Annotated in this window: 72 protein-coding genes and 1 pseudogene; 32 read left to right on the top strand and 41 right to left on the bottom strand. The window is 57.6% G+C overall.

Going from position 1 to position 87,661, the window contains the following annotated elements; genetic code table 11:
• The first annotated feature begins 280 nt into the window (after positions 1 to 280).
• The 8 genes from HY011_31135 to HY011_31100 all read left to right on the top strand — a co-directional run bounded on the left by HY011_31135 (position 281) and on the right by HY011_31100 (position 19,234).
• Complete coding sequence (locus HY011_31135; protein MBI3427404.1) at positions 281 to 1,150, top strand: helix-turn-helix transcriptional regulator; 870 nt, start codon at positions 281 to 283, stop codon at positions 1,148 to 1,150.
• Positions 1,151 to 1,636: 486 nt separating this feature from the next.
• Positions 1,637 to 5,290, top strand: a complete 3,654-nt coding sequence (locus HY011_31130; protein ID MBI3427403.1) for a TonB-dependent receptor — start codon at positions 1,637 to 1,639, stop codon at positions 5,288 to 5,290.
• 303 nt (positions 5,291 to 5,593) lie between these two features.
• Positions 5,594 to 9,256 carry a TonB-dependent receptor gene (locus HY011_31125; GenBank protein MBI3427402.1) on the top strand — a complete coding sequence of 1,221 codons (3,663 nt, stop codon included), beginning with the start codon at positions 5,594 to 5,596 and terminating at the stop codon, positions 9,254 to 9,256.
• Between the two features lie 289 nt (positions 9,257 to 9,545).
• Entirely contained in the window at positions 9,546 to 10,778 is a 1,233-nt protein-coding gene (locus tag HY011_31120; protein ID MBI3427401.1) for an alginate lyase family protein, read from the top strand.
• Positions 10,779 to 10,859: 81 nt separating this feature from the next.
• Positions 10,860 to 14,360, top strand: a complete 3,501-nt coding sequence (locus HY011_31115) for a TonB-dependent receptor (protein ID MBI3427400.1) — start codon at positions 10,860 to 10,862, stop codon at positions 14,358 to 14,360.
• 609 nt (positions 14,361 to 14,969) lie between these two features.
• Positions 14,970 to 15,884 carry an alpha-L-fucosidase gene (locus tag HY011_31110; protein MBI3427399.1) on the top strand — a complete coding sequence of 305 codons (915 nt, stop codon included), beginning with the start codon at positions 14,970 to 14,972 and terminating at the stop codon, positions 15,882 to 15,884.
• Entirely contained in the window at positions 15,868 to 17,715 is a 1,848-nt protein-coding gene (locus tag HY011_31105) for an alpha-galactosidase (protein MBI3427398.1), read from the top strand. Before HY011_31110 ends, HY011_31105 begins: the two co-directional genes overlap by 17 nt.
• Positions 17,716 to 17,965: 250 nt before the next feature.
• A complete protein-coding gene (locus HY011_31100; GenBank protein MBI3427397.1) occupies positions 17,966 to 19,234 on the top strand; it encodes an alpha-L-fucosidase in 1,269 nt (422 codons plus the stop codon).
• Between the two features lie 178 nt (positions 19,235 to 19,412).
• Here HY011_31100 and HY011_31095 read toward each other — a convergent pair whose 3' ends face one another.
• Together HY011_31095 and HY011_31090 are read right to left on the bottom strand one after the other, a co-directional pair.
• A complete protein-coding gene (locus HY011_31095) occupies positions 19,413 to 19,664 on the bottom strand; it encodes a YgjV family protein (protein ID MBI3427396.1) in 252 nt (83 codons plus the stop codon).
• Positions 19,657 to 20,505, bottom strand: a complete 849-nt coding sequence (locus tag HY011_31090) for a haloacid dehalogenase-like hydrolase (GenBank protein MBI3427395.1) — start codon at positions 20,503 to 20,505, stop codon at positions 19,657 to 19,659. Before HY011_31090 ends, HY011_31095 begins: the two co-directional genes overlap by 8 nt.
• A 627-nt stretch (positions 20,506 to 21,132) precedes the next feature.
• Between HY011_31090 and lepA the strand changes: the two genes are divergently transcribed.
• On the top strand, positions 21,133 to 22,929 hold the full coding sequence (gene lepA, locus HY011_31085) for an elongation factor 4 (GenBank protein ID MBI3427394.1): 1,797 nt from the start codon (positions 21,133 to 21,135) through the stop codon (positions 22,927 to 22,929).
• 124 nt (positions 22,930 to 23,053) lie between these two features.
• The gene (locus HY011_31080) at positions 23,054 to 23,737 is read left to right on the top strand and encodes an LON peptidase substrate-binding domain-containing protein (protein MBI3427393.1); all 684 of its coding nucleotides are present in this window, start codon (positions 23,054 to 23,056) and stop codon (positions 23,735 to 23,737) included.
• Positions 23,738 to 23,761: 24 nt separating this feature from the next.
• Here the strand turns inward: HY011_31080 and HY011_31075 are convergent, their stop codons facing one another.
• The 5 genes from HY011_31075 to HY011_31055 all read right to left on the bottom strand — a co-directional run bounded on the left by HY011_31075 (position 23,762) and on the right by HY011_31055 (position 29,974).
• Positions 23,762 to 24,391, bottom strand: coding sequence for a hypothetical protein (locus HY011_31075; GenBank protein ID MBI3427392.1), 630 nt, complete (start codon positions 24,389 to 24,391; stop codon positions 23,762 to 23,764).
• On the bottom strand, positions 24,388 to 25,044 hold the full coding sequence (locus tag HY011_31070; protein MBI3427391.1) for a hypothetical protein: 657 nt from the start codon (positions 25,042 to 25,044) through the stop codon (positions 24,388 to 24,390). The genes HY011_31075 and HY011_31070 overlap by 4 nt, the downstream gene beginning before the upstream one ends.
• A 7-nt stretch (positions 25,045 to 25,051) precedes the next feature.
• Positions 25,052 to 27,232, bottom strand: a complete 2,181-nt coding sequence (locus HY011_31065; protein ID MBI3427390.1) for a sensor histidine kinase — start codon at positions 27,230 to 27,232, stop codon at positions 25,052 to 25,054.
• A gap of 31 nt (positions 27,233 to 27,263) precedes the next feature.
• Entirely contained in the window at positions 27,264 to 28,985 is a 1,722-nt protein-coding gene (locus HY011_31060) for an N-6 DNA methylase (protein ID MBI3427389.1), read from the bottom strand.
• Between the two features lie 128 nt (positions 28,986 to 29,113).
• Entirely contained in the window at positions 29,114 to 29,974 is an 861-nt protein-coding gene (locus tag HY011_31055) for an SAM-dependent methyltransferase (GenBank protein MBI3427388.1), read from the bottom strand.
• Positions 29,975 to 30,342: 368 nt separating this feature from the next.
• On the opposite strand from HY011_31055, the gene secA2 reads away from it, so the two are divergent.
• Positions 30,343 to 32,739, top strand: coding sequence for an accessory Sec system translocase SecA2 (secA2, locus tag HY011_31050; protein ID MBI3427387.1), 2,397 nt, complete (start codon positions 30,343 to 30,345; stop codon positions 32,737 to 32,739).
• Positions 32,740 to 32,757: 18 nt separating this feature from the next.
• Here the strand turns inward: secA2 and HY011_31045 are convergent, their stop codons facing one another.
• The 16 genes and pseudogenes from HY011_31045 to HY011_30970 all read right to left on the bottom strand — a co-directional run bounded on the left by HY011_31045 (position 32,758) and on the right by HY011_30970 (position 46,646).
• Positions 32,758 to 33,039, bottom strand: a complete 282-nt coding sequence (locus tag HY011_31045; protein ID MBI3427386.1) for a hypothetical protein — start codon at positions 33,037 to 33,039, stop codon at positions 32,758 to 32,760.
• Between the two features lie 69 nt (positions 33,040 to 33,108).
• Positions 33,109 to 33,357 (bottom strand): hypothetical protein, encoded by a 249-nt coding sequence (locus HY011_31040; protein ID MBI3427385.1) that lies wholly within the window; start codon positions 33,355 to 33,357, stop codon positions 33,109 to 33,111.
• 83 nt (positions 33,358 to 33,440) lie between these two features.
• A complete protein-coding gene (locus tag HY011_31035) occupies positions 33,441 to 34,751 on the bottom strand; it encodes a formylglycine-generating enzyme family protein (GenBank protein MBI3427384.1) in 1,311 nt (436 codons plus the stop codon).
• 91 nt (positions 34,752 to 34,842) lie between these two features.
• A pseudogene (locus tag HY011_31030) lies at positions 34,843 to 36,860 on the bottom strand (prolyl oligopeptidase family serine peptidase).
• A gap of 129 nt (positions 36,861 to 36,989) precedes the next feature.
• Entirely contained in the window at positions 36,990 to 37,874 is an 885-nt protein-coding gene (locus HY011_31025; GenBank protein ID MBI3427383.1) for an EamA family transporter, read from the bottom strand.
• A gap of 25 nt (positions 37,875 to 37,899) precedes the next feature.
• Positions 37,900 to 38,337, bottom strand: a complete 438-nt coding sequence (locus HY011_31020) for an EamA family transporter (protein ID MBI3427382.1) — start codon at positions 38,335 to 38,337, stop codon at positions 37,900 to 37,902.
• A gap of 151 nt (positions 38,338 to 38,488) precedes the next feature.
• The gene (locus HY011_31015) at positions 38,489 to 39,016 is read right to left on the bottom strand and encodes a GNAT family N-acetyltransferase (protein ID MBI3427381.1); all 528 of its coding nucleotides are present in this window, start codon (positions 39,014 to 39,016) and stop codon (positions 38,489 to 38,491) included.
• Between the two features lie 36 nt (positions 39,017 to 39,052).
• On the bottom strand, positions 39,053 to 39,487 hold the full coding sequence (locus HY011_31010; protein ID MBI3427380.1) for a GNAT family N-acetyltransferase: 435 nt from the start codon (positions 39,485 to 39,487) through the stop codon (positions 39,053 to 39,055).
• Positions 39,488 to 39,546: 59 nt separating this feature from the next.
• On the bottom strand, positions 39,547 to 40,035 hold the full coding sequence (locus HY011_31005) for a hypothetical protein (protein ID MBI3427379.1): 489 nt from the start codon (positions 40,033 to 40,035) through the stop codon (positions 39,547 to 39,549).
• Between the two features lie 281 nt (positions 40,036 to 40,316).
• A complete protein-coding gene (locus HY011_31000) occupies positions 40,317 to 41,132 on the bottom strand; it encodes a PhzF family phenazine biosynthesis protein (protein MBI3427378.1) in 816 nt (271 codons plus the stop codon).
• An 8-nt stretch (positions 41,133 to 41,140) separates the two neighbouring features.
• The gene (locus tag HY011_30995) at positions 41,141 to 41,599 is read right to left on the bottom strand and encodes a nuclear transport factor 2 family protein (GenBank protein MBI3427377.1); all 459 of its coding nucleotides are present in this window, start codon (positions 41,597 to 41,599) and stop codon (positions 41,141 to 41,143) included.
• A 47-nt stretch (positions 41,600 to 41,646) separates the two neighbouring features.
• Positions 41,647 to 42,342: an amino acid racemase gene (locus tag HY011_30990; GenBank protein ID MBI3427376.1), complete on the bottom strand. Its 696-nt coding sequence runs from the start codon at positions 42,340 to 42,342 to the stop codon at positions 41,647 to 41,649.
• Positions 42,339 to 43,742: an aspartate aminotransferase family protein gene (locus HY011_30985; GenBank protein ID MBI3427375.1), complete on the bottom strand. Its 1,404-nt coding sequence runs from the start codon at positions 43,740 to 43,742 to the stop codon at positions 42,339 to 42,341. Before HY011_30985 ends, HY011_30990 begins: the two co-directional genes overlap by 4 nt.
• Before the next feature lie 140 nt (positions 43,743 to 43,882).
• A complete protein-coding gene (locus HY011_30980) occupies positions 43,883 to 44,500 on the bottom strand; it encodes a DJ-1/PfpI family protein (GenBank protein ID MBI3427374.1) in 618 nt (205 codons plus the stop codon).
• A gap of 18 nt (positions 44,501 to 44,518) precedes the next feature.
• Complete coding sequence (locus tag HY011_30975) at positions 44,519 to 44,989, bottom strand: DinB family protein (protein ID MBI3427373.1); 471 nt, start codon at positions 44,987 to 44,989, stop codon at positions 44,519 to 44,521.
• Between the two features lie 127 nt (positions 44,990 to 45,116).
• A complete protein-coding gene (locus HY011_30970) occupies positions 45,117 to 46,646 on the bottom strand; it encodes a PLP-dependent aminotransferase family protein (protein MBI3427372.1) in 1,530 nt (509 codons plus the stop codon).
• Between the two features lie 599 nt (positions 46,647 to 47,245).
• Between HY011_30970 and HY011_30965 the strand changes: the two genes are divergently transcribed.
• Positions 47,246 to 49,402, top strand: a complete 2,157-nt coding sequence (locus tag HY011_30965; GenBank protein MBI3427371.1) for an SMP-30/gluconolactonase/LRE family protein — start codon at positions 47,246 to 47,248, stop codon at positions 49,400 to 49,402.
• Positions 49,403 to 49,732: 330 nt separating this feature from the next.
• Here HY011_30965 and HY011_30960 read toward each other — a convergent pair whose 3' ends face one another.
• The 6 genes from HY011_30960 to HY011_30935 all read right to left on the bottom strand — a co-directional run bounded on the left by HY011_30960 (position 49,733) and on the right by HY011_30935 (position 57,509).
• Positions 49,733 to 51,853, bottom strand: coding sequence for an anaerobic ribonucleoside-triphosphate reductase (locus HY011_30960; protein ID MBI3427370.1), 2,121 nt, complete (start codon positions 51,851 to 51,853; stop codon positions 49,733 to 49,735).
• Positions 51,854 to 51,881: 28 nt separating this feature from the next.
• Positions 51,882 to 52,685: a bifunctional hydroxymethylpyrimidine kinase/phosphomethylpyrimidine kinase gene (gene thiD / locus HY011_30955; protein ID MBI3427369.1), complete on the bottom strand. Its 804-nt coding sequence runs from the start codon at positions 52,683 to 52,685 to the stop codon at positions 51,882 to 51,884.
• Positions 52,686 to 53,054: 369 nt separating this feature from the next.
• Positions 53,055 to 54,140, bottom strand: coding sequence for a HAMP domain-containing histidine kinase (locus tag HY011_30950; GenBank protein MBI3427368.1), 1,086 nt, complete (start codon positions 54,138 to 54,140; stop codon positions 53,055 to 53,057).
• Between the two features lie 47 nt (positions 54,141 to 54,187).
• Entirely contained in the window at positions 54,188 to 54,688 is a 501-nt protein-coding gene (locus tag HY011_30945; GenBank protein MBI3427367.1) for a GTP-binding protein, read from the bottom strand.
• 61 nt (positions 54,689 to 54,749) lie between these two features.
• Complete coding sequence (locus HY011_30940) at positions 54,750 to 56,594, bottom strand: OmpA family protein (GenBank protein MBI3427366.1); 1,845 nt, start codon at positions 56,592 to 56,594, stop codon at positions 54,750 to 54,752.
• Positions 56,595 to 56,864: 270 nt separating this feature from the next.
• Positions 56,865 to 57,509 (bottom strand): hypothetical protein, encoded by a 645-nt coding sequence (locus HY011_30935; protein MBI3427365.1) that lies wholly within the window; start codon positions 57,507 to 57,509, stop codon positions 56,865 to 56,867.
• Between the two features lie 247 nt (positions 57,510 to 57,756).
• Here HY011_30935 and HY011_30930 point away from each other — a divergent pair, with 247 nt between their 5' ends.
• On the top strand, positions 57,757 to 58,740 hold the full coding sequence (locus HY011_30930; GenBank protein ID MBI3427364.1) for an ROK family protein: 984 nt from the start codon (positions 57,757 to 57,759) through the stop codon (positions 58,738 to 58,740).
• 5 nt (positions 58,741 to 58,745) lie between these two features.
• On the opposite strand, the gene HY011_30925 is transcribed toward HY011_30930, so the two are convergent.
• The 5 genes from HY011_30925 to HY011_30905 all read right to left on the bottom strand — a co-directional run bounded on the left by HY011_30925 (position 58,746) and on the right by HY011_30905 (position 63,211).
• Positions 58,746 to 59,402 (bottom strand): thiamine phosphate synthase, encoded by a 657-nt coding sequence (locus HY011_30925; protein MBI3427363.1) that lies wholly within the window; start codon positions 59,400 to 59,402, stop codon positions 58,746 to 58,748.
• The gene (locus HY011_30920; GenBank protein ID MBI3427362.1) at positions 59,332 to 59,712 is read right to left on the bottom strand and encodes a hypothetical protein; all 381 of its coding nucleotides are present in this window, start codon (positions 59,710 to 59,712) and stop codon (positions 59,332 to 59,334) included. The genes HY011_30925 and HY011_30920 overlap by 71 nt, the downstream gene beginning before the upstream one ends.
• A 138-nt stretch (positions 59,713 to 59,850) precedes the next feature.
• Complete coding sequence (locus tag HY011_30915; protein MBI3427361.1) at positions 59,851 to 61,365, bottom strand: PDZ domain-containing protein; 1,515 nt, start codon at positions 61,363 to 61,365, stop codon at positions 59,851 to 59,853.
• A 159-nt stretch (positions 61,366 to 61,524) separates the two neighbouring features.
• The gene (locus HY011_30910) at positions 61,525 to 62,439 is read right to left on the bottom strand and encodes a hypothetical protein (protein ID MBI3427360.1); all 915 of its coding nucleotides are present in this window, start codon (positions 62,437 to 62,439) and stop codon (positions 61,525 to 61,527) included.
• 91 nt (positions 62,440 to 62,530) lie between these two features.
• Positions 62,531 to 63,211: a sigma-70 family RNA polymerase sigma factor gene (locus tag HY011_30905; protein MBI3427359.1), complete on the bottom strand. Its 681-nt coding sequence runs from the start codon at positions 63,209 to 63,211 to the stop codon at positions 62,531 to 62,533.
• A gap of 541 nt (positions 63,212 to 63,752) precedes the next feature.
• Here HY011_30905 and HY011_30900 point away from each other — a divergent pair.
• The 10 genes from HY011_30900 (at position 63,753) to HY011_30855 (ending at position 72,081) form a co-directional block, all read left to right on the top strand.
• Complete coding sequence (locus HY011_30900; protein ID MBI3427358.1) at positions 63,753 to 64,214, top strand: redoxin domain-containing protein; 462 nt, start codon at positions 63,753 to 63,755, stop codon at positions 64,212 to 64,214.
• A gap of 151 nt (positions 64,215 to 64,365) precedes the next feature.
• Positions 64,366 to 64,791, top strand: coding sequence for a hypothetical protein (locus tag HY011_30895; GenBank protein ID MBI3427357.1), 426 nt, complete (start codon positions 64,366 to 64,368; stop codon positions 64,789 to 64,791).
• 48 nt (positions 64,792 to 64,839) lie between these two features.
• A complete protein-coding gene (locus HY011_30890) occupies positions 64,840 to 65,070 on the top strand; it encodes a hypothetical protein (GenBank protein MBI3427356.1) in 231 nt (76 codons plus the stop codon).
• Positions 65,071 to 65,074: 4 nt separating this feature from the next.
• Entirely contained in the window at positions 65,075 to 65,833 is a 759-nt protein-coding gene (locus HY011_30885; GenBank protein ID MBI3427355.1) for a methyltransferase domain-containing protein, read from the top strand.
• Between the two features lie 284 nt (positions 65,834 to 66,117).
• Positions 66,118 to 67,581, top strand: a complete 1,464-nt coding sequence (gene gatB / locus HY011_30880; protein ID MBI3427354.1) for an Asp-tRNA(Asn)/Glu-tRNA(Gln) amidotransferase subunit GatB — start codon at positions 66,118 to 66,120, stop codon at positions 67,579 to 67,581.
• A 22-nt stretch (positions 67,582 to 67,603) separates the two neighbouring features.
• The gene (locus HY011_30875) at positions 67,604 to 68,248 is read left to right on the top strand and encodes a peptidylprolyl isomerase (protein MBI3427353.1); all 645 of its coding nucleotides are present in this window, start codon (positions 67,604 to 67,606) and stop codon (positions 68,246 to 68,248) included.
• Positions 68,249 to 68,427: 179 nt separating this feature from the next.
• Positions 68,428 to 68,967 (top strand): peptidylprolyl isomerase, encoded by a 540-nt coding sequence (locus tag HY011_30870; GenBank protein MBI3427352.1) that lies wholly within the window; start codon positions 68,428 to 68,430, stop codon positions 68,965 to 68,967.
• A gap of 186 nt (positions 68,968 to 69,153) precedes the next feature.
• Positions 69,154 to 70,383, top strand: a complete 1,230-nt coding sequence (locus HY011_30865) for an ABC transporter permease (GenBank protein MBI3427351.1) — start codon at positions 69,154 to 69,156, stop codon at positions 70,381 to 70,383.
• 1 nt (position 70,384) lies between these two features.
• Positions 70,385 to 70,819, top strand: coding sequence for a hypothetical protein (locus HY011_30860; GenBank protein MBI3427350.1), 435 nt, complete (start codon positions 70,385 to 70,387; stop codon positions 70,817 to 70,819).
• Entirely contained in the window at positions 70,816 to 72,081 is a 1,266-nt protein-coding gene (locus HY011_30855; protein ID MBI3427349.1) for an ABC transporter permease, read from the top strand. Before HY011_30860 ends, HY011_30855 begins: the two co-directional genes overlap by 4 nt.
• Before the next feature lie 25 nt (positions 72,082 to 72,106).
• Here HY011_30855 and HY011_30850 read toward each other — a convergent pair whose 3' ends face one another.
• The gene (locus HY011_30850; protein MBI3427348.1) at positions 72,107 to 72,691 is read right to left on the bottom strand and encodes an RNA polymerase subunit sigma-70; all 585 of its coding nucleotides are present in this window, start codon (positions 72,689 to 72,691) and stop codon (positions 72,107 to 72,109) included.
• A 110-nt stretch (positions 72,692 to 72,801) separates the two neighbouring features.
• On the opposite strand from HY011_30850, the gene HY011_30845 reads away from it, so the two are divergent.
• Entirely contained in the window at positions 72,802 to 73,743 is a 942-nt protein-coding gene (locus tag HY011_30845; protein MBI3427347.1) for a serine/threonine protein kinase, read from the top strand.
• A 76-nt stretch (positions 73,744 to 73,819) separates the two neighbouring features.
• On the opposite strand, the gene HY011_30840 is transcribed toward HY011_30845, so the two are convergent.
• Genes HY011_30840 through HY011_30825 form a run of 4 tightly spaced genes read right to left on the bottom strand, consistent with a single transcriptional unit; the run spans position 73,820 to position 77,715 of the window.
• Positions 73,820 to 74,215: a type II toxin-antitoxin system VapC family toxin gene (locus HY011_30840; GenBank protein ID MBI3427346.1), complete on the bottom strand. Its 396-nt coding sequence runs from the start codon at positions 74,213 to 74,215 to the stop codon at positions 73,820 to 73,822.
• Positions 74,212 to 74,463: an antitoxin family protein gene (locus tag HY011_30835; GenBank protein ID MBI3427345.1), complete on the bottom strand. Its 252-nt coding sequence runs from the start codon at positions 74,461 to 74,463 to the stop codon at positions 74,212 to 74,214. Before HY011_30835 ends, HY011_30840 begins: the two co-directional genes overlap by 4 nt.
• Positions 74,464 to 74,515: 52 nt before the next feature.
• Positions 74,516 to 76,306, bottom strand: coding sequence for a tail fiber domain-containing protein (locus tag HY011_30830; GenBank protein MBI3427344.1), 1,791 nt, complete (start codon positions 76,304 to 76,306; stop codon positions 74,516 to 74,518).
• Complete coding sequence (locus HY011_30825) at positions 76,303 to 77,715, bottom strand: radical SAM protein (GenBank protein ID MBI3427343.1); 1,413 nt, start codon at positions 77,713 to 77,715, stop codon at positions 76,303 to 76,305. Before HY011_30825 ends, HY011_30830 begins: the two co-directional genes overlap by 4 nt.
• A gap of 71 nt (positions 77,716 to 77,786) precedes the next feature.
• Between HY011_30825 and HY011_30820 the strand changes: the two genes are divergently transcribed.
• A complete protein-coding gene (locus HY011_30820; GenBank protein MBI3427342.1) occupies positions 77,787 to 78,629 on the top strand; it encodes a hypothetical protein in 843 nt (280 codons plus the stop codon).
• A 58-nt stretch (positions 78,630 to 78,687) separates the two neighbouring features.
• Here HY011_30820 and HY011_30815 read toward each other — a convergent pair whose 3' ends face one another.
• Both HY011_30815 and HY011_30810 read right to left on the bottom strand, forming a co-directional pair.
• The gene (locus tag HY011_30815; protein ID MBI3427341.1) at positions 78,688 to 78,933 is read right to left on the bottom strand and encodes a hypothetical protein; all 246 of its coding nucleotides are present in this window, start codon (positions 78,931 to 78,933) and stop codon (positions 78,688 to 78,690) included.
• Positions 78,934 to 78,979: 46 nt separating this feature from the next.
• Positions 78,980 to 79,315 (bottom strand): type II toxin-antitoxin system RelE/ParE family toxin, encoded by a 336-nt coding sequence (locus tag HY011_30810; GenBank protein MBI3427340.1) that lies wholly within the window; start codon positions 79,313 to 79,315, stop codon positions 78,980 to 78,982.
• Between the two features lie 223 nt (positions 79,316 to 79,538).
• Here HY011_30810 and HY011_30805 point away from each other — a divergent pair, with 223 nt between their 5' ends.
• The 7 genes from HY011_30805 (at position 79,539) to HY011_30775 (ending at position 87,585) form a co-directional block, all read left to right on the top strand.
• Positions 79,539 to 80,087, top strand: a complete 549-nt coding sequence (locus tag HY011_30805; GenBank protein MBI3427339.1) for a hypothetical protein — start codon at positions 79,539 to 79,541, stop codon at positions 80,085 to 80,087.
• Positions 80,088 to 80,303: 216 nt separating this feature from the next.
• Positions 80,304 to 82,223: a hypothetical protein gene (locus tag HY011_30800; GenBank protein ID MBI3427338.1), complete on the top strand. Its 1,920-nt coding sequence runs from the start codon at positions 80,304 to 80,306 to the stop codon at positions 82,221 to 82,223.
• 23 nt (positions 82,224 to 82,246) lie between these two features.
• Positions 82,247 to 82,435: a type II toxin-antitoxin system HicA family toxin gene (locus tag HY011_30795; protein ID MBI3427337.1), complete on the top strand. Its 189-nt coding sequence runs from the start codon at positions 82,247 to 82,249 to the stop codon at positions 82,433 to 82,435.
• Positions 82,432 to 82,647 (top strand): type II toxin-antitoxin system HicB family antitoxin, encoded by a 216-nt coding sequence (locus HY011_30790; GenBank protein ID MBI3427336.1) that lies wholly within the window; start codon positions 82,432 to 82,434, stop codon positions 82,645 to 82,647. The genes HY011_30795 and HY011_30790 overlap by 4 nt, the downstream gene beginning before the upstream one ends.
• 457 nt (positions 82,648 to 83,104) lie before the next feature.
• On the top strand, positions 83,105 to 84,805 hold the full coding sequence (locus HY011_30785) for a DUF1800 domain-containing protein (GenBank protein ID MBI3427335.1): 1,701 nt from the start codon (positions 83,105 to 83,107) through the stop codon (positions 84,803 to 84,805).
• A gap of 15 nt (positions 84,806 to 84,820) precedes the next feature.
• Positions 84,821 to 86,188 (top strand): DUF1501 domain-containing protein, encoded by a 1,368-nt coding sequence (locus tag HY011_30780; protein ID MBI3427334.1) that lies wholly within the window; start codon positions 84,821 to 84,823, stop codon positions 86,186 to 86,188.
• A gap of 746 nt (positions 86,189 to 86,934) precedes the next feature.
• Positions 86,935 to 87,585 carry a hypothetical protein gene (locus HY011_30775; protein MBI3427333.1) on the top strand — a complete coding sequence of 217 codons (651 nt, stop codon included), beginning with the start codon at positions 86,935 to 86,937 and terminating at the stop codon, positions 87,583 to 87,585.
• Positions 87,586 to 87,661: the final 76 nt, after the last annotated feature.

The following is an 87,661-nucleotide window of genomic DNA, read 5'->3' as shown; positions in this document are numbered from 1 at the left end:
GCCGCCGTGACCCGACGCGTCACTCGCCCTTTGCGGATTTGAACGGTTTTGTTTATCACCAGAATTGGTTACACAACTTGCTGATTGCCGCTTCGCTCGGCGGCCATAGATGCTGACCCACAAAATTCGATGGGATCAGCAGTTTTTAGAGCCGTTTGCAAAGCGTCGGTACCGCGCGCGTGAAAGCGGAGGTTTGGCGGCTGAGTCAAGTGCGCCTGTTGAACGCGCCGCTTGCTCACGCGCGCGGTACCGTGCCAGCGCGCCAAGCTGGGAGGTGGAAATGCTCACTTCGTCTGTCGAAGTTTTATGGACTGCCCGCTACGACTATCAACCGTCGTGGAAGCTGGAGCCGCACGCGCATGACTATTTCCAGATCATCTACTTCGTCAGCGGCAGCGGCAGCATTCTGCTGGACGACCATGAACAAGCGATCACGCCCGGCGACCTGTTTCTGATCAAACCGCAGCAGCGCCACGGGCTGACGGTTGGATCGGTCGTCAATTCGCTTGATCTCAAGTTCGTGGTCAAAGACGGGCATTTGCAACACACGCTGCGCAAGGCGGCCAATCACTTTGCTGCCTGCGACGCCGCCATTCCGCATCTGTTTGAACGCATCCGGCAAGAGGGCGAAGGCAAAGGCCCGCTCTTCCGCGAACTGTGCGGGGCCTATTTGCTCGAAATGCTGATCCTGCTCTTGCGGCAGGAGCGGCGACCCAAACGGAACCTGCACTTAGCCAAAGTCCCGCTGGGCGGCCCGGCGGATGCGGTCAGCAAACGCATCGTCGAGTTCATTCAACAGCATTACGCCGAAGACGTGCATTTGCCCGAAATCGCGCGCGCGCTGGGCATGTCCGACCGCCGGATTCGTCAAAAGTTTCAGGAGTCGGTCGGCGTGCCGCCCATGCGCTATTTGCTGCAATGCCGCGTCGAACACGCGCAGGAATTAATCAGCTATTCCGACTATGCCTTGAAAGAGATCGCCGAGTTGACCGGCTTCAAGAGCATCCATCATTTCACCCGTGTTTTCAGCGAAATTGCCGGCGTTGCGCCCGGCGTCTGGCGGCAGCAAAACCGCCAGGGCATCCGCAAAGACGTTTACATCAACCCCCATTTTTCCAACACGATTTGGACGATCACTGACGCCGCCTGATCCTTGCCTGGGCCTCGTTACGCATTTCCGTTTTAGACAAAACTCTTGCCGCTCCGGCTAAAGACGCCAGCCGCGTCTGACAGTACATTGCCGCACGCTGGGACAAACGGTTTGCTGGACCAAGCCTGATTCCAAAGGCTAAATCGAAACACGCAGGATAGGCGCACCTGAGCGCGTCAGGCGCGGGCGTTCAGAGTTCAAGCTTTAGCTTGTCCGAGCGCACTGGCAGGCGTTCAGAGCTTCAGCTTGTCCGGGTACGCTGGCGGCGCGCACCGGACAAGCTGAAGCTTGAACTCTGAACACTTGGCCGCCAGCGCCGTATTTTCTAGCAGTGTTCCAAACTCGCTTGTTCCGATTTAGAGCTTCAAAACAAACGCTGCTGAACCTGGCAGCGCCAAACGCTGCTTTGCTGGGATTCGATTCTGGGCAGCCCGCGTGCTGACCCCTTCTGTAACGTCACTGACAGCTTAACTCGGAGGGTTGTTTATGCTTTCGCGCAAACTCAAAGGCAGCTTGCTGCTTTTGGCCGTGCTGGTGTTCTGTCCAGCGCTCTACGGCCAAACATCCACCGGTGAAGTCAACGGCACGCTCACCGATCCCAACGGCGCGGCGGTCGCCAACGCGCGTGTCAAACTCGTCAATCAGGCCACCAAGATCGAGTCGCAGGCCACGCCCAATCAGAATGGCACGTTCATCTTCGTCAACGTGATGCCCGGCGCTTATGTCCTGCGGGTCGAGGCGAACGGGTTCAAGACGGCGCAAACGTCGGTCTTCACCGTGGGCGTCAGCCAGGCGGTGACGAACGATATGGCGCTCACGGTCGGCGAGGTCAGCCAGACGGTCGAGGTCAGCGCGAGCACCGAACTCATCCAACGTTCAACCGCTGAACTGGGCACAGTGATTTCAGAACGCACCGTGCAGGATTTGCCGTTGAATGGGCGCAACTTCACGCAGTTGCTGACGCTGACGCCGGGCGTCACGCCGGTTTCAACCTCGCAGAACCGTAACGTCGGCTGTTGCGAAGGCAACGTGGGCCTGCCCGGCTCAGGCTTTTCCGACGCCTCCTTCCACGGGCAGTTGAACCGCTCGAAGCTTTACTTTTACGACGGCATCATCAACACCAATGTGCGCGGGCCGACATACATCGTCATCCCGAACATTGACGCGATTCAGGAATTCAAGGTCGTCGGCCACGACGCCAAGTCCGAATTCGGCGGCGCGACGGGCGGCGTCGTGAATATGGTCTCGAAATCGGGCGGCAACGGTCTGCACGGTTCGGCATTTGAATACGTGCGCAACAATTTTTTCGACGCGCGCAACGCCTTCACTGACGCGACCTGCACACTGGCGCGCTGTAAGCCGGGCGATCTCGTACCCAGCGGCCCGACGGCGTTTCATCAAAACCAGTTTGGCGCGGTGGTCAGCGGCCCCATCATCAAGAACAAGACTTTCTTTTCGGCCAGCTATGACGGCTGGCGTTATAGCCAGGCCGGCCTGGGCATTTCTTACGCGCCGACGGCTGCTGAGATTGCCGGAGATTTCAGCAACACGAGTTCGGCGTTCCGCCGCCAAATCTATAATCCGTATTCGACCCGCGCGTCGGGTACTACCTTTGTGCGCGACCCGTTCCGTTGCGACGCGTCGGGCAATCCGCTGCCGGTCAACGCGCAAAAGCAGCAGGATCAAACCATCGGCACGGCTTGCAACAAGCTGCCGCAGGCGCTGATTTTCCAGCCGATGCTGAAGTTCTTTCAGACTTACGCGGCAGTGCCGAATTTTTCCGATGCGCGCGATCTGACCAACAACTTCATACAGACGCGGCCCACCATCAACAACTCGAACAGCTATCAGGCGCGCGTGGATCACCGCTTCAACGACAGCGACAGCATCTTTTTCCGCTACACCGAACAGCGGAACACGATCCTGACGCCGATTGGCAACGTCGGTTCGACGGGTGGCGGCTCGCAGGGCCGCAATTACGGCGGCGGCTGGACGCACGTCTTTCGCCCCAGTCTGATTCTGGATGTGCGCGCGGGTTATGCGGGCCGTCCGGGCGTGGATGCGGGCCAGCAAAATCAACATCCAGCCGGGCTTGATCCGCTGAAACAGGCGGGTTTTGGCGACATAGACAAATACAGCGGACTGCTTGTCACGCTTGCCAATTGGTCGAACGGAGGCAATGGCAACTTCGGGATTCGCGGCGCGGCCCCGCGCGAAAATCCGAACTGGAGCCTGACGCCCAATCTGGTCTGGCTGAAAGGCCATCACAACATCAAGACGGGCTTCTGGTACATCGAAGCCAAGCGCATCCAGTTGAATACTTTTCAAACCTATACCTTCAGCGACGAACAGACGCGCAATCCGTCGGCGGCGACGGGCGCGACTGGCTTGTCGCTGGCGTCGGCGCTGCTGGGCTTCCCGAATACGTTCGCCGCGCAATTGCCGATCCTGCACGGCGGCCCGGTGCGCTTCAAATATGCCGCGTGGGCAGGTTATGTGCAGGATGAATGGAAACTGGCGCCGACCGTGACCCTGAGTCTGGGGCTGCGTTACGACTACCTGAACCAGCCGAAGACGCTGGACGGACGGCTCTGGAATGCGCTTGATCTGCCCAATAAAAAGTGGATCATCGGTGCCAAAACCATGCCCGGCTTTTGCAGCGTGGTGAAAGCCGCGCCCTGCATCCCGGATTCGTTTCAGACCGATCCGCATTTCAATGACGTGATCCTGGCGGGCAAGGATTTCTTTGCGCCGCCACCGGTCAAAGACAATTGGGGGCCGCGCGCCGGTGTGGCCTGGGCCATCAATCCGAAGACGGTGTTGCGCGCCGGTTACGGGCTTTATTGGGACGCCGTGACCGCGCGCAGCCAATATGCGCAAAACGATCTGGAAGCGGCGGTTTGGCCCGACGCCACGGCCTTTGCCGGCGGCCCGATCAATGCGCCCGCCAACTTCGTCAACGGATCGGTGCTGAGCATCATTCAACAACAGGGGCAAGGCTTCGCCGTTCCGTTGCCGACCGCCAGTCCCTGGACGGTGGGCGGCTTTAACGACGATCCGAAATACAAAGACCCGTATTCGCAGCAGTGGCATTTGGAGCTGCAACGCGAACTGACGCCCTCAATGGTCGTCACCGCCGCGTATGTGGGCAGCAAGAATGGCCGCTTGCCTTATTCGGGTCTGGGCAACGCCGCGCGGCAGGCTTCGCCGAATGGGACAGCGAACGCGGTGATTGATGCACTGCGTCCGATGCCCTGGGTGGGCGCGGGGCTGAATTACACGCTGAGCACCGGCTACTCGAACTACAACGCGCTACAGACCAAATTCCAGCGGCGCTTTACCGATGGGTTGAGCACGTTGGTTTCCTACACCTGGAGCAAGTCCATTGACGTGAGCAGCGGTTATTTCAACGTCGAGAATGGCGCGGGCGGCGGCTCGACGATTCAAAATTACGGCGACCCCAGCACCGGGCGCGGCGTCTCGTCTTATGACATCACGCACTTCCTTTCGTGGGCGACGCTCTATGAGCTGCCGTTCGGGAAAGGGAAAAAACATTTCCAAAGCGGCCCGGCCGCCTGGCTGCTGGGCAACTGGCAGGCGAATTACATTATGCAGGCGCGCACTGGCGCACCTTATAACCTGCAAGTCACCGGTGACTTTGCCAACCTGCGCGGGAGCGCCTCAACCGCGCCCGGCAACTATCTGCGTCCGAACCTGATCGCCGATCCTTTCGTGGCAGGCCCAGTGGCCGCCAATCCCGACCCGCTATGCCAAAAGACCGTCTCGCAAGGCGGGCGCGCGGCGGATGCGACGCACACGACCTTTAGCTGGTTCAACTCCTGCGCCTTCGGCATTCCTTCCGGCTCGTTCGGCAACCTGGGGCGCAATGTGTTTAGGGGCGGGCACGTGTTCAACATGGATTACTCGATGTTCAAGAGCATCACCGTGCGCGAAGGCATGAACCTGCAATTGCGCTTCGAGGCATTCAACGTCTTCAACGTCCAAAATTATGATGTGCCGTCGGCGGTCACGATCAACGCCAACGCCACGCAAATCGCGGCCAATGTCGGACGCATCACGTCACTGGCCCAGGGCACCACGCCGCGCCAGTTGCAGTTCGGCTTGCGGTTCGTTTTCTAAAATTGTTGCGGTATGAGGAGCGGTGGCGCAAAGGGATTAAGCTAAGAGGTTTTCCGTCCAAAGCCCTGAAAGGGCGGCATTCAGTAGCCCAGGGCAACGCCCTGGGTAGTGGCGAAATGACCGAACAGCCCTGAAAGGGCGGAATAATCACGCGAAATTTCGCCCTTTCAGGGCTTGCGAAGCTCACGGCGGTGGTACCAGGGGCGTTGCACCTGGCTATTCAATGGCACCCTTTCAGGGCTTCATAAACTTAGCTTGATCCTATTGCGTTACCGCTCGCGCGTACCGTATCGGAGGTCTCCTATGCACAGCAACAAATCGCACTGGTCAGCACTGTTCTACGTTCTGCTTGGCTTGTTGGGCACGAGCGGTTTCGCCAGCGCCCAAACCGTGACGGGCACGCTTTCCGGCCTTGTGCTGGATGCTTCGGACAACGCCATCGCGGGCGCGACTGTCACCGTCGTCAGCCCGAAAACCGGCACGACGCGCACCGTGACGACCAATGAATCGGGCGGCTTCAGCGTCGCGGCGTTGCAGCCGGACATTTATACCGTCAGGGTTGAGTTGAAGGGCTTCCGCGTGCTCGAACGGCAAAACAACGTACTGAGCGCGAATGAAAACCTGGCGCTGGGAAGGCTGGTGATGCAGGTCGGGCAGGTGAGCGAGACCGTCACGACCATCGCCGAGGGCGCGACCGTCGAGACCGAAAGCAGCGATTTGACGGGGCGTTTGACCTCCGACCAGATTGATCTGATCTCGACCAAGGGGCGCGACATCACTTCGTTGCTGCGGCTGTTGCCGGGTGTGTCTTATCTCGATGACGTCGAGAGCGTGGGCGACGGCTTTGGCACCGATTTGCCCAACGTGTCGGGGCAGCGCGGGCGTTCGAGCATTGCGACGGTGAACGGCTTGAATGCGAGCGAGCCTAGCGGGTCGAACAAAGTCAGCATGACGACCAATCAGGACGCCATCGCCGAGGTCAAGGTGTTGCGCAACAACTATTCGCCGGAATTCGGCAACAACGGCGGCGCGCAAATCAACATCGTCACCAAGAGCGGCAAGAAAAACTATTTCGGCAGCGCCTATTACTTCATGCGCAATGAGGCGCTCAATGCCAACAACTTTTTCAACAACAAACAGGCGCTGCCACGGCCCGTCTACCGGCATAACATCTGGGGCTTCAACGGCGGTGGGCCGGTGCAAATTCCCTGGCTCTATCCGAACAAGAGCAAGCAGAAACTCTTTTTCTTTTACTCGCTGGAACGCCCGCACACCATCACGCCCACCAACGCCAAATTCGTCACCGTGCCGACCGCGCTCGAACGCAACGGCGATTTCTCGCAATCTTTCACCGGGCTGTCAGGCGGCAATCCGGTCAAGGCTTATGTGCGCGATCCGCTGATTGCGACCGGCGCTTGCAGCGCGACCGATCAATCGGCCTGTTTCCGCGATCCATCGCGCACGACGGCGGACAATCCGCTGGGGCTGAATATCATTCCGCGCAATCGTTTCAACGCGAGCGGCGCGGCGATCCTGAATTATTTTCCGCTGCCCAATCAAATCGGCGGACGCACGCTGGCGGGCAATGCGTTCAATTACGTCACACAAAAAAGCGTGGACGTGCCGAAGCAGAGTCAGGTCGTGCGCGTGGATTTCAAACCGACCGAGAAAGACACCTTCTTCGTCAACGCGCAATGGTGGACGGCGGATAACGAGGGCTTCGACACGTCGGGCTGGCCCAGCGGTGACAACAACCGTTGGGGCATCAGTTCGCATTACCTGTACCGCGACAACGGCATGTCCATCAATTGGGTGCGGCTGATTAGTGCGGCGCTGGTCAACGAATTCTCGGTTGGCATCCGCCACGATTCCGAAGGCTTTGTGCCCTCGACAGGCGAGATTGACCGGCTGACGCGCACGGCGTTGCATTACACCGCGCCGCAGCTCTTCCCCGGCAACAACACGCTCGGCACGATTCCGCGCGCGACCAGTTGGGGCGGCCTGTCGCAAACCACGGTCGCCAACATCAACTGGCTGGATCGTTGGGGCGAGGTGGGCGACGATTTCATCCTGCCCTCGATCACCGACAACTTCACGCTCAATCGCCGCAATCACAATTACAAAGCGGGCTTTTACTTCGAGCGCATTCGCAACGGCGAAGCGCCGGGCGGGCAATGGTCGGGCGCCTTCAATTTCAGCAGCAACGACAGCAACTTCACCGCCGCGCTGGGCAACACCGGCCATCCGTATGCGAACGCGCTGACCGGCAGTTTCCGCAGTTACGCCGAAGCGTCGGCGCGCCCGCACACCGATCTGGAGCGCGTGCTGACGCAATGGTATGTGCAGGATCAGTGGAAGGTGCAACGCCGTTTGACGCTGAATTACGGCGCGCGCATGGGCTGGTTTTCGCAATGGACGCAGCGCAATCTGGACGCCTCGAATTTCGACGCGACGCTGTTTAATCCAGCCAAGTCGCTGGTGCTCTATCGCGCGTTCTGTGTCGGCGGCACACCGGCGACGGCGGCTTGCGCGACGGCCAACCGGCGCGCGCAAAACCCTGTGACGGGCCAGTTGCTCACCAACACCAATCTGGTCGGGACGTTTGTGCCGGGCATCGGCGACAAACTCAACGGCGTCGCGGTCGGGACAGAGGCCGGCGTGCCGCATGGGTTCAAAGAACCCCCGCCGATTCAATTTGAACCGCGCTTCGGTTTTGCCTGGGATGTGTTCGGCAAGAGCCGGACGGTGTTGCGCGCGCACGGCGGCGTTTATCACAGTTCGCGCACGGGCGGCGGCACGACCGGCGGCAATCTGGTCAGCAATCCGCCCTATCAACGCAACGTCACGATTGATTACGGCACGATTGACAACCTCGCCAGTCTGGTCGGCACGGCGCTCGAACGCCCGACGGCGTTGAACGCGGTCGAAGTGCTGACCAAGACGCCGACGATTTATAACTTCTCGTTGGGCATTCAGCAGGACATCGGTTTCAAAACCTTGCTCGAAGTCAGCTACGTCGGTTCGCTGGCGCGGCATCTGGGCGAATTGCGCAATATCAACGGCGTGCCGGATGGCGCGCGTTTCAATCCCGCTAATCGCAATCCGTTCAGCGCCCCCAGCGCCACGGCGACGGGCGCGCTAGGCGACGACTTCCTGCGTCCGTATCAAGGTTACGCCGACATCAACGTCGTGATGGGGTCGGGCGGGTCGAATTACAACGGCTTGCAGGTGCAGGTCAGCCGCCGCTACGCGCAACGTTTTCAATACGGCATTGCTTACACCTGGCATAAGACGCTGGATTACGCCAACGATGACAGTTCGAACGTGTCGTATCCGCGCCCGTATAAGGCCTTCAATTACGGCGTGGCCGATCACGACCAGACGCAGATTTTCACGGCCAATTACATCTGGGACGTGCCGGGCCTCGGCAAGAAGTTGGGCCATCGTTTCGCCACGGCCATCTTGGACGGCTGGCAGCTTTCGGGCACGACCTCGCTGGTCAGCGGACGGGCGCAAAGCGTGAGCGTGACCTATAGCGGTGGCCTGACCGACAACACGGGCGGCGAAAACAATGGGCGTCCGCTGGTACTGTGCAATCCGAACCGGCAGACAGCGGATGCCGCCGACGGCACGCCGGTTTACTTTGACGCGGCCTGTTTCGCGCGGCCTTTGACGCTGGGCGAAATCGGCAACGCCCAGCGCAATCTGTTGCGACGGCCCGGCCTTATCAACTCTGACCTGGCGATGTTCAAGAATGTGCGCTTGCGCGAAAAGCTGCGGCTGCAATTCCGCTGGGAGACCTACAATCTGTTCAACCACACAAATTTCAACGCCTTTGACTCGGCGTTGACGCTGACGCTCAACACGACGACCAACCAGGTCACGCAAACCAACGCGCGCTTCGGGCAGCCGACCACGGCGCGTTCGCCGCGTGTGATGCAGGGTTCGTTGCGGATCAATTTTTAGCCTGGCTGTTTTAGGTTGGTTGACAGATTCGCGGTCGGCAGGCCACCACGCGCTTGCTGTATCCGAATGACGTGGCGGCAGCAACTGCCGGTGGTTTCATCCGGTCAGCAACCGGATTCACCTGCCTTTACCAGCAAACAACCACGGCAGCGCCGCCACGTCTTTTTTAAGTATTGACAGGTTGCAGTACGGGGAGCGGTAGCGACTTGGTGACTTTGAGTTCTGTACACGCGGAGTTGCCAAGTCGCTACCGCTCCCCGTACCGCAACGGCGTATTTCGGAGGACTCAATGCGAAAGTTTATCAAGCAGGCGCTCGGCAGCGTCTGCTGTTTGTTTCTCTGCGTGTCCGGCTATGGGCAGCAACCCAGTTCAAAAGCAGCGTCCTCAGCCCCGCGCGTGTTCCTGCTCGACGCGCAACAATTGCAAGCCAGCAAACAGCGGCTGCAAGCCAATGACGCGCAACTCGCGCCCGCCTGGGCCAAGCTGGAACGGGAAGCCAAACAGGCGCTGACACTCACGCCGCCTTCCGTCGTCAGCAAAGCCGTCACGCCGCCCAGCGGCGACAAGCACGATTACATGAGCCAGGCCCCCTATTTTTGGGCCGATCCGAAAAGTCCGAACGGCTTGCCTTACATCCGGCGCGACGGCGAACGCAATCCCGAAATCAACAAAATTTCTGACCATCGCACGCTGGATGAAATGTGCGCGGCCTCTGAAACGCTCGCGCTGGCCTATTACTTCAAAGGCGATGAGGCGTATGCCGCAAAGGCCGCGCAGTTGTTGCGCGCCTGGTTTCTCGACGCGGCCACGCGCATGAATCCCAACCTGGAATTCGCGCAGGGCATCCCCGGCATCAACACCGGGCGCGGCATCGGCTTGATCGAAACGCGCGGGTTGACGCGGGCGGTTGACGCCATCGGTTTGCTGGCGGGCAGCAAAGCCTGGACGGAAGCCGATCAACGCGGCCTGCAAACGTGGTTCAGCGCATTTCTGAAATGGATGCAGGAAAGTAAAAACGGGCGCGAGGAAAACGCGGCCAAAAACAATCACGGCACCTATTACGACATTCAAGCCGTCAGCTTTGCGCTCTTTCTGGACAAGCGCGATTTGGCCGTGAACATTCTGGAAACCGCCAAGCAGAAACGCATCGCCTTGCAAATCGAACCCGATGGCCGCCAGCCGTTGGAACTCGTGCGGACAAAAGCCTGGAGCTACAGCACTGGCAATCTGGATGGGCTGATGTTGCTGGCGCAGCTGGGCGAAAATGTCGGTGTGGATTTATGGCACTACGAAACGAAAGATGGGCGCGGCATCCGGCGGGCGCTTGATTACCTTGTGCCGTTCGCGCTGGGCGAAAAGAAATGGCCGGAGCAACAGCTTGGCGAATGGCCGCCGCAGATGCTATATCCGTTGTTGCGCAGAGCCGCAGCCAAATACCGGGACGCCAAGTTGTCAGCAGTCTTAGTCAAAATTCCGGCGCCTGAAGCGGCGGAACGAAGCCGGTTAGTCATGCCCGGTTGAGTGGCGAGCACGGCGTGCGCATTCACACCTCTCTTCAATCCAGCGCCTGGCCTTAGGCGTCCGTCAAACAAGGAGACTTTTATGGCACGACGAAGCTTGTTCGCAACGTGGTTCGCAATGGGGCTGCTCTGTCTGTTGGCGAGCAATGGTTGGGCGCAATCCGACTGGGGCAATATCACCGGCGTTGTCACCGATCCGAGCGGCGCGGTGCTGGCCGGCGCGGAAGTCACCATCGTGGCGACCGCCACCAACACGGCCAAGAACACCACCAGCAGTTCCGGCGGCCAATACAACGTACCGCTTGCGCCGGGCGCGTATCAGGTGCAAGTCAGCCTGGCGGGCTTCAAGAAATTCCTGGCGACCAATGTGATCGTGACGGCGGCCACAGCGGTGCGCCTGGACATCAAACTCGAAGTGGGCGGGCTGACCGAAGTCGTTTCGATCACGCCGGACGCGGCGCAACTGCAAACCGAGAACGCCAAAATTTCGACTTCAGTGCAGAACCGCCTCGTGGATGAATTGCCGCTCGTCGTCGGCGGCGCATTGCGCAGCCCCTTCGATCTGGTTGCGATCACGGCGGAATCCAAAGGGCGCGGTAATTCGCTCAGCCTGGGCGGCGGGCAAGCAGCGGCCTGGGACGCCACGCTCGACGGCGTTTCGGTGACGACCAACCGTTCGGCGGACGCCAACGAGATTGCCTACAACGCGCCCTCGGTCGAAGCGATTACTGAATTCACCGTGGACACCAACGGCTTCAAGGCCGAGTACGGTCAGGCCGGCGGCGGTGTGATGACCTTCGTCTCAAAGAGCGGCAGCAATCAATTGCACGGCACGCTCTATGACTTCCTGCGCAATGATGCGCTCGATTCGCGCGGCTTCTTTGCGCAAAAGAAATCTGTTTACAAGCAGAATGATTTCGGCGCTTCCTTGGGCGGCCCGATCTGGCTGCCGAAGAAAATCTTCGGGCCGCTCGGTTACGACGGGCGCAATCGCACGTTTTTCTTTTTCGCGTTCGAGGGCTTTCGCAATCGCGTCGGCGGCAACGACACCATCCTGAGCGTGCCGACGCCGGAAATGTACAACGGCGATTTTTCGAAATGGGTGGATGCGAGCGGCAAGCTGATTCCGCTTTACGATCCGGCCACGACGCGGCAGGTCGGCACGAGTTTTGTGCGCGATCCGTTCCCGAACAACCAGATTCCGCTGAATCGTTTCAGCGCTTTCAGCCGCCAGGTGATGAAGTTCGCGCAATCCGTCCTGCCCAATCGCGGCGCGGCGCCGGGCACGTCTGGCTACGTGCGCAACAATTACATCGTCAACGCGGGGACGATCTTGAATCCGCAAACCAAGTGGAGTTTGAAATTCGACCACACGCTCAAGGCCAAACATCACCTCGGCTATTTCATGAACATCACCAACTACGAACAGGCCGTCGGCGCGGCAGGCCCGCCGGGCTTGCCCGAACCGCTCTGGAACGGGCAGGTGCAAATCTTCAACACGTCGGCGTATCGGATGAATTACGACTGGACGATCTCGAACCGCGCGATCAACAACTTCAGCATCGGCGGCAACAAGTTTTATAAGTTCAGCCGCTCGCCCAATGTCGGCAAAGATTTCGGCCTGTGTTTCAAAAACGCGGTGGATTGCAAAGCCAATTTCCCCGCCGTTGATTTCAGCGATCTCACCACTTGGGGCGGCACCGCCGACAACGGCACCGAGCAACCGCTCTGGTCATTCAAAGACGATTTCAGCCTGAGTCTGGGCAAACACAATTTCAAAACGGGCATGTCCTTCCAGAGCCAGCGGGCGTTTGGTTTCGGGCAACAGGACATCGCCGGACGCGCGGGCTTCAGTTATCTGACGACCTCTGTGCCGGGCGCGACCAGCGCGACGAGTGGCAGTTCGTTCGCCTCCTTCCTGCTCGGCGAAGCGATCTCTGGCCGCACGGAGACAGTGCGTTCGGTGCCGCAGATTTATCAGTACTACGGTTGGTATTTTCAGGACGACTGGCGTTTGAGCCGCAAGCTGACGGTCAACCTGGGCCTGCGCTACGAATTCACCAAACCGCCCTTCACACAAAACGATCAGTATTCCGACTTCACGCCCAACCGGCCCAATCCGAAGGTCAACAATTATCCCGGCGCATTGCGCTTCGCAGGCTTCGGCCCCGGACGCGAGAACGTGCGCAGTTTGGTGCCGGGTTGGTACAAAGGCATCGGCCCGCGTCTGAGCATCGCATACTCGCTCAATGACAAGACGGCCATCCGCGCGGGTGCCGGGCGTTCTTTCTCGAAGGTGACGGTCGTCAACAGCTCCGGCCACTTCGCCGGATTCATCGGCCAGTACGTTTTCAGCAGCGGCAATCAGGGCATCACCAAGCTTTATAACTGGGACGAAGGTTTGCCGTCATACCCGTTGCCGCCGCAGATTGATCCGAGCTTTGCGAACAACACCGACGTGCATTTCTGGCAACCGAGCGACGCCGTGCGCGCGCCTGAAAACTGGAACTGGACGCTGTCGGTGCAACGCCAACTGACCAAGGCCACGACGATTGAGGTTGCCTACAACGGCAACGCGGGCGCGCATCTGCAATCGGGCGTTGTCAATTTGAATCAAGTGCCGACCGCCACTTGGGACAGCCTGGTCAGCAAGCTGGGCTTCACGAACGCGGCGGCGCTGTTGCGCGCGGCAGCCAATTCGCAACTCGCGCGCGACAACGGCATCGTCGTGCCCTTTCCGCAATTCAACGACGCCAGCATTCAGCAAGTGCGCACCGTGGCGCAGGCGCTGCGGCCCTATCCGCAGTACCTGAACATCGTCACCGGCGCGCAGGGCGGCGACAAGAGCGGCCATTCGTCCTATCACGCGCTGGTCGTCAAGGCCGAGCGGCGCTTCTCGAACGGCTTGCTGTTCCAGTGGAACTACACCTTCTCGAAGCTGTTCACCGACTCCGATTCCTACTTCACCGGCACGGCGGCGCAGGATCAGTACAACCGCCGCGCCGAAAAATCCATTGGGCAATTCGACCAGACGCATTCGCTGAAACTGAACACGATTTACGAGCTGCCGTTTGGCAAAGGCCGCCGCTGGTTGCACGACGGCGTCGTGGGCCAGGTCGTGGGCGGCTGGCGCGTCGGGGTGATTCAGTTGTATTCGAGCGGTTTCCCCATCGCCTCGACGCGCAACAATCCGCTGCCGATTTTCAACGGCACGACGCGCCCGACCGTGACCAGTTATGACAACTGGCGCGCGGCGATTAAAGGCGACAAGTTCGATCCGGCGGTGGATCGCTTTCTTGATCTGGCGGTCTTTCCGGCGCAACCCAATGCTTTTGGCAACGTGACGCGCTACAACCCAAAGGTGCGCGCCTTTCCCAACCTGAACGAAAACATCAGCGTGGCGAAGAGCTTCAATTTCACCGAACGCTGGCGTATGGATTTTCGCTGGGAGGTCTTCAATCTGTTCAACCGGACGGTTTTCGGCACGGGTAGTACCAATCTGAACAGCAATACCTTTGGCGTCGTGACCAATCAGGCCAACGATCCGCGCCAGATGCAGGTCGGGTTGAAGATTTACTGGTAGCCATTTGTGGTTATTCCGAGGGTAGGGCATACGGACTGTGAACGGTGTAAGGCAGGTTGAGAATCTTGTCATTACCCACATTTTTCGCGTTTGGCGATTTCCGCTTTTGGCCCTGAAAGGGCCGTGGATATTAGCCGGTGGTGAAACCACCGGAACCGAGCGCAGACAGTTCGCACCCCGGCCGGGGTGCCGGACGGAACCTTGAAGGACGGAATTTTTTATCACTGTGCTTCGGTCCCGCGCCCCGGCCGGGGCGCAAAGGCAATAATGGCATCATTTCCGGTGGTTTCACCACCGGCTAATATCCACCGCGCCTCCGGCGCAAAAGAGAAAAGATGTGGGTAATGACAAGGTTGAGAATCTGTCTTACACCGCTGTTCACAGCCTTCCCTGATGTTCAAATACAAATCGAGCCAGGCAAAAAGCATTTGGAGGAAAACCTTGGACAGAAAGATTCTCGTTGGTTTGCTGCTTACAGGTATCTTCTGTCTTATTGCAGCAGGGCGGAAGGCTCCTCCATTGCCGGGCAAAGGGATAGCGTCTATGCCGAAAGACTTGATTGGACAGCCAAAAGCTGCCAGTCAACCTTTGCCAATGCGTGCGGCCTGGTTGAAGCAGGCGCGTTGGGGCGTGATGACGCATTTCCTGCCCGATTGGATTGATCCGCAGCGCAAATGGACGAGTGAGGATTGGAACAAGCTGATTGATGGCTTTGACGCCGAAGGCATCGCGCAGCAATTGCAAACGGCGGGCGCGCATTATTACCTCATCAGCATCGGGCAGAATTCCGGGTTTTACCTCGCACCGAATCCGACCTACGACAAACTGACGGGCATTCAACCGAGCAAATGCGCGCGCCGTGATTTGGTCGCTGACTTGGCGACGGCGCTCAGCAAACGCGGCATCCGGTTGATGGTCTATCTGCCTTCGGGCGCGCCCAATCACGATCAGGCGGCGATGCAGGCGCTCGAATGGAGGAACGGCCCATACCCGAATCGTGAATTCAGCGCGAAGTGGGAGCAGGTGATTCGTGACTGGTCGCGGCGCTGGGGCAACAAAGTTTCCGGCTGGTGGTTCGATGGTTGTTACTGGCCGAACACGATGTATCGCTCGCTGACGCCGCCCAACTTTGAAAGCTTTGCGGCGGCGGCACGCGCGGGCAATGGGGCGAGCATCCTCGCCTTCAACCCCGGCGTCGTCTATCGCACGCTTTCGATTACGCCGCACGAAGATTACATCGCGGGCGAGATTGATCAGCCCGACCGCTTCGTCATCCGGCGTGCAGTGGACGGCAACGTGGATGGCGCGCAATTGCACATGCTGAGTTATCTGGGACAAACCTGGGGCAAAGGCGCGCCGCGTTTCACCAGCGAGCAAATCGTCAACTGGACGCGCAACGTCGTCAATCAAGGCGGCGCAGTGACGTGGGATGTGCCGGTGCAAACGAACGGATTGATGGCGCAGTCATTCCTCGAACAATTGAACAGCTTGAAAAGCAGCTTCTCCAATGAACAAACAAAATAAAACTTCGCTGTCTGACGCAAGCATCACACGCCGTGAGGCATTGCGGCTCACGCTCGGCGCGCCGCTGCTGGCAATTGCTGCTGAGACTGGTTTCGCATTTCAAACAGCGGAGCTCACACAGCAAACGCTGCAACAAGCGCCCAGCGCCATCGTGCCGCTTGATGCGCAAACGGACATCAAACAACTCAGCTTGCAGCGGCAATGGAACGGCGCGCTGTGTCGTACACGCCTCAGCAATCGCGGTAAGGCTGCTGTGCGGATTCGGGAAGTCGTCCTGTTTGATCTTGCGCTCAACCTGCCGCCCGAAACGCGGCTGTATGGCGAAGGCTTTCAGATGCTCAGCCAGACGGCGGGCACGCTGGGCCAGCCGGTGGATGAGGGCAATTACACCGACGCGAAGCATTACAAAATGCCTGTGCCAACAGGGGCGCGGGCGTTTTATGGAATGATGACGCTGACGCCGCCACAAGGCAGCACGCATTTGCTGGCCTTCACTTCGTGCCGCCGTTTCAACGGGCAGTTTTATCTGCGCGATTCATCGTTGCAAGTCGTCCTTGATGCCGAAGGGCTGGAACTCAAACCCGGCGAAACCTGGGAACTCGAAGAATTCACCGTTCGCACGGGCACAGATCGCGCCGTACTGCTGGATGCGCTTGCCAAACGGCTGGCGGAAAATCATCCGCGCTTGCGCGCTGCTGCGCCGCCGACGGGCTGGTGTTCGTGGTATTGCTTCGGGCCGCGCGTGACGGCTGGGCAGGTGCTCGACAACCTTGATTTTATTGCGCGCAATGCGCCGGGACTGAAATACATTCAGCTTGATGACGGCTATCAACCCGCGATGGGCGATTGGCTCGAAACGGGCGCAGCCTTTGGCGGCGGCGTGCGGGACGTGCTGAAAAAGATTCGCGCGCGCGGCTTTGAACCAGCCATCTGGGTCGCGCCGTTTATCGCCGAAGAGAAATCCCACTTGTTCCAGCAACACCCCGACTGGTTCATCAAAGATGCGGATGGTAGCCCGCTGCGTTCTGACAAAGTTTCGTTCGGCGGCTGGCGGCGCGGCCCGTGGTACGTGCTCGACGGCACGCATCCTGAAGTGCAACGGCATCTGGAAAGCGTCTTTCGCACGATGCGCAATGAGTGGGGCTGCACGTATTTCAAACTGGATGCGAATTTCTGGGGCGCGCTGCACGGCGGGCGGTTGCATGACCCGAAAGCCACGCGCATCGAAGCCTATCGGCGCGGAATGCAAGCCGTTTTGCGCGGCGCGGGCGACAGTTTCATTCTCGGCTGCAATCATCCCATTTGGGCTTCGCTCGGTTTGATTCACGGCTCGCGCAGCTCAAACGACATCACGCGCAAGTGGGAACGCATCGCCACGACAGGGCGGCAGAATCTGTTGCGCAACTGGCAAAACGGGCGGCTCTGGTGGAACGACCCTGACGCCATCGTGCTGGCGGGGAATTTGCCGCTCAACGAATTTCAGTTTCATGCGACGGTGATTTATGCCAGCGGCGGCATGCTGCTCTCAGGCGATGATCTGACCCAGATTCCGCCTGACCGTCTGGCGCTGCTCAAAAAGCTGATGCCACCAACCGGGCGCGCGGCGGCCTTTGCCGATGACAAGCTGCAAGTCGGCGTGGTGACGTTGCCGGAAGGGCGCGCGGTGTGCGTTTTTAATTGGGACGCGCAACCATTAACACTGACCGTTCCGTTGCCAAGACCTGCGCGCGTGACGGATTTCTGGACGGGGGAAACGCTGGCGCAACCGCAACGCAGCATCACGATCAAAGAGTTGCCGCCGCGATCGGCACGAATCTTCATTTGCCAATAAAATTTCAACCGGTGCGTACCCAGGTTCGCCCCTGCTGGCACCCGACCCTTTTCACATAACCGCTCGAAAGGATGAACCCATTATGCAGACCTCGAACAAAACACGTTTCCTGGTGTTCTGCGGCGCGGTGTGCGCTGTCATGTTGCTGACGGCGGCGCTGGCGCAGGCTTACTTTCAACAACCAGCTCAGGCACCCCAAGCGCCGCGTCCGGCCATCACCAGCGCTTCGCCTGAAGAGGCCGCGCGCGAAATGAACAACCCACGCAGCCAATGGTTTCGCGAGGCCAAGTTCGGCTTGTTCATTCATTGGGGCCTTTACGCCATTCCCGCTGGGACGTGGAAAGGGCAGCAGATTCCCGGCATCGGCGAATGGATCATGAACCGCGCCAAGATTCCGGTGAAGGAGTACGAACAACTGGCCGCGCAATTTAACCCGGTCAAGTTCGACGCCGAAGCCTGGGCGCAACTGGCGCAAGACGCCGGGATGAAATATCTGACGATCACTTCAAAACACCACGATGGCTTCGCCATGTTCAAATCGCAGGCCAGCCCGTACAACATCGCGGACGCCACGCCCTTCAAACGCGACCCGCTGAAGGAACTGCAAGCGGCTTGCGCCAAACGCGGCATCAAGCTGTGTTTTTATTATTCGCAGGCGCAGGACTGGCACGAGCCGAACGGCGCGGGCAACACCTGGGATTTTGGCCCTGACGACAAAAAGGATTTCGATCAATACCTGCGCGACAAGGCGCTGCCGCAAACGCGCGAGATACTGACGCAATACGGGCCGCTCGGCCTGATCTGGTTCGACACGCCGCGCCTGATGACCGAACAGCGCGCGCAGCAATTCGCCGACATGGTGCGCACGCTGCAACCCACTTGCCTGGTCAACGGGCGGCTGGGCGGCAAGGGCGATTATCGTTCGACGGGCGACAACCGCATCCCCGACGCGGTCGTGCCCGGCGTTTGGGAAGTGCCCGCGACGCTCAACGATACCTGGGGTTACAAAAGCTACGACACGAACTGGAAGCCGCCCGCCGACGTCGTCTTCAAACTGGTGGACATTGTCAGCAAGGGCGGCAACTACTTGCTCAACGTCGGCCCGATGGCCGATGGCGTGATTCCGCAACCGAGTCAGGATGTTCTGCGCAAAGTGGGACAATGGTTGAAGGTCAACGGCGAGGCGATCTACGGCGCCACTCCGTCGCCTTTCGGGCAGGAGTTCGGCAAGCTCAGCGAAACCAAAAAGAATGCGCAAGGCCAGCCGCTGTTTGAACAGTCGAAGGAATGGCGCGCGACGGCCAAGCCGGGCAAGCTTTATCTGCATCTGTTCACCTGGCCGAAAGAGTTCACGCTGGATGGCGTGAAAGGCAAGGTGACAAAGGCGGCATTGCTGACCGCGCCGAAAAAGGCGCTGAAGTTCACGCAGACGGGCGCGAAGCTGAATGTGCAATTGCCCGCGCAGGCGTCAGGGGATTTGGCGACAGTGCTGCGGTTGGAAGTGAGCGGCGGAAATTGATGTTGTGACTGTTAGATCGGTTTTTACTACGGTGTACGGGAAAACCGCGCGCGGTCTAGTGCGATGCGGAACGGGGAGCGTGAGCGACCTGAGCCTTGGCATTGGACGTACAAAAGGAACTCCAATGCCTCAAATACCAAAGCTCAGATCGCTCACGCTCCCCGTTCCATACCGGGGCTTACGCCCCCCTAGGCTGATGCTGCGCGCGACCCCGGAACGAAGAGAGCAGCGCCATCACCGCAACGACCACATTGGCGACGATGACGGGCGGGGCTTTGATGATGACGCCGTAGCCGATCCAGAGCAGCGCCGCCAGCGCCTGTACGCGGCGCAATGACGTGGGTTGGCGGCAGAAATACGAAAGGGCAAAAACAGCGGTTGCCGCCCAGCCGATCCATTCAACCCAGTGGTCAACCAGGTAGTCAAACATTCCGCACCTCCGTCGCTGTCGGTGCTTGCGCGCCCGCCGCTTGCACTAACGTTTTGGGCGGCAAGGCGCGGATCGTCAGCCAATCGGTTTTGACCTTGTCCCACTCCTGAATTTGCAAACCATGCGCTTCAAACAGCAAGCGAATGCTGGTCGGGTCGGCCAACCCGACAATCTCTTCCAGCACGGGAATCAACGGACTGAGCGCGTCTTCGCTCAGGATGGTGCGTTTGGCGATGGGCGTCAGGTATTTGTTTTCCGACACCGCTACCGTGAAGCCGTCGCAACGATTGACGTGCAACATCACGTGCACATCCGAACTGCCATCGCCGATATAAACGACGCGATCCGGGCTGAGTTGAAGCTCTGTCTGCAATTCACCCAGTACCGCGACTTTGCCGTAACCCGCCGGGACGCGCACGATGGATTCGATCTCGCCCGTCTGTGGGTGGTAGCGGAAGCGCGTGCCGAAAATATGTTCCGGCGGCACGATGCCCGCGAGCGCCGATTGAATCACTTCTTCAGGCGCCGCTGAAATGACGTAGAAGGCGAAATGATGGCCTTCAATGCCTGTGTTCAGGATGCCGGGCAGCAGTTCGATGTTTTGCTTAAGCCGTATGCGCTTACCGACTTCGGTCAAATGTTCGCGGCGCACCCGGCGAAACTCAGGATCGTGCAAAAGCAGATAGGCCAATTCGCCGCCTTGTTGCACCAGGTTGATGCGCGCCATGCCGGCCACGCGCTCTTCAAAATCGGCGATGCCAAGCAACTCGCTCAACACAAACCCGGAATCGTTGAAACTCAATGTCTGATCAAAATCACTCGCAAATAAATAGTTCTTCATTCTGATGGTACCTCTTTATGGGCAGCCCCCATGACTGCCGGTGAAAACACGATGTTAGCTCAGCGAGCTTAAATCGGTGTTCGGTGGGCGAAAATTCAATCATTGGTTTTTCGCCACTTAGGATTTGTGCAACTCCGGTGCCGACGGCGGAAATGAGCCGGAAGAAGGCCGCAATACTAAGCTGCTCAGCACTTGCGCCGCACGCGCGGGCCACGCTGGGATTACTTGAATGATGCAAGAAGCTGGCAAAAACGTCGGATAAGAAATGGGTTGAAACAATTTTGTTTGCGGCGTGCGTCACGGGCTGCGGTTCTTTTTGCGCGGCGTTAGATCGGTTTTCATTTCGGTCTATGGCAAAAAGCCACGCAGTGGGACGTACCGCGCGCGTCAGCAAGCGGAGACTTTCCCGTTGCACCAGTCTGCCAGACTTGACGTGCCGCTTGCTGACGCGCGCGGTACCGTCGCGGCACCGCACGCCCTACCGTATACGCGAATGAAATCCGATCAAGGTGCCGGCCTGGTGCTTTCCGGCGCGAGCCGCACAAACCGCCAAATTGAAAAACCTGCATTGACAAGCTATTCTCTCGACTTACTGGCCATCGTTGATCGTTAGGCTGTACATCATTCATGTCATCGAACATTCGCAATTTTTCTATCATCGCGCACATTGACCACGGCAAGACCACGCTCTCAGACCGCTTGCTGGAACGCACCGGCGCGCTCGAAACGCGCGAGATGTCAGACCAGGTGCTCGACGCGATGGATCTGGAACGTGAGCGCGGCATCACCATCAAAATGCACGCCGTGCGCTTGAATTACACGGCCAAAGACGGACAGGATTACATTCTCAACCTGATTGATACGCCCGGCCATGTGGATTTCAGCTACGAGGTTTCGCGCAGTCTGTCCGCTTGCGAGGGCGCGGTGCTGATTGTGGACGCCAGTCAGGGCGTAGAGGCGCAGACGCTGGCCAATGCGTATTTGGCGGTCAATCACAATCTGGAAATCATCCCCGTCCTCAACAAGATTGATTTGCCGGGCGCAGACCCAGAGCGCGTGCGCGAACAGATCGAACACGTGATTGGCATTCCCGCCGATCACGCGGTGCTGGCTTCGGCCAAACAGGGCATCGGCATTGACGAAATTCTCGAACACATCGTGCGCGATGTCCCCGCGCCCAAAGGTAACGCCGACGCGCCGCTGATGGCGCTGATCTTCGATTCCTGGTTTGATTCATATCGCGGCGTGATCGTTATGGTGCGTGTGATTGACGGCGAATTGCGCCGCAAGATGAAGATTCGCCTGATGATCAAAGGGACCGTGCACGAGGTCGAAGACCTGGGTGTGCTGACGCCGAAACCCCGCCCGATTGACAAGCTGGGCGTGGGCGAAGTCGGTTTCATCGTCGCCAACATCAAGACCGTTTCAGACGTGAGCATCGGCGACACCGTGACCGAAGCCGCACGCCCGACGACCGAGCCTTTTCCCGGCTTTCAGGAAATCAAGCCGATGGTTTTCGCCGGGCTTTATCCGGTCGAATCGCACCAGTATGTAGAGTTGCGCGATGCCCTGGAAAAACTGCGGCTGAACGATTCGTCTTTCTTCTTTGAACCGGAAGTCTCGGCGGCGCTGGGCTTCGGTTTTCGCTGTGGCTTCCTGGGCTTGCTGCACATGGAAATTGTGCAGGAGCGGTTGGAACGTGAGTTCAACGTTGATCTGATCACCACCGCGCCGGGCGTGCGTTACCGCATCACGACCGTCAAAGGCGAAGTGATGGAAGTGGATAACCCGTCGAAGATGCCCAACTCCGGTGACATCGCCAAATTTGAGGAGCCCATCATCGAAGCGATGATCATGACCAACGATGAGTTTCTCGGGAATATCCTTGCCCTGTTGGAAGAGAAACGCGGCATTCAGAAGGGTTTCGATTACATCACGCCCACGCGCGTGAAGCTGACTTACGAACTGCCGCTTAACGAGATCGTGCTCGATTTCTTTGACCGGCTGAAATCAGTCTCGCGCGGCTATGCCTCGCTTGATTACCACTTCGCCGGCTTCCGGGAGTCCGACCTGGTGAAGCTGGACGTGCTGGTGGCGGGCGAATTGGTGGACGCGCTCTCGCTGATCGTGCATAAGGACACGGCCCAGACGCGTGGCCGCGTGCTGGTTGAAAAGATGCGCAAATTGATCCCGCGCCAGATGTTCGAAGTCGCCATCCAGGCCGCCATCGGTTCGCGTGTCATCGCGCGCGAAACCATCAAGGCCGTCGGTAAAAACGTGCTGGCCAAGTGTTATGGCGGCGACATCTCGCGCAAACGCAAGCTGCTGGAAAAGCAAAAAGAAGGCAAGAAACGCATGAAGCGCGTCGGCAAAGTTGATATTCCGCAAGAGGCGTTTTTGGCAGTCTTGAAAGTGAACGACTAAAACAGTCTGACAAAACTGCACCAATGATAACGGTCATTCGCTTGTGCGGAGCAGTTGGTTACAGCAGACTTTAGACCGCTGCTGATCGCGCTCGCTGGTCACCGGCCACTATCCACAAAACATTATGGATGCTGAAACCCGCGTCATTCCGCTCTTCCCGCTGCCGTTGGTGCAATTCCCCGGCGCGCTCACACCGTTGCACGTCTTCGAACCGCGCTATCGCAAATTGCTCAAAGATGCGCTGGAGGCGGATCGTAACTTTGGCATTGTGGGCCAGGAAGAGGGGCAAAGTGACTTGGGTAAACCCGCCGTGGGCAGCATTGGCTGTCTGGTCGAAGTCGCCGTGGTGCAGGAATTGCCCGATGGCCGCTCGAACATTCTTTGCGTCGGCGGCCGGCGCTTTCGCGTGCTGCGCTATCTCGAAGGCGAGCCTTACCTACAGGCCGCCGTCGAATTCTTTGACGATGAGACGCTCTTTGATGATCTGGCTTGGGAAGTCGGTCAGGTCAAATCCCTGTTTGAGCGCACGCTGGTCGCCGGGCGCAAGATGAAAGAAGAGCGCGAAAGCCCCGCGCAAGAACTGCCCGACCTACCAGACGAAGCCCAAGCCCTTTCTTTCATCGTCTCTGCCTATCTGGAAATCGAAGCGGACGAGAAACATGAATTGCTGGAAATGACCGACACCGGCGCACGTCTGCGCAAAGTGCACAGCATTTTGTTGAAGCTGGTCGAAGATTACGAACGCCGCGCGCTGGTCAAAGGTCTCGCGCGCCGCAACGGCCATGGCGGCAAAGCGCCTGAACTATAATTTCTTTATCCAAACGCGAATCTGTTATCGGGTTTGATCCGATGTATAAGGGCGAATGGCCCGCACCGTGTCTTTAAGCTGATCAATAGTCGCGATTGAATGCACAATGCGCCCCAGAAATTGAATGGACTCCCTATCCCCAATCAACATCAACTCATTCGTTAGCTGTCTCAACGCTTCCCTCATTTGACCGATCTGTTCGTAGATGAAAAAAGTTCTGCGCTCAAGTACAAGCTGATCTCGATTCAAATGGAGTTGCTCCACCAAATAACGCGAAACGACAAACTTGCCACTGACTAGCCCTGTATTGAGATCGATATCAAACAGGGTGTCGTAATCAACTTCTGATGGGTTGGGATAGAAAATTAACGAATGATCTGCACAAGGTTCACTCGGCCAATCATCACTCTTAAATACATTACAGATCGCGCAGGCGTAATAGAGGTTGAAAATGTCATTCACCAAACTGGCAAATTTAGACTTTGGCCTGTAATGCTCAACGTGAAAATTTCGCTGCCCGCCAAAAGCCGCTTCGTGAATGGCGCAATAAACACATTGATTGAACCCCTCATTGGCAAGGAATTCTTTCCAATCGTTGTAGGTTCCGCTCGCAGGCTGCTGAGTATTTTCCTTGGAGATGCGTTTCCATTTCATGGCTTTTTCTTCTTTTTCAAAAAACTCTCAATTTCTTCTTTCAAATGGCCAAGTTCCTTTAGCTCATCTTCCATTTTGCCGAGCCATTCACTTCGGTCTACTGGTTGGTCAGTGAATGGGGTCTGAAGATGAATCTGGAGCGCCTTTGCCCTATCCTTGTCTTTTTTAGTGGCCTTACCTGTAGCAATCTTTGAGGCCACTGCTGATAATTCTGTTAACTGTTTCTGCACGGTTTCAAAATACTGCTGACTAGCGCGCGTGATTCGCGGCACATATTTTTGAGCATTCCGATTGAACTCATCGCGCGCAATGATTCCTTCTACATCCTTGAACCTTCGTTGAAGAGGGGCGTCATCATCGTGCGAGGTAATAATGAAAATTGGCAAGGAGGTATAACGCTTGCGCAGAAAGTCAACTAGGTCGTGACCGTTATAACCGACATGGCTATGGCTGTCTGGGGCTTGCTCGTGCAATCGCTCATCCACAATCAACGCTGAGATTTCATTCTCACTGATCCAACCTGGATAGGCACTCAACTCAGGGAGGGGGTCAGCTTCAATGCCTTGCCATTCAGGAGGGAGTTGAGTGCTCAATTTCAGCACCAATGTGTGACGCAGTTTTCGGCGGTCATCAATAATTCCAATAGCTGGCATAGCTTCCTCACAGGCTTGGCAACCAAACGGTAACTCGCGCCCCTTTCAAATCCGGGTCGGTATCAACCTTGCGGCTGCCTTTCAGGTCGTTCACGACAGATTGGACGATGGCCAAACCCAGGCCTGTCCCAACCTGATTACCGTCAGCATCAGTTTTCGTGGTGAACAATGGGGTCCAAATTCGATCACGAAACTCTTTGGCGACTCCTGGGCCAGAGTCAGCCACCACGATCTCAAATCCTTGCTGCCCATCCTCAACCTTCGGCCCAACATCAACGCGGATTCTTCTGTGGCCGTTACCTTGCTGGCAAAAGGTATAGGCGTTCGTAAGCAAATTGATTAGCACAGCTTCAATATCCATCGCGACGGTCTTCGCCTCGACAGGTTGCGCTACAATCTCGGTTTCAATATCCAACGCATCCAAATTAGGCTGCAACTCGACAATGACCTTTTTGACCAACTGTTCCACGTTGATAGTCGCTCGCCGCCTTTTCTCTCGCTTAATTCTTGCTAGCGCGAATTTACCCCAAGCCGAAACTTTACTAGCATATTCCAACGCCACTTCTAACTGTTCGACGGCGTCGCTCATTCGCGGCGGGGTTTGCATCAACAGGTCGTAACTGACATGTGCTGCTCCGTCAAAACCGGCAATAGACGTTTGCGTTTCATGCCCAAAAACGGTGGCAGCAATTCCAATAGTTGCCAGTCCCCGGTAAATGGTCGTTTGGGATTGGAGTTCAGCAAGCGATTTTTGCGTCCCTTGGATTCGCGTTGTCACTGATTCGACACGTTCCAACACGCGTTCGACGGCTTCTTCAGACATTTGCGCCATCATTGGGGCAATTGAGCGCAGGTCTTTTTTTAGAAAATTTAGTTCGCGTTTGAGTTCTCGTGTCTCCTCAGCGGGGCTAACGCCTTTTCTGGCTGTAGCCTTCTCTTCGGTAAATCTCTTGTGATAATGGGTTTCAAGTAATTGGACACAACCTAACGCTAACGCTTTCAGGTCGCTAAATGCCTCGCCGTGAACTAAACCCTCACGCGACGAGCTATCGGTCAAGAGGTGGTTGCGGTCGCGGCTAATAAAGACTGCACCAACTAACTGGTTTGGTGAAATTCGGAATGTCGCTCGACCAGCCCCGGCAGGGTTTCGCGCCAGTCGTTTACCAAGTCCGAGCCAGTCTCCTTCACCTTCCTTTGGGTTCCCATAGGGCTTAACGCGGATGTGATCGCGATAGACACTTACCCCAGCATTACTCTCCATAAACTGCCTGAGGTCTGAAAGACTAAATTCTGATCCTTCGATAGTCTCTTCCTTACGAGGAAAAAACATCAGCTTCATAGAAACTGGGCCACAATTTGGCTTCCTTTGGTCCTTTTGTGTTGGCCTATAAATCAATTCTCGCCAAGTTATCGTCTGTTGTGGTCTTCTGACTTTGGCGCCGTTTATGCGATCGGTGAAATGATATTTCAGACTTTGCTCGCCATTAAAAGAAACCTCCAGCGTTATGACAGCGGTTTCGTATATCTTTGAACTGATTCCCCCGCTCAACGCAATATCAATGTCATTATCGAGCTTGATATGGAAGTCGCTTGCCTGTTTGAATGGCGAGGTGAGCAACGAGAGTTCACGATGCAGGTCTTCAAGTTCCGGTTTCGTCCAACTCTGCCGAAGCTCTTTAATAATCAATTCTGTGCCGGTCTGTGCATCATTACCGTCTATTGATCTTGGCAACCGGGGGGCAGAATCGGTCAATATCTCAACCGGCACTTCAGCTAGATTTTTTCCTCGTACATCGAAATGCCGCCAATCCACGCTGAGGCCAAAGACTCCGCTTTCGACTCGCGTCCGTAACTCCAGGACAGCGCCTAACCGGTCGGCTGAAATTCTCCCGATGCCTTTTTCGCCAGTGCGGCGACGATTGCGCGAACTGATACGTTCTTCCACCTTCTCCGAATAGCCAATTCTTAACCAGCGGGTGTCAATCTCTTGCTCAGTCATCCCACAGCCGTTGTCAGCAACACGAATGTATGGTTCTTCCACATTCGAGAAAATCCCGACTTCGACCTTAGTGGCATCAGCGTCGTAGCTGTTCTTGACCAGCTCGACCAGTGCGGTAGTGTGATCTTTGATGCTGTCCCGGCCAAGCGTTAGGATGGTGCGGGCGTCAATAGAGAAGGTTTTGGTCATGGCAATGACTCACGCCGCGAGATTCAGTCAATCAACTTTCTGCTTTGACTGAGCGTTTGGGCGATTGCCCAAGTGCAATCAAATCTTGAAGAGCACTTTTCAATCCTTGGTTAGTGTCAGAGGAAAATCCCAAGATGTCGAACAATGTGCGATCAAGGTGTTCTCGGTTGTGCCGCTTATCCGACAGGTAAGTAAGATATGCATCCTTGATGGTCTCACGCTGTAATTGAGTAAATCTTGTCACGTCTGGAACAGGCAAGTCGCCAATTTTGCCAGGACTGACATTGTAAGTACCGCCACCATAAAGCTGAGCAGTGGCCCGCAGCAAGAACTCTGTCAGAGAACTGGTCAGAACTGCTAAGTAGACTTCAGGTGCAATCCCTTGCTCCCTATGAGGTGTAAAACCGATGAAGAGTTCACCATGCACAAACCGGGCGCGATTCCACACAACCTGATACTTTCGGTTAATCAAACGCGGAATCAGTATCTCAGCGCGTTCGCGTTGTTCCAAAGACGAGCGCAGATCATACCAGCGTGGGCGGCAGGCGCGTTTGATCCGCTCTTTCAGGTGATAACCAATAACAGTTTTACCTTTACCTCGGACAGGCACAACCGCCTTTTCACCTCGCTTGATGTAACTGAGTGCGGACGTTCCTACCAACTTAGCTTTGCTTCTCGCACAGTAAAACAGATAGCTAAGCGGGCTACTGTCAGGCTCGATGCAAGGAGTACTGTGGTAGCGTGAAGATTGGGCGAGTGGTACCAGAAATTCAGGTTCGACCCCTAATTCTTGCACCCGGTCTGGCGAAAGGACAAAAAATTCTTTGGCTAGTGTCTGAATACCGATACCAGTCTTGCCTAATTTGGAGAGCGGCGACATGAGTTGGTGAGCCGCCAACTCATCACACAGTTGGGGGGCTTTCAGATACATACCCCAAGGATTTTTGACTTCCAACTCGCCATGTTTAATCGGAGAAACGAACACGTCGGACAAGCCTATTTGTGGCTGCTCAACAACACGTAATACTTGAGAAGCCGGAAGTCCATTTTTAACACGTATAAAGCGAATTGGCTCTGTTTTCGGGTGCGAAGCCTCTTTTTTCGTAGCAAAGAGCAGTACAGGTTTCACTTCTGCGGCAAAGATATGCCGGTCAAAACTCATCAAGCATTCAATCTTGAAGTTTTCCTTCAGATAATCTTTCAGCACAGTGCCATAGCGAGCGTTCAACCAAGAGTCCGCCGTAATGACCGCTAGCCGGCCTCCCGGCTTTAGTTGAGTGGCAGCCCGCAAAAGAAAATAAACATAAAGGTCCGCCAATCGCGAAAGGCCGCTTAGCTGCGGCGATCCAGCCTGCTGAAAAATCACTTCTCGAATGTCTTCAACATCGTCAATACAGGCACGACGCACGTAAGGAGGGTTTCCGATTACAGCCCCCACCATTGGGAAATCTATCTTGAAATAGTCGGCAGAGCGAACGTTAGGGAAAGAGAGCTTCGCTTCCGAACTTAGCCTCAGAAATCTCTCAAATGTTGGCCTGTCAATCTCGGCTCCATGCACTTGTTTTTGTGCGGCAAAAGAAGAGGCACCTAGTTGCATCAGGCGACGATGTGCCGCAAAGGTAAAAACACCTTCGCCAACACCTACATCTAAAACTTGATAGTGTTTCTTTTGCACGGCCCAGTCCGTGAGCAACTTGGCAAAATCAGATGGTGTGTAGATTGATCCCAGACTCTTTGGGGCTGTTTCAACCAAAAGACTCACTCCTTATATGGACAAAAAAGTACGGCAGTTAATTGCTGCTGGCTGAGAGTTTATAGCATCAAGCCAAAATCTACTCAAGGCAAGTTTCAACGCAAAAAAAATACTATGGCAGTTTTGGGCTAGGCTGATTCACATACCGCAATCCGCACATAATTCATCGGCATTTGGCGTTGCGGACAATACCGCGCGCGCAATTCCGCCGATTCGTAATCGTGCAGCAGCTTCAAACCAAATTGCGCCACGTACTCTCCGAACTTGGCAGGCTCGAGGCCGAACAGCCAGGGTTCACCCAGGCGGGCTGCGCGCCGCGCTTTGTCGAGCGCTTCCAGGTTGTGCGAAGTGCCGTCCACCACTTCGGCCAGCATGTAATCCCAGACCAGTTTCGTCCCCGGCTGACTGATCGTCGCGATGCGCTGCAACGTGTCAGCGACAGCTTTTGCGGTCAGGTAATACGAAACGCCGACCCAGATGATGAACGCAGGGCGCGTGGCGTCGAAGCCGGCTTCGCGCAGCTTGGCGACAAAATCATCGCGCTCAAAATCCACCGCCACAAAACGCAAATTGCCGGGCTGGCCGATGCGTTCGCTGACGCGGCGTTTGGCGCGTTGCGTGGCCGGATGGTCAACTTCATAAATTGTCACCTGGCGCAATGCCTCGCGCTGCCGCCACGCCAGCGTGTCAAAACCCGCGCCCAGCAAGACAATTTGGTTGATGCCTTGCGCCACCTGTTCAACGGCCAATTCATCCACCAGACGCGCGCGAATCGTCAGGAACTCCTGCCCGCCGGGCGCCCAAAATTGCAGCGCGAACGAGACGCCGCGCGCGTGCCAGGGCACCAAGGCCAAGAAGCGAAAGGCCGGATTGAAGATGAACTCTTTGGCGTAGGGATCGTTGAGTATGCGTCGTGCCGCCGGTTGATGCTGTTCCAAGGCGCGCAGCACGGCCATGCCTTCGGCGGTGCGGCTGTAATCCTGTCTCATCAGCGTTTCCTGTTCTTAGTTGCGGTTGTATTTTGCGCTTACGACTACGCCGCAAATCAGCGCGATGGATGCTGGCCGCGCCCAAACAAGTTGATCGTCCGCGCCTCTACCACTTGCCTGCGCAACCTGATTGAAGCAGGCTGCGTATCATTGCTGGTTTGCAACGTTCGCGGTGCTGCGCCCGGCATCATACACTGACTCCCGATGCCTGATGCCTGACTCCTGTTTCGGGAAGACTGCTGGCAGCTTGAACATCACCCTGACCACGCAGCCTCGAAGCGCACGAAGCGTTCCGCAAGAAGTTTGCGGAACGCTGCACTCTCGCTTCGTTTTCTTCGTTGCTTCGTGGTTTCATCAACAGCATCACAATGAGCACCAAAACAACCTGGGCCAATCGCTTACGCCGCTGGCGTGGTGGCGGCGCTATCGAAGACGACTTGGCGTTGTATCAACCACTCCTCGCCGCCATCAACCAACACGGCGCAAGCCTCGCCAACGCCACTGACGACAAGCTGCGCACACAGGCTGCCGCGTTGAAAGCACGCGCCCAACAAGGCACAACGCTTGACGAATTGCTAATCGAGACCTTCGCCCTGGCTCGTGAAGTCGCACAGCGCTTACTGAACATGCGCCCCTTTGACGTACAAGTGCTCGCCGCCCTCGCCTTGCAGCGCGGCAAACTCGTCGAATTGCAAACCGGCGAAGGCAAAACGCTGGCGGCGGTCTTGCCCGCCTGTTTACAGGCGCTAGGCGGACGCGGCGTGCACGTGTTGACCTTCAACGATTATTTGGCGCGGCGCGATGCGGCGTGGATGGGGCCGGTCTATGAATTCTTCGGCCTGCGCGTCGCCGCCATTCAAGCGGGCATGAGCAATGCTGAACGGCGCGCGGCGTATGCGGCGGATGTGACTTACGCCACGGCCAATGAAGCGGGCTTCGACTTTTTGCGTATGTATCTCTGCCGCACGCCGGAAGAAATTGCACACCGCCCGTTTCATTACGCCATCGTGGACGAAGCCGATTCGCTGCTGATTGACGAAGCGCGCGTGCCGCTGGTCATTGCGGGCGAGAGTCCGGCTTCGGAAACCAGCCCGTATCGTATCGCCGAGGCCGTGCGCGCATTGCAGGCCGATCAAGATTGGGAAACGGATGAAAACAAACGCAACGTCTCGCTGACCGAGCGCGGCGTTGAACGGCTCGAAGCCGCCTTGCAATGCGGCAATCTGCACAGCGCCGACAATGGATTGTTGTTGACCGAAATTCAACAAGCCTTGCACGCGTTTGTGCTGGTGCGGCGCGACATTGATTACATCGTGCGCGACCAGCGCCTCGAACTGGTGGACGAATTCACCGGGCGTGTTGTCGCCAATCGCCGCTGGCCCGACGGCTTACAAGCGGCGCTCGAAGCCAAAGAAGGTTTGCCGATACAACCCGGCGGACGGCTTTACGGTTCGATCACGCTGCAACATTTCCTCGCGCGCTACCCCAAACTCAGCGGCATGACCGCCACCGCGCAACCTGCCGCCGAAGAGTTGGAAATGTTCTACAAACTAAAAGTCGTCCCGATTCCACCCAATCGCCCTTGCCAGCGCATTGATCAGCCCGATCTGATCTTCACGCACAAAGAAGCGAAATATCAGGCGCTGTTTGCTGAAATCCGACACGCCCATCAAACCGGTCGCCCCGTGCTGGTCGGCACTCAAAGCGTAAAGGAATCCGAACTGCTTGCCGCGCGCCTGGCCGCCGCCGCCACCCCTTGCCAAGTGCTCAACGCCAAAAACGACGAAGCCGAAGCCGCCATCATCGCCCGCGCCGGGGCCGCCAGCGCAGTCACCATCTCGACCAACATGGCCGGACGCGGCACCGACATCCGCCTGGGCGGCCCGCACGAAGAAGACCGCGCCCGCGTCGTCGCCGCCGGTGGCCTTTACGTCATCGGCACCAACCGCAACGAGAGCCGCCGCATTGACGATCAATTGCGCGGACGCGCCGGACGCCAAGGCGACCCCGGCACCTCGCGGTTTTTCGTCAGCCTGGAAGACACCTTACTCGTGCGCTTCGGCATTGAGCGGCTGATCCCGCCGAAATTCATGCCTGCGCCCCAGGCCGCACCGCTCGAACACCCAGCCATCCGCGCCGAAGTCGAACGCGTCCAACGCATCGTCGAAGGGCAAAACTTCGAGATTCGCAAAACCCTCTGGCATTACTCCCACCTCGTCGAAGCGCAACGCCGCACCCTGCAAGACTGGCGCATGAACATCCTGACCGGCACGGCTGAATTGCAGCTTTGCGCCGCGCATCTGCCCGAACGTTACGCCGAACTGCTTACCCGCGTCAGCCCCGCGACCTTACAAGAAGCCGAACGCCAGATCACCCTGTACCACCTCGATCAAGCCTGGGCCGTACATCTGGCCCTGGTCAACGACCTGCGTGAATGGGTTCACCTCGTCGGCCTCGGACGCCAAGACCCGCTGGTCGAGTTTCGCAACCACATCACCGACGCCTTCCGCCAACTGCGCGAACAGATCGAAACCCGCATCGTCGAGACGTTTGTGACAGTCGAGATTACGCCAGACGGCATCAACTTGGACGACGCGGGCTTGCGCGGCCCCTCTGCAACGTGGACGTATCTGATCAATGACCGCGCCATGACTGAATTGCAGCAGATGCTGTACGGTTCTTTAGGGATGGGCGGCGTGGCGCTGACGTGGCCGTTATTAGCGGCGTGGTGGTTGTGGCGGCGGTTGAAGAAGGGCAAGGAGTGATTGATAGCCAGCAATAACTCATTTCTCGTTGTTTTCGTGCGTCGCCCCGTACTCACGCGCAAGGTCAGCATCAATCTGTTCGTTGTCGGCTGAGTTGGGATTGCCGCTGTTTGCCGCGCCAATCCAGCGGGCGAAGCGTTCTTCAGCCAAGCGGTTTTCCTCTTCGTTGAGCGGCTTTGGCGCAACATCGTTACTCTCAAGCAACGTGACGATCGCCCGGCTTTTTTTCTTTAGCCGGAGCGGTTCCAGCAAGGTGGCGGTTCCATTCACATCAATTTCAGCTTCGATAGTGGTCAACATATTCAATCTCTCCTCGTGAGGAAAATCCCTGCGTTAAGCGCCGAACCGCAGAGCGTCGAAGTACGCCCATTAGCGGCGTTCCTCAATGATGACTTCCGACAGCGGCTGGCCTTGCACTTGAATCGGTTGGAAATCAGCCGGTAAGGGCGGCACGATGGCGGGCGGTTTGGCAAAGAGTCCTTCCACCCGCATTTGCCGAACGACATCAGTTAAATGTGGGGCCTCAATCTCTTCAATCAAGCGGGCGACAGTTTCAGCCGTAGTCGTCCCCGGCGCCCGCGCCTGTCTTTCCAGCCGTTGGGAAACTTCGTCAGGCAAATCAATTGTGATGAGAATCGTCTTTCCTCCTTACTTCGGACACTGGCGAAAGTGTACGAGGCAAGTTGGCAAAAGGACAAGGGCTACTGAATCCTCGCAGAAACAACCACTCGAAAGCCGCTATAAAAGTTGTGATCGTCAGGTCTGTTACCGCGGCATAGGGTGGAATTAAAGCTCCCTGAACTGACGTACCAAGAACCTCCACACTGCACCCGGTCGGGTTTGCAAGTGCTGCAAGTGCTGGAGCTATATCTGGAATCCTCACACCATTCCCACACATTACCGTACATATCGAAAAGTCCGAACGCATTCGGTCGCTTCTGCCCGACCGGATGTGTTTTGCCGCTAGAGTTGCCGTCATGCCAAGCCACAGCGTTTAGATCGCCAGCGGTTGCACCGGTTGTTCCAGCAGCATACTCCCACTCGTTTTCTGTGGGCAGCCGGTATTCATGTCCAGTCATCTGTGACAACTGCTTGCAAAACTCTTTGGCCTCATTAAATGATACAGAATCAACAGGTAAATCGTCACCAATGAAATGGGCCGGGTTATTGCCCATAACCTCACGCCATTGCTTCTGAGTTATTTCATGCTTACCCATATAAAACGGTTTAGCAGGCTTTTGAATTAAGTTATTGCTACTGCCAGCACCAGGCACAATCAAAACAAATTCAATACCGATAGAGTTGGTAGAATTTTTTAGCGATGCAGCAAATGAGTCCGCAATCCTTACTTTCTCAGCTTCAAGTTTAGCTTCCTCAGTCCTTCTTGTTTCTTCTTCAGCCCTTCTTCTCTCTGCTTCTAGCCTACTAGCCCTCTCTGCTTCAAGCCTATTTCTTTCTTCTTCAATTCTTCTCTGCTCTTTGAGTTTTGCACCATACCCATCACAGTATTTCGGAATCCATACATAGTCACCGACACCGGCCTCACCTTGTTGCTTGTATCCCCGAAGACGAATCCGTCTATCGCCGGAACAAGAAGTTGCTCCCAATATTTCGCATTCATTTCTGGGAAAAAGAAAGATGGGGCAACGACCTGCATATACAGTCGTTATCTGCACTTTATATCTTTCAGGTGTAATTTCCTCAATGATGCCGCAAAACTCACCCTCGTCACCCCAAACATCAATACAAATTTTGTCTCCGACGGAGTGCTTATCTTGCGGCTTGCTCTGAGCAGGAGGAGGCGATGATGGCGGGGTTGCAGGGCGAGGTTTGCGGCGTTGTTGCGCGATCACGGTTGTCACGGCTATCAGGCACGCGCTCAACAACAGACCGATGAGGATCAAGCGCTTTTTGCTGGTCATTTCGGTTTCTCCTGGGCACCAAGGTTTTGAGAGTTCGCCACCGTGAATGGCTGGTGGCTGTGAGCCGAAATAATGTGCGAACGTCTTCATTTCAGCAAGGGCCAACAGCCGCCACGGGCAACCGGCTCGGCACTTTTAGCGCAATCTGCGGATGCCCTTATTCCCGGTTTACGCCTTCCGGCTAACGTGCTTGCACAGGCAACCATTCCCACCGCTCCCCAAAAAAGTTCGCCGCCGCAACCCGTCCTGGCAAACGTGGGTCGGGTGGGACGCTGACATCCACCACCGCCCAATCGGGCAAGCGTGGGACTTGGCGGGCGTTGGTCAGGTAGTCGGCTTCGCGGAAGGTGAAGCCGCTGTTGAGCACGACGTAACGTTGTGGGTTGAGCGGATTGGGATAGATCAAGATTGGCGCGTGTTGATTGGCGGGGAAGCTTTGGTCGCCGATTTTGAGGGTTTGCGCGTCCCAGCGGATGGGCAGTTTGTCGAGAATGCGGGCGAGCAGTTTGTTGTTGGCGGGATCGCCCCAGAGGATCAGGTTGCTGTGGGCAATGTCGGTGTCGGTGATGGTGGTGTCGTCTTTGATGCGCGCTTCGCCGCGAAACATGCCGCGCCATTGGGTGAGCGCGTGCTGCAATTCGTTGTGCGCCCATGCGCCGATGCGTTCGTGCTGGGGTTTGCCGGTCGGGCGTACCATCACGAAGCTGCTCAGAAAGGCGTCGTCTATCGGGCCTTGCAAGCCGTGGCGTTTGGCCAGTCCTTCTTCCGGCTTATCAATTGGCAGCCACTTGCCGTTGCGTTTGCTGAAATGCGCTGTCCATGAATGGTCGGACATAACTGGCGCGGCTTCGAGCCGTTGTTCGTCCAGCACAACAGTGGGTTTGCGGGCGAGGTCGAGCGGGCAGAGGCCGGGCGGCATTGTCAGCGTTAGGGCAGTGACGTTTTGCGTTTTGACCTGCACGGTGGTGGCGTCTTTGATTTCGGCTTCGACGCGGGCTTGTTCCCAATGTTGAGCAAGGGCATCCACCGTCACCCAGCGCATTTGGTTGTAACGCAGCGTCCACGTGGTGAATTTGATCGTGCGCGGCAGCGGGTCGCGGCCACGCGCGACGATGCTGTCAATGCGGCGGTCGAGTTCGAGCTTGGTGTCGGGGTGATATTTGTGTTCGGTTTGTGGGCCGATCAGATGCGTGAGTTCGAGACCTTCGCGTTTGAGTTCGCGCGCCATCACGTCGGCGGCTTGCTTCTGTTTATCAATCTCGCCGCTGTAGGCCACCGTTGCCGTGTTGTACAGGTTCAGCGCGTAATCAGTCGCGTTGTACCAATGCCAAAGCTTTTGCTAATACCACGGCCAGTCGGCGGGATTTGCTTTCGCATATTCGGCGTCTCGGCGAAACCTGCGCCGGGCGCGACGGCGGCCCAGAGTCCGGCGTAATGCGCGCCGATATGCCAGGTCGCCGCGCCGCCCATCGAAAAGCCGCGCACGCTGATGCGGTTTTCGTCAATCGGGTAATGCTGGCGGACGGCAGCCAACGCTTCGAATAAATCTATCTCACCCGCGAATTTGTTGGCGTTGCAATAGCGCCCGTAAAGATGCAACACGAAGGCGTTGGGCGGAGCGAATTGGCCTACATTCTTTTGCCGGTCGGCAATGAAGTTGAGTTCGGTCAGATTCTCGCCGCGTCCGTGAAACCAGGCGTCCAGTCGGAACTGATGCGGCGTCGGTGGTTGATAAGACGCGGGGATGACCAAGCCGTAAGGCTGCACGCTGCCGTCAATGTCTGAAACGTAACCGCGCACGACCAAGCCCGTTTGCGTCGTCCATTCGGGTTTGCCCGCGCGCAAGGCTTGGGCGCGCGCCATGCCTTGTTGCAATTGCGTCTTGGCGAGTTTGATCTCTTCGGGTTTGTAGAATTCGTTGTACGTCAGCGCGTAACGTGCCGCGTTGTGATAAATCTGTACGTCGGGCAGCAGTTCCAATAGCGCGGGTTTGCTTTTCAGTTCAACACGCAGTGCTTCAATCTCTTGGCCCAAGGCGGCGATGGATGTTTCCAATTCAACGCGGTCAGCGGCGGGCACGGCGATGCCGGGCGGTGGGATGGGGCGGACTTGCTCGGTGTTGTTTTGTTGGGCGGTGACGGCAAAGGCTGACAGGCCAAGCAGGCATAAAAAGAGAGCGAGACGGATGCGCATAAGGATTTCTCCATTTGAAAGCGATAAACAACGAGGGGGATAGCGGGATAAAACAGTACGGAGAGCGTGAGCGACCTGAGCCTTGGCGTAAAGCTTGCTGGCAGCCAATGACACAATGGCCGAGGATCAGGTCGCTCACGCTCTCCGTACTGTTTTGCGCTGCACCAAAATGAGCGCGACACCGGCGATGATCGCGGCGCTGCCCAAGAGGACGCGCCACGACAATTCTTCGTGTAAGGTCGCCCAGCCCAACAGCAATGCCAGCACGGGCGTGACGAGGGAAATCAATAAGACCTTGGTGATTTCCATTTGCTGCACCAACCAGTAAAACAACAAAAAGGCGAGCGCCGAACCAATCAACGATAGATACAACAGCGAGCCAAGGGCCGCGCGCGTCCATTGGATATTGAGCGGATTGCCTTCGAGCAACCAGCCTGCCGCCAATAAGGGCACGATGCCGCAACTGGTTTGCGAAGCGGCCAGCACTTCGGGCGCGAGATGTTGAAAGTGTTTTTTGACCAGCACGCCTGAAAAGGATGCTGTGAGCGTGCTGCAAAATAGCGCCAGGCTGCCGGCCAGCGCCGCGCCGCCCGTGAAGCTGAGTTGGTTATAAAAGATCAACGCCGTGCCCGCCAGCCCCAGCGCGACGCCGCCGAGTTTGCGCGGCGTAATCGGCTCGCCCGGCAATAACCAGTGGGCAAAGAACATCGCAAAGGCTGGAATCATGGCTTGCAACACTGCCGCCAAGCCTGACGAGATGCGCGTCTCACCCCAAAAGACCAAACCGTAATTCACCGCAAAGGTGAGCGTGCCGGTGAACACCAACATCGCCCAATCGCTGCGTTTGGGCAACGCGCGGCGTTTCAGCAAAGCGATGCCCCAGAGCAATGAGCCGGCGATCAAAAAGCGCAAGCCGGCATAGGTGAACGGCGGCAGGTCGTGCAGGCCGATCTTGATGAACAACCACGTCGAGCCCCAGATTGCGCCCAGCAAGAGCCAGACGAGGTAAGCCTGATTCATAGCCGAAGTCTCAGCAGCGAGCGGATTATTTTTGCGACAACAGATACAGCCCCAACAAACAGCACACGACGCCGACTGCATTGCGCCAGGAAAGTTGCTCTTTGAACAGCAACACCCCGATGGGTAACAGGATCAAGGCGACTGAGATATTCGTCAATACCGAGGCAGTGCTGATGTTCCAACCGGCACGATAGGCCAAGAGAAAACCGATTTCGATGACGACCGCGCCAATCCCGATCAAGGCGACTGCCCCATTCGCCGCGCGCAACGATGCCAGCAACGATGCCAGCAAGGGGCGCTCTTGCGGCAAAGTCACCAACGCCAGCACGCAACACAGACTGCCAACCGCATACGCCAGCAAAATTGCGGCGAACGGGCTGACGCTGCGCGGCACCGACTTCTGGCCGAGGTGATAGAGCACACCGCCGGTAATCGCGAGCAAGAGCGGGAAGACGCTTTTCATAAGTCATTCTCGGAAGGAGGGATCAACCACGGGGACACGGGGAACCCTGGGCAATCCGAATGGGAATAGCAGATAGACGTGCGCCCATACCAGCGATTTCAAAGGCTCTCCTGTGCGCCCTGTGTCCCCGTGGTTAGTTCGTCGCCGATTGCTATAGCAAACGCATCATCCACCAATCGGTTTGCGGGTCGTCGCCCATTTGAAAGAGGTGTTCGCCGACGCGCTCGAAACCCCACTTGCGATAAAACGCTTGCGCGCGCGGATTGTGCTCCCACACGCCCAGAAACATGGCGCGATGACCGGCCTGGCGCGCCAAGGCAAAACAATATTGCAACAACGCCGGGCCAATGCCCGCGCCCAAGACGGTTTGATCAATGTAGATGCGTGACAATTCAATTGCACTGGGTTCGGTGACGCATTCCGGCACGGCGCTATGAATCAGCTTAGCGTAACCGACTACGCTGCCCGCCAGTTCGGCGAGCAGAAAAGTGCTGTCAGGATCGGCCAACTCTTGCTGGAATTGTTCGAGGGTGAAGGCAGTGGACATATACGCCTGCATATTTGCGGGCGTATTGGTGGCCGCAAATGCGTCATAAAAAGTGCGCGTGGCCACGGCGAGCAGCGTTTCCACATCCGCAGCGACCGCTGGTCTGATGAGCAATTCGTTGGGTTCGTTCATACGGCGCGAGAGGATAACACAGGCGTTTTAGGTCGGCTAGACGGGCTCGTGGAAGCGTTCCATCCAGCGGTCGGGTTGCGCGAGCGGCGTAAAACCGGCTTGTTGATAGAGTCCGTGCGCGTCGCGTGTCGCCAGCAACCAACGACGCAAGCCTTGCAATTCCGGGTGTGCGACGATGGTGGCGAGCAGCCATTTGCCCAGGCCACGCCCGCGTTCTGCTTCCAGCACGAAGACATCGGCCAGATAGGCGAAGGTTGCGTAATCGGTAACGACGCGGGCAAAGCCGATTTGTTGCGCTTGCCGGTAAAGGCCGAACGCGAGCGAATGCGCGATGCAACGCTCGACCGCCGCGCGCGTGCGCCCTTTGGCCCAATACGCGTGTGTGCTGAGAAAGTCGTAGATCAGATTTACATCCAAGCGCGCAGCATCAGTGCTGACGGTGTATGCGCCACGTTGCCATTCGTTTTGCATGGTGCTTGTGCGTAAGAATGCGGGTATCGTCCAGGCGAGTACTGAGAGCCAAGGGTCGGTTATCCCTCGTATAAACGGCGCTTGGCTGATTGGCAATCAACTTCTTCCAACTCATGCGCTTCACAGGTATGAAATGAGATGACAACCATCGCGCTTTCTTCCGGGAAGAATTCGTGTGGCAAGCCCGCGCCTATTACATGCCAACTCTCATCCAGTGAAAAATCCGGCGACCCAAACGGAATCATCCTTTTCGTAACTCCTGCCACCTTCGATTTCCCCATTCCTTCGAGCATCACCATGTGTTGGACGCTATTCGGATGATAATGACACCCTGAGCCGACATCCGGTTTTAGTACAAAGATCCAGCCTGATTTGATGTGTTCGGGTAACACGCCTCGTAGCGAGGTTAAGTTTAGCGATGACCAAACGAAGGCCTCCTGAGCCTGGTTGAGGCTTTCTTTCAATCCTCGAATCACTCCTAACACATCATCCCGTTGCCGAAGAAGTCCAACGGTGTCGTGCAATTTTTTAAGATGATCAAGATTCATTTTGCGGTTTCTTGTTTGGCTTTCATTTAGAGCGGTTTGCAATTGCGTTTACGGGAGCGCGTTGTGCCGGGACAGTACCGCGCGCGTAAGCAAGCGGCGCCTGGGCGACTCAGCCAATGGCGTAAGCTTGACGCGCCGCTTGCTCACGCGCGCGGTACTGTCCCGCTGCGCGACTTTTCCCATACACCGATGTGAAAACCGATCTAATTCCTACCGATTGCCGACCGTAAAACTCTTTAGAAATAAGCCTTCTGCTGCAAACGGGCAATTCGCTCCACAACTCAACTCAACAGGCTGCCGCGCACCACTGTGACAGCCTGTCCGCCCAACACGACACGGTCGCCAGCCAGGTTGACGCGCACGTAACCGCCGCGCGCCGAAGCCTGATAGCCCAACAGTTCATGGCGGCGCAGCTTGTTCACCCAATACGGCGTCAGCGCGCAATGCGCCGAACCGGTCACGGGGTCTTCGTCAATGCCGGCCCAGGTGGCGAAATAGCGCGAGACGAAATCTACGCCCGGCATTTCGGCTTGGGCGGTGACGATCAAGCCTTTGCTCACCTGTTGGCGCATCAAGTTGAAATCGGGTTGCAGGGCACGGACTTCGGCTTCGCCGCCCAGTTCGACCAGGTAGTTCTTTTCTAAATCGCGTTGGTCGCGTACCAGCCAAACGCTGTGCGGCGTCGCGCGCAACGCTTCCGCCACGCCGGGCGGCGCGGCGATTTCTTCCAGCCGCATCGCCGGGAAATCCATCTCGATGCCTTGCGCCGTTTGGCGGGCGCTCAACCAGCCGCTCAGCGTGTGAAAGCGCGCTTCGGCATTTGCCGCCAGACGGCCCGTTTCCCACAGCGTATGCGCGCTGGCGAGCGTGGCGTGCCCGCACAACGGCACTTCGATGGCGGGCGTGAACCAGCGCAGCTCGAAGCCGTCGCCAGCTTCACGCGGGACGAGAAAGGCCGTCTCTGACAAGTTCATCTCAGCGGCGACTTGCTGCATCCATTCCACCGGTTGCGCGGTGTCGAGCGGACACACCGCCGCCGGATTGCCTTTGAACGCTTCGCTCGTAAAAGCGTCCACAATATAAATCGGTCTTTCCACTTGGTTCCTCACTTTTTAACGGGTTTCATTTCCCACAGGACATTGACGATCACCCAGCGCCCATCGAATTTTGAGACGTGCAGATAATCAATCCAGTCCGCCGCGACAATTTTGACGCTGGCAGAGTTCTCGTACAGGTCGAGGATGGTCACATCCTTTTGCTGCTTCTCCTTTGGGGTGGGCTTGTCCTTGCGCATCTGCGTGACCTGCACCAGCCGTGCGGCAGTCATGTTCTCAAGCCGGTTTTTGCCGCTGCTTGGATCGGCGCGGACAATGCGCTTGGCCAAATCGGGATGCAGGCTGCGCTCCATGCGCTCGGCATTCCCGTCATAGTAGCCTTCGATGTAATCGAGCGCCGTTTGCTTGATCGCCTCGCGGTCAGCGGTGGTTTGGGCGCGCGTTTCGACGGCGGTGAGCGCCAGCAGGAAAGCGAAGCCCAGCAGGCAATGTTGAATGCTCTTTTGCATACCGATTCTCCTTATCGAATTTAGATTCCGAACTCTCGTTCGCTGCGTTATGACAACATCTGCGCGACGATGCGCGCCACATGGATGTTGGTCGTATCTAAAAACGGCAGCCCTTCATGCGCCGCCTCAGTCAAGATCAAAGGCAATTCCGTCCCGCCCAGAATCAATGCTTCGATGCCTTGCTGTGCGCGTAGCCTGTCCGCAATCGCCAACAACCCCGCGCGCGTTTCCGGCAAGAGCACTGCCTGGGCCAATTCGCCCAGATATTTTTCGTGGATGTAGGCTTGCTCAGCGGCATCAGGCAAGACGATGTCAATTCCCGCGCGGCCAAAAATCTCTTGGTAAAAGCCGCCTTGCATGGTGAAGCGCGTGCCGAACAAACCCACGCGTTGCAAGCCCAGCCGCTGCGCCACGTCACGCGTCGCCTCCACAATGCTGAGCAAGGGCAGCGGGGAAACGCGCTGTAATTCGTCAAAGACCAAATGCGGCGTATTGGACGCCAGCACGGCGAAATCAGCGCCCGCGCGCGCCAGCTTGTGCAACTCGTCCACCAGATAGGCGACTAACTCCGCGCGTTGATTCGCGCCCACCAACTCCAACAGGTTTTTCAGATTGATGCTGTTGAGCAGCAGCGCGGGATAATTGCCGTCCGGTTGCTGTGCGCGATAGGCAGCAATGATCGCGCGGTAATACGCGATGGTGGATTCCGGCGCGATGCCGCCGATGATGCCGACCGTTTTCATGCGATTCCTCCCGCTGCCCTCACACACTTGAGCATCGCTTCGGCGGAACGATCAATATCGTTTTCCGTCGTTGACCAATTCGAGACGGCGATCCGCATGGCGTGCAGGCCATGCCAGGTGGTGCCGCCCGCCCAGCAGGTTCCGTCTGCCTGAATGCGTTGAATTACCGCTGCGGTAAAGGCATCGGCATCGCCGCCCGCGTTTGGCAAGAAACGCACCAGCACTTGGTTGAGCACGACATCGTTGAGGATTTGCACGCTTGAGTCTTGCGCCAGGCGCTCGGCCATGCGGCGCGCCAAACGGCAGCAGCGGTCAACCAATTCGGCCACGCCATTCCGGCCCAGCGCCCGCAACGCTGCATAAATCGCAAAGCCGCGCGCGCGCCGCGAAGCCTCCGGCACGAAATTGTGATTGTCACGCGCGACCTCTGTGCTCAGGGCGTAATAAGGCGCGCTCAGGGTCATCGCTTCGTGATGCGCCGCGCGGTCGCGGACAAACACCAGCCCGGAATCGTAAGGGACATTCAACCACTTGTGGCAATCCACGCTGAGCGAGTCAGCCAATTCGATCCCTTCGGTCAGATGACGCAGGCCCGGCGCGGCTGCCGCCCACAACCCGAACGCGCCATCCACGTGCAGCCAGCCTTTACGCGCGCGCACCAGCGGGACGATTTCGGGCAACGGATCAAACGCGCCCGGGTTGACGTTGCCGGCCTGCGCGCAAACCAAAACAGGCGTCGTGACTTGCGCCAGCACTGCCGCGAGTTCCGCCGGACGCATCCGTCCTTGTTCATCCGTCACCACCCGCGACACACGTTCGCGGCCCAGCCCGAGCATCTGTAAGGCGGCAAAGATCGAGACGTGCGATTCAGCGCTGGTCACGACGGTGATGCTCGGCGCGCCAAACAATCCTTGCTCTTCGACATGCCAGCCTGCGTCACGCAACAGCGCGTGCCGCGCCGCCGCCAATGCGGTGAAATTCGCCATCGTGCCGCCGGTGGTAAAACCCAGGCTCATTTCAGGCGACAAGCCGAACAAGTCAACCAGCCAAGTGCGCACGACCTCTTCGACAACCGCTGCCGCAGGTGAAAGCACATACGAGAACGCATTCTGATCCCACGCCGCCGCAAGCCACTCCGCCGCCAGGCTGGCGGGATGTGCTCCGCCAATGACGAAGCCGAAATAACGCGGCCCGGGCGTCGCAACCAACCCCGGAGTCGCCGCCGCCGCGAACTGTTCAATCACCGCGCGCGCATCTGCGCCCTCAGCGGGCAATGCGCCGCCCAGTGCTTCCAACAGTTCGGCATAACTGACGGGGCGTCCGACGGGGCGTTCCGGCAACGTCGCCAGATAATCGAGCGCAAGTTCCGTCGTCCGTTTCAGCAAATCTTGATAGTCCATCGTTGACTCTTGTTCCCTGATGCTTCTGATCTCACCCTTTGCGTCATTGGCTTTACATTAAGAATCGAAGGCGTTGTTCAGAGTTCACGCTTCAGCGTGTCTGAAGCGTGACAGACACGCTGAAGCGTGAACTCTGAACTTTAGGCGGCATTGGACCTTGAGACCGGGGCGTACAGCTTGCCTAGTTGTTCCGCGTCGGCAAAGCGCAAGCCCTCACCGACCGGCTGAATGGATTTCAAGACCAACTCTTTCCATGCGCGGCTGGCCTTCGCTTCGATCACCCAACCGACGAGATATTGCGCGGCCAGGCAGCCGCCCGCCGTGGCGACGTTGCCGTGTTGCACAAACGGCTTTTCTTCGACCGTCACGCCAAAGCGTTCCAACGCTTGTTTGGAAGTCGGATAGGTCGTCGCCGTTTGACCGGCCAGCAAGCCCAGCGCGGCCAGCAACAATGAACCCGAACAGATGGAACCGATCATCTGCCGCTGCGGATCAAGCTGAAAGCGCGCGCACCATTCCGAGTCGTTCATCTTGGCGCGCGTGCCTTGACCGCTGACGAACAAGACCACGTCCGCCGTATTGGCGGCTTCAATCCGTTCGTGCGTTTGCACGGTCATGCCGGTGGTGGAAATGTGCTCTGGCCGCTCGCCCACGATGCTGACCTGCCAAGCGGGCAGCCGCACGCGGTTGAATAAGTCCCACATCAAAAACAAATCCAGGTCGGTGAATTGATCGAAGATCACCAGCGCGATTTTCATAAGCCTGTCTCTTCCTTGTTAGCTCTCTTTGGCGAATTCTTTTGTCAGATAAATCATCTGCCCGATGTGATGAAACAGGTGCGCCGAACAGCGCGCAACAATGCTGAACCGATTTGGGCACATCGCCGCGCCGACGGCTTCGTATGCCTGTGACCACGATGCAGCGGTTTGCGCGGCCAACGTGCGCACGACCATGTCAATGGTCTCGTCAAAGCGGCGCAGGGCTTCGGCCTTCGACAGCGGCTGGCTGTCGGTGAATTCGCGGTCACGGTCGCGCACATAACCGGTGCCCGCGATTTGCGCGCCGATGTAGTAGCTCAAATTGCCGGTCAGATGCAGCACCAGATGTCCGAAGCTGTTGCCATACGGATACGGCTTGCGCCAAAACTGTTCTTCACTCAATGGCTCGGCCAGTGTGTGAACGCGCTTGGCAAACTCCTGAAACGAAGCGCTAAAGCCAGTTGCAACGGTGTTGGATAGATCGCTCATAGTGTTACCTGTTTGTATCGTACAGCAGGCTGCCAGCCTGCTGTTGCGTGATGAGTGACGTAATGGATGTGATGTTGCTGTATGCGCTAGGCAACAGCAGGCTGGCAGCCTGCTGTACAACGCTGCTTCACACCAGCGCCTTGCGCGCCATTAAACTTTTAGTCGTGTGTGCCGGTGACATAGTTTTTAACTGGACTTCAATCAGCTTGCCTAAACGTTTAACGCCTTCTTCGATTTGAGCCGCCGTCACCATTGTGAAGGACAGCCGCAGCGTGTTGGTGCGCGCGCCACACGCATAAAAGCGTGTGCCCGGTGTGAAATAGATGTTTTGCAATTGCGCCTGGGCCAGCAGCATTTCGGCATTGACGCCTTCGGGCAGGCGCACCCATACGGCCAGCCCGCCTTCTGGTTGCGTCCAGGTGGAATCGGTTGGCAGGTGTTTGCCCAAAGACGTCAGCAATGCATCGCGCCGTTGCACATAATTGCGGCGGCACCGTTGCAAGTGTTTGTTCAATAACCCCTGTCGCGCGAAATCAGCCAGCGCCGCTTGGGACAAAAGGTTGCCGTGCATATCGGTGCGTTGTCGCAGGGACTGCAAATGCTCGATCAACAGCCGGGGCGCGACGACCCAACCCACACGCAAGCCTGGGAACGAGACTTTCGAGAAACTGTTGAGATAAATCACTACGCCGTATTGATCGAGCGCCTTTAACGAGGGCAGCGCCGCGCCCTCGTACCGCAGGTCGCGGTAAATTTCATCTTCGACAAGCGGCACGCGGTATTGCGCCGCCAGTTCCAGCAAACGCCGCCGCGCCGCCAAATCCATCGTTACACCGGTCGGGTTGTGAAAGGTCGGCACCACATAAATCAGCTTCGGCCTGCGCCGTTGCAAGACTTCTTCCAGCGCGTTGAGGTTCAGCCCTTGCGCGTCAACCGGCACACCAATGCACTTGTACTGCGGCTGGCAAAACAGGCTGAGCGCGCCGGGATAGGTCGGATTCTCGACGATGACCTCATCGCCCGGTTGCAACAGCGTTTGCCGCAACAAATCCAGCGCCTGCTGACAACCGCTGGTCAGCAACATTTCATCCGGTTCCGCGCGGATGCCCACCAGCGCCATTTGCTGTTGCAGATATTGCTGCAAAGCTTCGTAGCCGCCGCTCGCGCCGTATTGCAACAGCGCGCGCCCGTCGCGGCGCAACACACGTTCGACCGAGCGGCGGAATTCGTCCAGCGGGAACAATTCGGCGGCGGGCAGCGCGTGGGTGAAGACCAGGCTGTCTTTGCGGCGCAACGCTTCGCGGCTCGCCAGAAATTCGTTCACCTTGAGTTCCGGCAAGACGGCTTCCCAATTAAGCGGGGCCAGGCGTGGTGGCGCTGGCGCAACGGTTTCCGGCTGCGCGCGCAAGGACGTGATGGGGACAGCCGCCACGTATGTCCCGCTGCCCACGCGCGCGGCAATCAAACCGTCCGCCAGCAATTCGTCATAAGCCGTCGCCACAGTGCTGCGATTGACGCCGAGCGTTTGCGCCAGTTCGCGGTTGGGCGGCAAGCGGTCGCCAATGTTGAGCGCGCCGTGCCGTATCATCTGGCGCATCTGCGCCGCGATCTGCGTATACAGCGGCGTATGGCTCTGCCGGTCGAGTTCGAAAATCATCGTTCGCATCCTTTCTACAATTGGCCCAGTAGTGCGTGCCATTTTAGTCAACAAGTTGAGAACGTAAACAGCCAATTGCGGGCCAATTTCAGCCAGCCAATTTGGGTGCCCCTGGGTACGCAGCGCTTCCAGCGTGCAGACGTGGCAGAAGACGCGATCCTTGTCATTACCCACATTTTTCCAGTTTCCTGGTCTTTGATTTCAGGGACGGCTCCTGCTCTTCGCCCCAGCGGGGCGGGGTGTTTATAGCATTCAGGCCAAAATCACCCCCAAGCTCCAGCGGAGCGACATCTGTCAAATGTCGCTCCTCTGGAGCTTGGGAAACAACGAACCGCCCGAGCTATAAATATCCGGCTCCTACGGAGCCAAGAGAGGCGCCACTTTTCTCAAAGAAACCTCGAAAATTCTGGCTTCGAGCCAAATCAAAAAATGTGGGTAATGACAAGGACGCGATCATACCGGAGGGTTTTCCCCTGGCATCAGCCCGTTCCGGGCCACGCCTGCACGCTGGAAGCGCCGCGTACCCAGGGTGGGGCGACCGACGCCCTACGTCTCGATAATTTTGCCTCGTTTGTAGCTGGCCGCTAAACTGGCTCCCGATGAACTCCTCCAAAGCACACGCCTTCACACAAGACCTTTCACCAAAACAATGGCTGGCAATCGCTGGGCTGACGCTGTTGACCTGCGCCGCTGGCTGGCTGGCTTGGCAATGGTGGCTGCGCGTGCGTCCGATCAGGCTGTTGGTCAATGCCGTCACCGTCGCGGGCGCGGGGCCGCAACTGACGGCCAATGCGTTGGCCGATCCGTTTGGCGTGGCGGTGGGCGATGACGACGAAGTGTATGTGACCGATGGTTTGGGCGGGCGCATTTATCGGGTGGGAAGCGACGGACGCCTGGCGCTGGTCACGGAAAAGCTGGATATGCCTTCGGCGCTGGCGGTCGCGCCCGATGGTTCGTTGATCGTCGCCAACACGGGGGCGCAGACGATTGTGCGTGTCAACGTTGCCGATGGCAGCGTCACGACCATCGCGGGCCAGCCAAATGTGAGCGGGCGCGGCGAAGGCCCAGCCAATGCCGCGCGGCTCAATGGCCCCATTGGTGTTGCGGTTGCGCCTGCCGGGATGATCTTTGTGGCGGATACCTACAACGACCGCATTTGCGTGATTGATGCCGCAGGCCAAATGCGCACGTTGGCGGGTGGCAATGAACCCGGCTATCGCGATGGCGCAGGGCTTGGCGCTTTGTTCGATACGCCGTGCGGATTGGTCGTGGCACGTGACGGAGCGCTCATCGTGGCCGATACGGGCAATCATCGCATTCGCCGCGTGACGCTGGATGGCACGGTGACAACGTTGGCGGGAACGGGCGAATGGGATATGCGTGATGGCGCGCCGTTGAATGCGGGCTTTGCCGAACCGGTGGCGTTGGCGTGGCGGCGCGATGGGGCGCTGGCGATTGCGGATGCGGCTAGCTCGACGCTGCGCTTGTTGACGTTTGGAGAGCAACCGGCGGTCAGCACGATTGCGGGCGGCTATCCAGTTGGTTTGGTGGATGGCGCATTGCGTGAGGCGCGGCTAAATCGTCCGCTGGGCTTGGCGTTTACGCGCGCTGACGTGCCGTTCGTTGCCGATAACGGCAATGGCTTTTTGCGGGCGTTCATCCCAGCGGGTGTGACGTTGGGCCGCACGGCGAAACCGGAAGAAGCGTTGGTCAAGGCCGCCGAGGTGCGGCGGCGTGTGCCTGCGCGTTGGCCCTATCAACCACCCGAAGCGCGGCGCGAAATCGCGGGCACCTTCGGCGAAATACGTGGCGAACGTTCGGCAGAAGGCGACGCCTGGTTTCACAACGGGTTGGACATTCCTGGCGCGTATGGCGAGACGGTCTATGCCTTGCACGGCGAACGCGTCACGCGACCATTGGCGGTCGAAGGTTTCAATACAACGCGCGAACGTTTGCGGCTGCCGTTACTGGGTTACATTCATTTGCGGCTGGGGCGCGATCAAAACGATGCGCCGTTTTTTGACATTGAGAATCAGGGCTTTCTCTTTCGCCGCGATGTGCAAGGGCAACTGACCGGATTGCGCATCCGACGGGGAACACGCATCAATGAAGGCGCGGCGCTGGGCACGCTCAATCGTTTGAATCATGTGCACCTGATTGCCGGGCCTGCCAGCAGCGAGGTCAACGCGCTGGCCGCGCTGCAACTGCCCGGCCTCAGCGATACGGTTGCGCCAACGATTGAGCGCGTCAGCCTGTTGACCGAAACGGGCGCGCGGCTTGATTGGCCTGCTCCGGCAACCGCCGCCGCCAAGCGGAAAGCGTCGCCACCACCGGCTGAACCGCTCACAGTGCAAGGCCGCGTGCGCATCCTCGTGCAAGCTTACGATCAGGCCGATGGCAATGCGCGCCAGCGGCGGTTGGGGCTGTACAGGTTGGGTTATCAGGTCTTCAATGCCGACGGCACGGCGGCGCGCGGGTTTGCACAGCCGCATTACAACTTGATCTTTGAACGCTTGCCGGATGCTGCCAACGGTGTCGCGTTGGCGTATGCGGAGGGCAGCCAATCCGGCTACACGGGACAGACGATCTTTGTTTACATCGTTACCAATGTAGTGCGCGACGGCCTGGCACGCGCAGAGTTTTGGGAGACCGGACAATTGGCGGCGGGCACATACATGGTGCGTGTTTTCGCGGAAGACTATTTTGGCAATCAGGCACGGCGTGACATGACGGTGCGGGTGTTGAGCGGGAATTGAGCCGCAGATAAACGCTGAAAAACGCAGATCAAATTTGGCAGACTTTCAGTTACCTGAAGAGTGTGCGTAATTCAGAAAGCACCGAATCCGGCTCCAGCGGAGCCAAATGTTTATAGAAGCCGCGTGATGATTGCGCGCCAGCTCCAGCGGAGCGGCATGTGTCAGATGTCGCTCCGCTGGAGCTTGGGAAGCGCTGCTCACCGCAACTATAAACAGGCCGCGCAGCTGGCGCTAAACCCCTTGTAAACACAAGGTCGGAATTACGCACAGACTTTCAGTTATCTGCGGTTGCCTGCGTATATCTGCGGCAGATTCTCTTCAGCTTGAAAGCTAGATTTCATCGCGCCGCCGCATCTGCAATTTGCGCTGCATCCAGCGCGGCCAGGTTGAAACATAGCTATAGCGATTGGCGGCTAACGCGAGGTTGTCGAGCCGGGCTGAGCCACATTGCGGGCAAGTCGTGCTTGGCCCGCGCGTCGCGTTCAGACAGGCCAGACAGATCGTAAATTCAGGCGCCAGCGCTAACGCCGGCAGTTGCGTTTGATGAAACACCAGCAGCAGCAGCGCCAATAACCGTTCGAGCGTCGGCACGCTTTCGCCCAGCCACAAGGCCGAAGCGCCGCCCCAGATATTGCCCGCCTGCAAATCTCCCTCCAGCTTCAACCGTTCCAGCAAATTCAGCCGATGCTGAATCGGCAGCTTGAGCGCGTTGGTGTAAAAGACCTCTTCTTCGGCGGCAGATTCCAAACTCAGCGCTTGAAAGACCGCGCCGTCATAGTGGCGCAGGTCGAGCCGCGCGAAACGATGCGGGGCGCTCAGGTCGTGCGATTCGGCGATATGGAAGCGGACTTTGTGTTTGAGCGAGAGCCGTTCGGCTTCCTGGTGCAAGTGCGCGGCAATGCGCGCGGCAAATTCATTGGCGCTGGCGTCAGCACCCAGGGCCTTGCCGGTGAGGCCTTGTGTCAGTTCAGCCAGACCCACTGGACAGAGGGCGTGCGCCGTCCAGCCGAGCGGCAGAAACTGTTCGTTATCCTGCCGCATGGCCAGCAACGACAGCGCGCCTGCTTCGCCGCGCGCCAACAGCTTTTCCAGAAAGACGCGCTTTTCCAGCGAAGCCTGGGCGGCCAATTCCAGCAAATCGCTGAGCAAGGCAAAGCAGCGCGCTTCGCTGCCCGCCGCGCGATAGGCCAGCCGTGGCAGATTGATGGCGACCGCAGAAAACAGCGCGGCGCGCCATTGCCAGCTTTCGGGCGCGCGTTGCAGCTTGCTGGCGTTGACGCCATAGCGCGCGGTAAAGGACTGCGACGCCGCTTCAGCTTTGGCGACAGCCGCTTCCGCCGCCGAATTCAACGGGCGATCAAAGACCAGCAAGACGCCGCCGCGTTCGGTGGCGGCGCGCATAATCAATTCCAACACGCCGCGCTGGCCGGGGGTGGCCAGCAAATCCTCGGTGACATGTAACACTGGGCGCGGGCCGGTGAAGGGCAGCCCCTGGCCATCGCCTTCCAGATAAACTTCAAAAAACGCTTTGAGAAAATCGCGCGCGACGGCGACGTGCTGACCATAGGTCGCCAGTTGTTTTTCGCCGCCCGCGCCCACGACTGGGGCGTCTTGCAAATAGGGCGGGCAATCCCAGTCCAGATGCAGATCGCAATGCACCAACTGGCCGCCGCGCGCCACGGCTGGGGCCGACAATTCAAACAACAGCACCTGCGCGATCTGTTTCATCTCGCGTTGATTGAGACCCACCAGCAGCGGCGCAATCGCAAAGTTGACCGAATCCCAGGCGAGCGCTTCGCTGAAATAGCCGTGCAACGCCGCCGTATGTTTGACCAGATGCGCGGCCAACACTTCGGGTCGCCGCGCCGGACGCGAACCGGCAAACCCGCCGGGCAAGCGCACGCCATACCGTTTGATGAAATCGAGCGAACCGATCATCGTCGTCGGGCGATCTATCTCGCCCAGGTTTTCGATGTGCAAATCACCCGCCAGATGCGCGTTGGCGACCGTTTCAGAAAAGACCGCCAGCATGGCGTATTCGCGTTTGATCTCTGCGGCCAGCGCGAGGCTCGTGCCATCGGGGCCGTGCAAGGCCGTTTCGGTTTCGCGCGGGGCGGCTTGGATGGCGCGATCTACGTCATACAGCGGCACGCCCAGCCGCGTGTGCAAACGATAGGCGGCGGTCTGGCCGTATTCGAGCAGCTTGGCGTCCACCAGACAGCGAATCAACGGCGCGGTCAACGCGCGCATGCCGGAGCGGTGGAGTTGTTCTTGAATTTCCAGGCTGATTTGCTGCGCCAATTCGGGCGCAATCCGGGTTTCGCGGACGAGCGCATCCGTGATGCGTTGCGGGTCAAAAGGCGCGAACTCTTCGCTGGATTGGCGGACAACGAGTTCAGGCTCGGTCAACGGGGCGGGTGTGGAGACTGCTGGACTCAGAGAATTGCTCATACAGGAACAAAGTGAACAAGCCAGGGGATCAGCCTTGCTCAAACGAAAACCAGTGATTCAAGGGGCCAGCGCCGTGGCCTAAGTCGGGCGCGCTACGCAGCGCGGCGCTCACATACTCTTTGGCGCGTTGCACCGCCTGCGGCATTTCAGCCCCTAACGCCAAGCCTGCCGCGATGGCGGACGAAAGTGTGCAACCCGTGCCGTGCGTGTTGCGTGTGGAGATTTTAGGCGCATAGAGCAAGTGTGTAGTTTGCCCATCATCAAACAGATCAGTCGCCTCATCCGGCAAATGACCGCCCTTGATCAGAATTGCGGATTGCGGATTGCGGATTGCGGATTTGTCGCGCAGATATTTCGCCGCTTGCCGCATCCCCGCTACATCCTTTACCGGGAGGCCCGTCAGCCGTTCTGCTTCGGGCAGATTGGGCGTGATGATGTCGGCCAGCGGCAGCAGGTATTTAACCAATGCCGTGAGCGCCGCGTCGTCAATCAAATCGTAGCCGCTGGTCGAACGGATCACCGGATCGAGCACGATGTTTGGGAGCTTATGCGCGGTGATGATCTCTGCGACGGTTTCAATGATCGCGCGATTGGGCAGCATGCCCAGTTTGACCGCCGCGATGTCAAAGTCCTCTAACAGCGGCGCGAGTTGCGCGCGCACCACCGTTGCCGGTTGATGATAAGCGCCATACACGGCCTGCGTATTTTGCGCGGTCAACGAAGTAACCGCCGCGACGCCAAAACAACCGAAGGCTGCCAATGTTTTAATGTCGGCCAGCGTCCCCGCCCCAGCGGACGGATCGAAACCGGCAATGGTCAATACAACACGCATGCCAAACGTCATTCAATAAGAAACGCGGTGAGCGATTGCCGCGGTTGCTTAAAGCACTTTATCTAGTGGGAATACGCGGGCATCATAACACTATCTTGGGACGGGGCAAATGGCCGGATTGGGGTGGTGAAGGGAAAGTGCATGAAGCTCAAGCTTTAGAGCGGCTTGCCATTGCGTATACGGGAACAATACGCCGGGACAGTACCGCGCGCGTCAGCAAGCGGCACGTCAAGTGAGGCGGATTGGCGATGGTGTGCAGGCCCCGCTTGCTGACGCGCGCGGTACCGTCCCTAGATACGACTTTTCCAGTACACTGAAATGAAACCCGGTCTAGCACTCTCGGCTCTTTGCTCGTGCGTTCTATCAATTTCAAATTGCTTTTGGCCGTGGCAAACGAAACCAAAAGCGTGAGCCTTGGCCTTCACGTGGTGCGTGGCCGATGAGGCCGCCCCATTGTTCGACGGTGATGCGGCAGAAATAGAGTCCCAGGCCGACTTTGCCTTTGCCTTTTTTCCCTTGGGAAAACTTTTGGAAGAGGGTGGGTGCGACTTCGGGCGGGATGCCGGGGCCTTCGTCGTCAATGGCGATTAGGATTTGGTCGTGTTCGTCGGCGTAACAGCCGACGGTGACGGTGGTGTCGGGCGGGCTGTGGCGCAGCGCGTTTTCGGTCAGGTTGGAGATGATGCGTTCCAGCCGGGATTTTTCGCCGACGACTTTCCAGTTGCGGGCGAACTCCAGGCCGGGCGCGATTTGCAATTTGACGTGATGCAGCGTGAAGGCCGGTTGCAGCGCTTCGACGACGTCTTTGATGACTTGGGCGACGTCGGGCGCGCTGGCCGGGTCAATGGTGAAGGAGTCGAGCGCTTCGACCTCAGCGGCAAAGGCGTGCAGGATGTCCTTGATCAGCTTTTCCTGCTTGTCGGCCTGGCGCAGACCAATCTCTAAAAACTTTTTGCCCTGGGGCGAGATGTTCTCGTTGGCGAGCAATTCATAGCCGCCTTTGATGCCGAGCAGCGGGCCGGCCAGATCATGCACGATGCAATGCAGCAGGATTTCTTTCTTCTGAATCTCTTTGGTCAGCCGTTGATAGTTGCGGCTCAGTTCATTGCCTTTTTGTTGCATCAGCCGCTGTTGCTCTTCCTGCTTCGAGGCATCCAGGAACAACACGTAATCGCCTTCTTCGGCTTTGAGGAAATGCAAATCCGCTGGGCAGCCCGATTCGGTGTGTACGCAGGGTTGCAACTCTTCTTTTTCGAGCGGGAGCAGCCCGGTGAGCAGGAAGATTTGCTCATCTGCGGGCGCGCCGAGTTCCAACTGCGTCAGGCCGTAGGTTTCCAACGCGCCGCCAAAAGCCGTCAGATTCCCGGCGGCATCACACAGGATAAACGCGGGCGAACGGTTTTCGGCGATCAACGCATGCAAGTGTTGCTGGATGCGGGAGGGCAGTTCAAGCATAGCAATCAGATGAAATGATGCAGTAGTTACAAAATGAAAAGCCTTGTTCACTTGGTCAACGTCAACTCAGCCAATGTTTGAAACGCGGCCTCGACGTTGTCACCGCTTTTCGCGCTGGTTTTGACGATGTGCCAGCCGGCGGCGCTAAACTCGGCCAGCGCGGCCTCGTCAATTTCCCATTCGCTGTGCAAGTCGGTTTTATTGACCAGCAGAATGAAGGGCACCGGGCCGACGCTGTCGTTGACGCGTTGTTGCAAGACCTTGGCGGTGTCGAGCGTCGTGCGCCGCGTGCCGTCGGCCACCAGCAAATAGCCGGAAGCTCCGCGCAGATAACTCAACTGCACTTTCTGGAATTCGTCTTCACCGGCCAAATCCCAGATCACCAGATAAACTTCGTGTTCGCCGACCTGGACGGTGCGCTTTTTGATTTCGACGCCGACCGTGGTCAGGTATTTGTCGGAGTAAATGGCCTCGACATAACGCCGCACCAGACTGGTCTTGCCGACGGCAAAGGCGCCAAGTAAACAGACTTTCTTCTTGTGTAACATAAATACCGCTGCTGGGGTCAGCCTTGGGGAAACAGGGCCAGGCCTGTTCCGCGTGATGCACTCAATTCTGCCACGCGACTTGGACGGACGCGCGGCGATTGAGTTGTTTGTCTTCCGCCGATTGTTCGGCGCGCAAAGGAACTTTGGTCGCTAACCCGACGGCGTGCAAGTGTTGACGGTCAATCCCGCTGCTCACCAGCGCGTTCAGCACACGGTCGGCGCGCTCCTGGCTCAACCGTTGATTAAAATCCGTGCCGCCTTCGGTGTCGGTGTGGCCGGTAATTTCGAGTTGCGGTTGGTTGCCGGTGAGCGCGGCCAGGGCGAACAGCCGCTTGACCTGCTGGGTTAGCTTTTGCAAGGCGGCGGTCTGTCCGGGCGCAGGTTGGGCCGTGCCGGTGTTGAAATACAGAGACACAAATTCGATTTCTTCTTTGAGCTTGAGCTGTTCGCGCGCCTCGGCGGTGAGCAGGCCGCTTTCATCGAGTTGCGTGATGCCGGGCAAGGCGCGGGTCAGGCGGCGCGCGGTTTCGAGCCATTGTTGCGGGGCATCGCCGCTGACTTTGAGCACGCCGTTTTCAACATTCAGTTTGACGGATGCCGGCGGTTCAAGCACGTGGTTGGCGCGCGCCAGCACCAACGCGGGATCAAGGGAGTAAAATGGCTTCCACGTGCTCGCCACTTTGGCGGGGGCAAGATTTTGTGCGGGTAAGAGCGCCGCCGGATCACTCGCCAACGGATCGCGCAAGCCTTCGTTGTGAAAACGCGGGCTGAATAAACCGAGGCCGCTATGCCCCTGTTCAGTGACGATTACGCCCTGAGTTGCTTGCAACGTGTTCAAGTACGCATTCCAGCGCCGTTGCGCGCGCCAGTTGAAAAAGCCCCATACGCCCAAGAGCAGCAAGAGCAGCGCCAGCGGCACGGCGACCGTGGCTGGCAAGCGAAAGCCTTTGGGTTGTTCAGTGACGGGCGACTTGCCGCGATATTGCGCCCGCAAACATTCTTCCAAATGCGGGCGGCTCAAGTCGAAGGGGCTGGTGTCGCCATCAAACGAGAGCAAGTCCTCGCGCTGTTTGCCGTGGATGGCTTCGAGCGCGGGCAGCAAGACCTCGGTGCGCAAGCCTTCGGGCGCGTTGCCGTTGATGACGACCGCAATGTAGGCCAGGTCAACGGGCGTTGTGCCGCCTTCGATCCAGACTTCGAGATCGCCGTAATCGAGCTTCATCAGATTTTGCTCGGCGGTCGCATTGAACGAATCGTGCGCAAAATCATTGATGGCCGTGAGCAGGCCCGAAATCATATCGGCGTCTTTCGAGACCGCCGTGGATGTCGCGACGTGTTGTAACAACAGACCGGTTTTTTTGTGGAAGAGAAACGCCTGTTCCACGCGGTAAAGCAGCGTGTGGTACATCACCACTTCGGCAAACGAGCGCCCGGTTTTGAGCGCCTCAAAGCGCCACTTCAGCCCGCGCGCCGAAACGCTGTATTTCATCGTCTCGTCAATGGACTGGACGAATTCGTTCAACGCCTTGGTGATGGCCTGGCGGATGGCGGGGCCGATGACGGGCGTGACGGCTTCGATGACGGCGGACGGGTCGTGTTTGATCGCCTGTTTGAGCGCCGGGCCGATATTGTGCGTCAGCGCGGCGGTCAAGGCTTCATCCTGCCGGTTGCGCGTGCTGACGGCATCGGGCAGCAAACTGCTCAGGTCTTTGACGCGGCCCCGGTGATCGTTTAAGCGCGTTTGGATTTCAGCGAGTTGCTGCTGTTCCGGCGTCAGCAGCAGGCGGCGCAACTCGGCGATTTTGGCTTGATCGGTGGCGGCTTCATCCAGCGTAGGCATTGTCTCTGCCGCCGGTTCAGGCGGTTTGGACTGTGTGGGGACAATGCGCAGCGGATGGTCGCTCATGAATAGTCTGGGGAAGTCTGGGAACGTCCAGAGAGGTCTGGGGAAGTCTGGGGAAGTCTTTTAGTCCAGCGGTACAGCACAGCGAATCGTTCGGACTTCCCCAGACTTCTCCAGACTTCCCATTTGCCCTGGTGCGCCCGCGTCTCGCGGGCAGGCGCGTGGCGCTGGGCGGAGACAGGCCACAGGGTTACCTTTTCAGCAGCCAGCCGTCCGCCGCCATGCGCCTGCCCGCGAGACGCGGGCGCACCAGGGCTGAGCAGTTACCAATTTCTATTCACCTGGCAAACGAAACTGATTGTTCAGCCGCAGCGCCAGTTCGGTGAACAGATCGGCGAGCGCGGCGCGGTCGGTCTTGTCGTGGCGCAATTCGCTGGCTTCGCGCGTCAAATCCGCCGCGAGTTCTTCGCTCTTGCGGTGAATCTCGTCGTTGAGTTCTTTGGATTGATTGAGCAACTGTTGGCGCAGGTCGCGTTGGGCCTGGGCGGTCTGTTCATCCAGTTGCCAGAGTTTGCGCTCGATGCTTTTGGCCGTCTCTTGCAAATGCAGGGACATGGCTTCATTCAGTTCATCGCGCCGGTGGGCGTCATTTTTGACGCGGTCGGACAGGGAACTGAATTCGGCGCGGATATAATTTTCGAGCGAGTCAAAACGGCGGCGTGTTTCTTCGCGCAACTCGCCGGATTCTTTCAACAAGCGCTCTTCGAGCCGCGCAAAGCGTTTGTCGTAATCGCGCATTTGCGAGCCAAACAAAATGTCGCGGATTTTATCCACGCTGCCGCTTTCGGCTCCGCTGGCGGCGTCGGGTGCGGCGGGTAAATTGGGCACGGCTTGCGGGTATTGCGGCGCGGCCTCGTGCGTGGGCGGCATAGGCGGCATGGGCGCGGGCACCGGCATGGCGATGACATTGGGTTCCATAGCGGTTCTCCTTGAAGCGAAGCTGTTAGCACGCGCTGCGCTGTGCGCCGAGGGGCAGACAACGCGAGCGCAAAAAAACTCACGAGGTTTGACGCCAAGCGTCCGGGGGAAACGAGATTCTCAAATTGTTCAGATGGTGAAACGTTGATTGAGTCCGATTGCACCATCAGCATAATTGATCTTTTCGGAAAACTGCAATACGCGCGGGCGGCTGCCCACGCGCAGCGGCACAAAAGGAGCGAGAAAATTGCATTCCCTGTCAGATAGTTCACCGGAAAACGCGACCATCCTTGGTCTGGATGTCGGCGGCACCAAAACCGCCATGGTCGAAGGGACACGCGCGGGCGTCATCTTGCAGCGGCACGAAATTGCCACCGAAGCCGGGCGGCCCTTCGCTGAAGTCTTCCCACGTCTAGGCGAATTGATGCAGCAGGTCATCACTGTCGCAACGCAACAGCAACGCCGCATTGCCGCAATCAGCGTTTCCATCGGCGGGCCATTGCGTATTGCCGCAGGCGTGTTGCTCAATCCGCCGCATTTGCCGGGCTGGCACGGCGTCGCGTTAAAAGCGCGGCTGGCCGCGGCCTTTCCGCACCTGCCCGTTTTTATCGAACACGATGGCAACGCTGGCGCGCTGGCCGAATTCCATTTCGGCGCGGGGCGCGGACGCGCGGATTTGCGCCACCTGATCTTTCTGACCTTCGGCACGGGCCTGGGCGCGGGCTTGATCGTCAATGGAAGCGTGTTGCACGGGGCCAGCGACACGGCGGGTGAAGTCGGCCACCTGCGGCTGGCGTGGGCAGGTCCCATCGGTTTTGGCAAAGCCGGTTCGTGGGAAGGCTTTGCTTCGGGCGCAGGCTTGGTCGAACTGGCACATCAACTATTTCCAGCCCGTTGGCCGCGCGCGACGCCGATTCGCGAACTCGTCAACGCGATGCTGGCCGATGATCCGCAGGCGCTGGCGGTCGCGGCGGAAGCGGGCCAATGGATGGGGCGCGGGTTGGCGTTGCTGGTGGATACGCTGAATCCGCAATTGATCGTGCTCGGTTCGCTGGCGGTGGTGTTGGGCGAGCGGGTCTTGGCTCCGGCGCGCCGCGCTCTAGCCGAAGAAGCTTTGCCGCCAGCCGTGGCGGCTTGCGAAATTGTGCCCGCCGCGTTGGGCGCGCGCATCGGTGATGTCGCAGCCCTGATGGCGGCATTGAGTCAGCCAAAAGAATGGGGCGGGCCGTAAGAAATTCAGCTTTGCCGTAACGTCTGGACAGTTTCGACGAGTTTGTCCGGCTGGGTAAAAAGTCCGATGGCCGCAATTCCTGCCGCTCCGTTTACCAATGGCGCGCGAAAGTTTTCCAACTTGATGCCGCCAAGCGCGAACACAGGTATGCTGACCGCGCGGCAAACTTTTGCGAAAGCTTCGATTCCGAGGGGCGCACCGTATTCACGTTTAGAGGGAGTGTCAAAGACTGGCCCGCAAACGATGAAATCGGCACCGTCGCGCGCGGCGGTTTGGGCTTCGGCCAATGAATGCGTGGAGGCGGCGACCAAAAAATCAGCGGCGACACAGCGCCGGACTTCCGCCACAGGCAGCGAGTTGACGCGCAGATGCACGCCATCCGCCCCGGCTGCCAGGGCGACATCCAGCCGGTTGTTGACGAGGACTTTGGCGCCGTAGGGGCGTACCAAAGCAATGGCCGCGCGGGTGAATTCGCTCAACTCACGCGGCGCTAAATCTTTTTCCCGAATCTGAATGAATTGGCAACCGGCCTGGGCGGCCAATTGCAGCGCGGCCAATTGCGCTTGCCAGAGTTCAGAATCTGAAGCGGTTTTAGACTTGGGGCGGAATGCTTGGCGGTCGGTGATCAGGTAAATTGACGGATGAGTCAGATGCAATGGCATCGGCGGAACTACTCACAGCAGGATAAATTTGATGGCCGGAAAGCAGGTATACGCTCTCGCGAAATTTGAACAAGTCACGCAGCCCGGCCAGCAGGTTGACGATCCCTAAACCGGTCACCGCGCCGCGCACCCAGCCGCTGGTGAGAAAGGACAACAGACCGGGCGAATTGAGCTTGCCCGTGACGAAATAGAGGAAGAAGTTGTCATCCCAATAGCGTGTCCAAGGCAGGATCAACAGCATCAGACCCACCTCAAAGCAGATCAGAATATAAACAATGACCGTAATTTTGGCGGATAAGTTCTGGCGCACCTGAATTCTGACTCCTCAAAAATGAAACGAGGCCGCAGCATAACAGGCCCGCACAGAACGCCGCAACTTGGCCTCATAGAAAAGAAGCAGGCCACCCTTGACCTGCTTGCCTGGTTGTCATCAATTTTGCCTGACGCCTTAGCGTGTGAGTTTGAGCGTGAGGGGACTGCGGCGGCGTTGCACCGTGACTTCCGCCACGCCCGCCCCTTCATCGAGAGCGGCCAGCAGTTTGGCGACATCGGTGACGGGTTGCGCGCCGACCTTGACGATGACATCGCCGGCTTGCAAACCGCCTTCGGCCAGCCGTTGTTTGTCGTTCAAAGAAGTGACCAGCAGGCCATTGGGCGCGGCAAAATAGGCCAGCATCTGCGCGCTGAGCGGTTGCACTTCAAGCCCATAAAAAACGCGCAAGCGCACGTCGGGCTGGGCCGGCCCCGTCACACTTTTCAAGATCGAATCCATCGTTTCGACCTTGCCCTCAAATGTGGCGCGGCCCGGATCGTTAAGTGGCATAGCATTCAACCGCGATTTCATGGTTTCCAGTTGTTTCATCAACGCCGGGATCATTTGACTGGGTTCGCTCGCCGGCGAAGGCGCGAGTTTGGCTTTGACGAGCTTGTATTCGTTGTCGCGTTTGAGCCGGATCGTGACTTCGCTTTCGGGCGGCAATTGGCGTAGGGCCGAACCCAATTGCGCATTGCTCTCGACGCGCCGGTCATTCAGGCTCAGCAAAATATCGCGCGCTTTGATGCCTGCCAGTTCCGCCGGACTGTCGGGGAAAACCGCGCGCACGCGCACTCCCAATTCCGGTTTGGCCTGTCCAGTTATCGTTGTGGAAATCGGCGCCGACATATCCAGGTCAGGCGTCGCGCCGAGCCAGCCATACGCCAAACTTTCATTGGCCTTGACGACTTTGGCGACGATGTCGAGCACGCGCGCAATCGGATAGACCAGGCTCTGGCCTTCGCCAAGCGTGTCATAAACGGCCAGCCCAAAGAGTGAATTTTCCCCTTCGAAAACCAGACTGCCATCCTGTACGGGCGTCAGTTGTGGGTCGGCCAATTGATAAAACGGATTGCCCGGTGTGTAACGGAAATCCTTGACCGCCTTAATGACGCGGCCTTCTGTCGTGTGGATGCGCGGACGCGTGTTGAACTGACTTTGCCCCTGGTTGGCGTGGAACCCTTTGAGTTTGACCGCCAATTGCGCCGGCAAGGAAACCGGTTCGGCGAATTGGGGCGGGGTGAACGGGGCGCCTTCGACCTTGAGCACGCAAAGCCCCGTCACGGAATCAAGCCCAAGGAATTTTGCCGGATAAGGTTTGCTCAGACCCTGCCCCAAAACCGTGACTTCGAGCGGCGGATTGTTGGGCGAAACACCCACCAACCGCGTGACGATCAGCCCTGCGGCATCCACCACCACGCCCAAGGTGACATTCTTGAACAGCAACGGCGGCACCGGTTCACCGTCCAGGGTCATCAGGGTCTCTTCCACCGGACGCAGATCAAGCGTCTGATGGATATAAACCAGCCCGGGAACGACTTTGTTTAACGCAGGTGTTGCCGGGTTCGACGTGGGCACGGGCAGCGCGGGTTTGGGTTGCCGGGGCTTGCTTTGTTGCCGAAGCGTTTGCGCAGCGCTTCGCTCAGCCAAAAACAATCCGCCCAGGCCAATCAGACCAAACCAGAGGATGAGAAAACGAACCTGCATTTGAGAAAAAAGAAATGAAGGTGGAACGGGGGGCTTTCAGGCAAGAAAGGCCGCAGGCAACGAACGCGTAACCTGCGGCCTATTTTATTCATTGAGAGCAGGTTAAAACGCGGCCACGCTCAGCGTGTCTGCCTTCAACGCCGGAACGGATTTCGCCAGTTGCTGCCCATAATAGGCGACCGGGCTACGCGAAACTTTCATTTCCTGGCGCGTGACAGACGAGAACACGGTTTGTTCGTTCAGATTGCTCGCGACCAACTGGCGTTCGTCCACCGGCGTTGCCAGCGCTTTACTGCTGGCACTGGCGGCAGGCGTCAACGGGCGGTTGGTTCGTGTTGACGCTTTGACGGCAATTGTTTGCCGGGCAGGCGTTACTTGATTCGAAGCCAGCGGGGCAGGCACGTCCAGTTGGTGAGTCGCAGGCGCTTTCGGCATCTCAACCTTCGCCACCAATGCGGATGTGTCGTTCGGTTGCGCCGTCTCACGCTTGAGTTGCGTCACGCTAAACGCCACCACTACGGCGAGCGCCGCCATGGCAGTTGCCGCTGGCCCAAACGAAAACGATTTGGTCCAGAAATCTGCCAGCCAAACCAACGGGCCACGGGCTGCCTGTTCGGCGTTGGTTTGTGCCAGCCGCGCACGCAGCCGGAAATCGAAATCGCCGGGTGCGCCGATGGCGGGCAAGGCCCCGACCAGTGCGGCCACGTTGACTTCTTTGCTCGCCAACCGCGCCTGCAACTGTGCTTCAAAGCTCGCGGGGGCGGTAACCACGGGCAGGGAACCCAGCAATGCGGTTAACTTAGACTCTTCGCTCGCCAGCACAGTTTGCAAACGGGCTTGCAACTGAGTCTCGAAAGCGGCGAGCGCTTTGACGCGGGGTTGCGCGCTCAGCATGGACAGCAGCGAAGACGTTTCCGCCTCGAATTGCTGACAAGCTGGGCAGCCGGTGAGATGGCCGTGCACAGCTTCACTCTGGATGCCGCTGTCAATTGCCTCTCTGATTTGTTCACAATTCATGAATTTACGATCTCCACTCGGTAAAGACCTAAACCGCCAGGGGCGGCCTAAGCGGGAACTGGGACACCCTGATTACCGTCTTGGCACCTTACTACAGGTAATCGCGTAGCTTTTCTTTCAACAAGTTTCGGGCGCGGTTGATACGGGATTTCACCGTGCCATCTGATAAATCCAAAATCTCACTGATCTCTTCGTAGCTGCGGCCCTCGACATCGCGCAAGACCAGCGCGATGCGGTATTTTTCCGGCAGCGTCGTGATGGCGCGGCGCACAGCAGCGCGGCGCTCATCGTCAATCATCACATCTTCCGGCGCGATAATGCGCTTGTCAGCGACTTCGACCTCTAACTCTTCGCCATCTTTGTCCGAAGCGAAGAAGGGCATTTGAAAGACCCCGCGGCGTTTGCGCTGGCGAATCTCGCTGATCGCCAAGTTCTGAGCAATCCGGTAAATGTAAGTCGAAAAACTATTGGAAGCCTCGTAGCGGTCGGCACTCATGTAAACCCGAATAAAGGTCTCTTGGGCCAAATCGCTCGCGCGCTCGTAATCGTTTAGCAGCCGGTAAATGAAATTGGTCAGCTTGTTCTTGTAACGTTGAACGATTTCTGAAAAGGCCGCATGGTCGCCAACTTTAGTCGCCGCCATCAATGCGTGATCATCCAGTTCCTCGTAGCGCAACTGCTCGTGTTCAATCATCTGCGTGCTAATCCACTCGGCAGATGGCGCAGTGGCTGAAACACCCGCATCGGTGTTTTTGAAACTGGGTTTGGTCAAACCTGTTTCTGGAAATCCAGCACTGAGACTTAGCGTATTCATTAAAATTAGGCTTACTGCTTTGGATTGCCTTTCCCTCGCCCAGGGCAAATTGCGCGGAAAGAAATTGCGCAATTGATTGAAGGATCAAAGTGCTGCTCAATGAAGGTTGATGAGGAACCTTTTTGGTTCTGGGGTCTTGCACTGCTTTGTCGCCTAACCTTGTTGTAAGAGCGTAGCGGATGACGATCCTCCTCGCGCTGACACGCCTGTATCTGTAAATTGTTCCAGTATGTTAAGAAAAAATTTCCAGTTTAATTTTGGTCACCCCTGAAGCTGGAAAATCGTATCGAATAGGCACAGGCTGGAAGTTCTTACCAGTCTTTTCATCTTTTTGCACGGTCTGTTTTGGTTACGAAGAAGATGTTCAAGCAATAATTTGCCCGCGCTTGCCCGCTGCTCTGGCGCTACCTATAATCGCGGCGTTGTTTCGACAATTAAAGCGGTACCCAATTCACTTGCCACGTTTAGGCGTGGCGACATTATTCAAAGGAGAAAGATCATGAGTGTCCAAGTTGGAGACGCAGCTCCGGATTTCGAGCTGAAGAGCCATCTGGGGGGCACGGTCAAGCTTTCCGATTTTCAAGGTAAGAAGAATGTTTTCATCGCTTTTTACCCGCTTGACTGGACCCCTGTTTGAACCATCCAAATGCCTTCTTATGAAGCCGATCTCAAACGCTTCGAGGAGGCCGATACCCAGGTTCTGGGTATATCCGTTGATTCCATCCCAAGCCACGTTGCCTGGGCCAAGAGCTTAGGCGGAATTTCCTACCCGCTACTTGCCGATTTCGAACCCAAAGGTGCAACCGCCAAAGCCTTCGGAGCCTACCGGGCTGCTGATGGCATTACCGAACGGGCGCTTTTCGTCATTGATAAGGCAGGCAAGGTCGTTTACGCGGACATCCACGACATCGGTCAGCAACCCGACAACGAAGTCATTCACGACGTGTTGCGCAAGCTGTAAGTCTGATCCGTGGAAACAGCAGGGCAGGTTGGTGTCAGCGGAACATTCTTGGTCTGAGTTTATCCGTAGAATTTCTCCGGTGACGCTACCTGCCTCGCCTGCCACTATCCGGCTAGCTATTTAGCCGCCTAGGTTTTGAAAGGCTGTCACAATGTCCCTTCATCGAAAATGCGTCCCGTTTACTCCGTTAGATAAAGAACTCTCGAAGCTTACCGTGGCGCTTGTCACCGCCGCCGGTGTCCATCGCAAGGATCAAGAGCCGTTCAACATCGCCGACGAATTGGGCGATCTTAGCTTCCGGCAGATTAACGGTGAGGCGGCCACTTCCGACCTGATGGTCACACATCATCATTACGATCACAGCGATGCCGATCAGGACATCAACGTCGTTTTCCCGCTGGATATTCTGCGCGAACTGCATGCCGAGGGTTTCATCGGCAGCGTCGCCCGCGAACACGTCGGCTATATGGGTTACACCATGCAATTGAAACGCATGTATGAAGAGACCGCGCCCGCCATCGCCGAATTCATTGACAAAAAATCAAAAGCCGATGTGATCGTGCTAACCGGTGGCTGACCGAACGTCTGCCACCGCACGGTCGTCGCGGTACAACGTGAAATCGAAATGCGTGGGTTGCCGACCATCCTGATCACCGTCAGCCCGGAGGCTTCAGCCCAGATGCGTCCGCCACGCGCGCTGTGTCCCAAAGAATTCAAAGTCGGCAATTCGCTGGGCAAACCCGGCCAGCGTGAATTGCAAAAGAGGGTCTTGAAAGACGCGCTCTTGATGCTCACCGGGCCGGCCTTTCCGGGGCAGGTAATCGAACGGGAATATCCCGAATATCAGGCAGCATAAAACTATGGCGCAACAGGAATGGAACTCGGCCCTTTATGATCAAAAGCATTCGTTTGTCTATGAATACGGCCAGGATTTGCTCAGCCTGCTACAGCCGCAACCCGCTGAATTGATTTTGGATTTGGGGTGCGGCACAGGGCACCTAACCGCACAGATTGCTCAGTCCGGTGCTCGTGTCATCGGCTTGGATCACTCGGCGCAAATGCTCGAAACTGCCCGCCAGCAATATCCGCAACTCGAATTCGTTCAAGGCGACGCCAGCGCTTTCAGCTTGCCTGAAGCCTGCGATGCCGTCTTTTCAAATGCTGTCTTACATTGGGTGACACGCGCCGCCGAGGCCGCCGCCTGCATTGCCCAGGCCCTCAAACCCGGCGGACGGTTTGTCGCGGAATTCGGCGGGCAGGGCAACGTCGCCAACATCGTTGAGGCAGTGCAAGCCGTTATGACCAGCCACACCCAAGCCGAAGTCCGCCATCCCTGGTATTACCCCTCCATCGGCGCATACGCCACGCTGCTCGAAGCGCAGGGCTTGGAGGTGCGCCAAGCCTTTCTCTTCGACCGCTTCACCAAGCTGGAAGGGGCGGACGGGATGCGCAACTGGCTGACGATGTTCGCCGAAAGCATGTTTGCGGATTTGCCCGTCGAGGCAAAAGAGACGGCGTTGACCGAGATTGAGGCGCGACTGCGTCCGACCAATTTTCGCGCTGGCGTTTGGTATGCCGACTATCGCCGGTTGCGGGTCGTAGCAGTGCGCGTGAAGTGAATCTGTAGTCAGGACAAATCATTTCAGCAACTCCAACGCTGCTTGTCTGACGGTGCCTCCGCTTTTTCACTGAATCCTGAATCCTGAATCCTGGTTCCTGATAGCTTGAAAGTCAGCCGCATTTTTAGGCTATCAGGAACCAAGATTCAGGATTCAGGATTCAGCCTGTTTTCAGCGCAAGCAAATCCGCCGATTTGCTTGCCCCGTTCAAGCTCTCGAATCGCCCGTGCTATACTCCCGCCCGCAATTCAACCCCTGATTTCAACCCTGCAAGGAGACTTTTCGTGAAAGAAGGTTGGGAAGCCGTCATCGGCTTGGAAGTCCACGTGCAGTTAAAGACTGCCTCGAAATTGTTCAGCGCCTCCGCCGCCGCCTTTGGCGAAGAGCCGAATGCCAATACCGACCCGGTCGTGTTGGGTTTGCCCGGCTGTTTGCCCGTGCTGAATCGCCAGGCCGTGCAACAAGCCGGGAAAGCGGCGCTGGCGCTCAATCTGCACATCAACAATGAATCCATCTTTTCGCGCAAGCATTACTTCTATCCCGATCTGCCGAAGGGCTACCAGATTTCGCAATACGACCGGCCTTTTTCCGAACACGGCTTCGTCGAAATTCTGACCAGCACGCGCGATGAAGGTGGGCGGCCCATCGAATGGAAGCTGAAACGCTTTGGCATCACGCGCGCGCACATCGAAGAGGATGCCGGCAAATCCGTGCACGACATCGGCGATCCGTCGAAGTCGTATGTAGACCTCAATCGCGCCGGCACGCCGTTGCTTGAAATCGTCAGCGAGCCTGAGTTCCGCACCAGTTGGGAAGCCTATGATTACCTGACCTTCCTGCGGCGCACCGTGCAATTCATCGGCGTGTGCGACGGCAATATGGAAGAAGGGAATTTGCGCTGCGATGCCAACGTCTCGGTGCGGCGTCCGGGCGCGCCCTTTGGCACGCGCGCCGAGATCAAGAACATCAATTCGGCGCGCTTCCTGCAAAAGGCGATTGATTACGAGATTGAGCGCCAGATCACGGTGCTCGAAACCGGCGGCAAGATCGTGCAAGAAACGCGGCTCTGGAATGAGAAGGAAAATAAGACCTTCACGATGCGCAGCAAAGAGGACGCGCATGATTACCGCTATTTCCCCGAACCCGATTTGCCGCCGCTGGAAGTCTCAAGCGAATGGATCGAGACGCTCAAACACGAACTGCCCGAATTGCCCGAAACGCGGCGGCAACGCTTCATGCGCGAGTATGAGATGAGCACCGATGATGCTTTCACCCTGACCAATCAGCGCGAACTGGCCGACTATTTCGAGACTGCCGCCAAGACGGCCAAGAATCATCGCGCCGCCGCCAACTGGGTGTTGTCGGAATTGCTGCGCGAACTCAAAAACGCCGACGCCGACATCACCGCCTGCAAGATCAAAGCCGCAGACCTGGGTGCGCTAATCGCGTTGATTGATGACAGCACAATCTCCGGCAAGATGGCGAAGGATGTTTTTGCAGACATGTTCGCCACAGGCAAGGCACCCGGCGAGATCGTCAAAGAGAAAGGCTTGGTGCAGCTCACCGACACTGCGGCGATTGAAACCATCGTGGACGAGGTGATCGCCAGGAACCCGAAAGAGTTGGAAAGCTATCGCGCGGGTAAAGTGCAGTTGAGGGGCTTCTTTGTCGGTCAGGTGCTCAAGGCCAGTGGTGGCAAGGCGAATCCGAAAGCGGTCAATGAAATTCTGAAACAGAAGTTGGGCTAATCACAGGAGCTATTTTGGACTTATGAAAATTACGAAGATGGCATTGTTATTGGTGCTCGGTTTGCCGTTCGCTGCCTGCGAGCCGGGCAAGCCTACGACAAACACAGCGACGACGACGGCCACGCCTGCCACCGCCGCCACACCGTTGCCTGCGCCGAGGCAGGATGATGAACTGATGGTGATCGAGACCGAATACGGCAAATTCAAGATCGCCTTCTATCCCGAAATCGCGCCAAAGCACATGGCCCAAATGAAGAAGCTGACGAAAGAGGGCTTTTACGCCGGCCTCGGCTTTCATCGCGTCTTGCCGAACGCCATGATTCAGGGCGGCGATCCGCAAACGCGCAAAGGCGACCGAACGCTGTGGGGCATGGGCGAACCGGGGCAGGAAACGATCCCGGCAGAATTCAGCAGCGTGCCGTTCAAACGCGGCAGCGTCGGCATGGCGCGCAAGGGCAACGACAATAACAGCGCCACCAGCCAGTTTTTCATCTGCCTGGAACCGCGCCCCGCCTGGGACGGCCAATACACCGTGGTCGGCGAAGTCGTGCAAGGCCTCAACAACGTGCAAATCATCTCGAACATGCCGACCGAACCCGGCGGCGAAAAGGTGCGCGATAAAATCACGATGACGAAGGTGTATCTGGAGAAACGGGCGGCGCAATAAGGCCGACCTCACGGAAAAGTGAGGCAAGAAGAGATTACGGAACAAACGGAAATTTCGGGCCAGCCCAGAGGTTTTGCCTCCGTCTGTTCCGTTATTTCCGTTTGTTCCGTAATCTCGCCTTCAGCTTGCTATTCAACAAAATTGAACGGAGAAGATGAATGACGAAGTTAATGAAATTGATGTGCGCCGCTTTGCTGGCATTTAGTTTGGCCGCTTGCCATAAAGGTGGCAGTGGCGGCATCGCTACGATAGAAACCGATTTCGGGACGATCAAGATTCAACTCGATGGCGCGACTGCGCCCAAGCACGTCGAGAATTTCAAGAAGCTGGCGCGCGAGGGTTTTTATGACGGCCTCGGCTTTCATCGCGCAGTGCCGAACCTGCTGATTCAAGGCGGCGACCCAAATACACGGGGCGACAACCGCGACACGTGGGGCTTGGGCGCGCCGGGGCAGCAGACGGTCGAGGCGGAGTTCAGCCAGAAACCATTCAAACGCGGCGTCCTTGGGGCGGCGCGCAAGGGCAACGACGTCAACAGCGCCACCAGTCAGTTTTTCATTTGCCTGCGCGACTTCCCGCAATGGAACGGCCAGTACACCGTCTTTGGCGAAGTGCTCGAAGGCCTCGATGTCGTTGACAAGATCGCCGCCCAGCCGACCGATCAGCAGCAGCGGTTGCTGAGCAAAGCGGTGATGAAGAAGGTTACGGTGCAGGATTAAGACAAGCTGGCATTTGCCACAGAGGCACGGAGCCACAGAGTGAGAATCCGCAAGACGATGTAACACGGCCATCCCAAAGTTTTCTCTGTGACTCTGTGGCTAAGCCAGAGTAGAGTCGCCGAACTTTCACTCTCGCGCATTCGTAGCTAAACTCGCGCGCTTGGATAGCAAGTAAGAGAAACACGAATGCATATCACAGAAGCCATCAAGCTTGCCTTTCAAGCGATTTGGGCCAACAAGCTACGCTCCTTTCTGACGTTGCTCGGCGTCATCTTCGGCGTCGCCACGGTGATCGTGGTCGTCTCGCTGATCGAAGGCTTCAATAAATACGTAGACGACAAGATCGCCAACATCGGCACCAATGCCTTCAGCGTGCAGAAGTTTTCGATTGACGATTTTGCCAGCCTCGACAATTACGAAAAGGCACGCCGCCGCAACAAGGACGTGACCATGGACGATCTGGCGGTCATCCGCGCGCGCATCGGCGACAAAATCAAAGACGCCGGGGCGCAGGAACAAGACACCTGCGAATTGAAATTCGGCACCCGCAATCTGATCGGCGTCAGTTTGCAAGCCATCACCGCCAACGTCATCGAAATCCAAAACAAAGACATCGCCCAGGGCCGCGCTTTTAACGAAGGCGAAGAAATGGGCGCGCGGCTGGTCTGTTTCATCGGCCCCGACATCGCTGATGAATTCTTCCCCACCAGTTCGCCGTTGGGGCAAAAGATCAAAGTGGATGGCCGCCCGTTTGAAATCATAGGCGTAGCCAAGGCGCTCGGTTCGGTCTTCGGCCAATCGCGCGACAAATTCGTGACGCTGCCGATGACGACGTTCTTGAATATCTATGGCTCACGGCGCTCGTTGCAATTGCTAGTGTCTTCGACCTCGCCCGCAACCTATCAGGACGCGATTGATGAGGCGCGTGTGGCGATGCGCACGCGGCGGCGCTTGAATCCGAATGACGAAGACAACTTCGGTTTGATCACGCCAAGCGCGGTCAACAACTTGCGCGAAAAGATTTTCGGCACGATTCAAACGGTGGCGGTCGGGGTGACTTCGATTGCACTGGTGGTGGGTGGCATTGTGATCATGAACATCATGCTGGTCAGCGTGACCGAACGCACCAAAGAGATCGGCATCCGCAAAAGCTTGGGCGCGCGTCGCCGCGACATCATTCGCCAATTCCTGGCCGAATCCACGGCGCTGGCGCTGATTGGCGGCGCGTTTGGGGTCTTCATTGCGTGGTTGCTGAGTCAGGCGGTGGCGAATTTTACGCCGATTCCGACGGCTTTACCGTTGTTGGCGGTCGCGGTGGCGCTGGGCGTATCTGGCGGCGTGGGGATGATTGCGGGCGTTTATCCGGCCTGGCGGGCGGCGAGTCTGGATCCGATTCAAGCGATGAGGTCTGAGTGATATGGCAAAGCAACGCGCAATCAAAAAGCCGATTCCGTTTCGGTTTGTGTTGGATGAACTGGAACCACTCACGCCGCTCGTCAAGCCGATGTTCGGCTGCCACGCGGTTTATGTCGGCGAAAAGATCATGCTGTTTCTGTGTGATCGTGAGGGTCTGCTCGATCCGCAGAAGGTGGCCGATCAACAAGGCGTCTGGCTGGCGACGACACGCGAAGCGTATGCGAGTTTGGCAGCGGAATTTTCCATCGCACGCGCGAAGCCGCTGGAAGAATTGAACAAGTCGCCGTGGCTGAGGTTGCCCGCGAATGCGCCGGAGTTTGAAGCGCAAGCCTTGCATGCTTGCGCATTGATCTTGCAACGCGATCCACGGATTGGCCGCGAACTCAAACAAGCAAAGCCGAAGCGGAAGAGCGCCAGCAAGCAGAAAGGGGAATGATGATACGCGTTGATTTTCTCGAAAACGTGGCGATGGCCCTCGACACGTTGGTGGCGAACAAGCTGCGCTCGTTCCTCACCATCCTCGGCGTCGTCGTTGGCACGATGACGGTGATCGTGATTGCAGCCTTTGTTTCCGGCATCAATACACGGGTGGCCAAAGAGATTGAAAGTTACGGCACCAATTCGATCTACATCTTCAAATTCGATCCCGGCTTCAACTTCAACCCGACGGCGGAGGAGCGCACGCGCAAGCCGATCAGTTACGAAGACGCCGTGGCCATTGCCGAGGAATGTCCGGCGGTTGAAGCGGCCTCGGCCATGATGACGCCGGTGGATTGGTTGCAAGGGCCGATGGCCGAGCGCGTCAAGATTCGCCATCAGGACATCGAGATGGTCAACTCGACCTTGCAAGGCACCTTCCCGGCCTTCTTCCGCATGGGTACGACCGAGGTCACCGAGGGGCGTTTTTTCACCGATGGCGAAAACATGGCGCGCGCCGATGTGTGCGTGATCGGGCGTGACGTCGCCAATACCTTGTTCCCGAATGTGAACGCGCTTGACCGCGAAGTGACGATCAACGGGCGCGTCTTTCACGTGATCGGTGTGCTGAAAAAGCGTGACTTGTTCATGACGCCGGCAGAAGACCCCGGCAATGAGAACAAGGCGGTTTACATTCCTTACGAGACCGTCCGCAAGATGTATCCGAACGTGAAGGAAAACTTCGTCATTGCCATGGCCAAGCCGGGCCAGCTTGACGAGGCCGTAGATCAAGTCCGCCAGACGCTGCGCAAACAGCGCAAGGTGGCATACAGCCAGCCTGACAACTTCGGCGTGCAAACCTCCAAAGGCATCATCGAACAGTTCGGCGCGATCACGGGCGGCGTCTTTTTGCTGATGGTGGCGATTTCGTCGGTCGGCCTGCTCATCGGCGGCATCGGCGTGATGAACATCATGCTGGTCAGCGTCACCGAACGCACCAAAGAGATCGGCGTGCGCAAAGCCATCGGTGCCAAGCGCCGCGACATCGTCCAGCAATTCCTGATCGAAGCGGCTACGCTCACGGGCCTGGGCGGCTTGCTCGGCATCCTGTTCGGCTGGGGCGTGGCAGAGTTGGTCAAGCTGTATATGCCGACCTACGTGCCGCTGTGGGCGCCGCTGGTCGGCTTCGGCGTATCGGTGGCGCTGGGCGTTGGTTTTGGGTTGTGGCCCGCATGGAAGGCGGCGCGGTTGGATCCGATTGAAGCGTTGCGGTACGAGTAGGCTCGCCGAGGCGAACCGGGCCAATTCAATCTTGCTGCACGTCCATCACTTGTCCAACCAGTTCACGCCGCAACCAAGCCATCGCCAGCCGCAGTTCCCGCTCTATCGTAGACTTGGAAACCCAAAAGTAATCAGCAATCTCTTCGACCGTACAGCCGCCGAACGCCTGCATCTCGATCATCCGGCTTTTGCGTGCGTCTTGCCGCGCCAGCTTTTGCAACGCCAAATCCAGCGCCAACAGGTCAAACGACATTTCGTCCGCCAGCGCGTCGGCTTCTGAAAGCGCAACGTGTTCTGCGCCATCGCCGCGCTTCCGGCGGTTTTGCGCCTTGACGTAATCCAACAAAATGCGCCGCATACACGTCGCGGCAATCGCGTAAAAGTGCGCACGGTTTTGCCATTGCACGCGGCGCTGGGCTTCGAGCCTGACGAAGACATCGTTGATGATCGCCGTCGTTTGCTGCCGCACATCGGCGAACTCGCGGCGCTTGTAGCTTTTCGCCCGCAGCCGCAATTCGCGCTCGACCAATGGCTTCAAGCGTTCAAACGCCGCCTCGTCGCCTTGTGCCCAAGCCTGTAACAGTTGTGTAATGTCGCCCGCTGGTTCCATAGCCGATTCCTCGTAGTTGCCCGGAAAGAGGAAACATCTTACCCCAAAACTTTTTTTGACGGACTCAGGCGGCTTTCGTCGCGTTGAGGAAGCGGGAGGGAAAATTCGTGATGCCGCAAGCTGATTCACCGCCGCTCGCCGACGCGCGTTGGCGCAAGGTAGAAGAACTTTACGCAGCCGCGCTCGCCCTGCCCGCCGCCGAACGCGCTGGCTTCCTTGCGCACGAGTGTGCGGGCGACGCTGCCTTGCAACGCGAAGTGGCTTCGCTGCTCGCGCATGACAATCGCAACGCAGCAGATACGTTATTGGATCACGCCCTCACGCTGGCGCTGCAGGCGCTGGCTGAAGATGAACCAACCGGGAGGATTGATATGGCTTTGTTGAACGCAGGCGACTTGATCGGCAAGCGCTACCGCATTGTGGATGCGCTCGACGCGGGCGGCATCGGCGAAGTTTACCTTGCCGAAGACACGACGCTGGGCAAGCAGGTCGTCGTCAAAGTGCTGAAAAAGGCTTCGCAAGAGCATCCCCAACAGGCCTGGCTCGTCAAAAAGTTTCGTGACGAAGCCGCTGCCCAGGCGAAGGTGAATCATCCCAACGTGGCGAGCGTGCTGGACAAAGGCAAGCTGGCGACGGGCGAAGATTACCTCGTCGTCGAATTCATCGCGGGCGCGAACTTGCGGCGCTTGCTCAAAGAACGCGACAACCACCAGATGGAATTCGCCGAAACGGCTGAGGTCATACGGCAAACCGGACGCGCCGTGACCGCCATTCACGACCGAAAGCTGATTCACCGCGACCTGAAGCCGGAAAACCTGATGATTCAAACCGACGCCGCGCCCGATGCCACACACGACGAATGGCTGGTCAAAGTCATAGACTTCGGCATCGTGCGCGTCCACGGCCAAAGCACCGTCTTAGGCCAGATCGCCGGCCAGATCGCTGGTATGCTGCATTACATGTCGCCGGAGCAATTGACCGGACGTGACGTGACGCCCGCCAGCGATGTTTACGCGCTGGGCGTCATCCACACTGTTGCTGGCGCGATCTGAAACCGGCCAACATCACGGTGCGCCGCATCACGAGCGGCGATTGTGCTGGCGGCACTGCTGAAACAAGAGGACTCAGCTACGGCAAAACGTAAAGATTGCCAAACTGACGAAAGTGATGATCGAGTGAGATGGCCTGGGTGATGCGCAGCCGTTCCATCACCACCTTGCTGGCGCAATCGGTGAAGCTCCATTGTTTATCGGCGTAGCGGCGAAAGACTTCCCAAGCCGCTCGTATCTCGTCTTCGTCAAGGTAATGAAGCTCGGCAATAGAACCGCTGAAGAACTCCGCGCCCAAGGCCAAAGCCCGCTGACCGTAGCCGCGTGCGCGCAAGAGCGTCAACGTCTCGTCCACTACATAGTCGGTGGTGAATAGCGGTTCCGCAGTCTGGCTGAAACATTGAGCGATGGCGGCGTGGTCTTGATCTGACGGCACGGACATCGCAAACCAAGCGCCGGTGTCCACGAAGATCATGGCTGTTCCTCGCCCTCCTGCCCGCCATAAAGCCCTCCGTATAGAAAGCCGTCGTGGTCACGTCCGGCGTGTTCTTCGCGCGTGACTTCCAGCGGCAGCGCGGCGATGGCCGACAGGATTTCGTAAGGCTGTCGCGCAGGCATCGCCGTCACCACTGTGAGTTCGACACGCGTTCCTTCAGCCCAGTCCAGCGGCTTGAGCGGACGCAATACGCCTTGTTCGAAGACGGCTTCCATTGTGGTAGTCATTTTATCGGCATCCTTTCGTGTTCTTTGCTCGACGGCTCAATCTCGGTTCGCCTCATTTCACCAGCGGCTTGACCAAACGTTCCAGTGCTTCGAGTCGGGCTTTCAGTTCCTGATTCTCCGCCTGTTGGCGTTGCAACTGCGCCTGCAAGCTGGCGGTTTGGGCGTCTTTCTCGCGCACGATCCGGTACAGCCCCTGAATCGCCGCCAAGGCGACGCCCTGCGCATCCACCGGGCAGATGTGTTTGTCGTCTTCCCCGACGGCAAAGGCCGCCGCGAAGTCTTGCGCCATCGGCCCGATGTGGCGGATGGCAGCGTCATTCCACTTGTAGTTCCAGGTTTGGATGGGCAGTTCGGACAAGCGTTGCAGAATCAGCAGCGGGTCGGTGGTCTCGAAGGCTTCTTTGATGGCGCGGTCAGAAGGCACAGGAATGCAGGTGCAGACTTTGTTGCACGTGCATATCGTGCCTCCGCCACCTCCGCCACCGCCACCTCCGCCACCTCCGCCACCTCCGCCACCTCCGGAAGTTGGCAAGTTGAAAGTTCCAGGAACGCAGTTACACGTGCAAACCGCTCCTGGGGGAATAGGTGAGCCACAAGGCAGAGTATAAGTAATGGGTTGATTCGTAATGCTGTCGTATACGTTGAAGATGAGCGCATCATTCGCATTTGACTTGGGGTCAAATAAGAATGTGAGGAAAGATCGCTGTTCCAGATCCCATAAAATGATTACGCCATCACTGTCGCCCGATACCAACATCTTTCCATCAGAACTGATTGCCAATGCCTTGACCTCCCTTCCATTTCCGAGCCCAGCAGCAATATTGCCTAACAACTTACCATCAGGCAAAGACCATAACTTGATCTTATGGAATTTGTCAGCACTAGCCAGCGTCTTTCCATCGGGACTAATGGCTAGTGCTGTGACTCGGTTGTTTTCTTCAGCAATAGTTGCGAGGGGTTTACCTGCCGGCAGAGACCATAATTTGATGCTGTCGTCGCTCCAAGAACTCGAAACAAAGGATTTTCCATCGGAGTTAATTGCCAGCATTGAAACATACTTTTCGTGCCCCTTAATGGTTGCCAGGAGCTTACGTTCCGGTAAGGCCCAAAACTGAATAGCTCCATCATGGAGGCCAACAATCAGTGTCTTTCCATCTGGGGTAATCGCTAAGGAGTGGACTGACGCTTCATTGCTAACCTTAAGCGTGCTCAAAAGTTTATTGCTGGGAACCTGCCAGAACTGAATGATTCCCTTTATGCTGCCTGACGTGAACAATGTCTTTCCATCGGGGCTAAACGCCAGTACCTCCGTCAGCCAATCAGTTTTGAGAGCGGCCAAGAGCTTGCCTTCTGGTAATGCCCATAATTTAGTGGCTACAATCCCACTTGAGGCCAAAATCTTTCCGTCGGGGCTAATTGCCAAGGCCTTACTATCCAACAAGTCTTTACTTTCATGAGTAGCAAGTAGCTTGCCCTCCGGTATTGCCCATATCTTGATCATGCTATCCAGAGAACTGGAGGCTAAAACTTTTCGATCAGGACTTATCACTAAGGCGCGAACGGCTTCACCATGTGCCCTTAGGGTTAAGAAAGGCACGCGCGTTGGCAATACTTTTTTGTCGTTGTTTAAGCCGGATTGTTGCTGACCGCCCGCACTTTGTGCCGTTGCCTTCCCGTCAACCAGTAGCAGCACTGATGCCACTCCTACCCCCACGCCCAGAAATCCGCGCCTTTCCATCTTGGTATCCCAAGGCATCTGTGTTACTGGCACAATCTCCGGCGCTTCTCTGGTTCCATCCGCATACACTCGTGTCAACTCAAATTGCGGTCTTTCGATCTTCATACAAACAACTCCTTTCCTTTCGCAATCGCGTTCTCATCGGCCAAGCGCCCTTCGTGCCAAAACAGCCCGCCCGACGCGGCAATCTTTTCCAGAATCTGATCCTTCGTCAGCTCGCGCGTGATGTGGCAGCGGTCTGAGCCTTGAAACTCTTCAGTGCCGCTGATGGTCAAGGCCTTGTGATAACAATCGCCCGCGCACGACCACTTGGCGAAACAGCCCTGACAGAATTCGCGGTGCTGGACGGCCAGGCCGCGCAGGTTGTTCAGCACAGGCAGATTGAAGCGGTACTTGCCCGCTTCCGGCTCCGGCACGCCGTAAAAGAAGACCTTCGCCCACGGGTTGTCTTCCGCAAAGACTTCGTAACAAGACGACACGTTGCCGTCCGGCGAGAGCGCGAAGCTGTCTTGCGTGATGCCGCAGAAGTGATTGGTCAGCAGTCCCAGGCGCGCGGCGGAATAGCTGATCGCGCGTCCGTGCGCTTGGGCGCGCGCTTGGGCTTCGCGGTAGGCCGCGATGAACTCATCGGTCTCAGCCGAGGGCGCGGTTGTCCAGCGCCCCAATTGATAAGCAGGCTCGACCTGTATGCTCTCGACGTTGAAATTCGCGCAGATGAATTCGATGGAGTCCGGCAGTTGCGCAATCTGATCTCGCGTGACTGTCACCCGCAGACCGTAGGGGAACTTCGCTTTGTCGAAGCGGCGAATCGTGTGCATGACCAAATGGCTGGAGCCTTGCCCCAGCACGGTCAACCGATGTTTGTCGTGCGCCGACGGCAGACCGTCAAACGAGATGTTGACGCTGTGCAGATTGGCGATGATCCAATCAATCTGCGTGTCGCTGAGCACGCCGTTCGAGGCGGAGGCGGCGCGCACTTCCAGGTTCAACGCGGCGGCCTTCTCCCGCGCATACTTGAGCGATTCCGTCATCACGCGCCAGTTGACTGTCGGCTCGCCGCCGCCGTGATAGGCAATCTCAAATTCCGGCAGCCCCTTTTTGACTGCGTTGGCCGCTACGAAATCAATGCCGCGTTTGGCGACATCGAGCGGCATGTGCTTCGTCGGCGTGTCGCCTGCTGAAGCGTAGCAATAGGTGCAACGTAGATTGCAAGCCGTGGTCAGGAACAAGGTGACGGAGGTCGGTTCCGGGTCGCCGCTGAATTCGGTGATGGGCCGTTGTTCCGGCGGCGCGTCGAGGATTTCGAGCCGTCGCAGAAATTCGACCAGCGAGCCGTCGTGGTCAGCGGCTTGATCGAAGCAGCCTGCCTTGAGATCGGCCAGCAGATTCACCACGCTGGCATTGGCGACAAAAGCGGCACGGCGCAACGGCGCATAAACAACGTATCGGTTGTCTTCCAGCGGGATGGTAAACAACTCCGCAGAGATAATCGGGATTGAAGAATTGATGGGCATTGAACCGCCTCCTGGCAATTGACTCGGTACGCGGCGGACTATACAGCGTTGCTTTCGTTACGCCAATCGGAATGGCGTTTTTCTCTCAATATGCTGCGCAGGCAACTTACATCGTAACCCTCGCGGACGTGCGCACGATGCAACCGTCGAGGAAGTACGCGCCGGGCAAGCGCGTCACCGAAAACACCGCTACGAAAGCGCATCTGCGCGCCGTGCTGGATGTGCTGGCGGGGCGGCAGCCAGACAGGGACTTGGACGCGGCCTTGCTCAAACAGATTCCCAACGCGGACAAATTGCGCGCGGCGCGACCCGAAGATTTGATGCTGATCTCGGCGTCGAGTCACGGCTACTCCGACAGCGACGGCATCTTTTATCTCGTCGCCTCGGACAGTGGTACGGCTGACCTCAAGTCGCCGGAGTTCCGCCGCCGTTGCATCTCGTCGGATGAGTTGTCGCGCTGGCTGCGCGACGTAGACGCGGGCGAGTTGGTGCTGATCGTAGACGCCTGCCACTCGGCGGCGGCCATCGAGGGCACCGATTTCAAACCGGGGCCGATGGGCAGCCGCGGCCTGGGGCAGTTGTCGTATGACAAAGGCATGCGCATCCTGACGGCGACGCAAGCCGACAACGTCGCGCTGGAAAAGGGCGGCTTGGGTTTGCTGATGCGCGCGCTGCTGGTGGACGGGCTTACGGCCTGGCAGGCCGATTACAAGCCGCGCGACCATGAAATCCTGCTGACGGAATGGCTGGGCTACGGCGTCGAGCGCGTGCCGCAGTTGTATGCTGAGATGAAAGACGGATGCCTGCGCGGCACCTTCGACCCGCGCGAGTTGGCGGAGGGCAAGACGCAACAACCCGCGCTCTTCGACTTTGCGCGGCGGCGGCGCGAAGTCGTGCTGGCGCGGCAACCGTAATAAGACGGCAATCAATGGTTATGCGCTGATCGGCTGTGCGTCTACGTAGGTACTCACCTCAAGCGGCCTGTAGCACAGGATAAGCGCCAAGACTGCGTCCCATAGCAGTGGCAATTTGCGCTTTCTCTTCATAGCTCAAGCCTAGATCGTCAATGCCGCCGCGCGCCCGCGAAACATGCTGCATGGCGACAATCAGCGTGCCGGGTTCATCGTCGGCCAAGGCGTCGCGCAAGAAATCAGCCGCGTAAGACGCCGGTTTGTTTTTAAGATCAGCTTCGATTATCTCAGCCCATGTAGCTCGCATAACTATTCCTCTTGTTTTTAATCAACCTTGATAAGCGCCTTTTTTATTAGCATGACGTTGATTGAATTTCAGCCCACAGCTTTTTAGCTGCTTGAATGTCTGCATTTTGCTTCGGCTTCGCGCCGCCAAACAGTAACAGGATGATGTGTACTCCGCTGAAGGCGAAGTACACGCGGTAGCCGACGCCATCATCAATTTTCAATTCGTAGACGCCATCACCTAGCGCTTTCCAGCCGATTTCAGGCTTGCCGGGGTTTCCCGCTTCCAAGCGCACCAGACGCTTATTCAATAAGCGTTGCGTCGTGTAGGGCAGCGATTCGCGCCATTTCTCGAAAGCCTCGCCATCATGCACCTCCACTTGTTTTGGCTGACCATCAAACATAAGTCTAGCGCTTTAGCTTGACGCCAGGCACGCTTTTTCGCCGCCTTCCCAGGTACAAGCCAAGACCTCACCATCGCTCCTTTTCATCACACGAGACAAAGATTACTCGCACTCGCTCGAAAAGTCCCGCGCGCGCGCGGTTGTCTTGGCGCGCCAGCCGTAGCGCAATCTGCTTGAGCTTGCTACGGATTGTCGCCGAGGTCGGTTAAGATGCTTGACGCAAATGCGGCACACGACCAACAAACATTCCCCAACGATCACCGAATTGCTCACCGCAGGCGTTTGGTATGCCGAGGGGCACACGCTGCACGTCGCCGAGTTGGTGTTGCACAACGCAGACTTGTTCGACGAGTTGATGGAATGTTTGCTGAGCGCCGACAATGGCACCAGCAAACGCGCGGCGATGGCCTTGGAATTGGTCAGCGAACGGCAGCCCGCCTGGTTCGCGCCGTACAAAGAAATTCTGCTCGACGAATTGGCGGAACAGCCGCGCTGGTATGTGCTCTATCGCATCTGCGCCATCGTGCCGCGCTTGCCGTTGAACCAGCAGGAACGCGCGCGCGCCGCTGAGCGGTTGCGCGAGTTGGCTGACAGTCCGCAGAATGCGCTGAGCGTGAGCGCGCTGACAGGCCTGACGAGGCTGGCATTACGAGACGCCGAGTTGCGCGAAGAGGTGACCTGGCTGGTCGAACAGAAAATGCGCACTGGCACGAAGGGGATGCAAGCGCGCTGCCGCCATTTGTTGCCGCAGCTTTACGGCGCGAAAGCTTGATGCAACATCGCGCGGTTGTGGCGTTCACCCTGCAACTGTAGACCTCAAGGAAATTGAACCACGAAGAAACGAAGCGGACGAAGAGAAGACAAGCAACTTTTCAGTATATCTTCCCAACCGCTTCGTGCTCTTCGTCGCTTCGTGGTGAAAATCTCTTCCTGATGTTTATTGCAGCGCCCGCACGGGCTAATTTCATCACGAACGGAATTTAGTTTTATGTCTTTCTACAAAACGATTGTTTCTCTCTTGCTGCTCACCGGCTTGGCGCTGCTCGGTGGTGCGCAAACGCCGGACAAAGCCAAAACATCCGCGCCACAGACGCCGCCGCCCGCCAAACCGGCTGCGCCAGGCAAGGTGCGCTTGGCTGACAAGGTTGATCCGACGCTGGCCGATGTCAACACCAACATCGGCGTGGACAAACGCGTGATCGTGATGATGGCCGCGCTGAATGTGGCGGGCTACGATTACGAATCGGGCAATCGCCCGTTGAATGAGTGGCGGCGTCTGATTCGTGAGGATTTGAAAGACCTGAATCCTTCTGTCGTGCGACGGATGCGCGACCACTTGCTGGCGCATCGCAAAGGGCGCGCCGATGTCGTGACGGTTGCCTCATACCTGAGTCTGGCGCTGACGCTGACCGAACCGCCGGCCTTCACGATTGACGTGCCGGCTGACCGGTTGCCGGACGACGTGCGCGAGATCACTGATTTCGCGCTGCTGCTCGAAGAGTTTTACCGCGAAGCCGGCTTCACCAAACTGCTGCCGAAATACGTCGAGGCGTACATGAAAACTGCCGCGACCTATCCGCAAATGGCGGGCGCCGCGATTGGTACGACGCTGGCGTATCTGCACACCGAGCCGATCCTGGAATTGCCGCCGCTCTATGTCGTGCGCCGCTCGGAAGCGGAGTTGAAAGTGCTGATGGCCGTGAAGGAAAAGGAAGAGAAGGAAAAAGAGAAAAACCTGCCCAAAGGTGCGAAACCCAAAACCGACGATGAGCGCAAAGAAGCCGCGCGCCGGGCGGCCTTAAAAGATTTGGCGGGTGATAACACCAATCGCCTGCGCCGCTTTTACATCATTCCCGATCTGCTCAACGCCACGGGCACGGCCAATTTGCGCATCGTGCGCGACGATTACTTTTTGTTGCTGGGACCGACCAGCGAACCGAATGTGGATGCGATGCGGCGCGCGTTTCTGAACTTCGTGCTTGACCCATTGGCCGAAAAACAGGTCAAGGAAGTGCGCGCCATCGCGACGCCGCTCAAGCAATTGATGGAAACGCGCGGCGATAAACTGGATCAGGAATACGCCAGCCGCAGTGCCTATTTCCTCATTACCGATTCGCTGGTGCGCGCGACCGATGCGCGCATGGCGGCGCTGGGACTGGCGACGCGGCGGCAGTTGAAAGAAGACGAAGCGCTTTATGAATTGAGTCTGGGCTATGAACACGGCGCGGTCTTGGTCTTCAATTTTTATGAAAAGATGAAGGCCTATGAACCAGTCGGCGTGAACATTCGCGATTATTACGGCGACCTGTTGGCGAACATCGAATTCGACAAAGAGGCCAAGCGGCTGGACGAATACGCGCAACGTTTCGCGCGTTTGAAGCAGGCCCGGCTCGAAGCCGCCAGCGCGCCTGTGCCGCCGCCCACGATTTCCAATGCCGACGAGGGATTGATTGCGCGCTTGAGAGAAGCCGACCAGATGATTCGCGCGCGCAAATACGCCGACGCCAAGGCCGTGCTTGACGCCGCCAAAAAAGAGCGCCCCAACAACGCCCGCGTGCTCTTCGGCCTGGCCGAAGTCACCAGCAAACAGGCCAGCACGCTGACTGACAGCAGCGAACTCGAAGTCGAACTTTACGCCGCCGTCGAGCTTTACAAACAAGCTGCCGAAAGCGCTTCGCCCGAGACGGAAAAGTGGCTGGCGCAACGCGCCTATGTCGCGGCGGGCAAGATTCTCGACTTCATCGCCGAGGCGCAAACGGCGGCGGACAAAGCCGACGACGCGGCCAAGAATTCGGCGGATGCGCTGGCGGCCTACGAACTGGCGCTCAAACTGGGCAAGGTCGAAGGCGGCGCGTATGACGAAGCAGTGAAGGCGAAAGAGCAGCGCGCAGGGAAGCCGAAGAATTGACACACCGGTTAGCCGAATGAAGCATGAAAGTACGAGAGGTGATAAGACTGATTGAGCAGGATGGCTGGTATTGGGTAAGAACCAGAGGTAGTCATCACCAATACAAACATCCGGCAAAATCAGGCTTGGTCACGATTCCCGGCAAGCCTGGTGATGAACTCGCGCCAGGCACATTGAACAACATTCTCAAACAGGCAGGATTGAAAGTATGAAGAAGTATTTGATCGTCATCGAAAGGACCAGCACCGGCTATTCGGCTTATTCGCCAGACGTGCCGGGATGCGCTTCGACGGGCGCCACGCGCGCTGAGGTTGAGCGTAACTTTCAAGAGGCGCTGGAATTTCATCTGGAAGGGATGCAATTGGAAGGTTATGCGCTTCCAGAACCAAGCAGCTCTTCCGCTTATATCGAAATCGCCGCGTGAATTCGCGGGCGGAAGCTGGCGATTTAATGTTTATCCCGCTAACTTTTCGCCCAAAGTCTCAAACTCCTGTGCTATGCTCCGCCGCGTTGGCAATCACCCAAAAGCAGATTCGGCTTCTCACACTCTCCCGCGCGAATCTTTACTTTATTGCCGCACAGTACGACCCACTTAATTTTTTAACTCATTGATGCCCCCATTCGCATTTTGAACGCACGGCTTTTGCTCGGTGGAGGAATGTCCGTGGTGCTGTTGCTTTTGGTCTGCGTTGCGAAATGCCGGATGGAGATGTGCCCTGACTGCCCTTTTTCCTCTACCTGAACCGGTTCTTTCACCGAACCTGAAATCAATTCATTGAAGCCGCCGCTGAAATCCTATCGCTACGGCTGGGCGAAGCTCTGCCTTGCCTAACCGCAGCCAATGTGAGCGCGCGTCTTCAGCTAACAAACAGAGGAGCTTTATGAAACGACTTGTCTTTTGTCATGCGCTGCCGCGCGGGCGCCGTGCGGTTCCGCGTGGCCTGGCGGCGTGTTTGTGCGCGGCGCTCTTGCTGGGACAACTGGCCGCTGTGACCGCGTTGGGTCAAACCACGACGCCGCCCGCCGAAGCGGATGGCGTGCGGTTTTTAGAACAGGCCACCTGGGGGCCAACCGATGCGCAGATCGCGCGCGTGCAAAGCCTGGGCTTTGAGGCGTGGTTGCGCGAACAATTCAGCGCGCCGGTGACGGGTTATCCAAATCTGGCCGTGCCGCCCGCCAATCAATGCGACGGCTGTCCGGCGGGCAGCCCGGCAACATGTGTGCGCGACACTTACACGATGTATCCGTTGCAGGTGCGCTTCTTTCAGAACGCGCTGAACGGGCCGGATCAATTGCGCCAGCGCATGGCCTTTGCGCTGCACGAAATTCTGGTCGTTTCGGCCAACACGGTTTCGCAACCGTGGGCGCAGGCGCAATACCTGAACATTCTGTTTAACAACGCGCTGGGCAATTACCGCGACATCCTGCAACAGATCACGCTCAATCCGGCGATGGGCGATTATCTGGATATGGTTAACAACGCCAAGCCTAATCCGCGCACTGGCGTCGAACCCAACGAGAACTATGGCCGCGAGGTGCTACAGCTGTTCTCGGTCGGCACGGTACTGCTTAATCCGGACGGCAGCGTGAAAAAAGACAACGCGGGCAATCCGATTCCCACCTACACGCAAGAGACCATCGAAGGCTTTGCGTTCACCTTCACCGGCTGGACTTATGCGCCCTTGCCGGGCGCGGTGTCGAAATGGAAAAACCCGCGCAATTACGTGGCGCCGATGATTCTCTATCGCAACGCGCAAGGCGTGGACGAACAGCACGCCAAGACGGCCAAGACGCTGTTGCAATATCCCAACGCGCGTTTCCCGCAACTGCCCGCTGATCAAACCGGCGAGCAGGATTTGCAGCAGGCGTTGGACAACATCTTTTATCACCCGAACGTCGGCCCGTTCCTCGCAACGCGGCTGATTCACTCGCTCGTCACCAGCAACCCTTCGCCCGGTTATGTGCAGCGCGTCGCGGCGGCCTTCAACAACAACGGCGCGGGCGTGCGCGGCGACCTGAAAGCCGTCGTGCGCGCCATTCTGCTCGACAGCGAAGCGCGCGGCGTGGTCAAGACTGATGCGAAGTACGGCAAGTTGCGCGAGCCGCTGCAATTCGTCACGAACGTTTTGCGGGCTTTCAATGCGGCCAGCGATGGCGCGATGGCGAGTGCGGCGCGTGGGATGAGCCAGAGCCTGTTTGTCCCGCCCACGGTGTTCAGCTACTTCCCGGCGGAATACATCGTGCCGGGCACGACCGTTTACGGGCCGGAGTTCGGCATTCAATCCACCTCAACCGCAGTGGCGCACGCCAACTTCGTCAACAAGGCCGTCTTTGGCCGCTTTGGCGAAGCCGCGCCTGCCGGGACGCAGTTGAATCTGGATGCTTGCATCGCGCTGGCCGCGAATCCCAACGCGTTGCTCGACAAGCTGAACCGCTTGTTGTTGCACGGGACGATGTCCGCCGCGATGCGCACAGAAATCCTGAACGCCATCAACGCCGTTGCTGCGACCGATCTGAAGCGGCGCGCACAAACGGCCATCTATCTGGTCGCGGCTTCGTCGCAATATCAAGTGCAGAGATAACAGGGGGTGAACACGATGAACAATTCACGCAGAAACTTTTTACGCAATACGGGCTGCGGCCTGAGCGCGGCGGCGCTCGTGTCGAGCTTCGCCAAACTGGAACAACTCGGCGTCGCCAGCGCGGCGGTGCAGCAAAAAGCCGCTGATTACAAAGCGCTGGTTTGCATCTTCCTCTACGGCGGCAATGACGCCAATAACATGGTCATTCCGTTTACGAACTACGCCGCTTACAACACCGTGCGCAGTTCCGCTTCGGGCATCAACATTCCGCAGGCGAATCTGTTGCAGATCAATGCGCCCAGTCACAGCGCGGCTTTTGGCCTGCATCCGAACATGCCCGAATTGCAGACGCTCTATAACCAGCAAAAGCTGGCCGTGCTCTGCAACGTCGGCACGCTGGTGCGCCCGTTGACCAAGAGCGATTTTCAAGGCGGCGCGCCGCGTCCTGGCAATCTGTTTTCGCACAACGACCAGCAAGACCAATGGCAATCGTCGCTCTCGCAAGGGCCGGGCAACGGTTCAACCGGCTGGGGCGGACGCACCGCCGATCAGACCAACGCGCTGAACGGCGGCAGCTTTTTCCCGATGGAAATTTCGGTGGCGGGCACGACGCTCTTTACCAACGGCGTCACGCAACGTCCGCTGGTGCCGGGCAGCGGCGGCAGCGCGTTGGCGGGTTTTTCGGATTCTGTGGCGAACAAGGCACGCTATCAGGCGTTGCGCAATCTGTTGAATCAGGACAACGCCCACGCGCTGGTGGGTGCGAACAACGCCGTGTTGCGCGCCGGAATTGACAACATCAACACGCTCAATCAGGCGCTGAATGGCGTGACACTGACGACGGCTTTTCCGGGTAGCGGGTTGGGCAATCAACTGCGGCAGATCGCCCAGATCATCAAAGCCCGCGCGAGCATCGGGTTGCAACGCCAAATCTTCTTCGCTTCGATTGGCGGTTTCGACACGCACAACGGTGAACTGGCCGCGCACGTCAACCTATACACGGAAGTGAGCCAGGCGATGAAGGCGTTTTATGACGCGACGGTTGAACTCGGCATCGCGAATGGCGTGACGGCGTTCACGCTTTCCGATTTCGGGCGCACCTTCCAACCGGCGGCGGGGGCGGGCACCGACCACGCCTGGGGCAGCCATCACCTGATAATGGGCGGGGCAGTGCGCGGCGGCGACTTTTACGGACGCTTCCCCACGCTGCAACTGAACGGGCCGGATGATTCCAGCAGCGAGGGCCGCTGGATTCCGACGACCTCGGTGGATCAGTATGGCGCGACGCTGGCGCAATGGTTCGGCTTGCCTTCGACGGCGGTGGCTGGGGTCTTTCCGAACATCGTGAATTTCGCCAGCCGGAATCTGGGCTTTGTGATCTGACGTGATGGTCGGAACGATTGACGGAAAGTAGTAATGCGGGCGGTGCGAGATGGCAAATCGTGCCGCCTTTTTCTAATCAGGCAAGCCAAATTAGAAGCAGGCTCGCGGTCACTGTTTTAATCAAGAAATAAACCGTTTCTTGTTAGTTAGTTGCGTGAAAATGAAAAAAAAGATACTTGACGGCCAAGGGTTGACTGGACTATTTTGCCTGCGGCTTTGATGCTCCTATGTTAGTTGCCTCAGCATCAAAGTCGCCCCCTAACACATCATTGAATCAGTAACAAAATAGTTATCAGCACAGCCCGGTTTTCTATTTTTTGGCTACCGCACAACGCTTTCTTCGTAACAGCCGGGAGTAAGTAGAAATTGTTCTGTCTTCACGACCGGCCTTGACCCCAAAAGAAAGCCCCGTTACCACATTGCGGTAATAACAGGGCCTGCTTAACAACTTCCCCTTCACCAAAAGGAGAACGGGATTATGTTACTTAGCGGGACACATCCTAACTCCAAAAGGTGGATGGGAGCAACCATCTGAGGAGATAATTCAATGAGAAACGTGCAAAAAGTTTTCGTGATCTTCTGTCTGTTGTTTGTGGCGGCTCTCGCGGTGTCTACCGTGCGCCACGACCGCCAGGCGTGCGCCGCAAAACACCACGCTGGAATATGCGTTCAGCAGCAACGGCATCATGCTCGGCTTAGAGCCTTCGCCGTTACAGTTTGTGCAAGCCGCGCGCAATGGCGTCAGCGTGCCGGTCAATGGCAGTTTCAATGCTGACCTTGACTTGCTCACCAATGTCGCCTTGCGGGTGAAGAACACCTCAGACGCTGACATCAAGTCGGCTAAATTGATCGTGGGCTTCATTGACACAAAGTCGAATCGCATTGTGGCGCAAATCTGTGGTGCGCCGCTTAAAGGTGTACCCGCCGGTGCCGAACAGACAGTAGCGGTGCTGGCCAATAACTCGGCGAGTTTCCGCAAAACGGTCGCTGATTTAGGCGGCACGGTGCGTGTGCTGGTGCGGGTTGATCTGGTGGAACTGGCTAACGCCACGAGTTGGAAGTATGGCTTGATTCACCGGCAAGACCCGAATGATCCCAATCACTGGGTGCCAATTGCTGCAAATCGGATTGGTCAACTCACAGGTCAGTTCAAGGCGCAACCTGCCAGCTTCCGTCCAGGAGCCGAGCTCTTTGGTTGTGGGTGCTTTCACGGGTATCAAACAGGCTCACATTACTGTGCACCGTGCAACTGTGATTTGTACGATGAAAACTGGAATTCAGTAAATAATGGCATTGGCCCAGCGGAATATGGTGATGTCCCGACTGGTTGTAATGGCCATACTCCGGCAGAGTGCGATCCTTGCACGAAAATCTCCTTTATCTCGCCTTCCTGCTAATAGCTCGCAGGCGTGAGTAACTAAGTGGGCGCGCAGTTCTTTGCGCGCCCACTTAGATTTGTTACTTCAGTAAGTC

Source organism: Acidobacteriota bacterium (genome assembly GCA_016196035.1).
Classification (GTDB): domain Bacteria; phylum Acidobacteriota; class Blastocatellia; order RBC074; family RBC074; genus JACPYM01.
Note: the sequence above shows the minus strand (reverse complement) of the source record. Positions and strands in the feature narration are given on the sequence as shown.

Bases quoted from the DNA above. Each gene is read 5' to 3' on its own strand.
- HY011_31135 (MBI3427404.1), top strand. From the start codon at position 281: ATGCTCACTTCGTCTGTCGAAGTTTTATGGACTGCCCGCTACGACTAT.
- HY011_31130 (MBI3427403.1), top strand. From the start codon at position 1,637: ATGCTTTCGCGCAAACTCAAAGGCAGCTTGCTGCTTTTGGCCGTGCTG.
- HY011_31125 (MBI3427402.1), top strand. From the start codon at position 5,594: ATGCACAGCAACAAATCGCACTGGTCAGCACTGTTCTACGTTCTGCTT.
- HY011_31120 (MBI3427401.1), top strand. From the start codon at position 9,546: ATGCGAAAGTTTATCAAGCAGGCGCTCGGCAGCGTCTGCTGTTTGTTT.
- HY011_31115 (MBI3427400.1), top strand. From the start codon at position 10,860: ATGGCACGACGAAGCTTGTTCGCAACGTGGTTCGCAATGGGGCTGCTC.
- HY011_31105 (MBI3427398.1), top strand. From the start codon at position 15,868: ATGAACAAACAAAATAAAACTTCGCTGTCTGACGCAAGCATCACACGC.
- HY011_31100 (MBI3427397.1), top strand. From the start codon at position 17,966: ATGAACAACCCACGCAGCCAATGGTTTCGCGAGGCCAAGTTCGGCTTG.
- HY011_31095 (MBI3427396.1), bottom strand. From the start codon at position 19,664: ATGTTTGACTACCTGGTTGACCACTGGGTTGAATGGATCGGCTGGGCG.
- HY011_31090 (MBI3427395.1), bottom strand. From the start codon at position 20,505: ATGAAGAACTATTTATTTGCGAGTGATTTTGATCAGACATTGAGTTTC.
- lepA (MBI3427394.1), top strand. From the start codon at position 21,133: ATGTCATCGAACATTCGCAATTTTTCTATCATCGCGCACATTGACCAC.
- HY011_31080 (MBI3427393.1), top strand. From the start codon at position 23,054: ATGGATGCTGAAACCCGCGTCATTCCGCTCTTCCCGCTGCCGTTGGTG.
- HY011_31075 (MBI3427392.1), bottom strand. From the start codon at position 24,391: ATGAAATGGAAACGCATCTCCAAGGAAAATACTCAGCAGCCTGCGAGC.
- HY011_31070 (MBI3427391.1), bottom strand. From the start codon at position 25,044: ATGCCAGCTATTGGAATTATTGATGACCGCCGAAAACTGCGTCACACA.
- HY011_31065 (MBI3427390.1), bottom strand. From the start codon at position 27,232: ATGACCAAAACCTTCTCTATTGACGCCCGCACCATCCTAACGCTTGGC.
- HY011_31055 (MBI3427388.1), bottom strand. From the start codon at position 29,974: ATGAGACAGGATTACAGCCGCACCGCCGAAGGCATGGCCGTGCTGCGC.
- secA2 (MBI3427387.1), top strand. From the start codon at position 30,343: ATGAGCACCAAAACAACCTGGGCCAATCGCTTACGCCGCTGGCGTGGT.
- HY011_31045 (MBI3427386.1), bottom strand. From the start codon at position 33,039: ATGTTGACCACTATCGAAGCTGAAATTGATGTGAATGGAACCGCCACC.
- HY011_31035 (MBI3427384.1), bottom strand. From the start codon at position 34,751: ATGAAGACGTTCGCACATTATTTCGGCTCACAGCCACCAGCCATTCAC.
- HY011_31025 (MBI3427383.1), bottom strand. From the start codon at position 37,874: ATGAATCAGGCTTACCTCGTCTGGCTCTTGCTGGGCGCAATCTGGGGC.
- HY011_31020 (MBI3427382.1), bottom strand. From the start codon at position 38,337: ATGAAAAGCGTCTTCCCGCTCTTGCTCGCGATTACCGGCGGTGTGCTC.
- HY011_31015 (MBI3427381.1), bottom strand. From the start codon at position 39,016: ATGAACGAACCCAACGAATTGCTCATCAGACCAGCGGTCGCTGCGGAT.
- HY011_31010 (MBI3427380.1), bottom strand. From the start codon at position 39,487: ATGCAAAACGAATGGCAACGTGGCGCATACACCGTCAGCACTGATGCT.
- HY011_31005 (MBI3427379.1), bottom strand. From the start codon at position 40,035: ATGAATCTTGATCATCTTAAAAAATTGCACGACACCGTTGGACTTCTT.
- HY011_30995 (MBI3427377.1), bottom strand. From the start codon at position 41,599: ATGCAAAAGAGCATTCAACATTGCCTGCTGGGCTTCGCTTTCCTGCTG.
- HY011_30990 (MBI3427376.1), bottom strand. From the start codon at position 42,342: ATGAAAACGGTCGGCATCATCGGCGGCATCGCGCCGGAATCCACCATC.
- HY011_30985 (MBI3427375.1), bottom strand. From the start codon at position 43,742: ATGGACTATCAAGATTTGCTGAAACGGACGACGGAACTTGCGCTCGAT.
- HY011_30980 (MBI3427374.1), bottom strand. From the start codon at position 44,500: ATGAAAATCGCGCTGGTGATCTTCGATCAATTCACCGACCTGGATTTG.
- HY011_30975 (MBI3427373.1), bottom strand. From the start codon at position 44,989: ATGAGCGATCTATCCAACACCGTTGCAACTGGCTTTAGCGCTTCGTTT.
- HY011_30970 (MBI3427372.1), bottom strand. From the start codon at position 46,646: ATGATTTTCGAACTCGACCGGCAGAGCCATACGCCGCTGTATACGCAG.
- HY011_30965 (MBI3427371.1), top strand. From the start codon at position 47,246: ATGAACTCCTCCAAAGCACACGCCTTCACACAAGACCTTTCACCAAAA.
- HY011_30960 (MBI3427370.1), bottom strand. From the start codon at position 51,853: ATGAGCAATTCTCTGAGTCCAGCAGTCTCCACACCCGCCCCGTTGACC.
- thiD (MBI3427369.1), bottom strand. From the start codon at position 52,685: ATGCGTGTTGTATTGACCATTGCCGGTTTCGATCCGTCCGCTGGGGCG.
- HY011_30950 (MBI3427368.1), bottom strand. From the start codon at position 54,140: ATGCTTGAACTGCCCTCCCGCATCCAGCAACACTTGCATGCGTTGATC.
- HY011_30945 (MBI3427367.1), bottom strand. From the start codon at position 54,688: ATGTTACACAAGAAGAAAGTCTGTTTACTTGGCGCCTTTGCCGTCGGC.
- HY011_30940 (MBI3427366.1), bottom strand. From the start codon at position 56,594: ATGAGCGACCATCCGCTGCGCATTGTCCCCACACAGTCCAAACCGCCT.
- HY011_30935 (MBI3427365.1), bottom strand. From the start codon at position 57,509: ATGGAACCCAATGTCATCGCCATGCCGGTGCCCGCGCCCATGCCGCCT.
- HY011_30925 (MBI3427363.1), bottom strand. From the start codon at position 59,402: ATGCCATTGCATCTGACTCATCCGTCAATTTACCTGATCACCGACCGC.
- HY011_30910 (MBI3427360.1), bottom strand. From the start codon at position 62,439: ATGAATTGTGAACAAATCAGAGAGGCAATTGACAGCGGCATCCAGAGT.
- HY011_30895 (MBI3427357.1), top strand. From the start codon at position 64,366: ATGTCCCTTCATCGAAAATGCGTCCCGTTTACTCCGTTAGATAAAGAA.
- HY011_30890 (MBI3427356.1), top strand. From the start codon at position 64,840: ATGCGTGGGTTGCCGACCATCCTGATCACCGTCAGCCCGGAGGCTTCA.
- HY011_30885 (MBI3427355.1), top strand. From the start codon at position 65,075: ATGGCGCAACAGGAATGGAACTCGGCCCTTTATGATCAAAAGCATTCG.
- HY011_30875 (MBI3427353.1), top strand. From the start codon at position 67,604: ATGAAAATTACGAAGATGGCATTGTTATTGGTGCTCGGTTTGCCGTTC.
- HY011_30870 (MBI3427352.1), top strand. From the start codon at position 68,428: ATGTGCGCCGCTTTGCTGGCATTTAGTTTGGCCGCTTGCCATAAAGGT.
- HY011_30865 (MBI3427351.1), top strand. From the start codon at position 69,154: ATGCATATCACAGAAGCCATCAAGCTTGCCTTTCAAGCGATTTGGGCC.
- HY011_30860 (MBI3427350.1), top strand. From the start codon at position 70,385: ATGGCAAAGCAACGCGCAATCAAAAAGCCGATTCCGTTTCGGTTTGTG.
- HY011_30855 (MBI3427349.1), top strand. From the start codon at position 70,816: ATGATGATACGCGTTGATTTTCTCGAAAACGTGGCGATGGCCCTCGAC.
- HY011_30850 (MBI3427348.1), bottom strand. From the start codon at position 72,691: ATGGAACCAGCGGGCGACATTACACAACTGTTACAGGCTTGGGCACAA.
- HY011_30845 (MBI3427347.1), top strand. From the start codon at position 72,802: ATGCCGCAAGCTGATTCACCGCCGCTCGCCGACGCGCGTTGGCGCAAG.
- HY011_30840 (MBI3427346.1), bottom strand. From the start codon at position 74,215: ATGATCTTCGTGGACACCGGCGCTTGGTTTGCGATGTCCGTGCCGTCA.
- HY011_30835 (MBI3427345.1), bottom strand. From the start codon at position 74,463: ATGACTACCACAATGGAAGCCGTCTTCGAACAAGGCGTATTGCGTCCG.
- HY011_30830 (MBI3427344.1), bottom strand. From the start codon at position 76,306: ATGAAGATCGAAAGACCGCAATTTGAGTTGACACGAGTGTATGCGGAT.
- HY011_30825 (MBI3427343.1), bottom strand. From the start codon at position 77,715: ATGCCCATCAATTCTTCAATCCCGATTATCTCTGCGGAGTTGTTTACC.
- HY011_30820 (MBI3427342.1), top strand. From the start codon at position 77,787: ATGGCGTTTTTCTCTCAATATGCTGCGCAGGCAACTTACATCGTAACC.
- HY011_30815 (MBI3427341.1), bottom strand. From the start codon at position 78,933: ATGCGAGCTACATGGGCTGAGATAATCGAAGCTGATCTTAAAAACAAA.
- HY011_30810 (MBI3427340.1), bottom strand. From the start codon at position 79,315: ATGTTTGATGGTCAGCCAAAACAAGTGGAGGTGCATGATGGCGAGGCT.
- HY011_30805 (MBI3427339.1), top strand. From the start codon at position 79,539: ATGCGGCACACGACCAACAAACATTCCCCAACGATCACCGAATTGCTC.
- HY011_30800 (MBI3427338.1), top strand. From the start codon at position 80,304: ATGTCTTTCTACAAAACGATTGTTTCTCTCTTGCTGCTCACCGGCTTG.
- HY011_30795 (MBI3427337.1), top strand. From the start codon at position 82,247: ATGAAAGTACGAGAGGTGATAAGACTGATTGAGCAGGATGGCTGGTAT.
- HY011_30790 (MBI3427336.1), top strand. From the start codon at position 82,432: ATGAAGAAGTATTTGATCGTCATCGAAAGGACCAGCACCGGCTATTCG.
- HY011_30785 (MBI3427335.1), top strand. From the start codon at position 83,105: ATGAAACGACTTGTCTTTTGTCATGCGCTGCCGCGCGGGCGCCGTGCG.
- HY011_30780 (MBI3427334.1), top strand. From the start codon at position 84,821: ATGAACAATTCACGCAGAAACTTTTTACGCAATACGGGCTGCGGCCTG.